This is a genomic window from Yersinia nurmii (assembly GCF_001112925.1).
Taxonomy (GTDB): Bacteria; Pseudomonadota; Gammaproteobacteria; order Enterobacterales; family Enterobacteriaceae; genus Yersinia; species Yersinia nurmii.
In genome coordinates, this window is the sequence record NZ_CPYD01000016.1 from 1 (window position 1) to 101,599 (window position 101,599).

Genomic DNA, 101,599 nt, shown 5'->3' on the forward strand with positions numbered 1-101,599 from the left:
GAAATAACGGATCGCTGGCTGAATGAATACAACAGTGAGCGGCCTCATGAATCCCTGAATAACCAGACGCCGGAAGAATATCGGCTGATGGCTGAGAAACCGGAAATCTCAAAAAGTGTATGGAACTAAAGCTGGGATACTTACACTGTGACCTCACAGTTGCAGCTGCAATTAAATTATTTGTAGAGCGTAGTTATCCGTACTCCATATTTTCACGGAGGTATCCAATACTGCGTCTCATACAGGAAGTTATTGATCCAGCAGTAGCTGCTTATGTAAATTCCCTGCCACCAAGTCATAAAGACTACATTTCTGGAGTAAATCTAGGATTTAGTGATGTACTTAAAAAAGTGGGCTTAAACGTCGTAGTACAGGCACAAAGACTTCTTTTGCGTAATTTCGTTCTGACTTTAGATCAACAAACTTCTCTTGATAAATGCTTTACCGCTACGATTGAGTCTCTTATTGAATTAGTCAGTGAGTGCGCATCCAAGCGGCCGAAGAAGTCCTCTCCTGCAAAAGGAGTAACTATAAATTCACAGCGTAAGCTCGGTTATTGCGAGTTCTGCGGTAATCTAACCGAATTTTCCAAGTTGATCAGCGAGATATCAGAATTTGTTGCTAACGATAATGAGTTCCCCGTTCATGAAAATGAAAAACAGGTCCTTAGTCATCGATATTGTTCTGACCATAGGCCCAAACTCACCAATGATCTATGGAATCCCAAATACAGACAAGGAAAGCGGTCTCTCGAACAGTTCAATAAAGAATTAATAAGGCTTAGACGGCAATGCGCTAAACCGCATAAAGCTAACGCAAACACAGGGGATATATTGATTGATACCTATTTTCATGAGTGGATGCAGGGTCAAACTTTAACCCCAGCAGATCTAGATAAACTTAGGAATATCGCCAGACGAATGGTTGACTCCAAATTCACTGATACTAAGAAAAAAATAATCATATTAAAACACCAAGGTTTTAACCAGTTTGAAACCGCACAGGTTTTAGAAAAAAATCACTACACAACTATGACGAAGCAGGCTGTGTCCAAGGCCTTAGCGTCTGTGAGGAAAGAATTTTATATTTAAAATAATATATCCACGAGCTATTATGGTGGCAGTTTAAGTCTTAATATCATCCACTTTATTGAATTATAACCAGCCACTTACGAGTGGTTTTTCGCGATTACCCTGCTTCAAATTGATGATTTTGAAAATACAGTATTATAGTTTATTGTTTGTAGCGCAGCTGTAAGCGTTATGCAAAACGGATCACAGTGATACTACCTCACCAGTAAATCACTGAAGCCGATCTGTAATGACATAGAACGAATTGGTTTTATGGTTATGCAATGGCTCATCCCCTTACTTGTCCCTGACCATAAAAAGCATTCGCTTTCCTGAAAGCAAGTCTAAGCCAAAGGGCGTTTACAGTTGTCTTATCTTGGCTCATTAGGTACTGGCTTAATTATTAGAATCATGTCGGTGACATTTAAGTCCAAATATGCCCAAACTTTTAGCAGCTAAAATTCGTCTTCTCATGTAGGGTCAAGAAGCTTATGACTTAACCTATTGATTATGTGAATTACCTTGTGAGTATTACTCGTAGGATGGAATCTTCCAAAACTCTGACAATTCACTCTGAATGCATGGTAACAAAGAACAGTTTAAACCATGGTCTGTTCAGCGTTAAATTTCTCAAGATAGACTTCCATTTCGCGAGTCCACCTAGGGGTAGGTACCGAGGTGATCATTAGCCAAGGAAACCACCATACAAGCATGAAGAGTAACATAAGCGGTGCGATCATTTCGGCCGAAGAATGAGAAACTATATACATAATGAATAATATTAGTAGAACTGTGTTTACAATCTGACCTACCAGAAAAAGACGCCAGCGAAAACAATGCCATTTCCTGTTGAACACAATCCGTCCATCCCGTTCTTCGAGCCAGTTACGCCACGGCTTGAGATAACCAGCCCGCAACCCATAACGATCACACATTATTACAGCCAAATCCTGCAGCCGATAATTATACAAGCCTGTGAGCCGATAAAGGCTGCGCTGACGAAGCTCACGCTTTGCCAGACGGACCGCATTTTTATTCAAATATGGCTGTGTCAGCATTTGCTCTAGCCGGCGCTTCCTAAGATTGAGTAGTCCACGAAATACACTTCCAGATTCAGCATTAATTACTCTGTGACGAACTACACCGAGTGCAATATAGATACACAGCAATAGCCAGCCGGTCTTAGGGTATTGATTCATCCATTGTATAATTACAGACAACTCAGGCACTTTTATTTTTCCTTTTTATGCAATCCAGATAAAACCAGTAAAGATTCAGTAAATTTTAGCGGCTAAAATTGCTCTCCTAGCGTAGATAAAAGAAGCATATCCACTTAACTTACTGATTATTAACTACTTACTAGTCCATTCATCAATCATATTCGCCCAATCTTGTAGCATCTCAGCCCTCTGCTCACGATATTCAGCCTTGTTATAAACAGCTCGTACCCCTTTTTGTTCATGGGCAAGGCTCTTCTCAATCCAGTCAGTATTGTACCCGGCCTCATGTAGCAAGGTGCTGGCTGTACGCCGTAAGTCATGCGGACCAAACTTAGGCAACAACACCCCTTCTTTCTGAGCCAGGCGATACGTCAGTGTCAAAACCCGATTTAAAGTAGCGCTACTCATTGGCGCATCGGAATCGTACCGCGAAGGAAGGATAAAATCAGAGCTACCGGCAAAAGTTTTGAGAGCAATCATAATATCCATTGCCTGTCTGGAAAGAAAAACCAAATGTGGATTACGTCGTTTCATCCTCTCCTTTGGTATCGTCCATACAGCTTCACTAAAATTGATCTCGTTCCAGGTTGCGTTAGTAAGTTCACTTTTACGTACCATCGTTAACAGCAAAAGTTTAACCGCTGCTCTGATTGATGGCGTCGTTCCTACCCGTTCCATGTACCGATACATCAGACCAATTTCAATTGGCGTCAATGCCCTGTCTCGAGGCTCAAATTTCGCTATGCTTGCAGGCCGTACCAGATCAGCTGGATTCTCCACCTTCTGACCGCGCTCTATAGCCCAGCGATAGACTTGCAATACAATCTCTCTGGTGTGTACAGCTGTCGCCGGTGCCCCTCTCTCGACGATGTTATCGGTTAATGCGCGTAAGTCTTCATGTGTAATCTCACTCAGTTTCTGCTGGGCAAATTTTGACTTCAACTCTCTTTGATATACCGAACGCCGCATATCACGCGTCGATTCAGCCATTTGATAACCGCGTAACCATTTCTCAGCCCACGCACCAAAAGTCTCCGCATCTTTGATACGCGCTTTATCTCTGGCTTTTTCCCTCGCAGGCGATCTTCCACTGGCAACCATTTTTTTTGCTTCATTGAGCCGTTCACGCGCTTCTGCAAGCGTGATCCCTCCAACACCATAGCGGCCAAAAGTAACGGTCTCCTGTCTTCCGTTTATTGAATAGTTATAACGAAATGAAATAGTTCCAGCCGGAGTGACCGCAACATACAGACCATCACGGTCATTAACTTTATAGAGTTTCTCCTTCGGCTTAAGGTGACGTAGCCTGGTGTCAGTCAACATGGTTTATTGTTTTCCTTTATCAACAAATACCATGTTGTAAAAAATTCAGAAAATTTGTTTAACTCTCTGTTTTTAATTGAGTTATAAAAAACAAATACCATAACTCAACCGAAATTTATCACATGGTACTTTTTCAAACCTGAATTCGAAACCAGAGAGTACCATCAAAAATTCCATTGAAAAAACCGTGCTTCCCGTTGCTAACAGCTGCCAGAAAGTGCCAGACACAAAAACAAAAAAGCCCGCTATTACGCGGGCTTAGAGGTACTTTACTGCTTTTACGTGCAGGCTGTTGCCAGACGCTAAATCATTCCCACTCAATGGTTGCCGGTGGTTTGCCGCTGATGTCATACACCACGCGAGAAATGCCGTTTACTTCATTGATAATGCGGTTAGATACACGGCCAAGGAATTCATATGGCAGATGCGCCCAATGCGCGGTCATGAAATCGATAGTTTCAACCGCACGCAGAGAAACCACCCAATCATATTTACGACCATCACCCATGACACCGACGGAACGAACCGGCAAGAATACGGTGAACGCTTGGCTGACTTTATTGTAAAGATCGGCTTTATGCAGCTCTTCAATAAAGATCGCATCAGCGCGACGCAGCAGGTCACAATACTCTTTCTTCACTTCGCCCAGTACGCGCACGCCTAAACCTGGACCAGGGAACGGATGACGATACAGCATGTCATACGGCAGACCCAATTCCAGACCAATTTTACGCACTTCATCTTTGAACAGCTCTTTCAGCGGCTCAACCAGACCCAGCTTCATTTCTTTTGGCAAACCGCCCACGTTATGGTGAGACTTGATCACGTGCGCTTTACCGGTGGCAGAGGCCGCAGACTCAATCACATCCGGATAAATGGTGCCTTGTGCCAGCCATTTGACCTGCTCTTGCTTACAAGCTTCTTCATCAAAGACTTCCACAAATACGCGGCCAATGGTTTTACGTTTGGCTTCAGGCTCATCAATACCGGCCAGTGCGCTCAGGAAACGATCTTCCGCCGCAACGTGGACAATATTCAGACCGAATTTATCACCGAACATTTCCAGCACTTGATCGGCTTCGTTCAAACGCAATAAGCCGTTATCCACGAAGACACAGGTCAGACGCTTACCAATGGCACGGTGCAGCAACATAGCGGTAACGGAAGAATCTACCCCGCCAGATAGGCCCAAAATCACGTGATCTTCGCCAATTTGCTCGCGCAGACGGGCTACAGCATCTTCGATGATGGTCGCTGGCGTCCACAGCGCTTCACATTGGCAAATATCCAATACGAAGCGCTCTAACAGGCGTTGGCCTTGTTTGGTGTGGGTTACTTCTGGGTGGAACTGTACGCCGTAGAAGCGTTTTTCTTCGTTGGCCATAATGGCAAACGGGCAGGTATCGGTGCTGGCAACGGTGACAAAATCAGACGGAATGGCAGTCACTTTATCGCCGTGGCTCATCCACACATCCAAAATCGGCTCACCGGCCGCGTTCAGAGCATCTTGAATACCACGAACCAGCGCTGAATCAGTTTTGATCTCTACTTGCGCATAGCCGAACTCACGCTCGGTAGAACCTTCAACGTGGCCCCCCAGCTGCATCGCCATGGTTTGCATGCCGTAGCACACGCCCAATACCGGTACGCCTGCGTTGAACACGTACTCTGGAGCACGCGGGCTGCCGTTCTCAGTGGTGCTTTCCGGGCCGCCGGACAAAATGATGCCACTCGGATTAAATTCACGAATCTGGGCTTCAGTTACGTCCCACGCCCATAGTTCACAGTAAACGCCAATCTCACGAACGCGACGCGCCACCAGCTGAGTGTATTGCGAACCGAAATCGAGAATAAGGATGCGATGCTTATGGATATTTTTTGTCATGTGAGGCGTATTCCAGAAACAGGTCAATAAATAAAATAAAAATGAAAGACTTTAGCAACGTTAATAAACGTCCTACTTCCAATCGGCGAGGCCAGAATGTGAGTTAACGCCCGCAGCTCGCATACGCCATTGACACCAAGTCATTGAGCAATGCGAGCTGCGGACGATAATAAAACTCACCGACCACTGCCCTTGGAATTAGCCCATGCGGTAGTTCGGTGATTCTTTTGTGATAGTCACATCATGCACATGACTTTCCTGAATGCCTGCACCACTGATGCGTACGAATTCTGCTTTGGTACGTAGATCGTCAATGGTCGGGCAACCGGTCAGGCCCATACAAGAACGCAAACCGCCCATTTGTTGATGAACGATTTCTTTCAGCAGACCTTTGTACGCTACGCGGCCTTCGATACCTTCCGGTACCAGCTTGTCTGCAGCGTTATCAGTCTGGAAATAACGGTCGGAAGACCCTTTGGACATCGCGCCCAAAGACCCCATACCGCGATAGGATTTGAATGAACGCCCTTGATACAGTTCGATTTCACCCGGAGACTCTTCAGTACCTGCCAGCATGGAACCCACCATCACGCAGGACGCGCCCGCTGCAATAGCTTTCGCAATATCACCGGAGAAGCGAATACCGCCATCAGCGATAACCGGAATACCGGTGCCTTCCAGCGCGGCTACCGCATCAGATACCGCAGTGATTTGCGGAACGCCCACGCCGGTAACGATACGGGTAGTACAGATAGAGCCGGGGCCAATACCCACTTTTACCGCGCTAACACCGGCTTCTGCCAATGCTCTTGCGCCTGCGCCAGTAGCGACGTTACCGCCAACAATTTGCAGATCAGGATATTTAGCACGAGTTTCGCGAATGCGTTGCAGAACGCCTTCGGAATGGCCATGAGATGAGTCGATCAGCAAAACGTCAACGCCAGCGGCAACCAGTGCGTCGATACGCTCTTCGTTACCTGCACCAGCGCCAACGGCAGCGCCAACGCGTAAACGACCGTGTTCGTCCTTACAGGCGTTAGGCTTACGTTCTGCTTTTTGGAAATCTTTTACGGTAATCATGCCGCGCAGATGGAAGTTATCATCAACTACCAATGCTTTCTCAACGCGTTTTTCGTGCATTTTCTGCAACACAACTTCGCGAGATTCACCTTCTTTTACGGTAACCAGACGCTCTTTCGGCGTCATAACCGCAGTTACAGGCTGTTCCAGATCGGTGACAAAGCGTACGTCACGGCCAGTAATGATACCTACCAGTTCGTAATCTTCGGTCACAACCGGGTAGCCAGCAAAGCCGTTACGGGCTGTCAGTTCTTTAACCTGACGTAAAGTGGTGGTTGGCGTAACGGTCTGTGGTTCGGTAACCACACCGCTTTCATGTTTTTTCACGCGGCTGACTTCTTCAGCCTGACGCTCGATAGACATGTTTTTATGAATGAAGCCCAGACCGCCTTCTTGCGCCAGAGCAATGGCCAGGCGAGATTCGGTTACGGTATCCATGGCTGCGGACAGCATAGGGATATTCAGGTGGATAGTTGCGGTCAGTTGAGTACCAAGATCCGCAGTGTTAGGCAGAACTGTGGAATGGGCTGGAACCAGGAGAACGTCGTCAAAGGTTAGTGCTTCTTTCGTGATACGTAGCATGGGCAATATCTCACCAGAGTGATTTGAGAAAAGATAAAATATTGCCGTGGCATTATACAGAGCGTAATCGGTTGCCTCCAGCACTTTCTGATAAATTTTCTTGCTTACCGTTCTGAGGCAGGTAATATCGATCAATTAAGTACTTGTTTTAAAATTTGATCCAGGTCACATGCCACTAACTTCCGCCACCTCGATATTTACCGTCAGCCGCCTAAATCAGACGGTTCGACAGCTGTTGGAAATGGAAATGGGCCAGATTTGGCTCACCGCCGAGATATCCAACTTTTCCCAGCCCGCCTCTGGTCACTGGTATTTTACCCTGAAAGACGATCGGGCACAGGTACGCTGCGCGATGTTTCGCAATAGCAACCGCCGCACCACTTTTAACCCGCAAAATGGTCAGATGGTGCTGGTCAGAGCCTCAATCACTCTGTATGAACCCCGAGGTGACTATCAGTTAATCGCTGAGAGTATGCAGCCTGCCGGCGATGGATTGCTGCAACAGCAGTTTGAGCAATTGAAAGCACAATTGGCTGCGGAAGGGTTATTTGAAGCGGCACACAAACAGCCGCTCCCCACCCCGGCCAAACGAGTCGGCGTGATTACTTCCTCCAGCGGAGCGGCTCTGCACGATGTGCTACAGGTGCTTCAGCGCCGCGATCCTTCGCTGCCGGTGGTGATTTATCCGACGTTGGTTCAGGGTGCCGAAGCGCCCATGCAAATTGTTCGCGCTATTGAAATGGCCAATCGACGCGCCGAGTGTGATGTCTTGATTGTTGGACGTGGTGGCGGTTCGCTGGAAGATTTATGGAGCTTTAATGATGAACGGGTGGCGAGAGCAATATTTGCCAGCCGGATTCCGATTGTCAGCGCCGTTGGGCATGAAACCGATGTGACGATCGCCGATTTCGTTGCCGATCTGCGAGCCCCTACGCCTTCTGCAGCCGCTGAAATTGTTAGCCGCAATCAGCTAGAGTTAGTGCGCCAAATTCAGGCACAGCAACAACGCATGGAAATGGCGATGGATTATTATCTGGCACAGCGTAATCAACAATTTACCCGCCTGCATCACCGTTTACAGCAGCAGCATCCTCATTTGCGTCTAGCGCGCCAGCAAACGCTGTTATTTAAATTGCAACGTCGGTTGGAAGAATGTGCTCAAAACCAGATTCGCCTGCAAGTTCGCCGGGTTGAGCGTTTGCAGCAGCGGCTGAGTAACGTCCAGCCGCAGGGACGAATCTATCGTTACAGTCAACAAGTGCAGCAGCAGGAATATCGCCTGAAACAAGCGCTAGAGCGTCAGCTAAACGCTTATCGTCAGCGTTTTGGGATTGCCTGTTCACAGTTAGAAACCGTTAGCCCGTTGGCTACGCTCGCACGCGGCTATAGCGTGACCCAGACCCACAACGGCAGCCTGCTAAAAACTACGAAGCAAGTACAGGTGGGCGAAACGCTGAAAACCCGTTTGCAGGATGGTTGGGTAGAAAGTCAAATTACGCAGCTAACGCCGGTGAAAAAAGTACGTAAACCCCGAACAGCAGCGAAATAGCTTAGTTTTTATCGTTGCTAGGTATGATGCTATCCAGTATGTCAGTGCGACAATCAGCACCTTGCGGCGGCGTAAAAGACGAAAAGCCTACCGAAAAGATTTGGTGTGGTAGCAAGGTGACAACGGAGTGACCCCTCAGAAACCTAGTCCACTAAGTGACTGGGGGAGTGGAGGCAGTCAAAAGATTCAGGGTTTACGATACACAGGCCTACCGCAACGAGGGGGTCCGGCGGCTTACGCCACTATGACCCCACCGCGACGCTCTCCCTAAAAATTAACCGTATCAGTAACTTCTAGCCATTAGCTGCCCATCAATTTGGGGTTATCGCAAGGCGACACCTGAGTAAATACCCAAAAGATTAGCCCAATAAATGATTGGAGTGAGCGGAGGCAACTGCGGCGTTAATGATGCAGAGTATACTCGTATTTCACGCGTTTTTTCGAAATCAAACCATGCCCATGCTGACAAAAATAATCGACTGCGCCACAGGCCTTAAGCACCTGTAATGGTTTTCCGCAATCTGGGCAAATCGCCTGCGGCTGATAGTCGCTACTGCATGTAGCGCAGTGAAAGTGACCGCTTACCTCATCCATCGCTGTATGACACACCGGACATAGAGCTTCCATTATTTTCTCCTTAAATCACGCCGAATGTGCGCAGGAAATAAATACCCAAAGCCGTGGTAAAGAACGATCCCACGGTAGTAATGGCGATAATATTAGCCGCTAAAGTCGCATTTCCGCCCATTGCCCGTGTCATCACATAACTGCCCGCCGCCGTTGGCGTCGCTGAAAACAGGAAGACAATTCCCAGTGTAGCACCGCGAAAACCCAGCAACCACCCACCTAACGTCATGATTAAAGGCACAAAAACCAGTTTGGCGGAGGATGCCAAAGCCGCCACATTAGAAGAACGAAACATCGCCTTCCAGTCCAGGCTGGCTCCGGTGCAAAGCAAGGCTAGCGGCAATGCCAGAGCGGATATAAAACTACCGGTTTGCTGAATAACCTGCGGCATCGGTAGGTGGGTTTGAGCATAGAGTAAGCCACAAACCAGACCGATAATCAGCGGGTTGGTCACCATACTTTTCAATAAAGCGCGCTGGCTGATTTTACCGTCGGTGCCAGCGTTCAGACTGCGAGTTAATGTGATCACCGACAGAACGTTGAATAATATCACCGTGACCGTCAGATACATCGCCCCTAGCGCCACGCCTTCATCACCGTAAGCTGTCATCGCGTAGGCCAGCCCTACTATGGCGGTATTGGCACGAAAGCCGCCTTGCACGAATACGCCGCGCTCACGAGGCTCTTTAACCAGCCAGTGAGCGGCCACTTCCAGCAATAAAAAGGTAATCAACGTGCCGACCGCACCGTAAATCACTAGTGGTAGATGATCGGCCAGACTAACGTGATTAGTGGCAACGCTAAAGAATAGCAGGCAAGGCAACGCGAGATTGAAAACCAGGCGGGTGGCACCGTCGCAGAAACTGTCGTCCATCAGACGCCAGCGCCGCAACATGACGCCAAGTAACATCATCAATAAATTCGGTACTGTGACGCTAAACGCAAAACTCCAAGTTTCCCATGACATAACGTCTTCCCAAACTCATTTCGCAAACAATGCTTTTAGCCATTAGCCAGAAACACGAAGGGCGCGGAATATCCGCGCCCTGCTAGCTGACTTTATTTCTTTTTCAGATGTGACAACAAGCGTTTACGCTTCCGCATCTGGTTTGGTGTCAAGGTGTTACGCTTACCAGCAAACGGGTTTTCACCCTCTTTAAACTGAATACGGATCGGCGTTCCCATCACCTTCAATGAACGACGGAAATAGTTCATCAGATAGCGTTTATAGGAATCGGATAAATCAGTCACCTGATTACCGTGAATAACCACGATTGGTGGATTATAACCACCGGCGTGGGCGTATTTCAGTTTCACACGGCGACCACGTACTAGCGGCGGCTGATGATCTTCTTCAGCCATTTGCATGATACGTGTCAGCATTGAGGTGCCAACACGTTTGGTGGAGCAATCGTAGGCTTCCTGAATAGATTCGAACAGATTACCTACGCCGCTGCCGTGCAGAGCAGAGATAAAGTGAATACGTGCGAAATCAACGAAGCCCAAACGCAGATCCAGCATGTCTTTCACTTGAGCGCGAGCTTCTTCGCTCATGCCATCCCATTTATTGACAGCAATAACAAGTGAGCGCCCACTATTGAGGATGAAGCCCAACAGAGACAAATCCTGATCGGAGATACCTTCGCGAGCATCAATCACCAGTAATACAACGTTCGAGTCTTCGATCGCCTGCAGGGTCTTGATTACCGAGAATTTCTCAACGGTTTCAGTGATTTTCCCACGTTTACGCACACCTGCGGTGTCGATCAGGATATATTCACGATCGTCGCGGGTCATTGGGATATAAATGCTATCGCGAGTGGTGCCCGGCATGTCGTACACCACCACACGCTCTTCACCAAGAATGCGGTTGGTCAGTGTAGACTTACCTACGTTAGGACGCCCAACGATGGCCAGCTTGATCGGTAGATCCAGCGGGTTAAAATCGTCTTCTTCTGGTTCTTCCCCTTCCGCCGTATCTTGATCCTGCGCTTCTAGTTCTGCCCAATAGGCGGCGTTGGCTTCTTCTTCAGTCAATTCAACTTCAGCTTCTACCGGCGCCATATACGGAGCCATGACTTCTTCAATCAGCTGAGCTACGCCACGACCGTGCGAAGCGGCGATAGGGTGAACTTCGCCCATCCCCAAAGAATAGAAATCGGCCGCTGCCGCTTCAGGCTCCATGCCGTCGGTTTTGTTAGCAACCAGGAAAGTAGCTTTTTGGCGACTACGCAGATGCTGGGCAATGCCCTGATCCGCAGGCATCAGGCCAGCACGAGCATCAACCATGAATAACACGATGTCTGCTTCTTCAATCGCTAATAGCGACTGTCCAGCCATGCGTGTTTCAACGCCATCTTCGGTGCCATCAATACCGCCGGTATCGATAACGATAAACTCATGACCCTCAACTTCGGCACGACCATATTTACGGTCACGCGTCAGCCCGGGGAAATCCGCCACTAACGCATCCCGAGTGTGAGTCAAACGGTTAAATAAAGTGGATTTACCCACATTCGGGCGCCCAACCAGGGCGATGACAGGTATCATTATTGAAGCCTCATTACTTATTTTTCAATTCGTTACAACGCTATCGAACAACATGGACAGCGGAGTTTTTAGAATACGAAACGGCCCCTGAACTATTCAGGAGCCGTTTAGGGACTCATATTAAGAGCCAATGTGTTCGGCAATCACACCCTTGAAAGTTTAGCTTTCGTCCAGTGTATTACCCGATAATTAGCGAGTAAACGCGTAGACAGTACCGCCTTTGGCCTGAATCATCAGCTTATCGCTGACAACCACCGGCGCGCTAAGGAAACCGGAGCTATCCACTTTCTGCTGCGCGACAAAACGGCCGTCTTCGGTATTCACCCAGTGCAGATAACCTTCGGCATCACCAACCACCAGATAGCCATTATACATAACTGGGGCAGTCAAGTTACGATGCAATAGATCGCTTTGGCTCCAAAGGGTAATACCACCGTCGGATTTCAGTGCCACAATGCGGTCATTTTGGTCAACCAGGAAGATCCGACCAGAATCAACGATGAAATCGTTGACCGAACCCAACTCGCGTTTCCACAGAATCTGTCCAGAACGCAGATCCAATGCGGTCAAGTTACCATTGTAAGCCAGCGCATAAACCACGCCGTCTACCACGATTGGCGTCATATCAACATCGTTCAGACGGTCAATTTCGGTAGTACCGGTAACCTGAGAAATACGTTGCTGCCAAATCAGCTGGCCTTGTTCCATCATGACCGCACTAACGCGACCATTATCACCGCCAACGATAGCCGCGCCAAAAGCAACGGTCGGTGCAGATTCACCGCGCAGGGACAGAGAAGGCACATCCAGATTCAGCGTCCATTTAATCGCACCATCGCTCTCATTCAACGCCTGCAACATACCGTTGGTGGTGTGAATAAGAACCATGCCGTCGCTAACAACCGGACGCGACATCGCTTCGCCAGCTACGCTGGTCTGCCACGCTACTTTGCCATCATCGGCATTCAGCGCGTACACCACCGCTTTCTCACTACCCACAAACACGTGAGAACCAGAAACAGTCAGACCACCGGAAAGCATGGCTGATTTGTTGCTGGAGTAGAAATTGGTATTTTCAGACAGATCGGTTTGCCAAATTTGTTTACCGGTATCGATATCCATCGCCTTCACCAGACCTTTACGATCAGCGGCGAAAACAGAGGAACCCTGCCAAGTCGGGCGCAGATGGGAGTAGTAATCACCCACACCGCTGCCAACAGAAGTACTCCACACCTTGGTCGGAGTGAACTGATTTTCAACTTTTGGCAGTGGCGACATAGTCACCACATCTTCTTCACTGTTAAACAGTGAGCAGCCGCTCAATAGGGCGACGGAAACCAGTCCTACTAAGAGTGTTTTACGCAGTTGCATGGGAATTCCCCTTAGCTGGACAAATTGTTCAATTTCATGCGCAGCAGTGCCTGCAACGCCTGAGAAGCATTAGATTCGACGCCTTTGGTGTAAGCCGCGCGTGCACCAGCAACGTCGCCCTTACTTAATAATGCATCGCCACGCACGTCTTGCGCCATTGCAGTCCAACCATCGCCTTTCACCGCATCGAGGGTTTTCAATGCATCTTCTGGCTTTTTCAATTGCAGCTGGACACGCGCCAAACGCAGGTTGATCAACGACAGCAGGTTTTCATCTTTGGTATTGCCCTGAGCCAGACTCAACTGCTGAGCAGCCTTCTCAAATTGCCCTTGTGCCACAAAGTGATGCGCCAGTTCCAACCCGGCTAACACGCCATAGTTGTTACTGTTGCTTTGTACAAATTTTTCCGCAGCGATAACGCCTTCAGCGTTGTTGGCTGCCAATGCCGCACTGGCTTTCTGGAAGGAAGAAGATGCTTCCGTCAGCGCGGTATTCTGATGGCTCTGCCAATAACGCCAGCCCACCAAAGCACCAATTCCGAGCACCACACCCACGGCCAGCGCTTTTCCGTTTTCACTAAAGAAACGGCGCACTGCGTCAACCTGGTCATTTTCAGTGGTATAGACTTCCACGGTGTCTCTCTCCTTAACCTAACATCGAAGCCAGACGCGCAGCTACATCAGCTTGCGCCAGCGTTTCTTGTTCACCCTTGCGCAGATCTTTCACTACCACCTGCTGTGCAGACACTTCGTCTTCACCCAACACCAAGGCCACGCGCGCGCCCCATTTATCGGCTCGGGCGAATTGTTTTTTAAAGTTGCCGCCGCCATAGTTGGTCATCAGCTTCAATGACGGCAGAGCGTCACGCAGGGTTTCAGCCAGCTGCATTGCTGCGCTCTGTGTTCCCTGACCGGAAGAAACCAGATACACATCGACCGTTGGCGGTGCGCTAAATTCAGGATTAACCGCCTGAACCAGCAGAACCAAACGCTCCAGCCCCATAGCAAAACCGACTGCTGGCGTAGCACGACCACCCAGTTGCTCTACCAGACCGTCGTAACGACCACCGGCACAGACTGTTCCCTGAGAGCCAAGGCTATTGGTTACCCATTCGAAAACGGTGCGATTGTAATAATCCAAGCCGCGAACCAAACGCTCATTAACGCTATATGGGATACCGGCATGATCCAAAAGTTCACACAACCCGGCAAAATGCTGTTTGGATTCTTCATCCAGATATTCAGAAAGACGCGGTGCATCGTTCAGCAACTGCTGGACTTCTGGATTTTTAGAGTCTAAAACACGCAGCGGATTGCTATACATCCGGCGTTTGCAGTCTTCATCTAACACGTCCTGATGCTGTTCCAGGAAGGCGACCAAAGCTTCACGGTAATCGGCACGTGCGGCCAGTGAACCAATAGAGTTCAGTTCAAGACGAACGTGTTCGGCGATGCCCAATGCTTTCCACCAACGAGCGGTTAGCAAAATCAATTCGGCATCGATATCTGGCCCTTGCAGACCAAAGACTTCGGCACCCAACTGATGGAATTGGCGATAGCGGCCTTTTTGTGGGCGCTCGTAGCGGAACATCGGGCCGATGTACCACAGACGTTGTTCCTGATTGTACAGCAGACCATGTTCGATCCCGGCGCGTACACAACCCGCCGTGCCTTCTGGGCGCAGCGTCAGACTTTCGCCATTGCGATCGTCAAAGGTGTACATCTCTTTTTCCACGACGTCGGTCACTTCACCGATAGCGCGTTTAAATAACGGGGTCTGCTCTACAATCGGTAAGCGAATTTCACTGTAACCATAGCCGCCCAGCACTTGTTTCAATGTGCCTTCAATACGCTGCCATAAAGCTGTATCAGCCGGCAGGTAGTCGTTCATACCACGAATGGCTTGAATGTTCTTTGCCACGTCTTTTCTCTATAGTTTTGATGCAAAAAATAAAGCCGATTATAGGGGCTAGCCGTCCCGTGATTCAATGGGGACGCTCCTCACCACTATGGGCACAATATAAAGCGGGCCAGGCCCGCTTACTCAACGCTGGTCGCCAACCGCCAGATCAGACCGGGGCCTGATCTTCCAGCTGGTTGATATCAATCCGGTTTTTCTCATCAATCATCGCTGCTTTGGCGCGAATTTTGGCTTCCAACTGGTCGATCATCAACTTGTTGTCAAAGCGTTCCCGCTGGCGCACGCCGTCTTCATAGAAGCCGCTTTTATTATGCGCGCCGGTCACACCGATTGTTGAAACCAAGGCCTCTCCCGGCCCGTTCACCACACAACCAATGATAGAGACATCCATTGGCGTAATCAGATCTTCCAGCCGTTCTTCCAGCGCATTTACCGTACCGATAACGTCAAACTCCTGACGCGAACAAGTTGGGCAAGCGATGAAATTGATACCGCGGGAACGAATGCGCAGAGATTTCAGAATATCAAAGCCAACTTTGACTTCCTCCACCGGATCGGCGGCCAGAGAAATACGCAGCGTGTCACCGATGCCTTCAGATAGTAGCAAACCGAGGCCAATAGCCGATTTAACCGAACCGCTACGCGCGCCGCCGGCTTCAGTAATCCCCAAATGCAGCGGATTATTGATTTGTTTTGCCAATAAACGGTATGAATTTACCGCTAGGAAAACATCGGAGGCTTTCACGCTGACTTTGAACTGGTCGAAGTTGAGGCGATCGAGGATATCAACGTGACGCATTGCGGATTCAAGCAGGGCTTCTGGCGTGGGTTCACCATACTTTTCCTGAATGTCCTTTTCCAACGAGCCGCCGTTGATACCGATACGGATAGGGATGTTATTGTCGCGCGCGCAGGCAACCACTTCGCGGATACGTGATTCGTTACCAATATTGCCGGGGTTGATACGCAAGCAATCCACGCCATATTCCGCTACTTTCAGCGCAATACGGTAGTCAAAATGGATATCAGCGACCAGTGGAACATTGGCGCGCTGCTTAATCAACTTGAAAGCTTCAGCCGCATCCATAGTCGGTACTGAAACACGGACGATATCAACGCCAACACGCTCTAATGCCTGAATTTGTTTAACCGTCGCGTCAACGTCTGTGGTGCGAGTGTTGGTCATCGATTGCACGGCAATCGGCGCACCATCACCAATCGGCACCTTTCCGACATAAATACGCGTGGATTTACGTCGAATGATTGGGGATTCATTATGCATTACACGCTCTCCTTTGCAGTCATGTGGTCACCTATAACCACAAGATTACTCAGCGCCGACGGTCAAACGGGCAACGCGGCTTGATTTAACAAACTTGCTTAAATCAACAGGGTTACCTTGATACAAAATAGTGACCGCCCCTGGCGCACCTATCGTCAGTTTGTAGGGTGCTTTGCCAGATAAATTCAGGGTCGCGCCCTTCTTCTGAATACCACTGAACAATGATTTACCCGTTGCATCAACAACCTGCAGCCAGCAATCGTCAGAGAAATTCATCACCAACCCGGTCGATTGGGCAGCGGCAGCGTTAACCGCAGCCTCCGCCGTCGGCAAAGGAATGGCAGGGTTTGACACTTCAGGCAAAGTCGCCTGACTTGGCGAAACTACCGCTGACGTGGCCGGCGTTTCACCTGTAGCTACCGGGGCATTCCCTGCCGCGGCTGGAGCCGTTACCGGAGCAGTTTCCGGTGCCGAAGGCGCAGCTGATGCATTAGCGTCAGTCAACGGAACTTCGGTTTTTTCCGCGTTATCGTTTTGACCAGCCAGAGGAACAGTTTGCCCCTCATTTTGCGATAACTGAGCAGAAGACTGATCGGCCATATTGGCGATCTCTGCCTGTTGGGCCTGATGATTTTGCCACCACCAGGTACCGGTCAGACCAATCACAACAAAAACAATGAGCCAGGTGAACATCATCAACCAGCCATCACGTTTCTTGCGTTTTTTACCCAATGAGAAACTCTGCATCGGGGCGACTTTCGCCGCTCTAATCGGTGCCTGTTTTGCCAGCATAGGCAATAGCTCATCTTCAGGCAGACGAACCAGTTTGGCGTATGAGCGAATGTAACCACGCAAAAACGTCGAAGCAAGATTCGCCTGAGCGTTATCTTCCTCAATATCCCGAATAGTAGATACTTTCAGGCACAGACGTTCTGCAACATTCTGTTGGGTTAGCCCTAATGCTTCACGGGCTTGACGCAGGCGCACACCTGTCGTCTCTGGAACAGTTTGATCTTGGGAGGCTTCAGTATTCATTAGCTAGAAAGTGCTGGTACTGTTTGGATTGTGGAAAACTTCGCGCAAGCTGCTTGCCATAGCGTTGAACGCTATCCTGGCGACCTGCCAGCGCGGCGAAACGAATTTGTAACCATAAACTTTCGGCACTGGCCGGAAGAACATGTTGATAAACATCCAGTAGTAGTTGCGCCTGAGCGCGTTTCCCTTCTCCAAATTGCCTTTCGGCCTCTGCAAGCAGCGACCCACCTTTATCAGGATCATACTTCAACGCTCGGCGGAGCAACACTTTGGCTTGGTCATTTTGATTAGCCCGCAAAAAACAATAACCTGCATTTTCCAGACTATCTGCAACTTGACCGTAATCAGGTAACAAAGCCGCAGCGCTAAACTGCTGTTGAGCCGATACATACTGCCCTAAACCACACAGAAACGCACCGTAATTATTCAGTACGGTGCCATTTCCTGGAGCGAGCTGCATCGTCTGCTGATAACGCTGTTCTGCGGCGCTGTTTTCACCAATGCGCTGTTCGTATAAAGCCATGCCCAATTGGGCTTGATAATCCTGTGGAGCGGCATTCACAGCTTTTTCCAGATTCTGACGTGCAGCGGGTAAATCTCCCTGCGCCAGATAGGCTAAACCAAGCTGTAAACGCGTTTGACCTGCCGCCGGTGGGTCAACCTTATTCGGCGATGAACCCGAACATCCGGCCAAAACCACGGCCGTCAAACAAGCTCCCCACAGTATATTCAGCTTCATGCTCTTCCAATTGTCCAGTTGCGTAAAGGCAAGAACCTGAATAATTGACGACGCCTCAGGCCCTCATATTTGCTGTATTACCTACGCGTGACACCTGACATCTTGCAGATTAAAACTTAAATAACAGTCAGTTAAACGGAGCTAAACGCCCCGTAAGGTTCAGACTGTCTTAACGGCTATAGGTTCCCCGGCCATTTTCTTTTTCAGCGTGCGCTTGGTTCGGTCAATCACCTCGCCCGCCAACTGGCCGCAGGCTGCATCGATGTCATCGCCGCGGGTTTTACGAACAATAGTCGTAAATCCGTATTCCATCAATACCTTGGAGAAACGATCTACCCGGCTATTGGAGCTACGGCCATATGGCGCGCCTGGGAAGGGGTTCCATGGAATCAAGTTAATCTTACACGGTGTATCCTTCAAACACTCTGCCAGCTGATGAGCCTGTTCGGTGCTGTCATTAATGTGATCCAGCATAACGTACTCAACCGTTACCCGCCCGCCGTTGGCGTTCGATTTCGCTAAATAGCGACGAACCGCAGCGAGGAAAGTTTCGATATTATATTTACGGTTGATTGGTACGATTTCATCACGAATATCATCGGTTGGCGCATGCAGAGAAATGGCCAGCGCCACATCAATCATGTCGCCCAATTTATCCAGCGCCGGAACAACACCTGAAGTAGACAGGGTGACTCGACGTTTGGACAAACCAAAACCGAAGTCATCCATCATGATGTCCATCGCCGGAACCACGTTATTCAGGTTCAGCAACGGCTCACCCATCCCCATCATAACGACGTTGGTGATCGGGCGAGTACCGGTTGCTTTCAGCGAACCGATAATTTTGGCCGCACGCCATACCTGACCGATAATTTCGGAAACCCGCAGGTTACGGTTGAAGCCCTGCTGAGCGGTTGAGCAGAATTTACATTCAAGAGCACAACCAACCTGAGAAGATACGCACAAAGTGGCGCGATCGGCTTCAGGGATATACACGGTTTCAACCTGCTGGTCGCCAACTTTGATCGCCCACTTAATGGTGCCATCCGCTGAGCGTTGTTCTTCTGCCACTTCCGGCGCCCGAATTTCGGCCACGCGCTGTAATTTTGCTCTCAGCACTTTATTAATGTCGGTCATTTGCTCGAAATCATCGTAGCAATAGTGATACATCCACTTCATGACCTGATCTGCTCGGAATGGTTTTTCACCCATTTCAGCGAAAAACTCGCGCATTTGCTGGCGATTCAAATCGAGCAGGTTGATTTTAGCGGTGGCCGGCGCGGCTACCTGCACTGCGCTGTCGGCAGCAGGAGAAGCATCGGGTTGAATTGTTGCAGATAACTGTTGTTCAGACATGAGTTGTCGTGGCCTCGTTGTTACACTTTGCGGCGCTGTGCTTTAAACCGGGTGGCACTTAAAGAAACGGCGATGGATAAATAATAAAAATGCCCCGGGAGAGCTGGCTCATCCGGGGCGCGGCATTGTACGAATTTTAAGGCATGGATTCTACGGTTGAAAGGGCATGGCTGCATTTTTATTGTGTCAGCCGATGAAAATTGCCCTGACTCCTCTTAAATCAACCTATTAGCTGCGTGGAAAAATTTCGTTTTCGCCGAAGAAATAAGCGATTTCACGTTGTGCTGACTCAACGGCATCAGAACCGTGAACCGCATTAGCAGTAAAGCTATCGGCAAAATCAGCGCGCAAGGTGCCTGCCAGCGCGTTATCTGGGTTGGTTGCACCCATGATGTCACGGTTGCGCTGAACCGCATTTTCGCCTTCCAGAACCTGAACCATGATTGGGCCAGAGGTCATGAACTCAACCAGACCGTCGAAGAAAGGACGGCCTTTATGTTCTGCGTAGAAGCCTTCAGCCTGTTCTTTGGTCAAGTGCAGCATTTTTGCAGCAATAATCTTGAAGCCGGCATTTTCAAAACGCGCATAGATAGCACCGATGTCGTTGTTAGCTACTGCGTTTGGCTTGATGATGGAAAAAGTACGTTCTACAGTCATGACAACCTCTATTTTATTTGATTTCTAATATTGACCGGACTTGGAAACCACCCTGAATTAGCGTTGCCGCTTGGCTTACAGGCAGATTCTTTAAAGTAATTTTTGCGCCGACCCTGTTAAGTGGTCGCAGATTATATGTGTGCCGAAAGCGCTTGCCTATGGGAATTACAACAATTTATTAAAAAATTGTTATCTTAATTCCTCATTTTTGTGCACAAATCACATTTCACATAAAAATCAAGTCAGCGGATAAAAAGCTACGGGTATTAACCGGTTACCGTTCTGCTCAGATCTATCATTCCTATCTTGCCAAAAATTGTCAAAGTTCCTCAATAAACCTAAAGCCAACTTTTTTCTTCACTATGGCCGAAGGCTGGCTGATCACGCTGGAAACCAATGCGCGTTTCCCTTTTTTGCTCAAATAATCGGCCAATGCCCTGATTGCAGCGGTACCAGCCCCTCTTATCGACCCCTCAGCCTGCGGATGCAACACGTAGGTTGGGTTTGTCAGAGAGCCGGCTATCCCGGCGTCAAATTCATTGATGTCTACCGCCATGGTAATACTGACGATCTGTCCAGATAAGCGCACAATCACATAGATATAGTCATCACGGCTGGTTCTTAACCAGCTTTGTGTCACATCGCTCACTAGGCGCGAGGCCTCATGCAACTGCTCGATGTTATTGACCTGCTCAAGAGACTCGCCAATTTCCGTCGGCAGATCAACGCTGGCAGGCAGTTTTACCTGATGATATATCTGCCTCCATTCATCAATAATCGGCATAAGTCGGCTTCTGGCAGCCTCGGTCGCTTCAGTCGGGCCACTGATCACTTCAATATCGAAATGCTGTTCGGGATGTTCTACCCAGCGTTCTCCACGCCGAATTCTGGGGATAGTTTCTATAAAATGAAAATCTTGCAGCGACAGTTCATATCGTCCAAGAGGGAGTGATTGCACTGCCTGAGGAGTTTGTACTCTATCTTCATCTTCGCTATTATCATGAAACAGATAGGCCGCATAGCTAAGCTGGGAAAACTCAAAAGCCGTTTTCAAATTAAAGATTTCTTGGTTTACAGAAGATTGAGCCGTTTCCCTGAATAACGTCTGGACTCTGTTAATCAGACGAGTTTCAGTTTGAATATCAGATACGGCGTGTCCGGTATCACCATTTCGTATAATTCGTTCAATAATTTGTCCAAAATTCTCCGAATTCCAGCTATCCGTGCTGCCGCCAAACAGTAAAGTAAAGTCGGTTAATATATTCAAGGTCCATTCTATGCAGCCAGGAGCCAAATCACGGCGAGAGCGTAGATGAGGAAGTAACTGATCTTTCATGGAAACTTTGCAAGCCAGCGCCGTCGCAGGAACCGTTAAGGCCTTACCATTCATATCGGAATGAATCTGAGTGAGAAGACCTTTGGGTTCAGACTGCAAATTGACGATTTGACGCTCCATCTGAAAGGTTTCATTCGATTCCAGTTTAGGTAAAGGTTTTGCCGAGCCTGATATTTGCAATATCTTATCGTTCGGTTTTTTAAAGAACTCATCGGCATTGCTGACAAATCTGTCAGCCTGATTACAGCGCCCCTGAATCACATAGTTATAAATACTGAGCATCGGCGACGACCAGCAAGATAATATTCCCACCACGCTGCGGGTTTGTCGGTTGCTTCCCTGTTCTCCGGTTAATACCAGTTTGTCAATGACGACGGGTGTTTCAAGGTTGAAATTACTGACCTTAAAATCAACGGTTTCTTTTCCATAATCAAAGAGTGAACTAAACAACGGAGAAACATAAATGCTTTTCGTTCCTTTCGACTCAATAAACTGTATTTCAAAATAGTCACCATTGAATCGGGAGAGAAATGATAATCTATCGCTATCATCATTAAACCGAAAATTAAAACTGCTGTGTTTATCATTATGCATAAAATACAGTTCTCGATTCTTTACCCGAAGAATACCACCGTCAACGAATGATATAGAATAGTCATCATCATTATTTAATATAAAACTAATCAATGCCTCTTTAGAATTCAAACGATAGTCCAACCAATAGTGACCAAAAGTGTTTCCTAAAGGAATACGCATAACGTCTTTGATTACACAGCGCTGATCGCAAGTAAAGTTATTGTTTTGAAAAACCTTTATACTGGTTATTCTATTATTAATATTTAATCTCTCTAAATCCTGATATGTGAAGTCTTCTGTCAAAAAATAGTATTCCCCTTGAAAGTTATCGTCTTCATAAACAACCGCTTGCATATTTTGTGGAACACTAATAGAACTGATCTGATCGTTAAGGGGATTAAGAATATGGTAGTTCTGCCGACCATGATAGCTATTGACATAAAGATCGATACTTTCATTTGCAGCCAGACATACTACATTTCCAGAAAACTCATCACTTTCATAAAAACATGCCGTACTGTTTACTTCAAATGAGCTAATCTCATCGTTAAAACCTCTTTTAGTTTTGTCTTTAACGAAGTCAGTATCTTTTTTAATAACTAACTTATCGCCTGAAAAATTAATATCTTTATAAACATTAACTGCTAATCCATGAGGAATAACTACCGATGAGATACGGTCATTCCATCTTTCAGGAATACTTTCTACTGAGTTATTTTTCCTAGCACAGAGAGACTCGCCTCGATAACTATCATTCATAAAGAAACAGACTTTTGGCTCATTGGATAATACGTCGAAGCAGGAAAGTATTGTAGTGAATATCATAATTGATAATATTTTTATTTTCATCATCCACACTCCAATATTGCTATTGATCATTGATAAAGAAAAATAAGATTCACTTCTAAAAAAAACCATCAACAGCCGAGGTTAAAAAGAATAAAAAATCAATTTGGATTATATAAAACCAAAGTCTTATTGGTTACATTATTTTTTAATATAAAAACAACAAATACATCGTATTTTCAAATGCATTGCATTCTTTTCATTAAGATGATTTAGACTTCCTTACTCCAGTCGGAATTCAACGTTGCTGACTTGCCCACTTTCATCCAACACATTTAGCTGATAACGACCCGGAACGGTCAGCGTTTGTAGCCATGATTGATGATTTTGAGTGCTAGCAACCTGCTCGCCGTTTAGGAACCACCAGCGTTCCCCTTGTCCACCCTGCGCTTCCAATCGTAAATCCAGACTGCTCTTGCCCGGTAGACGACGCACAACAGCCCCATTCCGGATCCCCAGAATCAAAAGTGGAGGACTGTCATTTTCTGCTAGCGGCGGGCAGTTGGCATTCACCGGCGGTAAACGTTGCGCCCGACGCTCTGCCCACGGCAGCCAAGGCTCAAGCGGCAACGGCCAGAGAGTTAAACGGGTCGGCGTAGCGTCTGGGCAATCGGCCGCCACTCGCTGACCTTGCTTATTCAGCCATATATTCATCTGGCTACCTTGAATATTTTCCTGCCCGGGAGCCGCCAGCGTGGGCGGCAAAGTACCTTCCAGCACCCAACTCTGGCGTCGCTGACGGCAGTTACTGTCACCGGCTGGCAATGGCTGCCCGCCCGGCCAGCAGATTTCTTCCCGGCTCACTGATTCATGCCGCGGGTCGATCGGTAATGCTCGATTTCCCTGATTCAATCGCGCCATGAGTACACTATTAACCTGATGCAAAATAGGTACCGCAGTGGCAAAGCCAAATTGCCCTGCAACCGGTGTTCCATCCGGTCTACCAACCCAAATACCCAGCGTATAGCGAGCGTTCAGACCAATTGCCCATGCGTCCCGATAACCGTAACTGGTGCCGGTTTTCCATGCCAAAGGCACAACCGCAGGTAAAATATCGTCGGGAACCGGCCTCCCTTCTCCCGCCATTATCCGTCGCACAATCCACGCCGCGCCGGGGGAAAATAGCCGCCGCTCAAGCAACGGTTGCTTAGGCTCGAAACGTAGCTGTCCGGCCATCCCCCCGCGCCCAAAGGCGCTAAAAGCAGCCACCAATTGATCTAAACGCGCGCCGGTTCCGCCTAATATCAGCGCCAGATTAGGTTCGCTGTGCAGTGGGAATCGTAATATCAAGCCGGCATTGCGCAACTTGGCGGCAAAACGTTTGGAACCATAAGCTTCCAAGAGTTGTACCGCTGGCAGATTCAGCGAACGCACTAATGCATCGCTAGCACTCACCGGCCCGTGAAAACCGGTATCAAAATTCCCCGGACGATAATTGCCAAACCGACGCGGAACGTCCTGTAACAACGATTCGCCGTGAATTAGGCCATCATCCAACGCCATCGCATATAAAAAGGGCTTGAGCGTCGAGCCAGGTGAACGCCACGCGCTGATGGTATCAACATGACCGAAACGACTGTCATCACCGAAATCAACCGAGCCGATGTAAGCCTTCACTTCCATGGTTGTGTGGTCGACCACGAGTACACCGAGAGAGGTTTTCTCCGGCAACTGGTGCCGCCAGCCTGCGGCCATATCTTCCAGTTGGCGCTGCAAACCGGCGTCCAGCGTCGTTTGAATGACTTCACGCTTGTTACCGAGAGTCAGACGACGAGCCAGCAAAGGTGCCTGTTGTGGCACTTGCCGAGGAGCCAGCCAGATATCTTCCTGTTGAATTTCAGTCACCTGACTCGTAGGCCAAACCTCGTACTGCGCCAATCGAGTTAATACTTTATCTCGCGCCGCTTTGGCACGTAAAGGGTAACGATCGGGACGCAAATGGCTGGGTGCCTGCGGCAGTACCGCCAGCAAAGCCGCTTCCCCTTGGGTCAGGTTATCCGGTGCTTTACCTAAATAAGTCCAACTAGCGGCACCGATTCCCTGCAATGTCCCGCCAAAAGGCGCGCGATTCAGGTAAATCTCCAAAATCTGGTCTTTGGACAGATGCCATTCCAGCTGAAAGGTGCGCCAGACCTGACGTAGTTTTCCACCTAAAGTGCGAGGATGTGGATCGATCAGGCGCGCAACCTGCATGGAAAGCGTACTGCCGCCGGAGAGTATTTTCCCCGCTCGAAGATCCTGCCAGGCTGCACGCGCCAGAGACAATGGATTAACACCAGGATGGTGATAGAACCAGCGATCTTCATAGGTTAGTAACGCTTGCAAATAATACGGAGAAACCTGTTTGATACTGACCGGATAGCGCCAAACGCCGTCATTATCTGCAAAACGCCATAGGGGAGAGCCATCCTCCGCCACCACAATCCGTGCCATTTGTACATCAGTCAGCGGCAGCGGCCAGATTCTATCAGCCAGCCAAATAGCCGCCGGCAGCAGCAGCGAGATAAACAGCAAAGAGAGCCAGAAACGGCGGCGAAAACGAAAAAAATGAGTCATAAGGCAATGATTTCGGCCCCTTTGCACAGATGATCCGCAGCAAAGAGGCCAGAAAGTTTATTTCAGTACGCGTAACTGCGTTGGCGTTGAGCCCACGGCACGCCATTCCGGTACATACATAGACTCCACCTGCGGCGGTGGAATCAGGTAAGTACCCGGTGTGACCGCTCTGGCCAGATACAGCAGCGTGGTAAAGTTATAGCCATCGACATCAACGGCTGCAACATAGCGATCGTCGCGGAATTCCTGATGTTTAATGGTCGCCTGCTGCATATTCATCTGTAGCTCCGGCAACCCGCTGGCGCTTTCACCCAGACTGGCGCTGCTATCACCCAGATTCTGGTTTTCCAGTTCCAACCCGGCAGGCAACAAATCGACCACCAGCGCATCAGGCACCCGTTGGTTAGCGCCCACTCTCAGGTAAACCACGATTAACTGGCCGCTTTTAACCTGATCCAACTGCACCGGATGACCGTTCATGTCCAGATAGGTGCGTGTGATACTTAGATTATTGTTAGAAGGCGTTGGTGCCATCTGCGGATAGCCCACTAAATCTAATCGGCTATAAACCGCCGCGCTTCCCGGATTCTGTAGTACCAATCCTTCGGTCAGCTGCTTAGCAGACCAATTCTGGCTAAGCGGTTTATCATGGGTTTCTGCCGCCCCTTCCGCGTTATTTGTCGCGAAAGCTATCTGCCACGGAGTTTCACTGGCGCTAATTAAAGTGCGTCCGGCCAGATATACCGCGTTGCTTTCCTGCGTCGATAAATAACGCTTTCCAGTTAGTTGCTCAGACAACGACAGCAATCGGCTATCGCGTTGCTGCGGCAATAGGTTATTTTCTGTTAACAGTGAGAGAATTAAAGCATCGTCGCGAATTTCACTGCCGTAATCTCCCAACCAATAATCGGTTTTAGCGCGTGTCGTCGTCATCCCTTGCGTCAGCAGGACTTCGGCTCGCGGCATATCACCCATCATTTTCAGCGCGATACCCAATTGCACCAGTGGTAAGCCGGTGCGGGCATCTTTACTGCGGTTGGCCAACTGACGCAATGCACCCAGAGGCGCTTTCTGCTGCGAAGCTAAAACTAGCCCAGCATAGGCCTGTACCGCAAAGCGTGAATGCAAATCATTGGAACTGTAGCGCATCTCGATTTGGCTTGGGTCCTGCAAATAACGCAGTAAACGGTTATTGGCCGCCGTCAGCGCGCTGGCTGGTACGCTGTAACCCTGCTGGCTAGCTCGGAACAGGAAATCGGTGGCATAGGCCGTCAGCCAATGTTCTTCCCAACCCTGTTTATCCCACAGCGCAAATCCGCCGTTATCCTTTTGCATACTCAGCAGATGTTCGATGCCGGTATCTATGGATTTGCGTCGTTTTTCATCGCTATCGGCTTTAATGCCAATGGAAGTCAACTGGGCATGATTGCTATACAGCGACGGATACAGGCCGCTAACAGTTTGCTCTAGACAGCCATAAGGATAGGCATACAGCTCGCTGATGTAGCGCGCCACGTTTAACGGTGGTCGACTGGTTAACAACAACTGACCTTCAAGGGTATCTTGTTCCAGACCTTCGGTGGCCTCCGGCGGCAGTATCCAGCTTTCACCGCTGTGCAGAATATTGGCGAAATGGCGAGTCTGTGCCGGATAAGCCGGTCGCACGCCTATTTTCCAGTGATGCTGATAATCCGGTAGCTTTTCGTTTGGCAGGGCAACGCCGCTGATCACCAAACCAATATCCCCCTGACCGAAACCGTTCAGAGCCTGCACTGGAATCAGCAGAGTTTTACGTTCGCCGTTAGCGAGAGAAAGCTGCTGTTCCCCTGAGCCATTTAACGCGATCAGCCCAGTGGCGCTGAGTTTCACCTGTAAATTTTGCGGATGACCGGACAGATTACTTAAGTCCAGCGCCAGTTCGGTATGGTCTCCACCCGCCAGGAAGCGCGGCGTGGCTAACTGTGCAATCAACGGCGCAGCAACGATCACTTTGCTTTCGGCTTTACCGAAATCCTCATCGCTCCATGCCTGTGCCATCAAACGTAATTCGCCGTTGAAATCCGGAATAGCTAACTGAATAGAACCTTCACCTTGTTCATTCAGTGTCACCGGCTGCGCCTGCTGAGCCACAATGGTCACTTCGGTTATCGGTTTTTTACCGCCGCGAGACAGAGCATCTTCCTCATCACCGTCCCCACCAAAACGCAAGCTACCCAAGCGCCCCTGACCTTCAATCAATTGACCGTATACATCATATTGATCGACGCTATAACGTTTACGCCCAAAGAAAGCATCGTAAGGATCTGGCGTAGCAAAATCAGTAATGCTGAGAATTCCGCTATCCACGGCGGACAACAGCACCTGCACTTTCTTCGGCAATTTACCGTCTATTGGGTTGGCTTTGACTTTGACCGTCAATGTCTCATTCGGACGCATCCGCGCCGGTGCATCCAGCGTTAGTCCTAGCTTACGCCCTTCATCGACCAACGGCAGATGCAGAATGCCTACTGCTCGTTTAGGCGTGGATTGCACCGTTTTATCACCCGGACGAATAATCGTGGCGCTCAGATACAAATCATGTCGGTTCCAGTCCTTATTCAATGGCACCTCAACGTCGGCACCGCCTACTGGCACCGCAACTTCCTGCCACCACAGCGGGCCGTCGCTGGACTCCACCAGCAAATAACCGGTACCGGCCGCTGGCGCTTCCACATGTAATTTCACTTTTTCGCCCGGACGATAAGCCGGTTTATCCAGCGTCAGTTTTACCTGATCCGGACGCACCGAGCCGCTGCCACCAGTATTGTCCTGCCAATCGTAACCGGCCCAGAAACGGGTGCTACTAATCAAATCGTTGTGGCTATTGCTTACTTCAACTCGATAAGCCCCCCACTCCACCGGGAAGCTGACTTTACCGCTGCTGCCTGCGGCGATATCAAGATTTTTTTCATCCAGCATCAGGTCTTTTTTATCGTATTGCGACATCCAGCCGTCGCTTTCCGACCACTGCCAATAGTAATCGCGGCGTTCACGGACCAAACGAACCTTTAGGCCTTTCGCCGCCAGCTTCTCTCCCGCTGCGTTGGCATAAACCACCTCAAACTCAGCCTGACTATCGACATCTACCATCGCTTGCGAACGATATTTATCGGAAACATAGTCATAAACATTTCGCTTGCTGAATAATGGACGAATCCCCGCCAATTCTTTCGCCGGCCAAATAGCCTGCTCAGCGCGACGGGTTACCGGACGACCGCCCGATTCCAGCAAACTCGCCTGTAAAATCACTTTCACCGGAGATTTAACGCCGCTCCAACTGTTATCGATTTGCACGGCCAGTTCGCCGTTTTTATCCAACGCGGTATCAAATTCATCCAAAGTTCGGGATAGATTCTCTTCTACCACTGAACCAAATTCAAAGCCGGGCAGTGCGGTTAGCGCTTCTCGCTGCGGACGCAAAAATGCCTGCCCTTGCAAACGGTTATCCGCCGCCGGTGCGCCGTAGAGATAACGGCCGGTCACGTCAAAAGCTAACTCGGCATCGGTGCTCAACGGCTGTTTGCTGGTGGAAATATCCAGCGCCATGCGTTCCGGCAGGAAATCTTCCACCTTGAATTTATACAAACGCGGCTGGTTGTCGCCCAAATCAAAGCGCAGCGCCCAATCGCCGGTCAGCGCGTTATCCGGAATCGCATATTGGTATTGATATAAGCCGCCCTGTGGTTGCCAGACAAAGCTGCGGGCCACCTGATTATCCGGCTTGACGATGTCGACTTTAACTGGCTGAGCGGCGAGAGGCTTCCCGTCGGCATCCCGCAGTAAACCGTTAACAATCAAGGTTTCGCCCGGTCGGTAGAGATCGCGTGGGCCAAAGGCAAAGAATTGTTTTTGATAACCTTCCGGCCCAGCGATTTCAAATTCGGCCAGATCCAGCGCCGGAGCCACCAAATCGATCAGGCTGGTTTGCCCATCTTTGCTCGCCAGCAGCAGTTTACCTTTGGCATTTTTTTCTAGCTGGGCATGACCCTGAGTATCGGTTTTCCCTTCTGCTAGCACCTGCCCTTTTTCATCCAATAGCTGTAGGGCAACGTCTTTCAGCGCGGCCCCACCCTCTAGCCCTTGAGCAAAGACGTCCAGACGATCGCGATAGCTATGTATCGAAACGCCAATGTCGCTTAGCGTAAACATGCTGGCTGCGATGCTATAGCTGTACTGTCCCGCCTGTTGCATCACCGCCAGATAAACGCCGGTTTCCTGCAGCGGCTTGATATCCCCTAGCGGCAGCAAGATTTTTTCTCGCGTGTTACGCTGGGGATTAAGATCGAAACGGCCGGTATACACCAGATCGGCCATTTTCAGCAGTTCATCGGATTCCCAAGTACCGAATGAATTTCGGTACTGCCAAGTCGCGATGAAATTAGCCAGATTGGCCGGTTTAATGCGGAAAAAGTTAACGTCTACATGATCGACGTTCAGCGCCATTACCGGTAAACCCTGCGCCAGTTTGGTTGGCAAAAGCGAACCTTTGCTGGCAAAACCTACGCTCGGTTTAATGCTACGAGTGGTGATTTTTTGCGGTTCCGGTACGGTTAACGTTTGGCCACTAATGCCTTTCAGGCCGGCGTCCAGCGTCAGCAACAGCTTACGTTCCGGCTGTAAATGACGTAAACGCAGCTCGGTCAGATTGTCTGACAGTTCCCAGGCACCGTCGATTTTACCGTTTTGGGTATCGACCAAATGCACCTGCGCACCAAAATCCTGATTGGGATCGAGAGGAACGGAGAAGGTCAGTACCATTCCGCTGGCACCGTCTAGCTGAAGCTCCGAAGCATCTAACAGCGTCAAAGGCTTACCGGCAAAACGCTTAGCCATTTCCGCTAGCGAAGCGGCGTCGGTTTTTTTGGCGGCTGCAGGTACAACGGCAGCCGCGTGAGTCTGTTTGGCATTTGCGACGGTGGATGTTTTATCGCCCTCATCACAGGCCGCCATCAGTAATACCGCGCCGGCCAACATCATTCCCTGACAAATTTTCTTGCCTGACTGAAATACCTTCTTAGGGTATGGATTCATTCTGTTTTTCCCTGGCTGAGAGAGCGAATAAGCCATCGCACATAGGCGCTATTATCTTATTAAAGTTAAAAAAGGAAAGGGATGTTTACGGGATTTAGTCACTTGAGGACGAGGAATGAGGGAAAAGCAGAAGAAATCGTTACGAAGTAATGATAAATACGAAGAATAGGACGGAAACTCAGCGGCTTCCGTCCAGTATGAAATTACGCCTGTCCTGATGAGGGAATGCTATTTCGCAGCCAGCTGCCCCATTTCCGTTGGTAGAACGGCTGCGTATGCGTAGTCAGATAATGGCTAACGCCTCGCTCTTTTTCCGAGACCACGCAAAAATCAACCGGGCTATCGTCTGGCGCGTGTTCGCTAGCAATATGGCCTGCTTCCTGAATCAGAATTTCAATTTCTTCTTCTGACCCCTCCACTTCCAGCCCGATCAGCAAATTCGGTTTCTCATCCACGCTTTTATCATGAATTAACGCCAGAAATGCTCGACGTACCGGTTTACGCTGGCTGAATAGTTTGGTTAACGCATCGACAATCGCCGACGGATATTCTTCCGGCTGCCCAAGCAGAATCTGCGTTTCTTTATCCACCACCATTTCCGTCGGTTTAGCTACACCGCCGTTGGCCAATAGCATGGCCACCTCTTCCGGATAAAATTCTTTGCCATATTCAGTTTTCGGGTTCAAGAACAGGCAGGCTCCCTGCGTCATTTCAAACAGCACGCGTACCGGCATCGCCACAAAAGGCTGCTCTTTTTCGCCTTCAGATTGACTAATGGCTTGCTGCAAAGTTTCCAGCGAAGAGAAAAAAGGAATGGTCAATTCGCCGTCCTGCTTTTCCCAATGCAGAATATTCACCCCATTACTGGCGGAGAAAGTCATTTCACCGTCCTGACTTTCCTGCCCGGAATCGCCCAATACCAACACGGTGGCATCGAGTAAGGCTCGGAAAAAGGCCGGTCGGTGAATAGACTCACTTGCCGCCAGTTTTAATAGTTTCTCCAGCTCATTTTCACCGATATTTTCTTCATGGTCATGGTCATGGTCATGGTCATGGTCATGGTCAGATGAGGGAAGATGCGGAAAACTCATTTCATACTCCAAAACAGCAATCAATTAGGAATTATACAGATCGATAAAGGGGCACCAGCAGGTGCCCCAGATTATTCAAATAGACTTGGTGAAAACTGATTCAGCTTCGGCCTATGATTTGGCTTTCGCCAGCAGCAGGTTAGCTACGGTACGCACACCCAGACCGGTTGCGCCAGCGGACCATTGATCCACAGCACCTTTACGGTAAGTGGCGGAGCAATCGATGTGCAGCCAGCCTTGTTGATAGTTTTTCACGAAGTGCGACAGGAAGCCCGCCGCCGTACTAGCACCGGCCGGATAAGACGGCGCGGCAACGTTGTTCAATTCGGCAAAGTTGGACGGTAACTGGTTGCGATGGAATTCTGCCAGAGGTAAGCGCCAGAAAGGTTCATTTTCACTTTTCGCACTTTCCAGCAGTTCCTGCGCCAATTCGTCATCGAAGCTGAACAAAGCGTGATAATCATTGCCCAGAGCGGTTTTCGCCGCACCGGTCAGAGTCGCTGCATCAATAATCAGTGGCGCATTTTGCTCCGATGCATCGATCAAACCATCGGCCAATACCAAACGCCCTTCGGCATCGGTATTCATGATTTCAACGGTTTTGCCATTACGGTAACGAATAATATCGCCCAGCTTAAAGGCATTGCCGCTTACCATATTATCAGCACAGCACAGATACAGTTTTACACGCTGATTCAAACCGCGCGCTGCCGCTAATGCCAGCGCGCCGGTCAGAGTAGCTGCACCGCCCATATCGGACTTCATCGAGTCCATGAAGGCGCTTTGTTTTAGGCTATAACCGCCGGAATCGAAAGTAATACCTTTACCGACCAGACAAGCCATTATCGGCGCATCTGGGTTACCGGTTGGGTTAAAATCCAACGCCAGCAGTACCGGAGAACGATCGGAGCCACGGCCTACGGTATGAATACCCGCGTAGTTTTGCTCTCGTAAATCGTCGCCTTCGGTAATGCGGTAGCTGACAGCATCACAGGCTACGCTACACATCAGATCGATGGCATTTTTAGCCAGCTGTTTCGGCCCCAGATCTTCCGCCGGGGTATTGATGGTATGGCGCACCCAATCAATAATTTTCAGACGCTGTTCCAGCTCCTGACGATCGTTCTCTGGCAATTCTGCCCATTTAACGCTGCGCTCACCTTTTGGCCCACGGAAACCCTGCCAGAAAGCCCAGCTTTGTTCCAAACCCCAGCCCTCACCGGCCAGCTTCACTTTTTTAATACCTTGCCCGTCGATTTTACGTGCCGCACGCTGAATCGCACCCAGAGCATCTTTGCCCGTTAGGTGAATAGTCATGCCTTGATCGTTGGTACTTAACAGGGCTTTCTCGCCCCAGCGGGCATCTGCCGGATGAGTTGATAGGGATACTTGCATAATTTCTGTAGTCATAGCTTTCCTCGTCGTTATTATTTTATTGCTGTATTTCAGCTACTTAGTTACTGGCCTGCGAAACCAGTCTCGAATACAAAGCGATTGATACGAAAAGATTTATAGAAAATTTTTATAAGAAACAGTTTTTATCAAAAAGAAACGGGGCCGCCAACGCGACCCCAGAGATATTTACTCGAACTCATCTAACCAGACTAGTAAGATCGCTTCCAGCACTTTTTCATTTGATCGCGCCGGATCGTCATCAAACTCTTCCAGATCGCAAATCCACTGATGCATGTCGGTAAAACGCACCGTTTTGGGATCGAGATCGGGAAACTGATCGTACAGCGCTTCACCGATTTCCCGCGTGTCTTGCCATGTTAAACTCATTCGATTCTCCTTTATCCACCGCCACCCAAAGCGGATCGACGAATAATATCTATTAGTGCTCGCGAGCGTGGTTGACAGTGTAGCGAGGAATTTCAACCACCAGATCTTCATCAGCCACTCGAGCCTGACAGCTCAGACGACTTTCCGGCTCCAGTCCCCAAGCTTTATCCAGCATGTCGTCTTCCAGTTCGGTGCTTTCATTCAGGGAATCAAAGCCTTCACGCACTACGCAATGGCAGGTAGTACAGGCGCAGGACATTTCACAGGCGTGCTCGATATCAATTCCGTTACGCAGAGCAACGTCCAAAATCGTTTCACCTTGACGCGCTTCAAATACGGCACCATCCGGGCAATGGTCTTTATTCGGAAGAAATACTATTTTAGGCATGATTAAACCTCATCCACAGAATGGCCAGCCAAAGCACGACGGATAGAGGCATCCATCCGGCGCGCGGCAAAGTTTTGCGTTTGTGCATCTAACGATTTGATTGCGGCTTCAATCGCCGCCGGGTCGCTGCCCTGCAGGCTTTGCTGCAAGACTTCCACAGCCTGCGCAATCGCCGCGCTTTCCTGTTCGCTCAGCAATGCGGCATCTTCCGCCAGCGCACCTTGCAAACTTTCCAGCACCCGTGATGCATCTACTTGTTGTTCCGCCAGTTTTCTCGCATTAATGTCTTGCTTCGCGTTCGCCATGGAGTCTTTGATCATCGTGGCAATTTCGTCATCAGACAATCCATAGGATGGCTTAACCTGAATTGAAGCTTCTACGCCGGTGGATTTTTCCATCGCCGTCACGCTTAGCAGGCCATCGGCATCAACCTGAAAAGTCACACGAATGTGCGCGCCACCTGCCGGCAGCGGCGGTAAGCCACGCAGAGTGAATCGAGCCAGCGAACGACAATCCTGTACCAGCTCTCGCTCACCTTGCAGCACGTGAATCATCATCGCGCTTTGGCCATCTTTAAAGGTGGTGAATTCCTGCGCCCGAGCGACCGGAATGGTGGTATTCCGTGGAATCACTTTTTCCACCAAACCGCCCATAGTTTCCAGCCCCAGCGACAGCGGAATAACATCCAACAGCAGCATATCGCTGTCTGGTTTATTGCCCACCAGAATATCAGCCTGAATAGCTGCGCCAATAGCGACTACTTTATCGGGATCGATGGAAGTCAGCGGCGTGCGACCGAAGAACTGCCCAACCTGCTCACGAACCAAAGGCACGCGAGTTGAGCCACCGACCATCACCACTTCCAGCACTTCATCAGTGCTGACACCGGCGTCTTTTAGAGTACGACGGCAGGCCATTAACGTGCGTTTAACTAACGTCGCAATCAGCGCTTCAAACTGTTGACGGGTAATTTCCCCTTTCCAGCCTGCTACGCTCACTTCCGCTGCGTCAGCATCGCTTAGAGCAATTTTCGCCGTAATCGCCGCATCCAGCAGTTGTCGCTGTACACCGTGATCGTCGCGGGAAGGAATTCCAGCCTGCTCACGTAACCAGTCAGCCAACAGATGATCAAAGTCATCACCGCCCAGTGCAGAATCCCCGCCGGTTGCCAACACTTCGAATACCCCACGACTGAGGCGCAGAATAGAAATATCGAAGGTTCCACCGCCCAGATCGTAAACCGCAATTACGCCTTCCTGACCGGAATCCAAACCGTAGGCAATTGCCGCTGCGGTAGGTTCGTTAAGCAAGCGTAAAACGTGTAGACCTGCGAGACGCGCCGCATCTTTCGTACCTTGGCGTTGCGCATCATCAAAATAGGCTGGTACGGTGATAACGACGCCGTCGAGTTGGCCTTCTAAGGCCTCCTGCGCGCGCTGCGATAGAGCCTTGAGGATATCGGCTGAGACCTGAACCGGATTCACCAGCCCTGCCGCAGTTTGGATCATCGGCAGGCCGTTTTCACTCGGCAGGAAGGAGTAAGGCAGATTAGGATAACGCTGCTGAATATCAGCTAGCGAACGTCCCATCATTCGTTTGACGGAACTGATGGTATTGGCTGGGTCCTGCGCCGCCTGCTGACGCGCATCCCAACCGACATCAATGCCTTCGGGCTGATAGTGCACCACGGAAGGTAATAAATCCCGGTTCTGACTATCTGCCAAGGTTTGCGCTTTACCGCTACGCACCGTAGCAACCAAGGAATTGGTAGTCCCTAAATCGATACCTGCGGCCAGCCGACGTTGGTGCGGCGCCGCGGTTAAACCAGGCTCACTAATTTGTAATAAGGCCATGTTGAGCTTCCATCAATCATGAGTCTATACCCTTTCACTTGCAGGCTGTCGCAGGCTAAACGGCAGCGGATAATCTATTGGGTATAAATGACAAAAATTTCTCTAGCGAAACACCAACGCCCTGCTTTTTTCAGGCATGTTCAGCCTATTCAGGGATTCTTTAAAAGATACGTTTGGTCGTTCACTATCATAAGCATGAGATTAACAGTTCAGGACACAAGCCAGTTAACCGCGACCCGATTCTCAGACAAAGTCGTCAAACAGACGGTCTTCCAACTGCTCAACCTGCTGCTGTAGTTTGTCCAGAAAACGGAGTTTTCGCACGGTATCCGCCGCATTGCTCCATTGCTGGTTATCCAGTTCCTGCACCATTTGCTCGCTACGTTTTTGGGTCATTACCGCCAAACGTGCGTTAAAAGCCGCTAATGCGCTTTCGGCATCGGCCTGACGTTCAATGGCATCTAGCTCTTCCCGCAGTTCCAATTGTTCCATCAGAAACGCGGTATCACGCATGGTGTGCTGTTCATTGCTCAAATCAAAACCCTGCAAAGATAACATATACTCTGCGCGTTTTAACGGATGCTTGAGAGTTTGATAGGCGTCGTTGATGGTCGCAGCCTGCTGCAAAGCCAGTAAACGCTCACGTTCTGGCTGACTAGCAAAGCGATCCGGATGGAATTGGCGTTGCAATTCCTGATAGCGGGAAGTGAGTTGGCTGGCGTCTACGAGATAGCGAGCCGGCAGCCCGAATAAAGTAAAGTAATCCATAGCATGCTCGGAAGTTGTCGTGTGGCTGAGTGAGGGGTTTATGCAGCTCCCTTCCCCACCTCAACAGCATGGAAGAGAGCCGGATAAATCAGCAAACGTCAGTATAGCGCTACGATATAAGGCAAAAACTAACGATTAAACGTTAAAACTTTCACCGCATCCGCATTCACCGGAGACGTTTGGATTGTTGAACTTAAAGCCTTCGTTCAGCCCTTCTTTGACGAAATCCAGTTCGGTACCGTCCAGATAGACCATGCTTTTACCGTCGATGATCACTTTCACGCCTTTGTCTTCAAAAACGATATCGTCATCGTTCATTTCGTCAACAAATTCTAGTACATACGCCATACCGGAGCAGCCGGAGGTTCTTACGCCTAGGCGCAAACCCAAACCTTTACCACGGTGTTCCAAGAAGGCGCTGACACGTTGCGCAGCACTGTCGCTGATAGATATCGACATACAACAACCTCATCTCTGAGAACCTGCCCAAACCACAGACAGGTTATTTATACTGATTTACAACTACTTAGCGTTATGTTTGCTTTTGTAGTCGGCGATCGCTGCTTTAATGGCATCTTCAGCCAGAATTGAGCAGTGGATTTTAACCGGCGGTAACTCCAGTTCTTCAGCGATTTGAGTGTTTTTGATCGCTTCAGCCTGATCGAGAGACTTGCCTTTCATCCATTCGGTCACCAGCGAGCTGGAAGCAATGGCGGAACCGCAGCCGTAAGTTTTAAAGCGGGCGTCTTCAATAATCCCAGCTTCGTTAACTTTAATCTGCAATTTCATCACATCGCCACAGGCCGGCGCGCCGACCATGCCGCTACCAACGGTTGGATCTTCGTTATCGAAAGAACCAACGTTACGTGGGTTTTCGTAATGATCTATTACTTTTTCGCTATAAGCCATTTGAGTGCTCCTGAATCTGAAAGTCTGGAATTAGTGATGTGACCATTCGATGCTGTTGATATCCACGCCCTGCTTGAACATGTCCCACAGTGGAGACAGATCACGCAGGCGACCGATGGATTTACGAACCAGCGCAATGGTGTAGTCGATCTCTTCTTCAGTAGTAAAACGGCCCAGGGAGAAACGGATGGAACTGTGTGCCAGTTCATCGCTCATACCCAGCGCGCGCAGCACGTAAGAAGGTTCCAGGCTTGCGGAGGTACAGGCTGAGCCTGAAGAAACAGCCAGGTCTTTCAGCGCCATAATCAGCGATTCACCTTCAACATAGTTGAAGCTGACGTTAAGAATGTTAGGTGCGCCATTCTCTAAATCGCCGTTCAGGTAAACTTCTTCGATATCTTTCAGGCCATCCCACAGACGTTTGCGCAGTGAGGATAAACGCTTAGATTCGCTTTCCATCTCTTCTTTGGCAATACGGTAAGCTTCACCCATACCAACAATTTGGTGCACAGGCAAAGTACCGGAACGCATACCGCGCTCGTGACCGCCGCCGTGCTGCTGTGCTTCAATACGAATACGCGGTTTACGGCGAACGAACAGTGCGCCAATGCCCATCGGACCATAGATTTTATGGGCAGAGAAGGACATCAGATCCACTTTCAGTTTGCTCAGGTCGATAGGCAGTTTGCCTACGCTTTGAGTCGCATCGACGTGGAAAATGATCCCGCGGCTACGGCACATTTCACCAATAGCGGCGATATCCTGCACCACACCGATTTCATTATTCACATGCATGATGGAAACCAAAATGGTGTCCTCACGCATCGCAGCTTCAAGCTGTTTGAGATCGATAATACCGTTGCTTTGCGGCGCCAGATAGGTCACTTCGAAACCTTCACGCTCCAACTGACGGCAGGTATCCAGCACAGCTTTATGTTCGGTTTTACAGGTGATGATGTGCTTGCCTTTCTTCTGATAGAAGTTGGCGGCACCTTTAATGGCAAGGTTGTTTGATTCTGTGGCACCCGAAGTGAACACAATTTCACGTGGGTCAGCACCGACCAGCGCTGCGATGTCGTTACGTGCGATATCAACGGCTTCCTCTGCCTGCCACCCAAAACGGTGGGAGCGGGAGGCCGGGTTGCCGAAGATACCGTCCAAAGTCAAATACTGCATCATCTTTTCAGCAACACGCGGATCGACTGGCGTTGTGGCTGAATAATCCAGATAGATCGGCGTTTTTACTTTTGATTCGGTCATTGCTCTTATGCTCCGTACATCACTTCCAAAAACTGAAGATCCCGCAGACTCTGCTTATGCACGCAGATTGACGTTAATCGTCTCTTGCGGTCGGCCGTTGGCCGTACGACGCGTATCGTTGTTCTGACGATCCGCTACTTCCAAAATATCTTGATTATTGACCAGTTCCGCCAATGTGATGTTGTTCAGGAAGCTGCTGATACGCTCGCTCAAATCGCGCCACAGCGTATGGGTCAGGCAACGATCGCCCCCCTGGCAGCCTTCTTTACCCTGACAACGGGTTGCATCGACAGATTCGTCTACGGCAGTAATGACCGCGCCTACGGCGATCTGGCCTGCGTCTTTACCCAGCAGGTAACCGCCGCCCGGACCACGTACGCTTGCAACCAAGCCATTCTTGCGCAGACGTGAAAAGAGTTGTTCCAGATAAGATAACGAGATTCCTTGACGTTCAGAAATATCTGCCAGAGGTACTGGCCCGTCCTGGGAATGTAATGCCACGTCAAGCATGGCGGTCACGGCATAACGACCTTTGGATGTCAGTCTCATAGCTTAAAATTACCTGTTGGTGAAACGAGCTAGAATTCTGCCATTCTTGAGTGTTTTAGTCAACTATTTAACCCAGTAATTCACTCAAGTATTTTATGCCTCGTTATCCTTATATGTTGGTTCCATATACTCATATATAAATATGATATATATGACTATTCTTTATCTTTCGCCATTTTGGCGTTGTTGGCGCTTTTCTGGTGTTTATCCTGTTTTTCGATCGATGTGAGCATTCCACGTAGGATATTAAGCTCTTGTGTTTCCGGCCTAGCGCGGGTAAACAGACGGCGTAATTTGCTCATAATCTGCCCCGGATGTGCCTGACGAATAAAGCCGGTGTGGGACAGAACCTGTTCCAAATGCTGGTAAAAACGCTCCAGATCGTCGACCAGCGGATAAGGCGCCTCTTCCTCTTCCTGCTTAGGTGCGATTTCTGCCTGACGATCGAGGAAGGCCACCCGAACTTCATAAGCCAGAATCTGCACAGCCATCGCCAGATTCAACGAGCTGTATTCTGGATTTGCCGGGATTGCCACGTGGTAATGACATTTCTGTAGCTCATCGTTAGTCAGCCCCACGCGTTCACGGCCAAACACCAGCGCCACTGGTGCATGCTCGGCTTCACGTGCGCTGCGAACGCCGCATTCGCGCGGTTCCAGCATCGGCCACGGCAAAGTACGAGAGCGAGCGCTAGTGCCAACGACTAGGCTGCAACCAGCCAGAGCCTCATCCAGAGTGTCAACGATGGTGGCATTGCCGATAACATCGCTGGCACCCGCAGATAGCGCTATGGCCTGAGAATCAGGTTTTACCAATGGATTGACCAAATACAAATTGGTTAAGCCCATGGTTTTCATGGCTCTGGCGGTGGAGCCCATGTTTCCGGTGTGAGAAGTTTCAACCAAAACAATGCGAATATTGTGCAACATACAAACTCTGAGGGTAGCGGGGTATCGCAACATCTTAACACAAACGTAGGCATTTATCAGATCCCCTGCTATACTATGCGCCGTTTCTCGTTCTTTAACATCCTAGTTGGAAGATACCCATGCATCCGATGCTGACTATCGCCATACGCGCTGCGCGTAAGGCCGGTAACCTGATTGCCAAAAATTATGAAACCCCGGACGCTGTCGAAGCGAGCCAGAAAGGCAGTAATGACTTTGTTACTAACGTTGACCGTGACGCAGAACATCTGATCATTGACGTTATCCGTAAATCTTATCCAAAACACACCATTATTAGTGAAGAATGTGGTGAATTACTTGGTGAAGAGTACGAAACTCAATGGGTTATCGATCCACTGGATGGCACCTCAAATTTCATCAAACGTTTCCCACATTTCGCTGTTTCCATTGCTGTGCGCATCAAAGGCCGCACTGAAGTGGCTGTGGTTTACGATCCAATGCGTAATGAACTGTTCACCGCCACTCGCGGTCAAGGCGCTCAGCTGAACGGTTACCGCCTGCGTGGTACTAACGCGAAAGAACTGGATGGCACCATTCTGGCGACCGGTTTCCCGTTCAAAGTAAAACAACACGCACCGGCCTACATTAATGTATTAGGTAAGCTATTTACCCAATGTGCTGATATTCGTCGCACGGGTTCTGCCGCGCTGGATCTGGCTTACGTTGCCGCTGGCCGCGTAGACGGTTTCTTCGAAATTGGCCTGAAACCTTGGGATTTCGCCGGTGGCGAACTGCTGGTTCGTGAAGCAGGTGGTATCGTGACCGACTTCGTTGGCGGCCATAACCATTTCAGCTCTGGTAACATTGTTGCCGGTAACCCGCGCGTAGTGAAATCTATGTTGCAGGCAATGAGCGATGAATTGAGTGAAGCGCTGAAGCGTTAATTTTCAGCCCTCATTAAGAATTGTAATGCCAGTCGGTTAACGCTGACTGGCATTTTTTATGGTTAGAATTCAGCGACCAAATGGACGAACGCCTCCCATCATGGACGGCTGGCTGGAAAGATAAAGCAATACTCCAGCGAAGAGTAAAATAATTCCTCCAGCCAATGCTAAAGTGGCCCAAGCGATGCTTCCCCACGCTGCCGGTGCGCGATCCCGACTCAAACGCACCGCTAACTGACGGGCGTAGTGAACAAACAGCGCCAACAGCGAAATTGTTAGTGAAGTTCCTAACGCCATCGCCAGCGCCGACGCAATTCCCCAAACATATACCCCGATAACTTTAGCAAACAGCAATATCATAATCGCCCCGGAACAGGGTCGCATGCCCATCGCCAGTATCACCGCCAAACGGGTGCGCCAATCGTTACCCGCCTGCAATTCCTCATCGCTGGGAAGATGTCGATGCCCGCAGCCGCAGTTTTCATTATGTACATGATCGGCGGGTAAAGGTTGCAGACGCTGGATAGAGATTTTCTTCGGTTTTAGTCGAGTGACTTGGCGATAAAGCCGTCTTAAGGCGCGGAAACACAGTAACAACCCCAACAGGATAACCAGTAAAAAGCTGCCCTTTTCCATCCAGTAACTGCTTTGATGTAAATAACGGGAGGATAATTGGAACACGCCTAATATCAGCGAGACCAAAGCTATTGCCACTCCGCCCTGTAATAGTGAGGCTAAAAATGTCAGTTTCAGGCTGCTTTTCAGCCGCGCTGGATGCGTAGCCAGATAAGTCACAATGACCACTTTTCCGTGACCGGGGCCAACCGCATGCAACACACCGTAAATCAGGCTGAAAAACATCAGCCCTAACCCCATTTGATGCGGATTAGCTTTTACCTGTTGCAATAGCTGCGCCATTTGCTGGTGCATGGTTTTTTGCCATACCACGCTTTTAAACAGCAACTCAGGCCAGTACGACCAAGCCAGTTGTGCTGCCAGCGCCAAACACAACAGGAACAATACCAAGGGCCAAAGATGAACGAACCAGTGCTTTTGACGGCGGGTTGCCGGGGTAAAACTTACTGACATTGTAGAGTTATCCGTTGGGCAAATTGTTTTCCTAAAGCCATATCCTCCCCAGGGGAGTCTTCCTTATCTAGCGACAAGGCGTAGGCCTGTAACGATGCGTCCGGATTTGGGGTAAATAAAGTGGCCTGACAACTCTTCGTCCATTCAATTGGTAAATGAACTGCGGCCTGATCCGGGTAAGTCATGTCGACAAAATACGTTGGATCGTAAGTCAAAATTGTAAAAGGCTTACCGATCATCGGCTGCGGCTCGGCTAAAGGCATCACGAATTCTAATACCGCCTGATGCCCTTTGCGGGACAAATGGTATTCCGTCGGTAAATTCAGGTATTTCACCGGCTTTCCATCGCGGTAAATATCGGTGAAATAGTGCTGTCCCAAGACGTTAGCCATGACTTCTGCCGCCAGTTTCTTCCAGATTTCCGAGTCACTTTTGGCATTTTCTGCGTCATAAAGTAAATCGGCGGAGGTAATTTCATCCATCGTCCACACCATTTTCATGCCGGTCAGTTTCTGGTTATCCACCACAAAAGTGGTTTCCATCTCGATAAAACTGTGTGGATGAGCCAGCCCTGACGCGCTATACAGTAACGCCGCCAAGCCAATAAATAGTCCCCGAATATATTTACACGGCGCATGATTGTTATAACATAACATATTGAACATCTATCAACCCTTGGATTTACAGCAATTATTGTGATGTAAGTTGTAACCCGATGTAAAAGCTATCGCGGCAAGCGCGCTGGTTTTCCCACTTTTGCTATGCTTAGCCTGATAAATACCAATCAAACTTACTTCAGAAGGTTTTATGAGCCTAGACACTACACCAGTGCCTGAGCTCTCCGGTCAACAGCGCCGTTGTCATGCGTTATTGCTGCTGTTTACTCCGACATTGCCGGTAAAACTGGAGACTATCAGTCAATTAAATGGCGTCGGGCTTCCGACCACCCGGCAAGATATAGCCGAGGTGGCGAACGAAATCCAGCGTTTCTATCATCTGGATATTCGTACCAATCCGGCTGAGGACTGCCAACTACAAGGAACGTTACTGAATAAACGGCTGTGCCTGATTCATTGGCTACGCCGAGGGCTACGCTATTGTCCCGAGTTTATCGATAATAACTTTGTGCCTGCGTTACATCAGGCGCTGCAATGGCAAGGTGAAAATGCCGTATTACCGCCGCTACAAGCTATCGTTGAACAATGTGAACATCATTTGCCTCGCCCGTTGGACGAACGTGACCGCTATTTTTTGCAGATTTACCTGGCCTACGCGGTTTGGGAAAATCAACAACAAAGCTACCCACAGTTAGAACAGCAGCAGGTGACATGGTTGAGCCAAAAGGTAGAACTGACCGCCGCCGAGAGCCTGTTTTACACCCTGAATAATCAGCTTCCCCAACCATTAGCCAGCAGCGAGCGGGATGTGTTTATCCTGACGTTGACCATGATTAAAGCGCATAGCTACAGCAGCAACCATTCCCCGGAAGACGCTCGCCTGATGGATTCCATTCATCGATTGATTGAACGCTTTCAACAGATTTCCGGAATGGTATTCAGCAGTGACGATGAGTTAATTAGCCAACTATTTGCTCATTTGGCTCCAGCAATCGAGCGCTGCCGTTTTCATATTGGCGTGGATAATATTTTACTGGATGAAATTAGCAGCAAGTATCCGCGCTTGTTACGGACGACTCGCGAAGCTTTAACCGATTTTGAACGGGAATATCAGATTGAATTTTCGGCCGATGAGCTAGGGCTGATAGCCATTAGCTTTGGTGCCTGGCTGATGCAGGGCAATGCGTTACAAGAAAAACAGATTTTACTGCTAACCGACGGGAATCCTGAGTTGGAGCAGCGCGTAGAACAGCAACTACGTGAACTAACGCTACTCCCCCTGTATATCAAATACTTATCTTATTCTGAATACCTAAAATCTGGCGCTCCGCCCGGTGCTAATCTAGTAATTTCCCCCTATAAAAGAGAAGCACCCGAGCCAACGCCGCCGTTAATTCAGGTGCTTTTACCGCTAACAAAAGCAGATCAGATCGCTATTCGTCGTTGGCTGGAAACGCCTTAATCCGCCAGATCTTCTGGGTTAGCCACCACTTTTGGCCGGATAAATAGAGCCGGTACGGCCACCAGCGCCATCACCCAGAATACGCCGCCCTGAATATGTTCAAACAGGAAGCCGGAAATCACCGTCATCACCGCAATCCCTCCTCCCATCGCCAACCCAGAGTAAACGGATTGCAGACGAATCACGTCCGCGCCACGGCGAGCGGCGATAAAGCGCATTGCCGCTAGGTGGCAAACGGTAAAGGAGCCGCAGTGTAAAATCTGAATCAGCAACAGCCAATGCAGCTCGGTAGTCGATGCCATCAGGCCCCAGCGAATAATCCCGCTGATAGCGGAAAGCAACAGCAGGCCGCGCGCCGTCCAGCGGCGGAATAGCACATTACTGAAAGCGAAGACCAGAATCTCGGCCACCACGCCCAACGACCACAGATAACCGATAGTCGCCGCCGAATAACCGGCTTCTTTCCAGTAAATTGCGCTAAAGCTGTAGTAACCCGCATGAGCGCCTTGCAACAGCGTCACGCACAGCAAAAATCGCCAGACCGGCCCTTCAGACAGCAAGGTTTTCCACTTAGTCGCCGGTACTGTATTGCTACGAATCTCGCCTTTAGGCATCACGCTCGGACGTAATAAGACGCCCAGAAGCATCGCTGCTACCGCGACGGTCAGGCTATAAAGAATCGCGTTATGTCCCCAAACAGATACCAGTTTGCCGGTCAACGCTGAACCAATGACAAACGCCAGCGACCCCCACAGACGTACCTTGCCATAATCCATTGAGATCTGTTTTTGCCAGGTCGCTGCCAGCGCATCGGTCAGAGGAACCAGCGGGCCGAAAAACAGGTTAAAACCGGCAATAACTATCATCAACCATGCCCAGCCGCTGCCAAACCAAAAACCAATGGCAAATGCCAGCGTCAGCAAAGCCAGAATTCTTAGTGCAGTAACCAGATGGGAGGGATTTTTCACGCTAGGGGCAATAATTAAACTGCCGAGAAAGCGAGAAACCAGACCCGCACCTAACAAGATACCGATGGTTTCCGGCGGAATGCCTTCACCTTGTAACCACACACTCCAAAAAGGCAGGAAAATACCGTAAGAAAAGAAGTAGGTGAAATAACTGAGCGCCAGCCAGCGTGTTGATTGCAATACCATAATCCCTCCGGAGTCAGCCAGATACTGTGACAGAGCCCTTCTTCGCTAGCAACCGAGTAATCATCCAAACAACTAGTTTGCAAGCCATCTCACATCACGAATGAAAAAATTCTCTTTTATCTGGCGTTTCCGCTTTATTCATTACCGGATATCTGATGAAAAAAAACCCGCCGAAGCGGGTTTGATGACAACAATATAAATTCGCTGAAATTATGCATAAACCGGGAAACGGGCGCAAATTTCCAGAACTTTTTGTTTAGTTCGTTCGATAGTCGCTTCGTCGTTGATGTCATCCAATACATCACACATCCAGCCAGCCAGCTTGATGGATTCCGCTTCTTTGAAACCGCGACGAGTGATAGCCGGGGAACCAATACGCACGCCGGAAGTTACAAACGGGCTCTTAGGATCGTTAGGCACGCTGTTTTTGTTCACAGTGATATTGGCACGACCCAAAGCGGCATCCGCATCTTTACCGGTGATATCTTTGTCCACCAGATCCAGCAGGAACAGATGGTTTTCAGTACCGCCAGAAACCACTTTGTAGCCGCGTTCCAAGAAGACAGACACCATCGCTTTCGCGTTTTTGGCAACCTGCTGCTGGTAAACCTTAAATTCAGGCTCCATTGCTTCTTTCAGCGCTACGGCTTTACCGGCGATAACATGCATCAACGGGCCACCCTGGTTTGCAGGGAATACGGAAGAATTCAGTTTCTTATACAGTTCTTCGTCGCCGCCTTTCGCCAAAATCAGACCGCCACGTGGGCCAGCCAGAGTTTTGTGAGTGGTCGTGGTGACGATGTGCGCGTGAGGCACCGGGTTAGGGTAAACGCCCGCAGCAACCAAACCCGCCACATGAGCCATGTCCACAAACAACCATGCGCCAATGCTATCAGCGATTTCACGCATTTTTGCCCAATCAACAATACCTGAATAGGCAGAAAAGCCGCCGATGATCATTTTGGGTTTATGAAGTTCAGCCTGACGCGCCATGTCGTCATAGTCGATCTTGCCAGACTCATCGATGCCGTAAGGAACGATGTTGTACAGTTTACCGGAGAAGTTTACCGGAGAGCCGTGAGTCAGATGGCCGCCATGGGCCAGATTCATACCCAATACGGTGTCGCCTGGCTGCAGCAGCGCGGAATAAACCGCAACGTTAGCCTGTGAGCCTGAGTGCGGCTGAACGTTGGCATAATCTGCGCCAAACAACTCTTTCGCGCGGTCGATAGCCAGTTGCTCAACCACATCGACATACTCACAGCCACCGTAGTAACGCTTGCCCGGATAACCTTCAGCATATTTGTTCGTCAACTGGGAACCCTGCGCCTGCATAACACGCGGGCTGGTATAGTTCTCAGACGCAATCAGCTCGATGTGCTCTTCCTGGCGCACCACTTCTTGCTCCATTGCACGCCATAATTCTGCATCATAATCGGCAATGTTCATTTCACGCTTTAACATCCGGCTCTCCTGACTCAGCTAACTAAATACACCTAGTGGACCACCCGTTTGGGTTCTGCTCCACAGTGTAAACTGTTTTCACCTCGTTAAGATAGGTCTTGACAGAGGTTTTTACGCAAACGATTGGCTTCAAGCCACATAAGGCTTTTCACTGCTCAGAGTTCACACAAATCAACGGATTTATCCTCATGTTGAGTATGCGGTTTTTTCATAAGTGTGAACTGGAGCGTAACGATAAGCGCCCTAACTACTGAATGTGTATTTACAAGCCAGGTTGTTTTTTATAAGATGTATTTAAAATACATGTATTGATTTGCACATTATTATTCGAAAAATTATAGGAGCCTCACCATGCTGGATAGCCAAACCATCGCCACTGTAAAATCAACCATTCCTTTGCTGGTTGAAACCGGTTCGAAACTCACAGAGCATTTTTACGATCGTATGTTTGCTCATAACCCTGAGCTGAAAGATACCTTTAATATGAGCAATCAGTTCAGCGGCGATCAGCGTGAAGCTTTGTTTAATGCTATCTGCACCTACGCGGCCAACATTGAAAACCTTGCGACTCTGCTGCCTGCGGTTGAACGTATTGCTCAAAAACACACCAGCCTGAGTATTCAACCGGCTGATTATCAAATCGTAGGCAAACATTTAATTGCAACGCTGGATGAATTATTCAGCCCCGGTCAGGAAGTGTTGGATGCGTGGGCCAAAGCTTACGGTGTGCTGGCAGACGTGTTTATTCAACGCGAAGAGCAAATTTATCGTGAAGTGGAAGAAAATATCGGCGGCTGGAGAACCCTGCGTCGTTTCCGCATTGCGAAAAAAGAGATGCAAAGCGACGTTATTTGCAGCTTCTTGCTGGAGCCGGAAGACGGCGGCAGCGTAGTGAACTTCAAGCCGGGTCAATATTTGGGTATTTACATCGAAGATAGCCGGTTAGAAAACCGTCAAATTCGCCAATATTCCCTGACCGCTGCGCCTAACGGTAAATCCTACCGTATTGCGGTAAAACGCGAAGAAAAAGGTACGGTATCCAACTACTTGCATAACATCGCGCAGGAAGGCGACATCGTGCGCATTGCACCACCGCGCGGCGATTTCTTCCTCGATATTTCACCGGAAACCCCAGTAGCACTGATTTCTGCTGGCGTGGGCCAAACGCCAATGTTGAGCATGTTGCATACGCTTTACGCTCAACAACATAGCGCCGAAGTGCACTGGTTCCATGCGGCGGAAAATGGCCGGGTTCACGCCTTTGCCGATGAAGTCGCTGAAATAGCAAAAAATATGCCGAACCTGAATCGCCACGTTTGGTATCGCCGGCCGGAAGAACAGGATATCCCTGGTCAGCATTACCATAGCGAAGGCTTTATGAATCTGGCTGAGTTGCAGTCATTGATTACGCATCCTGGTATGCATTACTACTTCTGCGGCCCCTTGGTCTTCATGCAGTTTGTTGGTAAGCAATTACTGGAAATAGGCGTCCCGGCAGAACATATTCACTATGAATGTTTCGGTCCACACAAAGTGATTTAATTGATAAGTTTTTCTGCATTTTTTTACCGGCCAGTCTGCATTGTTGGCCGGTTTTTGTTGTATTGAATCTGCACTTTCCTCAGATAATTATTGTACTTATATTGTGATCAATAACGCCCCCGCTCGCTTTTATCATTGCAAACATCTATTATTTATATGAATGTTTAAATGTTCATATAATTGAAAATTAATATCATTGTAATCAATAGTATTAAAGTCACTATCTGCACCCAGATAACATAAGGCTAAATACACCCAGCATGAGTAGAAAATTCATAAAAAAAGAAGGGTTGGCTCTGGTATCCATGGCGCGCTATTTAATTGGCGAACGCCCAGGAAATCGACTGAAAACCATCGACGAGTTATCGGAGAATTTCGCGATTTCCGTAGGCGTGGTTCAACACGCCTTGAAGGTATTGGAACAAGAAGGCGCTATCGTCGTAGAGCGCCGTGGCCGCAACGGAACGCAGCTTATGGATCTCAATATGTCTTGCCTGCTACAACAGGCGGATTTGGGTAATATGGTTTGCGCTATGCCGCTGCCCTATACCAAGCTGTACGAAGGGCTAGCCAGCGGATTAAAGGAGCAATTTACCATTTTACCGCTGTATTTTGCCCATATGCGTGGTGCAGAAGTGCGAGTCGAGTGTTTGATCGACGGCATCTACGATATGGCGGTAGTTTCTCGTTTGGCAGCGCAGGATTATGTTGATCAGGGTAAAGTTACCGTTGCGCTAAATTTAGGCACGGGCTCCTACGTTGACGGCCACCAACTGATTTGCCGCCGAGGCGAAGAACATAATATTCGCCGCGTCGGGCTGGATCCGCGCTCTCCGGACCAATGTCTGTTAACGGAAATTAAATTTGCCAATCAAAATATAGAACGGGTCGATGTGCCTTACAGCGACTGCGTCGCGCAAATTAGCCGCGGTGAAATTGACGCAGCAATATGGAACCTGACTGACGATGTTTCCCATGATAATTTACAGGCCACCAAACTGCGTGGGGACGAACGCTATATTCAAGCCTCTCAGGCCGTGATATTAATTAGACCAGATAATCACCCAATAAAACTATTATTGGAGAATGGTATTAACTCACAGCAATTATTACAGCACCAAAGTGATGTACAACTCGGTAAAGTTGACCCACGTTATTAATGAATAGTCCGGAGATATTATGGATCCGCGCCTCAGTATTTTATATCAGGCTGGGGTAATTGATGAAGAGGTATTCCTTGGAATGAATAAAGTTATCAATAGATTAGCTAATTTTTGGCAAATATCCGTTGATAACGTTCAGGGGGAAATGGCGGTGACGCATATGGCTAATGCCCTGATGCGAACCCGCCGTGGCGAACTGATTAAGGGAATGGATGCGGATTTGTTGTCCGAAATAATCCAAAGCGAAGATATTCAATATATTCGAGATATTAATCAAGATTTGCTGGCCTACTTTGATATTAAGCCTGATGATAATGAGCAGGGTTACTTGCTGTCTAATTTGTACAGCCTCTACCTTGCCAGTAACCTACCACCTTTGAGATAAGCAGCTACACTGAAGAACGCACCAACGCTGGTTCATTGCATAATAAATATTCAAAAAAATAATAATTTAAATTAATAAAATGACGCCTGAAAGCGTCCAGGAAACAGCATGTTTTTGAATGCCTTAAGAAAACAGAACCCAGCTCTGATTGATACAGCGATTATGCTGTGGCAACAGGGTAAAATAGGCCCGGATACTTACGTTATCGATGTAGATCAAACGTTATCCAATGCCCAGAGTCTGCTGGACGAAGCCAGACGTTGCAATATCAAGCTATACCTGATGAGTAAGCAATTCGGACGCAATCCCGAACTCTGCAAACGCCTGTTGGCATGCGGTTATCAGGGCGTGGTGGCGGTGGATTTTAAAGAGGTCAGGCAACTCTATCAGCACGGAATTCCGGTGGCTCACGTTGGGCATTTGGTCCAGCCACCGTCGGGTATGGTGGACGAAATTGTCAGTCAGCAACCTGAAGTCATCACCATTTTCTCGCTGGAGAAAGCACAGCAAATTTCTGAAGCCGCTCAAAAGCAAGGCAAAAATCAGCCAATCATGCTGAAAGTCAACCAGGTAGGCGATCTGCTCTATGCCGGTCAGGAAGGCGGCTTTGAACTCAATCAACTGCCAGAAGTCATTCAGGCTATTGCTGCTATGCCTGCGATCAAACTGGTTGGCGTGACCCATTTCCCGTGCATGCTGTTTAATCCTCAGGAACAGCGAACCCTGCCAACCACCAATATGTTTACGCTGCTAGCAGCGAAAGAGATTCTGGAAAAACAAGGCATTAATGTTGAACAAGTCAACGCGCCTTCTGCCGCCTGCATTCAAGCTATGCCCGAACTGGCACAGTTAGGCGTTACCCATACCGAACCGGGCCATGCGCTAACCGGCACGATTCCAGCCAACCAAAACGGCTCTCAGCCGGAAAAAGTCTCGCTGCTGTATCTCTCCGAAATCTCGCATCATGTCGGAGAGACCAGCTACTTCTTCGGCGGCGGTTACTACCGTCGTGGCCACCTGAACAATGCACTGATATGGCACAACCAGGCTTACCACAACAGTCAGGTATTGCCTGTGGATGACAGCAGCATCGATTATTGCCTGCGTTTAAGCGATAAATTCCCGATCGACAGCCCGCTGGTAATGAGTTTCCGCACCCAAATATTTGTCACTCGCAGCGACGTCGCATTGGTGGAGGGAATCCAAAGCGGAGAACCAAAATTAATCGGCCGCTATGACAGTCAGGGGAATAGCCTGGACTAAGGAGATTGCCATGAGTAAATTCATGGTATTGGTCATTGATAGTTTTGGTATTGGAGAAATGCCGGATGTTCCTCTCGTCCGGCCGCAGGATATCGGTGCCAATACCTGCGGGCACATTCTTGAAACCCTTCCCGAATTATATTTACCCACGCTGGAAAAACTCGGTCTTATCAACACATTAGGCTACACACCAAATTTAATGCAGCCCAATCCCTCCGCCGCCTTTGGTCGGATGTTATTGCAACATGAAGGTGGCGATACCTTTATCGGCCATCAGGAAATTATGGGCACTTTACCTTTGCCACCACTTTCTATGCCTTTCTCTGCCGTGATTGATAACGTCGCAGCCCAACTTACCAACAACGGCTATCAGGTAGAACGCATAACTTTAAATAACCTGAGCTATTTATGGGTGAATCAGGGAGCGGCGATCGGCGATAATCTGGAGGCCGATTTAGGTCAGGTGTATAACATCAGCGCTGATTTTAATCGATTATCCTTCGAGCAAGTGCTAGCCATCGGTCAATTGGTCCGTGAAACCGTTAAAGTCGGACGAGTTATCGCTTTTGGGGGCGATTTGCCGGATACCGCCGATCTGCTGCGGGCGGCGGAAAGTCGTGAAGGGAAATATATTGGTATCAATGCGCCTAATTCCGGTGTCTATCGACACAATTTTCGCGTAGCGCATTTGGGTTATGGCGTCGATGAACGGGTGCAGGCTCCAGCCATGTTATGGCAGCGACATATTCCTACTGTACTGATCGGTAAGGTTGCCGATATAGTAAGTAACGCTAATGGAATCAATTACGCGGGGATTGTCGATTCTCAGACCATTCTTGATATTATGCGCGACGAATTGCTCAAACCCGGAGACTGTTTTATCTGTACCAACATTCAGGAAACCGATCTGGCTGGTCATCAACAAGACACCCTGCGTTACGCCGACCGGCTGCAACTGGTAGACAGCGCACTCAATCAGATAATGGCCGCAATGCAACCCGATGACATTCTGGTTGTCATTGCCGACCACGGTAACGACCCCACCATCGGCCACGGTAAACACACGCGAGAGCAAGTGCCACTGCTGGTTTATCAGCGCGGGCTTTCCGCCGTCGATCTAGGCACTCGCCGTACGTTATCCGACGTAGGTGCGACCGCCTGCGCGTTTTTCTCGGCGCCTATGCCGCAAAATGGCCAATCTTTTCTCACTCTGCTACGCCCATCGGTTTCCCGGAGCCATTCCCAATGATTAACCCCAATGGTTATACCTACGCTCACGAACATCTGCATATTGATTTATCTGGTTTTAAAGACAACATCGACTGTCGTTTGGATCAATACGAGCCGATATGTCAGGAAATGCGCGAGCTGGTGAGCAAAGGCGTCAACAATATTGTTGAAGTCACCAATAAATACATGGGGCGTAACCCGCAGTTCTTATTGAATCTGATGCGAGATAGTGGCATAAACATCATCGCTTCAACAGGTTACTACACCGACCATTTCTATCCTCAATTGGTGCGTGACAGCTCGGCACAACAATTGGCACAGACCATGATCGATGAAATCGAAGTGGGCATTGATGGCACCGACCTGAAAGCCGGAGTTATCGCCGAGATTGGTACCAGCGAAAACTGTGTCACGGACGACGAAGCAAAAGTGTTTCACGCCGCCGCACTAGCGCACCATGCCACCGGTCTCGCCATTTCGACCCATACCAGCTTTAGCACTATGGGACTGCAGCAAATCGCGCTGCTGGAGCAATATGGCGTACCGCTGGATCGGGTGGTTATCGGCCACTGCGATTTAAAAGAACAGCCGGATTTGATTTTGCAGATGATCGATAAGGGCGTGTATGTCCAGTTCGATACCATTGGTAAAAACAGCTATTTCCCGGATGAACGACGCATCGCCATGCTGGTTTATCTGGCTGAGCGCGGTGTGCTAGATAAAGTCATGCTTTCGATGGATATTACCCGCCGTTCTCATTTAAAAGCCAACGGTGGCACAGGTTTCAGTTATCTGGTTGATTCATTTATTCCAATGCTTTTGGCCGCAGGTATTTCACACCATCAGGTGGAAATGATGCTGCGCCATAATCCAAATACATTCTTCTCTACGCAAGGACAGTGACTATGAAAAAGATCGGCATCGTCGGGTTACAACGTGAGCTGATACGAGAACTGATCGATAAAACTGCGCCCGCCAGCTTTGAAACTTTTATTCTGACCGATATGGATGCAGCGGTAAAAGTGAAAGATGGGCAGCTGGATTATTATATTGGCGCATGTAATACCGGTGCAGGTGCAGCATTATCCATGGCGATAGCCATTATTGGTTATAACAAAAGCGCCACCATTGCCAAACCGGGTATCAAAGCCAAACCGGAACAGATCGAGAAATTCATTGCCGAAGGCAAAGTCGCCTTTGGTTTATCCGTGGAGCATATTGAACACGCCATTCCGCTGCTGATCACTCAGCTGCGCTAAGGGGATAACCGTGGATTACATTCATATCATCGTGGTTGCTTTGCTAACCGGGATGACCGCCCTGCTTTCTCACCGCTCCGTCGCCGTATTTCATGACGGTATCCGCCCGATTTTACCGCAGTTGGTAGAAGGCAATATGAGCCGCAGAGAAGCGGGCAGTATCGCTTTCGGCCTCAGCGTCGGTTTTATCGCTTCAGTCGGGATTTCCTTTACACTTTCCACCGGTTTACTGAACTCCTGGCTACTGTTCCTGCCAACTGACATCATCGGCGTGCTGGCGATCAACAGCTATCTAGCATTTGCTCTCGGCGCCGCCTGGGGCATTCTGGCGCTGACCTCACTGCCTGCAGTCAACACAGCGTTAACCTCTCTGCCAGTCAACTTTATCGGTTCGCTGGGTGAACTGAGCAGCCCCGTTATCTCTGCCTTTGCGCTGTTCCCACTGGTCGCTATTTTCTATCAGTTTGGCTGGAAAACTGCGGTAGTTTCAGCAATTATCGTGCTGATGACCCGTTTGGTTATCACTCGTTTCACCGGCTTGTTCCCTGAATCCATCGAAATCTTTGTCGGCATGGTATTGCTCATCGGTATAGCTATTGCTCAGGATCTTCGCGCCAAAACCCACCTCGGCGGTGGTGGAGGACATTCAGTATTTGAGGAGCGAACCCAGAGGATAATTAAGAACCTGCCGCTATTGGCTATTGTCGGCGGGCTGATTTCCGCCGTTGCCAGTATGAAACTGTTTGCCGGTAGCGAAGTATCAATTTATACGCTGGCAAAAGCCTATGCGCCGGGGATTACGCCGGAAGAGTCACTGTCACTGGTTCATCAGGCTTCATTGGCCGAATTTATGCGTGGCTTAGGCTTTGTGCCACTGATTGCCACCACAGCGCTAGCGACTGGCGTGTATGCGGTAGCCGGTTTCACCTTCGTCTTTGTCGTCGGTTACCTGATTCCAAACCCGCTGCTGGCGGCGTTGGTCGGTGCCGTAGTGATCTCGCTAGAAGTGCTGCTGCTACGCACTATTGGTAAATGGCTTGGCCGCTTCCCATCAGTGCGTAACGCTTCGGATAATATCCGTAACGCTATGAATTTGTTGATGGAATATGCGTTACTGATCGGCGCTATTTTTGCTTCCATCAAAATGGCTGGCTATACCGGTTTCACTATTACCACGGCGTTATACTTCCTGAATGAAGCTATTGGCCGCCCGGTAATGAAAATTGCAGCGCCTGTCGTTGCAGTGATTCTAGCGGGTATCTTGCTTAACCTGTTCTATTGGCTTGGATTGTTCGTCGTTCCGGTCTGATGGAAAAACGCAGTGTTCAGCGGATAAATGCCAGACAATCGACAGCAAGCTAGTAGCAACGTCGATTAGCATTCAATTAGCGGTAAAAAAAGAACCCCATAAATGGGGTTCTTTTCTATGATACGATCTGATTTTTATGTTTTCGATTTAGTATCAGTTAGATAGCTTCTTCATCCTGCTCACCGGTACGAATACGTACCACTCGCGCGACATCAAACACAAAAATCTTACCGTCGCCGATCTTGCCGGTTTGAGCCGTTTGCATAATGGCTTCTACACAGGTATCCACGATATCATCAGCAACGACGATTTCGATTTTAACCTTAGGTAAGAAATCCACCATATACTCAGCCCCGCGGTAAAGCTCTGTATGGCCTTTCTGGCGACCGAAGCCTTTCACTTCGGTAACCGTCATCCCGGTAATGCCCACTTCAGCCAAAGCTTCACGGACGTCATCCAGTTTGAACGGTTTAATAATCGCGTCAATTTTCTTCATGGCGAATTCCTGTTTTACCAATTTTTGCGGCCAAAGCCGGATGTGATCGGATAGCGTCTATCCTTGCCGAAACTGCGAGCGGTAATGCGCGGCCCAACAGCTGACTGACGCCGTTTATATTCGTTAATATCTACCAGACGAATGACCTTGCGCACAATGGCCTCGTCAAAGCCTTCAGCCACCAGATCGGCGACCGACTTATCATGTTCAACGTAGCCTTCCAGAATCGCATCGAGAATGTCGTAAGGCGGTAGGCTGTCCTGATCTAACTGATCCGGTGCCAGTTCAGCGGACGGCGGACGATCGATAACCCGCTGTGGGATCACGTAAGAAACGGTATTTCGATATTCGCACAGCTTAAATACCAGCGTTTTAGGCACGTCTTTCAGCACGTCAAAGCCACCTGCCATATCACCGTACAACGTGGCATAACCGACTGCCATTTCGCTTTTATTACCAGTAGTCAGCACAATACTGCGGCGTTTATTTGATAATGCCATCAGCACCACGCCACGGCAGCGCGCCTGTAAATTTTCTTCGGTGGTGTCTTTTTCAGTACCGGCAAACATCGGTGCCAGTTGTCCCATAAAGGCATCAAACATCGGTTCGATAGACAGAATATCGAATTCGATACCAAGGATTTCAGCCTCTTCCTTCGCATCGGCAATACTGATGTCTGCGGTATAGCGGAACGGCATCATGAGCGCCTGAACCTTCTCTTTACCCAGCGCATCTACGGCAATCGCCAACGTTAGCGCCGAATCTATACCACCAGAAAGGCCGAGTACCGCACCTTTAAAACCGTTCTTGGTGACATAATCACGCACTGCCAGCACCAGAGCTTCATACACTTCAGCCAGTGGAGACAGCCCCGCCGCCGGTGCCGCCATGGGCTCCACGACCAAATCCTGGAAGCGGCATAGCGTCGTTTGCTCCGCAAACGCGGCCAGACGATGCGTCATATTACCTTTAGAATCAAATACTTTTGAGCAACCGTCGAAAATCAGTTCATCTTGACCGCCCACCTGATTCAAGTAAACCAGCGGCAAATCGGTACGCTGGCAATGGGAAGCCATCAGCGTTTTGCGAATATAAGGTTTTTCACGGTTATACGGCGAGGCGTTAATCGACAGCAGCAGCTCAGCGCCTGCGGCTTTCGCAGCGTCTACCGGTTGGTTGAACCACAGATCTTCACAGATTAGTAGCCCTAAACGATAGCCTTTCAGCTCAACCACGCAGCTTTCATGACCTGGAGTGAAATAACGTTTTTCATCAAACACGCCATAGTTAGGCAACTGTTGCTTGAAGTAACGACCAAGCAATTTACCTTCGGAGAACAGTGACAGGGCGTTGTACAGCTTATTCCCATCACGCCATGGGTGACCTACTAGAACCGCCGTCTTTTTCGCTGCGGCCTGTAAACGGTCCAACTGTGCTTCACAGCGCAGGTAGAAATCATCCCGATACAGTAAATCTTCCGGTGGATAGCCCGACAGCGCCAGTTCGGAAAACATGACCAGATCGGCACCGGCCTTCTGCTGCTCATGTAAAGTTTGCAACATACGCTCGGTGTTGCCTTCAATATCGCCAACCAGCAGATTAAGCTGGGCTAACGCAATGGAAAGTGTTCTGCTCATATTGGTTTCAATTCTGCCATGCCACAACAAAGACCGAAGTGTAAATCATTCCCGGTCATTTGTTTAGAACCCGCCGAACGCCTTTTCCAATCGGGTTCCAAGGAAAGAAAGCACTATTCTTTGAAATCGTTGGCGTCCAATTCATGACGCGACAACAATTTATAGAATTCAGTGCGGTTACGGCCTGCCATTCGCGCCGCTTGGGTGACGTTACCCTTGGTAATTTGCAGCAGTTTGCGCAAATAATTCAGCTCAAACTGGTTACGCGCTTCAACAAACGTTGGTAAAGCGGTGTTTTCCCCTTCCAGCGCCTGCTCGACCAACGCTTCGCTGATAACCGGCGCCGAAGTCAAAGCAACACACTGCTCAATTACGTTAACCAATTGGCGCACATTGCCCGGCCAGCTGGCGGCCATCAGCCGTTTCATCGCATCGGTGGAGAAACTGCGCACAAAAGGTTTATGCCGTTTGGCGGATTCACGCAGCAGATGATTAGCCAGTAACGGAATATCTTCCGCTCGCTCATTCAGTGCCGGAATTTTTAGATTCACTACATTTAAACGGTAGTAAAGATCTTCACGGAATTCATTTTTTGCCATCGCCTTCGGCAAATCACGGTGAGTTGCCGAGATAATCCGCACATTGATATCCAAATCTCGGTTACTGCCCAAAGGGCGAACCTTGCGTTCTTGCAGCACTCGCAGCAACTTTACCTGCAATGACAAGGGCATATCGCCGATTTCGTCGAGGAACAGCGTCCCACCTTCCGCTGCCTGAAATAGGCCTTCCCGGCTGCTTACCGCGCCGGTAAATGCCCCTTTAGCATGGCCAAAGAGTTCAGACTCCAATAATTGCTCCGGTAAAGCACCGCAGTTAATGGCAATAAAGGCTTTTTTAGCGCGCGGACTGGCACCGTGGATTGCCTGGGCCAACACTTCCTTACCGGTACCGCTTTGCCCGTTAATCAACACACTAACGTCAGATTGGGCCACCATTTTAGCCTGTTCCAATAAGCGCAGCATCAGCGGACTGCGGGTCACTATGGCTTCTCGCCAGCTATCATCACCGGCAGGAATGGAAAGTTCGAGCGCGGCATCAATAGCTTTATACAGTGCATCGCGATCGACTGGCTTGGTTAGGAAGCTGAATACGCCCTGCTGAGTGGCGGCAACGGCGTCAGGAATAGAACCGTGCGCGGTCAGGATAATCACCGGCATACCCGGCTGATATTTTTGGATTTCGGCAAATAATGCCATGCCATCCATTTCATCCATACGTAAATCACTGATCACCAAGTCGATTTTTTCGCGCATCAATAAGCGCAAGGCTTCCTGACCGCTTTCAGCCGTGGTGACATGGAAACCTTCACTTGTCAGACGCATTCCCAACAGCTTGAGCAGGCTGGGATCATCGTCAACCAGCAGTAGATTGGCCGGTTTGCGTGGTGTCATGTGGCTCGGACTCCTTTTGGGAAGCGGGTGACGGCTGGGTGGCCGGAGGCGAGTAGGTCTCTGCCGGTTTGGCATCCGGCGCTTTTACCGGAGTGGTCGGCTGAGCCGCGGGTTCCACTGGCTTCGCCGCTTTTTCTGCCGCAGGTTTGGGTTCTACTGGCTTTGTTTCCACCGGTTTAGTTTCCACCGGTTTCGTCTCTACCGGTTTCGTCTCTACCGGCTTTTTCTCTGCCGCTTTCTCTTCTTTCATTTCAGCCGCTTTTGTTGGCTCTGGTTTAGGCGCAGCGGCGGCTTTGATCTCAGCCTCTGGCTCAGAAATTTCATTTTGCAGTTGTTTACGTGAAGAAAGCTGACGTTCGATATCAGTCAGGTTTTCCAGCTTACGGGTGGTATCCTGTAAATGATATTGCAAACGCACCTGACTTTCCCGTAGGCGATCAATCTGGCTGTCTGATTCATCCTGTAAACGCTGATAACGGGCACGCTCTTCGGATAGGGAAATACGCAGCACTTGCTGTTCCCGCCATAGCTGAATCAGCGGTCGCAGAGAGCCGGGGAAAGTCTGGCTATAGCTATTTAGACGCTCAACGATCTGGCGACGCTCAGCCATCGACGGATCGGCGCTGCCGATCAAAATGCCCTGCTTAAACGCCGTTGACCAGGATAGGGTTTGCATAGATTTGGCCAAGGCCCTGGACTGCGCTGTGCTTAAACGCTCAGCACAATCCATTGCTCTCAGCCAATAAAGCGAATTCTCCAGAACTTCTTTATCTTCGATACCCCACAGCGTGTCACATTGAGCGGTGCGGTAATCTACAATTTTGCTTTCGGGAATCACCAACTGCACCGCCTGGGAAAAGCGTCCGTTGGCGGAACGATCGATACATCCACTCAATAGTAGTGGGGCAAGTAACAGCGTCCCCAAAAAAGCGGCCTTACGATAAGATGGCGTTGCGACCGCCTCCACGGAGGATCGCGGCAAAGATTCGGTCTTTTCGAAAAAGCGACTGACAGACCACTTGTACATTATTTATTCATTCTCGGCGGTTAATGGCAATTCAATGCGGAAACAGACAGCTGCATCATCCTGTTCTACCAGATGCAGTTCGCCCTGCATACGTCTGATGCAATCCTGAGCAATGCTCAGTCCCAGTCCACTTCCCTTAACGGCCCCTTTTCGCTGATGGCTTCCCTGGAAAAAAGGCTCAAATATCATGGTTTCTTCGGCTAGTGGAATCGGAGTGCCAGTATTAGCGACATCAATTTGCACCCGATTTCCCACCTGACGGCTGCGGACCCAAATGGTACCGGATTCCTCGCCATAGTGCACCGCATTGGAGTAGAGATTATCGAGAACTCGCATTAATAATGTGGGTTCAGCCCAGCAGATATCCGCTTGCAGATCGACTTCGGTACGAATTTGCTTGGCTCTGGCTGGCAAACTATGGGCAGAAATAACCCCTTCAACCACTTCCTCCAGTTCAACATTTTCATGCTCACCGGAGCCGTCTGCCAGCTTACGATTGTAATCCAGTAATTGTTCAATGAGTTGCTGTAAATGGCGGCTACTGTTGTCCAAAATGGCTACCACTTCCTTTTGATCTTGCGTCAACGGCCCGGCAACCTCGTCAGCCAGTAACTCCGTGCCTTCACGCATACTGGCTAACGGCGTTTTCAGCTCGTGAGAAATATGGCGTAAAAACTCGTGCCGCTGAGATTCCAGCCACGCCAGACGCTCGCTGAGCCAGATAATCCGCTGCGCCAGTGAACGTAACTCTCGCGGCCCTTTAAACAACGCTGTATTACCTAGCGCGCGCCCTTCTCCCAGGCGATTAATCATACGCTCGATTCCCTTCACCGGGCCGATAATCATGCGGGTGAATAGCACCACCAGAATCACGCTGACTAAAAATAGCAACAACGCCTGCCAGCCAAAAAACTGTCCGCGTTCAGCAATATCCTGCTGCAACTGCTGGCCACGAGAGAAAATACTGTCACGAGTGGCCTGAACCATCTCGGCGTTAGAGCGAGAAAAACCTTCCAGTTGCTCTGAAGATTGTGCATCTGGCCCGCTGTTCTGGCACTTTATTTCTTCCAACTGAGTGAGTAAGTCACGTAGAGTCTGATAATAGTGGGCGTCAGGCAAGATAGAACCGTGGCTATCCAGCATTTGGGCATACTGTTTACGCTGGTGTTGATAGAGCTTGGCGAGTGTCGGATCGCCCAATACACAAAACTGGCGATAACTACGCTCCATTTCCAGAGCAATGCTGGTCATAGCTTCGCTGCGCCGGGCGTCCGCCAGCGTGGTACGGTTGATATCTGCCGCCTGCTCGCTTAAATGATCCAAGCTTTGGTAAGCCTGATAAGCCAGTACCAACAAGGGTAAAAGCACCAACAGAAACGCCATCAGTACTAGCTGACGCAACGAACGAGGGAATAAACGCCATCTTTTCAACGAAATCATCTCATTACCTATTATTCTGCTTTGATGCTAACCGACTCTCAGAGGATTACAATGTCTGTTACCGCATAAATCCCACACTATTTCATCAACCAATCATCGCTCGCTGATTTTTGAGCAAAAAAAAAGCACCTGCTATGAGCAAAGTGCTTAATTTTAATAGAAAACTGGTTTCCACAATTTTTGATTCATCGATGCGATCAGCCTGTTGTATCAACACTCAATCGAATGAGAAATGATTGCGATAGCGATGTTTGAACAAACCTGAAGGTATTGCTGATTTACGTAACAGGGGCAATAACACTATTGCCCCTGTTAGCAAGAATATGTGGATGCCCTGAAAATCGCCTCCAGTTTGATGAAGCCGAAGCAATCATCGGGGGAATGAGACGAATAGCATCCAAACATGTCCAATATTGATGAACCATTCATCACAGCAGGACATAGGCGGTGCCTCACTCAACGTGTCGTCCGATGCTTGATAAAGCGCTTGCGCGACAATATCGGTTTCGGTGGACGATAGGCACCATTCTTAGGCGTCATTCGATGGCTTATGAAGCGCATATTCCGCTTAACTGCGGGGCTGTCATAAAAAGGTGAATGAGCAACTGATTAAGATAATGCAGTTAGCGTGCCAACTTTAAAATAAAAATACTAATACATTGAAAATAAACAGTTATTTAAAAAAATCATAATTATAATGTAAGAACAACGGTTAAACAGTTAACGCGTCATTAGCCTTCTGTCTCTAATTCACGACACCTAAAAGCATCAATAATAAAAATATTAAAAATCATAAAGTTAAATGTCTCCTATTTGAGACACTGGTTTATGCTTTTGTCGCAATTTACCGACAAAAAAATAAAAATATATATTTTTCAATAAATTAAACTCATCATCTCATACATGAATTCATCAAACCCAATTCCATTATTTATAAATAATGACATTCCATAGACACGGAGAATTTGTCAGCATCATAGCCAGATGCCCACACTTAGAGTGACTGTCGGCGGAGGAACCAATCACTAGCTCGGAACAAAGCACCGCATCCGGCGAGACACAAAATGACTGCGCGGCTTCGCAGCCGGATAAGCGGATGCCAACAGAGAGTTAAATCATTAATGAACAATTTAGTGCTGTGTCTTAATGCTGGGTCTTAATGCAGAGTAGAATAGAAGAGGGCTATCTCTTGCTGGGCATCAGTATTAAAATTTCAACTAGTTTCCAATACGAAAATACCAGATTTCAAGATACGATGAATTTTATACGACTTCACAGCCAAACATCTTTATAAACAGACGACCTGAAATTAACTAACATAAAAGTACATTAGGGATTTTTATGTCTACTTTAATCCGAAATATAACGTAACGCTTCATAATACTCATCGAGAAAAAGTTACTACCCGCAGTAATAGCACCGCTCATGTTATCTATGACACAGATAACACAGGGGGATGTATGACGGTAAATAAACTCGGATTTTTGTGTTCTACATTAATCATCTTCTCTGCCACCGCCTTTGCCAATGATAGAACTCTCACTCGCCAAGGTATTCACTCGACCTTCACCAGCACTGGGCAATTGGCGATATTACCGACCGCATCAGGGATAAGGCAGTTATCTCATATCAGTGACTTTCCTGACTTTGAAATTAAAGACCTGCACTCTTATTACCGTCAAGAAGCTGCGGAGTATGAAATTAAATTTGACCTTAAATCCAATGGAATATTGAGCTATTACATTTATGTAATCAATAGTAATAACACAGAGCTAATTAACATTAATGGTTTTATTAATAATGACAGAATACCAATAAGAATGAAAATGCACAGTATCCAACCAGGAACATATAGGTTAATTATTGAGGTCTTAGATAACAATAAAGAAATGAAAGAAAGAAGCTATAGCTTTACGGTGTGATAAGAAAAATCGAAACCAGCTCAGACAAACGCCAATCAATATAGATAAGTAATATCGATAAGCAAAAGGGGGCATTTCGCCCCCTTTAGATATTTAAACCAACGGATCGTTAGCCTAACTGTTTACGCGCATTACGGAACATACGCATCCACGGACTATCTTCGCCCCACGCTTCCGGATGCCACGAATTACTCACGGTGCGGAAAACACGCTCTGGATGCGGCATCATCACCGTGGCACGGCCACTGGTGCTGGTGACGGCGGTAATACCGTTCACTGAACCGTTAGGGTTAGCCGGATACTGTTCGGTCACTTCACCCTTATTATTCACAAAGCGCAGCGCCACCAGATTGTGCTGTTCCAAAGCGGCCAGATGCTGCCGATCGCGCACTTCAACCTGCCCTTCACCATGCGAAACCGCAATAGGCATACGAGAACCAGCCATATCTTGCATAAACAGTGACGGGCTGTCAGCCACCTCAACCAGGCTGAAACGCGCTTCAAAGCGGTCAGACCGATTACGTACAAAGCGTGGCCAATGTTCTGCCCCCGGAATCAGTTCCCGCAGGTTAGACATCATCTGGCAACCGTTGCACACCCCCAGCGCCAGCGTTTCCGGACGCAGGAAGAACTCGGCAAACTCATCGCGTACGCGGTTATTAAACAGAATAGACTTGGCCCAGCCTTCGCCAGCGCCCAATACGTCACCATAAGAGAATCCGCCACAGGCTACCAGCGTCTGGAAACCTTGCAGATCGGTGCGACCAGCCAGCAAATCGCTCATATGCACGTCTACCGCATCAAAACCGGCGCGGTGGAAAGCTGCCGCCATCTCAACCTGAGAGTTAACACCCTGCTCACGCAGAACGGCCACTTTCGGACGAGTCTGTTTAAGAATATAAGGCGCAGCAATATCTTCCTGAGGTTCGAAGGTCAGTTTCACATTCAGGCCAGGATCCTGCTCATTCTGCTTGGCCTGATGTTCCTGATCGGCGCAGTCTGGGTTATCGCGCAGGCGCTGCATCTGCCAGGTGGTTTCTGCCCACCACAGCCGTAGAGTGCTACGTTTTTCACGATAAACCGTGTCACTCCCACTGCGGATCACGAAATCGTCTCCAACGGTCGCACGCCCTAAGTAATGCACGCACTCTGCCAGACCATGCTTGGCGAACAGTTGTTCAACAGCTGCACGGTGCTCGGCGCGAATCTGAATCACCGCCCCCAGTTCCTCATTGAACAAGGCGGCCAGCGCATCCGGCCCCAACGCCTGAATATCCACTTCGGCACCACAGTGACCGGCAAAGGCCATTTCAGCCAGAGTCACTAATAGGCCGCCGTCAGAGCGGTCGTGGTAAGCCAGCAAGGCCTGTTCGGCTACCAGCGATTGCATGGCGTTAAAGAAGCCAGCCAGTTGTTGTACGTTGCGCACATCGGCCGTTTTGTCACCGAGCTGACGATAAACCTGCGCCAGTGCCGTAGCCCCCAAAGCATTGTGACCAACGCCTAAATCGATCAGTAACAACGCATTGTCACCTTTATCAGTACGCAACTGTGGCGTAACCGTATGACGCACGTCTTCGATTCGAGCAAAGGCAGTAATCACCAGCGACAGCGGAGAAGTCATTTCGCGCTGTTCGCCATCCTGCTGCCAGCGGGTTTTCATCGACATAGAGTCTTTGCCCACTGGAATAGTGATACCCAACGCCGGGCAAAGCTCTTCACCTACGGCGCGCACCGCTTCGTACAAACCGGCGTCTTCACCGGGATGACCGGCGGCGGACATCCAGTTTGCCGACAGTTTGATGCGTTTCATTTCACCAATTTGCGTCGCGGCAATGTTAGTCAGCGCCTCACCCACCGCTAAACGAGCGGAGGCGGCAAAGTCCAACAAGGCTACCGGCGCGCGCTCCCCGATAGACATGGCTTCGCCGTAATAGCTATCCAGACTGGCGCTGGTCACTGCACAGTCGGCAACCGGAATCTGCCAAGGCCCCACCATCTGATCGCGCGTCACCATGCCGGTGACGGTACGGTCGCCAATGGTGATCAGGAAAGTTTTTTCTGCGACCGCAGGCAGATGCATCACGCGTTTTACCGCATCGGCAATACTGATTTCAGCGCGATTCAGCGCTTCTCCCTGCGCCTGCTGGCGAGTGACATCCCGCAGCATTTTAGGCGTTTTGCCCAATAGCACATCCAACGGCATATCGATCGGTTGGTTGTCAAAATGACGATCATTCAGCGTCAAATGCAGTTCTTCCGTCGCTTCACCGATCACCGCATAAGGTGCGCGTTCACGACGGCAGATTTCATCAAACTGCGCCATTTGCGCTGGCGTTACCGCCATCACATAGCGTTCCTGAGATTCATTACACCAGACTTCCAGCGGGCTCATACCCGGCTCATCGTTTAGGATGTCCCGCAGCTCAAAGCGCCCACCGCGGCCACCGTCGCTCACCAGCTCTGGCATCGCGTTGGAGAGACCGCCGGCACCGACGTCATGAATAAACAGAATCGGGTTCTGCTCGCCCAGTTGCCAGCAGCGATCGATCACTTCCTGACAGCGACGTTCCATTTCCGGGTTGTCGCGCTGTACTGAGGCAAAGTCCAAATCCGCATCGGACTGGCCGGACGCCATGGAAGAGGCCGCGCCGCCGCCCAGACCGATATTCATCGCCGGGCCGCCTAGCACCACCAGCTTGGCACCAACGATAATTTCACCTTTCTGAACGTGATCGGCACGAATATTACCGATACCGCCCGCCAGCATGATCGGCTTATGGTAGCCGCGCAGTTCGCTGCCGTTATGGCTATTGACCCGCTCTTCATAAGTACGGAAATACCCCAGCAGAGCCGGACGACCAAATTCGTTGTTGAACGCCGCGCCGCCCAGTGGGCCTTCGGTCATGATATCCAGCGCCGTCACAATGCGGTCTGGCTTTCCGAAATCTTCTTCCCAAGGCTGCTCAAAACCGGGAATACGCAGGTTAGATACGGAAAAACCGACCAGTCCGGCTTTCGGTTTAGCACCGCGCCCGGTGGCACCTTCATCACGAATTTCGCCGCCAGAACCGGTTGCTGCCCCCGGCCAAGGAGAAATCGCCGTCGGGTGGTTATGAGTTTCAACTTTCATCAGGATATGCGCATCTTCCTGATGGTAATCATAAACACCGTTTTCCGGCGCAGGGAAGAAACGCCCAGCCTGCGAACCTTCCATTACCGCCGCATTGTCTTTATAAGCAGACAGCACGTAATCCGGGGTTTGTTCGAAAGTGTTCTTAATCATTTTGAACAGCGTTTTTGGCTGAGCCACGCCGTCGATCACCCAATCGGCGTTAAAGATTTTATGACGACAATGTTCGGAGTTCGCCTGCGCAAACATATACAGCTCGATATCCGTCGGGTTGCGCCCCAAACCGGTAAAGGCATTCAGCAGGTAATCAATTTCGTCTTCCGCTAGTGCCAGACCCAGCTTGATATTAGCCTGCTCCAGCGCTGCACGGCCTTCGCCCAGAATATCTATCCGCTGAACCGGTGCAGGTTGCTGATGAGCAAACAGCTGCTCTGCCTGCTGCAAATCGGTAAATACCGTTTCCATCATGCGGTCGTGCAACAAAGCGACCAACTGCTGCCACTGGATTTCGGTCAGCTCTGGCGCATCAATATAGAAGGCCAGACCGCGTTCCAGACGTAAAACCTGAGACAAGCCGCAGTTATGGGCAATATCGGTCGCCTTGGAGGACCAGGGAGAAATCGTGCCCGGCCGCGGCGTGACCAGCAGCAAACGCCCTTGAGGGGCATGTTCAGGGAGAGAAGGACCGTACTGGAGAAGTCGTTGAAGTTTGGCGTGTTCATCAGCGCTAAGAGGAGCGCTAACCTCGGCAAAATGAATATATTCGGCGTAGATATCACTCACCGGCAGGTGAGCGTCCTGGCAACGGGACAGCAATTTGGTAATGCGAAAAGCCGACAAAGCGGGCGAACCACGCAGTATTTCCATAATCTAAGTTTCTCTCGTCTTCGAAGCAGCTGGAACAGCACTTCATTGGGCGCAACAGGGGAAAACGCGCGCCATTATAGAGAATCTCGGCCTCCGACGAAACCGTTTGCGTATCTATTATTGATAATAGCGCGAGAAGTCGTCGAATTATCATAAAGTGTCAATAAAGTTGCACACTGGCGTTTTGTTGCGCAAAATGCCCCCGCACTGGGGATTTAACCATGTTAAATCGCCCTTATATATAACGCACAATCCCGCGCTGCCGAGAGACAACTATTTGACGCGCCTTAAATTAAATTATTTTTTTATCGGTGTTGTTACCTTGCTTCTGGCTCTTGCGCTATGGCCGAATATTCCCTGGCGCAACGGTCAGGAGGGACAACTCGACCAGATCAAAGCCCGCGGAGAGCTTCGTATCAGTACGATGAACTCACCGCTGATCTACACCCCAGGTACAGATGGCCCTACCGGTCTTGACTACGAACTGGCAAAACGCTTCGCAGATTATCTCGGCGTGAAGCTGGTGGTCACGACACGTAACAATATCGATGACCTGTTCGAAGATCTGGACAACAACGACGCCGACCTGCTGGCCGCAGGCCTGATTTATAACAGTGAACGCCTGAATCGGGCGCGCACCGGTCCCGCATACTATTCAGTTTCCCAACAGTTGGTTTATCGGTTGGGCAAGACCCGCCCAAAAACCTTTAACGATCTGCAAGGGCAACTGACCGTGGCTGCCGGTTCTGCGCACATGGCGGCGCTAAAACAGCTAAAACAGGGCAAGTATCCGAATCTGAGCTGGGAGTCCTCAACCGATCGCTCGGCTAAAGAACTTTTAGAGCAGGTGGCCGATGGCAAGCTGGATTACACGTTAGGCGATTCCATTACTATTGCCCTGTTACAACGTATCCATCCGCAGTTGGCGGTAGCTTTCGATGTGACCGATGAAGAACCGGTCACCTGGTACCTTAAACGTAGCGATGACGACAGTCTGTACGCCGCGATGCTGGATTTTTACAGCCAAATGATTGAAGACGGCAGTCTGGCGCGCTTAGAAGAGAAATATCTGGGCCACGTTGGCAGCTTCGATTATGTGGATACCAAAACCTTCCTGAGAGCCATAGACACGGTATTGCCAACCTTCCAGCCGCTGTTTGAGAAACACGCCGGGGAAATCGACTGGAAGCTACTGGCGGCCATCGCTTATCAGGAATCACACTGGAATCCCGAGGCTACCTCACCAACCGGCGTCAGAGGCCTGATGATGCTGACCCGCGCCACGGCAGACGGTTTGGGCGTGAAAGACCGCCTGGACCCAGAGGAAAGCATTAAAGGCGGATCGGTATATCTGCAACGGTTGATGAAAAAGATCCCGGAAACCGTGCCGGAAGACGAGCGGATTTGGTTTGCCTTGGCGGCTTATAATATGGGTTATGGTCATATGCTGGATGCCCGTAAACTGACCAAAAGCCAGAACGGTAATCCAGATAGCTGGGTAGATGTAAAAATGCGTTTGCCGATGCTGAGCCAGAAGCGCTATTACCCCAGTACGACTTACGGCTATGCCCGTGGGCATGAGGCTTATAACTACGTGGAAAACATCCGACGCTATCAGGTCAGTCTGGTGGGTTATTTGCAGGATAAAGAGAAAAAAGCCGCGCAAAGTGCGGCTATCGAAGCTGAATTAGGCAAAGCCTATCCAGTGGTTGAGCCGGGCTGGTCGATTAATAACTGACCCGATTCAAGGACTATTCTGGCTCGTTTTGCGCAGCGGCGCGACGAGCCAGCTTCAGCGCTTTTTGCTGCTCCCGCCGCTGGCGGAAAAAGGTGCTCAGCGTAGCAGAACATGCCTCTGCCAGAACGCCGGAGGTAATTTCGACCTGATGATTCATCCCCGGATGGCGCAAAATATCTACCAACGAGCCTGCCGCGCCGGTTTTCACATCGTTAGCACCGTAAACCAGACGACGAATACGGCTGTGTACCATAGCTCCGGCGCACATCACGCAAGGTTCCAGCGTGACATATAATGTCGCATTAAGCAGTCGATAGTTCTGTAGCGCCTGCCCGCCTTGGCGTAACGCCATAATTTCAGCGTGAGCGGTAGGATCGTGATGTACGATAGGTCGGTTCCAGCCAACGCCAATAACCTGATTATCCAACACCAGCACTGCGCCAACCGGCACTTCGCCCTCTTCCTGCGCGCGCTGCGCCAGCTCTAATGCCTGACGCATCCAGTATTCATCATTATATTCAATAGACACACTCACCTCTCAGGCACTTTTTGCGGCGGGCATTATACACAGCGCAAGCGCTGAACGGGGATTTTGTCCACCAGAAGTACTCAGACTACCGCTACCGAGCGACCCACCTATTACTTATACTCAATAAAAGTCATCAATACAGTAAAGTGAAGAATACATAAAATATCTCGCCGTCACCTTCACATTGCTGACCCGCAGCAGTGGCTCAAACCGCCGAGAGAACCTTTCATACAAGGAAGCCTGAATATATGAAACTCAGCAAGAAAAATGCGGCGGTGGTACAGAAAACCCTAAATGGCTGGGTCAGTGAAGGCGTCATTGCGCCGGAAGAACATCAGCGCCTGTTAAAGCACATTGTGATTCAGCCTTTTGATTGGCGCAGACTGGCGGGCTATGCCTTTATAGGCGCGCTCGCTTGCCTGGCTACCGCCGTTGCCAGCCTGCTTGCCGACAGCATTCTCATTACCTGGATTAGCCAATTTCTTCGCTTCGACGCTCCGGTCATATCTGTAATCAGCGCAGCGATCGCCGTTGCTTTCTATTATTGGGGATTTCGCCGCTATCACCTCAACCCAGATAAAATTTACAGCAATGAAGCGGTGCTGTTTCTCGGCGTATTATTTACCGCAACATCTTTAGGCTACTTAGGTATTTGGCTGGATAACGGCAGTGGTCGCGTTTCTCTATTATTGCTGTTCGGTGCAGGAATTTATGCACTAATCGGCTGGCTAGGTCGCTCCCCCTTAGTCTGGCTATTTGCTCTGCTATCTCTGGGGAACGCCTTTGGCGCGGAAACCGGCTACCTTTCTGGCTGGGGAGCTTATTGGCTGGGCCTGAACTACCCGCTGCGCTTTATTCTTTTCGGTTTGATACTGATATCGGTCGTTCTGTTGGCCCAAAACCCGCTGCGCCAGCGGCGGCTGGAACGGATTTCACAAGCAATGGGTCTGCTATATCTATTTCTCGCCTTATGGTTACTGTCGATCTTCGGTAATTACGGTGATATTGACGGCTGGTATCAGGTACGCCAAATCGAGCTGTTCCATTGGAGTTTACTGTTTGCTCTGGCGGCAGGAGCCGCTATATGGCTGGGGCTGAAGCGAGATGACGCCATGCTTCGCGGCTTCGGCTTAACCTTTTTAGCCATCAACCTGTACACCCGTTTTTTCGAGCTATTTTGGGATTCGCTGCCTAAAACGCTGTTTTTCGTGATGCTGGGCGGAAGCTTATGGTTACTCGGCCGCTACGCAGAGAAAATCTGGCGTTTAGGCCATAGTGATACCGATGTAACACATTGAGGCAACAACTGACGTGCTTCAATAAACGGGCCTTTAAAATCACGAAAAACTGAGCAAACCATGCGGCATTCCATGAAAAATAATCACTCTAACCGCTGTAGTTCGCCGTGCTTACTCACCCGCCAGCGGTGTTCGCAGAAAAACAGCAGCGGGTTATCCTGCTTACTGTCGCTATAACCGCTATAGAGTTTCAAGGGAGAACCGAGCCGCTGCTCAAGCTGTACCACTTTTTCTGGCCCCAGACAGCGTAGCGGCAAAATCCAGCCGCCGTTGCGTCGCGCCATTTGGCTACCAACAAGATGTAGCTTGGGCAGATAAATAGAATCATGGTAAACCTGCTCCACCAGCCGCTGTGGTGAACCCGTGATCAGCCACACCTGCGTGTCTTGCCGTTCCAGATACTGCCGCAGACGCATTTTTACCACAGGAAAACCCACCACTTTCTGACGAAACGCCTGTACGAAGCGCCGCTCCAGATCTTTCAGATGAGATTCGCTACGCCCGAAGGTAATGCCCCACAACAGCAGGCTAAGCGGCCAGCGAGCGCAGTGACCTCCTGCCAGTAAGCCAATCCCAACGACGGGTAATAACGGGATAACCAGAAGTAAATTAAGAGGTAAGCGACGAATAAGAAATCGCAAAAAGCTGCCAAACATATCTTGCTGATGCAGCGTCCCATCTAAATCAAAAAATACAACGCGTTTGCCTTCAGCGGCCTGCTGCCTGATGTCTGCTAAGGTCGGTTCTGGCTTCAACTTATCACTCCTCAAAATGTCCTTCGCTCTGTCAAACCCGCGCCGACAGAGCGATATCCTAAAGTGATACTAACGCCTTTTTCCTTACCATGAACAGCGTTACGCTATTATTCTTCTGGATCGGTAAAACCCATAATCCAAGTAAATATAAAACCAGCCAGAATAGTGATCACCATACCCAAAAGGTACAACATGACTTTGCCAGAAATAATGGTCAAAGCCAGCGGCAAGCCGGAAATACCGAAGGTTATCACCGTCGCTACTTTCCAATAGCTGATTAATGCACCTCCGATGGCCCCGCCCAAACAAGCGCCGATAAAGGGTTTACCTAAAGGTAACGTCACCCCGAAAATCAGTGGTTCACCAATTCCTAAAATGCCGACCGGCAAAGCCCCTTTAATCACTTTTTTCAGGCGCGCATTGCGCGTTTTCATCAGTACCGCCAGCGCTGCACCGATTTGCCCTACGCCTGCCATCGCCAGTATCGGCAGCAACGGGTTGGCGCCGTGAGCCTGTACCAGCTCTACGTGAATAGGCACCAATCCCTGATGTAAACCGGACAGTACCAGCGGCAGAAACAACCCAGACAGCAGCGCACCAACCCACAGCCCGCCACGATCGATAGCCAAATTGACTCCGTGGGTGATCACTTCGGAAATGTACCCGCCCAGCGGTTGTAGCAGCAAAATAGCCAAAGAGGCGGTGATCAGCGTGGTTAACAACGGATTGACAATAAGCTCTATCGATTCAGGCAGATGGTTACGCAACCATTTCTCGATCCAACACATCAATGCCACAACCAGTAAAACGGCGATAACTCCGCCACGTCCCGGCTGCAAAGCTTCACCAAATAGCGTAATTTGCGCCAGCGCCGGGCTGGATAAAATACCGGCCATTACGCCACCCATTGCCTGCGATCCCCCGAACACTCTAGCGGCATTAACGCCCACTAGAATATTCATAATCGCAAACACTGCGCTGCCAAAGATCGCCAACAATCCCAAAATATTCGGGTAGTGGAGCGCTAAATCGCCAGAAATATCCGGACGCTTGAGAATATTAACTATTCCCATAATTAAGCCGGAAGCAATAAACGCAGGAATGAGCGGAATGAAAACGTCGGCCAGTTTCTTCAGCGCACCGCTCATCGGAGCCGCATATTTAGCTTTGGCCTGCGCTTTATTTCGACTCACCGTATCGATTTCAGCGATGTCTTCTGTTTTTCCAACCATCAGGCCACGCATTCGCTCAACCACTTTAGACGCCGCACCGGGGCCAACAATAAACTGATGCTGTTCCCCCTGCTTGATATAGCCTTTCACTCCGGGTAACTGCTTCAGATGAGATAAATCCAGCAGATTGTCGTCGTTCACTTCAACTCGGACCCGGGTCATACAATTTTCAAGTTTGCGAATATTGGCTTCTCCACCAATACCGACCAAAATTTGCTGCGCTAAAGCGGTTGATTTATCCATTGCCACATATCCTCAGGCTAAGCGCTATAAAGCGGCGCGCAAATAACCATTATGCTGTGCCAAATCCTGCCGCGCCTGCTCTGCGCCAATGCCTTTCAGGATCATCAAAATCGCTGGTTTAACCTCAAAATCGGTCTGTTTCAGCGCGTTTTCCGCTTCTGCACTGTCTGCGCCGGTGGCTTCCACCACGATGCGGCAGGCGCGATCCACCAGTTTCACGTTAGTGGCTTTTACCTCTACCATCAGGTTTTGATACACCTTACCCAATTTCACCATCGCACCAGTAGACAGCATATTCAGCACCAACTTTTGCGCAGTTCCGGATTTTAGCCGCGTTGAACCGGTTAACGCTTCCGGCCCTACCACGGGGGAAATGGCAAGCTGCGCTTCCCGCGCAATAGGTGAATCCGGGTTACAGGAAATCGCAACCGTTGGGCAACCTAACTCACGAGCGTAGCGCAAAGCGCCGATCACATAAGGCGTGCGACCGGAGGCGGCTAGGCCAACCACCATATCCGTGGAGGTTAATTTCAATGCCTGTAAATCTTCCGCACCTAATGTCAGGCTGTCCTCCGCCCCTTCTACCGCCTTCAGCAAGGCTCCCGGTCCACCGGCAATCAGGCCGATCACTAATCCGTGAGGCACACCAAAAGTAGGCGGACACTCGGATGCATCTAATACGCCCAGACGACCGCTGGTTCCCGCTCCCAGATAGATCAGGCGCCCGCCCGCTTTCAACGCTTCGGCAGCTAAATCAACCGCCTGCGCAATTTCAGGTAACACCAAACGAATCGCATCGGGCACCTTGCGATCTTCATCGTTAAAACGCTTGACCATCTCCAGGGTGGATAACTTATCCAGATCCATTGTTGCTGGATTACGACTTTCTGATACCAAAGCACCTAAGTTCATACGTCACCTTATTGAATTTTTAATTCACATTTATCTATTTATAATTGAATATTATATTCAACAAGGCGAGCATTTTTGGCTATCTTTAGAGCAGAGATCACAAAAATCGGTAAGTTAACCCTATCCATGCGCCCGATCTGATTTTTTAGCGCTAAACATGGCAGAATGTCTTCCCGCTTTCAGGAATGGTGTTATGAGCAGTCTTCTACGCATACGACAGATCTACCCTACATTGGCGCAAAACGACCGAAAACTGGCTGATTTCCTGCTGGAAAACCCTGAACAGGCGCGGCATCTCAGCTCGCAGAAATTGGCGCAAATGGCCGGAGTCAGCCAGTCTGGCGTAGTGAAATTTGCTCAAAAACTGGGATACAAAGGCTTTCCTGCGCTAAAACTGGCGTTGAGCGAAGTAGTGGCGACACCGCAGGCCGCGGTTAAAGTACATAATCAGATTCTCAGTACCGATGGTTTAAAAATCGTCGGTGAAAAGCTATTGGTAGAAAAGCAGGCTGCTCTGCGCGCCACGCTGGATATCAACAGTGAAGAACGCCTGCTCGTCGCACTGGAAATGCTGAAAAATGCGCGTCGGGTTATTCTACTCGGGATCGGTGCTTCCGGACTGGTGGCGAAGGATTTCTCCTATAAATTATTGAAAATTGGCATTATGGCGGTAGCCGAAGCAGATATGCACGTACAGCTAGCGACAGTTCAGGCCATGAGTCCACAGGATTTACTGCTGGCAATTTCTTTCAGCGGCGAACGAAGGGAAGTTAATCTGGCTGCGGAGGAAGCGCGGGCGGCAGGAGCTAAGGTGCTGGCACTCACCAGTTTTTCTCCTAATGGCCTACAGCAACGCGCCGATCATTGCTTATATACCATTGCGGAAGAACCGGCCATTCGCAGCGCGGCAATCTCCTCCAGCACCGCTCAATTTGCTCTCACCGATTTGCTATTTATGGCAATCATCCAGCAGGATTTTGATCAGGCGCAAGACCACATCAACCACAGCGCAAATCTGGTGAAAAAACTGGTCTAAGGCGATGATAGCGGTATAATCGCCGGCTGATTTATGTCCCCCACACCAAAGGTAGCGAACTCATGGCCCTGTTGATCACGCGTAAATGCATTAATTGCGATATGTGCGAACCGGAGTGCCCGAATCAGGCTATTACGATGGGCGAAGAAATTTACCAGATTGATCCAATGCGCTGTACCGAGTGCGTTGGCCACTACGAAACGCCGACCTGCCAATTGGTTTGCCCGATTGATAACACGATTATTACCGATCCTACCTGCGTCGAAACTAATGAGCAGCTATGGGATAAATACGTTCTACTGCATCACGCCGACCGCCTGTAACCGCGCCGCAGTTGCAAAAAAGGGCGTATAAATACGCCCTTCTCAAGATCCGAACCGACTAAATCCTGATTAACTCTCAATTATCACCGTTGCACAGGCATAGCGCCGTTCATCGGCTAAAGAAACATGCAGAGATGCCACACCTAACGCCAGCGCCAGCTCCGCCGCGCGGCCATGTAAATGCAGCGTCGGCTTGCCTAAAACATCATTGACGACTTCAAACTGATTGAATGCCAGTCCGTTGCGAATACCGGTGCCAAACGCCTTAGCCGCCGCTTCTTTCACCGCAAAACGTTTAGCCAGAAACCGCACCGGCTGCTGATGATGCTGATACTGCTGCCATTCTGCTGGGCTAAGAACTCGCTTTGCCAGCCGTTCTCCACTGCGATTCACCACAGCTTCTATACGCGAGATTTCAACAATATCAGTACCCAGCCCCAAAATAGCCATTAGCGACGCGCTTCCCGCATTAAGGTTTTCATTTCGGAAACCGCAGCCGGTAAGCCGGTCATCACCGCCTGGCCGATAATCGCATGACCGATATTCAGTTCATGCATTTCAGGTAAGGCCGCAATAGGCTGAACGTTATGGTAAGTCAGGCCGTGTCCAGCATTCACTTTCAGACCTTTGCCAGCGGCATAGGCCGCCACTTTGGCAATACGCATCAGCTCTGCCTGACGAATCAGATCGGATTTAGCATCAGCATAAGCGCCGGTATGAATCTCAATGTAAGGTGCGCCTACCGCCACCGCGGCGTCAATCTGGCGCATATCAGCATCAATAAACAGCGAAACCAGAATCCCAGCGTCGGTAAGCTGACCAACAGCCAACGTCATTTTGTCAATCTGACCGGCAACGTCTAACCCACCTTCAGTGGTCACTTCCTGACGTTTTTCCGGCACCAGACAGCAAAAGTGCGGCTGAATGTCGCAGGCGATGTCGAGCATCTCGTCCGTAACAGCCATTTCCAAGTTCATTCGAGTCTGAATGGTTTGACGCAAAATGCGTACGTCTCTATCGGTAATATGACGGCGATCTTCGCGTAAATGAACGGTAATACCGTCAGCGCCAGACTGCTCGGCAATGAAAGCCGCTTGCACCGGATCGGGATAGTGAGTACCACGCGCATTTCGTAACGTAGCGATATGATCGATATTAACGCCTAGCAGCAAATCAGCCATGACAGCCCTCCAGAAAAGCCCGTAGTAAGATAGGTTAACAGCCCGCAGTTTACACCGAGTGCAGGCGCAGCGGATAGGTTAGGATCGGGGAAAGTTGATACAGAACGGATTAAAAATCAATAAAATCAGGATGTCTGCTTCGGGTCGGTAGGAGGTTTTATTACGAATTGTCTAAATAACTCGCGACTTTTAAGCGGTTTACCACCCAAATAAGGCTTCAACGCGATGCGGGTAAAACGCTTGGCGGCACGCAATGTCTCTGCATCGGGAAACTCCCGGCAGGCCAATGCCTGTAGTTGCCGTCCGGTAAAACTATAGTGATCTACCACCAAACTAGCGATAAAACCTTTCTCTTCCCGATAGCGATAAGTCATGGTTTCAGCGACGGGTTGTCCACTACCGGCGCAATGAAGAAAATCCACGCCGTAACCCAGACTGGATAGCATAGCCAGTTCAAACTGACGTAAAGCGTGTTCAGGGGAACCATCCGTTGCGGCAAGCGCTTGTAAGCAATGGAGATAATCGAAGAATAATGCGGAATAGTTAGTACCATGTTCCAGTACGCGAGACAGGAGTTCGTTAACGTACAGCCCGCTGTAAAGCATCGATCCGCTGAGCGGCAGCGCCAGAGAAACCGGCTCTGCATTACGTAGTGTTTTCACTTCTCCACGACCAGCCCAGCGAACCAGTAATGGCGTAAAAGGCTGTAAACAGCCTTTTAAATTGGAACGTCGGCCACGCGCACCCTTGGCCAAAACTCGCATGCGCCCTTCCCCTTCGGTAAACAAATCCAGCATCAGACTGGTTTCGCTGTAAGGGCGACTATGCAAAACAAATGCGCGCTGCCAACCGTCCATCGACGAGTCTTATTTCAGATCGTCAGTATAGCCTAAGCTGCGCAATGCTCGTTCATCATCGGCCCAGCCTGATTTCACTTTCACCCACAGTTCAAGATGCACTTTGGCATCGAACATTTGTTCCATGTCCTGACGAGCTTCGATACCAATAGTCTTAATCTTGGCACCCTTATTACCGATAACCATTTTTTTCTGGCCTTCACGTTCAACCAGAATCAGGCCATGGATGTTATAACCACCACGTTCATTCGGCACAAACTGCTCGATTTCTACGGTAACCGAGTAAGGCAGCTCTTCACCTAGGAAACGCATCAGTTTTTCACGAATAATTTCCGACGCCATAAAACGCTGGGAACGGTCGGTGATGTACTCTTCCGGGAAATGATGTTCAGCTTCCGGCATATGCTTACGCACGATGGCCGCGATGGTATCCACGTTCATGCCTTTCTCCGCAGAAATTGGCACCACATCGAGGAAATTCATCTGCTGGCTCAGGAACTGAATATGTGGCAACAGCTTGGTTTTATCCGTGACGTTATCCACTTTGTTGATAGCCAACAGAACCGGGCATTTCAAGCTGCGCAGTTTATTCACTACCATTTCATCGTCGGCGGTCCAGTTAGTCCCTTCGACAACAAAAATAACCAATTCCACATCACCGATCGAGCTGCTGGCCGCTCGGTTCATCAAACGGTTGATGGCACGTTTTTCTTCAATATGCAGCCCCGGGGTATCCACGTAGATAGCCTGATAAGGCCCTTCGGTGTGGATGCCCATAATCCGGTGGCGGGTTGTCTGCGGCTTACGCGAGGTGATGGAAATCTTTTGGCCCAACAACTCGTTTAGCAAAGTTGATTTGCCCACGTTCGGACGACCAACAATTGCAATAAAGCCACAATACGTTTTTTCTACTTCGCTCATTCAAGCTCCAACTGTTTCAGCGCTTGTTCCGCTGCTGCCTGCTCAGCTTTACGACGACTTGACCCAGTACCGACTACCGGCTCGCTCAAGCCACTGACCTGGCAGTGGATAGTAAATTCCTGATCGTGTGCTTCTCCGCGAACCTGCACAACCAGATAAGAAGGTAACGGCAGATGGCGACCCTGCAGGTATTCCTGCAAACGCGTTTTTGGGTCTTTCTGCTTGTCACCGGGGCTGATTTCATCTAACCGGCTACGATACCAGTCCAGAATCAGCCGTTCGACCGTTTGAATACCGCTATCGAGGAACACGCCGCCGATAAGAGCTTCTACCGTATCTGCCAAAATGGATTCACGACGAAAACCGCCGCTCTTCAATTCACCCGGGCCAAGGCGTAAACATTCGCCAAGGTCAAATTCACGGGCCATTTCGGCGAGAGTATTGCCTCGGACCAAGGTTGCCCGCATCCGACTCATGTCGCCCTCGTCTACGCGAGGGAAGCGGTGATACAACTCATTGGCGATAACAAAACTCAGAATTGAGTCACCCAGGAACTCTAAACGCTCATTGTGTTTGCTGCTGGCGCTGCGATGAGTCAGAGCTTGCAGCAAGAGATCCTGCTGTTGAAAAGTATAGCCCAGCTTCCGCTGTAGCCTGGTTATTACGATGGGATTCATGAGTTACCAATAGATCAAGAATGCGTCAAAAACTACAGCATACGGAACAGGTCTGCTTCGCCCAAAGCCAACACAAAGCTGTTTCGTTTGCAGTGCCTCCAACAGGAAGCCAACTTTTATCGCTCGAAAGGTTATTCTACAACGTGTGGAAACATAATGCTGCGTTTATATATACCCTTATTAATTGAAATTCTGGCGTTGTTGGGGCATTCACCGCCCAAATTGCTAATGTCGATCAGCTCATCGGGATTTATCGGATTATTGCCAACCAACAGCGCCAGTCAATCAGGATACCGCTCAGATTAATGAATTCCACCAATACGGCTTAAACGCACACCCGTTGGCCATTCACCTTCCTGCTTTTCAAAACTCATCCAGATAGCGGTGGCTTTACCCACCAGATTGCGCTCAGGGACGAAGCCCCAGAAGCGACTATCCGCACTATTATCCCGGTTATCACCCATCATAAAGTAGTGACCTTCCGGAACCACCCAAACGCCAAGCGGTTGGTCTGGCTGCTGATAATAAGCACCAATTTGATCGTTCCGACCCGGCACCATCAGAATCTGATGGGAAACTGGCCCTAAACTTTCGCTGCGCTGACGTAAACGTACGCCATCATCCGGAACCGGTTTAGTGGTCGGAATCTGGAAGAATCCGGCGGAAGATTCGCCCATACCGCTAAAGCGGAAAGTCTGGACGAATTCGCTCGGCACAGATTGGCTGTAAGTAATGGCTAACGCGCTATCACAAGAGTGGCCGGTATTGCAGGCCGGCTGTACCGTCACCTGTTTGGCGATAGGATCGTAACTAACCCGATCTCCCGGCAAACCGACCACACGCTTGATGTAATCAACCCGAGGATCCAGAGGATACTTAAAGACCACCACGTCGCCGCGTTTCGGATGTCCCGTCGGGATCAGCGTCGTCTGGGTAATAGGATCTTTAATGCCGTAGGCATACTTTTCCACCAGAATAAAATCGCCGATCAGCAGAGTTGGCATCATCGATCCAGACGGAATCTGGAATGGCTCATAGATAAATGAACGCACGATAAATACCAGCGCCAGCACTGGGAAAATCGAAGCGCAGGTCTCGATCCAGCCCGGCTGACGAGCAACTTTAGATAAAGCTTTCTCATCTACCGTGCCTGCCGTCTGGGCATTGATAGCCGCAATTTTTGCCTGACGCGCCGGCGCCCATTTGAAACGCTCGAAACACCAAATAATCCCTGTAACTAGCGTAGCTAAGGCCAGAATCAAGGCGAACATGTTAGCCATTCAAACTCCTTACAACTTATTTGCCGTCTTTGCCAACGTGCAGAATGGCTAGGAAAGCCTCTTGTGGCAACTCAACGTTACCCACCTGCTTCATACGTTTTTTACCGTCTTTCTGCTTCTGCAACAGCTTTTTCTTACGGCTAACGTCACCGCCGTAACACTTCGCCAATACGTTTTTACGCAGCTGCTTCACGGTTGAACGCGCAATGATGTGGTTGCCGATAGCCGCCTGAATTGCAATATCGAATTGCTGGCGCGGAATCAGTTCTTTCATCTTCTCGACCAAATCGCGACCGCGATACTGAGCGTTGTCACGGTGAGTAATCAGAGCCAACGCATCAACGCGTTCGTTGTTGATCAAAACGTCAACACGAACCATGTCAGAGGTTTGGAAACGCTTGAAGTTATAGTCCAGCGACGCATAGCCGCGTGACGTTGATTTCAGGCGGTCAAAGAAGTCCAGCACCACTTCTGCCATCGGGATTTCGTAGGTCAGCGCCACTTGGTTACCGTGGTAAACCATGTTGGTCTGTACGCCACGCTTCTCGATACACAGTGTAATAACGTTACCCAGATACTCTTGCGGCAACAGCATATGACACTCTGCGATAGGCTCGCGCAGCTCTTCAATGTTGTTCAGCGCCGGCAGCTTAGACGGGCTATCAACATAAACGGTTTCCTGACTGGTGGTAATCACTTCATACACTACAGTTGGCGCAGTGGTAATCAGTTCCAGATCGTATTCACGTTCCAGACGTTCCTGAATGATTTCCATATGCAGCAAGCCAAGGAAACCACAGCGGAAACCAAAACCCAGCGCAGTAGAACTTTCTGGTTCATAGAACAAAGAGGCGTCGTTCAGGCTCAGTTTACCCAGCGCATCACGGAAACTTTCGTAATCATCAGAGCTGATTGGGAACAAACCGGCATAAACCTGCGGTTTCACTTTCTTAAAGCCCGGCAGGGATTTGTCCGCCGGTTGACGAGCCAGCGTCAGCGTATCGCCGACTGGCGCGCCAAGAATGTCTTTAATTGCACAGACCAACCAGCCGACTTCGCCACAGTTCAACACTTCGCGGTCGATACGTTTTGGCGTGAAGATACCTAAGCGGTCAGCGTTATAGGTCTGGCCAGTGCTCATGACTTTGATCTTGTCGCCTTTGCGCAAGGTACCGTTTTTAATACGGATCAAAGAAACAACGCCCAGATAGTTATCGAACCATGAATCGATGATCAGCGCCTGTAACGGAGCTTCCGGATCGCCCTCTGGCGGCGGAATATCACGTACCAGACGCTCAAGCACATCAGGTACACCAACACCGGTTTTCGCCGAGCAGCGCACGGCGTCAGCGGCATCGATACCGACGATATCTTCAATTTCTTCCGCTACGCGTTCAGGATCGGCGGCTGGCAGGTCGATTTTGTTCAAAACCGGAACCACTTCCAGATCCATTTCCATCGCGGTATAGCAGTTGGCTAATGTCTGGGCTTCAACGCCCTGCCCAGCATCAACCACCAGCAGTGCGCCTTCACAGGCCGCCAGCGAGCGGGAAACTTCATAAGAGAAGTCTACGTGACCGGGAGTATCGATAAAGTTGAGCTGATAAGTTTGACCGTCCTGAGCACGATAATCCAAGGTCACGCTTTGTGCCTTGATGGTAATTCCGCGCTCACGCTCCAGATCCATAGAATCCAGAACCTGCGCGGCCATTTCGCGCTCACTTAAACCGCCACAAATCTGGATAATACGGTCAGACAGCGTCGACTTACCGTGGTCAATATGGGCAATAATGGAGAAATTTCGTATATGCTTCATTATAAAAGTTTTTCTGCCTTGGTATTTCTGAATCATTCGCCTATGGACACACGCATGGACATAAAGCGACAGTCAGTATTGTAAGTTGTTAGGTTGGCTGTCTTTCGCCTAAGTCGCGGTATTCTACATGTCAAGACAATGAAAACCTAGTCATCCTCATGCCAATCCTTACTATTATCCTTGCTTTCAGATAAAATCATGCCCATCTGTCAGGGCAGTCACCGAGGGCAATAGCGGCCCATCATTGGCATTGATATTAATATCGGAACCGCGAGTCGCTCGGCTTAAAGCCGAGTCGCATTAAGGCTTAACACTCCGTATTTTTATATTGCTGATTTATATCAGATTTTAAATCCATTTTAATTAAGTGGTTATTGGGTGGATTTTGGAAATATGCGCGAAGAAACCTACCTCATTCTCTTCTTAGCTTTCCTCTTAAGCCGATAATTATTTTCTCATTGAAGTAGCTGATGTCTTTTCAGAAATACCCATTCACTTTAGGAAAAACCTCATATCGTCAATATTCGCCTCACCTAGAATATAAAAATCACCGTGGAATAACCTAAATGGTGAAACCGTTTTATCGCCATTAAGGAGGTCTGATGATCGATGAAGGCCCAATTCTCAGCCGCCATGAGTTTAGTCAGAAAAACTCAAAACTGACGCTGGCATCCGTCGCCTTTATTATAGTAATTACGCTGGTGATTATCACATTGGCAACGGCAACCAACGTATTTTCTACGCCTTCAATATTATTGGTGTTGTGCATTCTGCTGGCAGCATTATCCCTGAGCGCCCTGCTTTATTCCCGGTTATATATCACACCGGACTTTACCTATTTCTTATATGAAAATGGCGTTCGGGTATTTAATCATCATAGCGAAAAAGTTTATTTCATTCCTTTTGATAAAATTACGCATATTTACCATTTCCACCTAGGGATTAATCCAAGGGGAAAGATAAACGCAATGGCCTTTCGCGCCTCACACCACCAGCAATGGAATATTATCGTTTCTAATATCATGGGAGCTAACCCTTTGATGCGAAATATCGTTTATCAACAGGTTAACCATGCTGGCGACGCCTGTCTTACCCGTCTTTTTCAGGGAGAAATAATCAACTTTGATGTGGTTAACAAAAAACCGTCCTGGTTTAATCAATTTATTGATCATGACTTGGTTGAGGTTATTCCCCATGCCATTAGGCTGAATGCACGCACTTTAACCACGCAACAGCGTGCCATTAATATCGAGAATATACGGAGAATCGAAACTGGGAGTAAGAGCGATAATGAAGCGATACGCTTGCTTGATGATGAAGGGAGTGTTTTATTTTCGATAAATTATGCGGAATTAATCAGCGCAGATCTGTTTATTACCTTAATTCAGCATATGATTCAAAACCGCATACCAGCCTATCACAGCCCGATAAATCACTAATTTCAAATCAATCTTGCTGGATTCTCAGCGCCGTCGGCGGTAAACCTATTTGTAATACAATCGGTTGATAATCAGCCCGATCTTCAACCTTAGCCGCCAGCCTGCGAGCAAGTAAAAAACCGGCTATTCCGCCTGATACCGCACCAACCGCAGTCATTGCCTCGGTCACAAAGATAGTCTGAAATAGTGCACCGCCGGCAATCAGCCCAAAAAGCGGCGTCAGGTAGACTAACATCGCCGAACGTAGCAAGCTGCCTTCGCTGATTCCCACTTCAACACGTTGACCCGGTTCAAGCGGTTGATCGATAGCGACTTGAAGCTGATGTTGAGATTCGGGGCCAAGTTTATTCAACAGATCGCTGCCACAGCCGCCGCGGGCATGACAATTACCACAGCCGGCATGAGGCTCACAGCGCAGCAACGCGATACCCTGTTGCCACGAAATCACCGTGGCCCATTCCTTCATCATTATTTCTTAGCCTTTAACACAACGCTGCCGGCAATACGTTTCGCCGTAGCCGGAGGAATCTCACCTACAACGGTAATTTCAGCGCCATTGCGTACTTCGCTTTCGACGGTACGGCGTCCCTGACGCAAAGATTGCCCGGTCACAGCATTCTTATCCGCCGGGTTTACGTTCACCGTAAAACTGAATAATCCGTCGGTATACAACCGAGTTTCCGTTGGTGTATCCAGATTCGGTAGAATTCGACGGCTACGAGAAACTTCGACCATTCCCGCAGGCAGCCAGGCTGGCGCCCAAACGAAATCTACTTTTTGTTTCGCTGGTAAAGCGAGCAACGGCGGTAGCTCAAGAGCTTTCATCCCTTGCAGAACTGTTTGAATCGGCGTACCTACGCCCATGGATACCACTCTGAATTGCTCCAGCGTTTCTCCATCGCGATCCAAGAGATCGATGCGCATCGGTAATTTTGTCGCTTCGTCTAGCCAGATAATATAGCTATAGCGCGTGCCATCTTTGGCTACAACGCGAATAACCTGGCAGGGACGATCGGCTATGCGCGCTCGCCCCACGGCAATATAGTCGTAATATTTGGCTAGATTTTTGAAATCAGAAAACACGATGGAAGGTAAAGCATCGACAATATGCTCACCGGCCAGCGTAAAAGGGTCGAAGCCAGGTTCGAAATAGCTAATTTCATTACCACGTTGAAGAACCTCGGTGCGAGGCCCATCCATTCGTAATAGCTGAGCTAACGCTTTGCCTTCAGATATAGCATGGCGATAACGAAGAGAATCAATCCCTTGGTTATTGACATTAATATAGCCGAGCTCATAGTTGAGTGACTGACTGGCACTGCCCATTTCTTGCAACAACGCCTCTGGTTCATTTTGAGCAGAGGCGATTATTGGCACGAACAGGCCGCCCGTAAGTAAACAGACGGATAACCAAAGTTGCTTCATTACTGCTGTTGCATTCCTAAGGACTGAGTTCCAGGCACCTGAATAGCGGCTTGTGGCGATACAGACTGTTCTTGCTGTAGCGGATCCTGCGGCAGACGGCGCTGCAATTCAAAATCCTGGCTCAGCATATCGACACGGCGACGCTGTTCCTGAACCTGCTTTTGCTGGCTGTTGCCAAAAGTTCCATCAACCGGCACACCAAAACTGACTGGCGATGCTTTACCCATCATTGGCAAGGTATTAAAGGCCGGCGATTCAGACTGCATAGTTTCTGTTGCCGGCTGGTTGTATTGTTGCACACCTACAATCACAGCCAGAGAAACGCAGGCAGCCATGCCAACTTGGGTGATTTGACTAGCCCAAGGGCGCACCTTGTTCCAGAACGGCATTTTCTGCCAGAGATGCGGCTGAGGTTGAGATTCAGGCACGGCAACTGGGGCGAAGCGGACTGGTTCATCTTTCAGTGCAGCAGCCACACGGCTAGCAATATCCAGATGTATGACTTCACCAACGTCACCGCGCAGGGTGTCACGGATTAAGTGATAACTCTGCCAGCTTTGTTGCAGTTCGTTATCTTTTGATAAAGAACTCATCAGTTCGCTATCAAGAGTTTCACCATCCATCAGAGCGGAAAGCTTTTCTTTCTGCATGCCTAAATACCCTTTATGTGTCCGCTATCGCTGAATTAGCGGCTGAACTTTGTTATCGATAGCTTCGCGAGCACGGAAGATACGCGAACGAACGGTACCGACCGGGCAATCCATAATGGCGGCTATTTCTTCATAGCTCAAACCATCCAACTCACGCAAAGTGATCGCCATACGGAGATCCTCCGGGAGTGACTCTATGGTACGAAAAACTATCTGCCTCAATTCCTCAGACAACATTAAGTTCTCAGGGTTCGAAATTTCTTTTAATGCGCCCGCATTTTCGTAATTTTCAGCATCATTTGCATCAACATCACTGGATGGCGGACGACGCCCCTGAGCAACTAAGTAATTCTTTGCCGTGTTAACGGCGATACGGTACAACCATGTGTAGAAAGCACTATCGCCACGGAATGACTCCAATGCGCGATAAGCCTTTATGAAGGATTCTTGTACCACATCAGGGACATCGCCCTGAGGTACGTATCGGGATACAAGGCTCGCCACTTTATGCTGGTAGCGAATAACCAGTAAATTGAACGATTGTTGGTCTCCCTTTTGGACCCGCTCAACCAGCATTTGGTCCGTTAACTGCTCGCTCATCCGAGGCAAACTCTCCCGAAATATATCCCCACGCTAAAAATCGTACTGCCAGTCATATCATTACCTTCCTGAGCAAGCACTTGCTTGGAGTTTAATTAAAAAGCAAAGTTCCCTATTGCCCTGTTTTTCTTTCGATATCCTTTCAATATCTGATACCCGTAGCTTTTGCTCGGGTAGATAGGCTACCATGAAAATCACCCTTCTTCTGCACACATCATACGTTATGTCATCATCATCAGAACATGTTAGCGATGTATTGATCATCGGAAGCGGCGCTGCGGGCCTGTCACTGGCGCTGCGCCTTGCACCACACTGTAAAGTTACCGTTCTGAGCAAAGGTCCGCTGAACGAAGGCGCAACCTTTTATGCTCAAGGCGGAATTGCAGCCGTTTTTGACGAAACCGACAGTATCAGCTCACATGTTGATGACACGCTGATTGCCGGAGCCGGGCTGTGTGATAAAGATGCCGTCGAATTTATTGCCAGTAACGCACGCAGCTGCGTGCAATGGCTGATCGATCAAGGCGTACTCTTTGATACCGAAACCAACGCCAGCGGTGAAGAACGTTTTCATCTAACCCGTGAAGGCGGTCACAGCCACCGACGCATTCTGCATACAGCAGATGCTACAGGTAAAGAAGTAGAGACTACCCTGGTAGGTAAAGCAAGCACCCACCCCAATATTTCAGTGAAAGAGCGCCGCAATGCCGTGGACTTGATCACATCGAATAAAATAGGCCTGCCGGGAACCAAGCGGGTTGTGGGCGCCTATGTCTGGAACCGCGAGCTGGAAAAAGTGGAAACCTATCGCGCTAAAGCCGTGGTGTTGGCTACCGGTGGTGCCGCTAAGGTTTATCAATATACGACCAATCCAGATATTTCCTCCGGTGATGGTATCGCTATGGCCTGGCGTGCCGGTTGCCGCGTTGCCAATCTGGAATTTAACCAGTTTCACCCGACCTGCCTGTTCCACCCACAAGCGCGCAATTTCCTGTTAACCGAAGCGCTGCGCGGTGAGGGAGCCTACCTAAAACGCCCTGACGGCACACGCTTTATGCCTGATTTTGACGCACGAGGTGAACTGGCGCCGCGAGATATCGTCGCACGCGCCATTGACCATGAAATGAAGCGGCTGGGTGCCGATTGTATGTATCTGGATATCAGCCATAAACCAACTGAATTCGTGATGCAGCATTTCCCCATGATCTACGAAAAACTGCTGTCTTTGGGTATCGACCTGACCAAGGAAGCGATTCCCATCGTTCCGGCAGCGCATTATACCTGCGGCGGCGTGATGGTCGATCAGCATGGTCGAACCGATTTGGACGGGCTGTATGCCATTGGGGAAGTGAGCTACACCGGGCTGCACGGAGCAAACCGCATGGCGTCTAACTCGTTGTTGGAATGTCTGGTTTACGGCTGGTCGGCATCTGAAGATATTTTGATGCGTTTACCCCACGCCAAATTAGCCAAACATCTGCCTGAGTGGGATGAAAGCCGAGTTGATAATTCCGATGAACGCGTAGTAATACAACATAATTGGCATGAATTAAGGCTATTTATGTGGGATTACGTCGGCATCGTGCGTACGACCAAAAGGTTGGAACGCGCCCTGCGCCGCATCAATACTTTGCAGCAGGAAATCGACGAGTATTACGCGAATTTCCGTATATCCAACAACCTGCTGGAATTGCGTAATTTGGTACAAGTCGCCGAACTTATCGTGCGCTGTGCGATGGAAAGAAAAGAAAGCCGCGGCCTGCATTATACGCTTGATTATCCAGAACTACTGGAGAACCCGCGCCCGACCATTCTTCATCCCTGATATTTCCGCATTCGGTTAAGGGCACTTCGGTGCCCTTAGTTTCTTTATCTATTTTTCACAATTAATATCGCACAACCAACTAATAGTTAAGATAAAAATCACCAATTAACCGACAAAATTCAGGTGAATAGACATCCTCCGCCTGACGCAAAGGTAAATGCTGATGTAGCGTATCTCCATCCTGACGAGATAAAACCAGCAACATTCGGTGCAATGGCTTGCCGGGTCTGTCTCGCACATCAACCTGTTGCTGCACAAACCAACCTTGCTGAACGGCCAACCCGGCCAAATCCTCACCAATGCTGTGCGGTAATACTACGCAGAAGCGACCTTCCGGCGTGATCAATCGTTCAGCACTACGCAACAAAGCGTCGTGAGTCAGGGAACCGGTATAACGCGCGGTATTTCTCGCTTCATCACGGCAGGCCACCGCCGGAGCAAAATAAGGCGGATTACTGACGATCAAATCATATTGATGAGGATGGTGTTCTGCGAATTCATTTACATCGGCACTATAAATGCGAATACGATCGTGCCAGGGAGAAGCCTGCGCGTTTTCAGTAGCCTGCTCCGCCGCCTCGCTTTCCAGTTCAACGCCGTCGATCAAAACTTCCGAAGAAGATCTCTGGGCGATCATCAAAGCAATCAACCCACTACCGCAGCCGATATCCAGCACGCGCCGAGCCTGTTGTAACGGTACCCATGCGCCGAGTAATACTCCGTCAGTGCCTACCTTCATGGCGCAGCGATCGTGAGCCACAAAAAACTGCTTAAAGGTAAAACCACCGCGACGTAAACTCGTTTTTTTTTTCAATTGTTCGCTCACATTAATCACCAGAATCTTTAACTGGCGTAGCATAGGACAATATGATTGAAGGTAAAAGACATCATTCCCGCTTAAACAGGTGAAGAATTCGGCTAACCCGTCTATAATCGGCGCCCCAAGTAGAGGAAGACCATGACTGTAACCAATTTTTCCGAACTCGATCTCGACGAACGCCTCATTGACGCCCTTCGCGACAAAGGCTATGAGCGCCCTACCGCCATTCAGGCTGCGGCTATTCCGCCAGCTATGGACGGACGCGACGTATTGGGTTCGGCTCCCACAGGTACGGGCAAAACTGCCGCCTTTTTGCTGCCAGCCTTGCAGCATCTGCTGGATTTTCCACGCAAAAAATCCGGACCACCGCGGATCCTGATTCTGACGCCAACCCGTGAGCTGGCGATGCAAGTTGCCGATCAGGCCCGAGAACTGGCCAAACACACTCAGTTAGACATCGCGACCATCACCGGTGGCGTGGCCTACATGAACCATGCTGAAGTCTTCAGCGAGAACCAGGACATCGTGGTTGCGACCACTGGCCGTTTACTGCAGTACATCAAAGAAGAGAATTTTGACTGCCGTGCGGTGGAAACCCTGATTCTGGATGAAGCCGATCGTATGCTGGACATGGGCTTTGCGCAGGATATCGAAACTATCGCCGCGGAAACTCGCTGGCGTAAGCAGACGTTACTGTTCTCAGCCACGCTGGAAGGCGAAGCGATTCGCGAGTTTGCCGAGCGCATTCTCGAAGAGCCAGTAGAGTTGGAAGCCGATCCGTCTCGCCGCGAACGTAAAAAAATCCAGCAATGGTACTATCGCGCTGACAATATTGAACACAAAACTGCCCTGCTGGTTCATTTGCTGAAACAGCCGGATGTGCAGAAATCCATTATCTTCGTGCGTACCCGTGAAAAGGTGCACCAATTGGTGAGCTGGCTACGTGAAGCTGGTATTAACGCCTGGTTCCTCGAAGGTGAAATGGTTCAGGCCAAGCGTACCGAAGCGGTTATTCGTTTAAGCGATGGTCGAGTCAACGTATTGGTAGCAACGGACGTGGCGTCTCGTGGTCTGGATATCGACGATATCAGTCACGTATTTAACTTTGACTTACCGCTTACCGCGGACGTCTATCTGCACCGAATTGGTCGTACCGGTCGTGCTGGTCGCAAAGGCGTAGCGATTTCTTTGGTTGAAGCACATGACCATTTATTGCTGGGCAGAATTGGCCGTTATCTGAAAGAGCCACTGAAACCTCGTGTTATTGACGAGTTGCGTCCAACCAGCAAAGAGCCAAGCGCCAAATCTACCGGCAAACCGTCGAAAAAGGTTTTAGCGAAGCGTAAAGAGCTGAAAGAGGCCAACAAAGAAAAAACCAAGGTTAAAGTGCGCCACCGCGATGCTAAAAACGTCGGGAAGCGCCGTAAACCCAAGAATAAAGCCGACGCTTAAAGCGCAGGTTTATTCCACCGGACAGCAAAAAGCCGCTTTTTAAAGCGGCTTTTTTATGGGTAAAACAACGTTTCTTCTCATCCACAGATTTTGTCTAACTGAAGGATAACTTTATTAACCCCAATTTCTCGTCCAAAATCGAGCAAACTAAATCAATATTTTTATATATAAAACAGCATGTTAACACACCAGTATTTACTCTATCACTGCGGCGCGGTCTCAAGACTGTTTCAGGTACAATTCAGCCTGTTTATTTGCCCGCAGCCATTCATTCAGCTCTTGGTATTTCCTTTGCATTTCATTGGTCTGTAGCTTTAGCGGCGTCATTGCAAAATACTGCTGAAAATTAGCCCCCTGCTTATTACGCAACTCAGCATTAGCACCGGCCTGTAACAAACGTAGAGCCAATTCTGGCGCATTGATTTTCCCAGCCAAATGCAGCGGTGTGTCTCCCAAGCGATCCGGCAGGTTAGGATCGGCACCCGCAGCCAATAACATCATCACCTGCACTTCTCGCCCAGCCATCACCGCCGCGGCCAACGGAGTGGCCGACGTAATGCTATTGCGTACGTTCGGTTTCAAGCGGCCATCTAACAATATTTGTAAATAATGAGCATCCTTAACGCTCGCCGCAGTATGTAAGGCACTGTTGCCTTGCAAACCAGGCTGGAACGGATCAGCATGAAGTTCCAGTAACGCAGCCAGACTTTCCGGCCGCTGATTCAGGATCGCCCATTGCAGCAAAGTGATCGACTGATCTCCCCGCTGTTGCAAGATTTTTTCAGAGGCAAGCTGTTGGATCTGCGCGATATCCCCACGAAAAATAGCTTCGGCAATCGGCGTTACTTGCGGATCGTTAAATACATTTTTACTCTCAGTCATCGCCAAACCCTCAAAACTCATAAGCGATATCAATACACCGCAAACAGCGTAGCGAATATACCGCAGGCATCTGTCCCTCGGTGTTCTATCAGGCATTTTTCAGCTCCCAAGGTTTTTGCTCGCTCATGGAAGACAGAACTTTATCAATTCCATGGGCAGCCAGACTGCGTGAAAGATGTTTATGCGGCAACCAATCGTCCAGACCACTCAGCTTGTCGTTATTCGCCAGCGTGATTTTATGGCCAATGGCATTCGGAATTATAGACGTCGATTCCTGCGTGTCAGTGAGCATGTCATATTGTTCGCTATAACGGCGAATAGCTCCACTTTCAGCTTCACTTTTTGCCTGAGCCGGATTGATCCCTAAACGATTTAGTGTGTGATCCGATACGCCAGCCGCGTTAAAAGTTACCGCAACGGTCGCCGTCGCTAATGCCGCCGTTGCCGCCAATCCGCCCCCCAGCGAGTGGCCGGTCATTACCAAGGCTTCGCCAAAGGCCATTTTCGCGGTTTTACCTAAGGCAACGGCCTGATTATATTGAACATCGTCATAGCCAGTGGCCTGTCGAACGTTACTCAACCAATCTCGCATATCATTGGTGCCGGCAAAAGCCAGAACATATTGCTGCTGATTCGAATAGATTCCAGCCTGAAAACCAGAGACGCTGTCAGACAAACTAGCAGGATCAATACCCACTTTAATCAGATCTGCATCACTTAAGCGCTGGAATCCGTCCAGATTAGCACCTGTTGGCTTATAAACATCTTTAGCCAACAGCGCCAACGAGTAATCGCTTTGCTGAGATGCTTTGCCCTTTCCTATCACTTCAGCAGATTTTACCGCCGTAGACTGCTCGCTCCGGGATAAACCAAGATCGGAAACCATTGATTGATAGAGATCGTTACTTTCCCGTGTTGCAGCAGAAAACACCCTATTTTTAGCTGTAACAACGGTAGAAAAGGGTGACTCAGTTGAAGTACTCGCCGATCTGACTGAATTCGCAGGAATAATTGGATTAGACAGAGTATTTAACGGCGAAGCTACGGAAAGACTCAGTGGCATACTCATTACGACTCCTTGTCGGCAGCAAAATTAAGCGAACACCTAACTGGTGTAACTTGGCTATCGGCAGGTCGGATGAGTTCTTTATGAGAAAGGATAAGAATGGCTTATTGAATACTAAAAGTGTGAAGCCGGTCGGGCTTTACCTTAGAAAAGACGACGTACAGTAAAAAAGGGAGCCGAAGCTCCCTTTTTATTAAACTCTCACGGCAAAAACCCAATAAATTACAGGCTTTCAGTGAAAGTACGAGTAATGACATCGCGTTGCTGCTCTGGAGTCAGAGCGTTGAAACGTACCGCATAGCCAGAAACACGAATGGTCAGCTGTGGGTATTTTTCTGGATGTTTAACCGCATCTTCCAGAGTTTCACGGCGCAGAACGTTAACGTTCAGGTGCTGACCACCTTCTACACGAACGGTAGGCTGAACTTCCAGCGGGACTTCGCGGTATTCAATCTGACCTAATTCGCTAGCAGGAACGATTTGATCTTCTGCATAGTTAGCTTTAGCGCATACACAGCGCAGTTCGTTTTTTTCATCGTCTAACAGCCAAAAAGAGTTCAGCAAGGCTTCATTTTTAGCTTTAGTAATTTGAATACCAGTAATCATTTGGTGCCTCCGTAATACGGCTAAAATTCCAGGAATGGAAAAGTGACGTTGGTTATTTGGTAAAACCATTGTTCTCTTATTGTTCTATATACCAGTCAAATCACCGTCATTCTTTGACTTAAATCAAGATTTACAGTCCACCACTTTCCAAGTCACGGGCAAATTTATGTTTTATATCAATTTTATCAAATACCGACGCAACAATTATTTTTGTGAATTTTCAACAAAAATTACATTGATTGGCGCTATTTTAAGCGATGCCTACACCGAAAACTTTTAACAGTTTCCCTGCCCAACGCTAACCGGTAAGCTGAGCAACATAAATTTTCAACAAAAACAAAGGAGAGTCTCATGACCACCTCCCTCACCTGGCACGACGTAATTGGTCAGGAAAAACAACAGCCCTACTTCCAAAATACGCTGGCACAAGTCGCCGCAGAACGTAACGCGGGGAAAATCGTCTATCCACCGCAAAAAGACGTATTTAATGCCTTTCGGTTAACCGAACTGGATCAGGTAAAAGTCGTGATTCTCGGCCAGGATCCTTACCACGGCCCAAATCAGGCCCATGGTTTGTCCTTCTCGGTGCTGCCCGGCGTACCGGCGCCGCCGTCGCTGGTCAATATGTATAAAGAGCTGGCTACCGATATTTCCGGCTTTGAACGCCCCAATCACGGTTTTTTACAAAGCTGGGCGGAACAGGGCGTATTGCTGCTAAACACCGTTCTCACCGTCGAAGGCGGCAAAGCGCATTCACACGCCAATTTTGGCTGGGAAACGTTTACAGACCGAGTGATTGCCGCGTTAAACCAGCATCGGGAAGGAATTGTATTTTTACTTTGGGGTGCTCACGCGCAGAAAAAAGGGCAGATTATCGACCCACAGCGCCATCATATTTTGAAAGCGCCGCATCCTTCCCCACTCTCCGCCCATCGCGGCTTTTTTGGCTGTAAACACTTCTCACAGGCCAATCAACTATTGATAAAACAGAATTTAGCGCCTATCGACTGGCAACCTAAATTGCCAACCGCCTGATTAAGCGCGTAAAAAAGGCACCGTTAAGGTGCCTTTTGATTGATTGGGTAGCCTTAAGCTTTCGCTTTGGAAACCGCAACCATCGCCGGGCGCAACAAACGGCCATTCAGCGTATAACCCTTCTGCATCACCATCATCACTTGGTTCGGCTCATGATCGGCAGACTCGAGCATAGTCATCGCCTGATGAACTTCCGGGTTGAAAGGCACATTGGTTTCACCCACTACTTCGATACCGTATTTGCCCACTGCATCCAGTAAGGATTTCAGCGTCAATTCGATACCTTCGATCATTGATGTCAATTCGGTATTGGAGCGATCTGCTGATTCCAACGCACGTTCCAGATTATCAATCACCGGTAGTAAGGATGATGAAAATTTCTCTAACGCAAATTTATGCGCTTTTTCAATATCCAATTCGGTACGGCGACGGATATTCTCAACTTCAGCTTTCGCGCGTAACAGGCTTTCGCGCTCACGCCGTAAGGCGTCAGCCAATTGGGTTTCCAGCTCTGCAACCCGCGGATCAACTCCGTCACTAGTCTCTTGTGCGGCTCCCGCTTGCTGCTCGACTGCTTGTTCCATTTCTTCCGAGACTTGCTCGTTAGGCGTTTTCTGTTCTTTACTACTCATGGATATCTCCGCGTTTTAGCATTAATCTCGCTACTTGGCTTATTATGGGGATCAAAACCGGGGATTCAAGGGAACCGGTCACAATGTAGGGCACAAACAGGCTCTACTGAGGAAAACCACGGCAATGAATAAAAGATTCAACTGTATTGGTATTGTCGGTCACCCACGTCACCCGGCCGCACTTGCTACCCACGAAATGCTTTACCATTGGCTAAAATCCAAGGGTTATGCCGTTATGGTTGAGCGGCAAATCGCCCGCGACCTTAATTTAAACGACGCCGTTACCGGCAGTCTGGCTGAAATTGGTCAAAAAGCCGATCTGGCGGTGGTAGTCGGCGGCGATGGCAACATGTTAGGCGCAGCGCGAGTCTTAGCGCGATATGATATCAAAGTGATTGGCGTCAACAGAGGAAATCTGGGATTCTTAACTGATTTAGACCCAGATAACGCTCAACAACAACTTTCTGACGTTCTGGAAGGCGAATATCTCAGCGAACAGCGATTCTTGCTGGAAACTCAGGTTCGGCGAGCCAATCAACAATGCAGAATGAGCACCGCGATCAACGAGGTGGTACTACACCCCGGAAAAGTCGCGCATATGATCGAATTCGAAGTGTATATCGACGATCGCTTTGCGTTTTCCCAACGATCCGACGGTCTGATTATTGCCACTCCGACGGGTTCTACGGCTTACTCACTCTCCGCCGGCGGCCCAATATTGACGCCGACGCTGGACGCCATAGTTTTGGTGCCCATGTTCCCACACACGCTTTCCGCGCGACCATTGGTGATCAACAGCAGCAGCACCATTCGATTGAAATTCTCCAAGATTAGCAGCGATCTGGAAGTGAGCTGTGACAGCCAGATCGCCCTGCCCATTCAGGAAGGTGAAGAAGTCCTGATTCGGCGCAGCGATTTCCACCTGAATTTGATTCATCCAAAGGACTACAGCTATTTCAATACGTTAAGCACCAAGTTGGGCTGGTCAAAAAAATTATTCTAAAAAGTTATTTTGCCACTTTACTGTATATAAAACCAGTTTATACTGTATTCAAATACAGACATGTGTTTATGTACAGGAGATTTACCATGCTGGCCCAACTGACCATCAGTAATTTTGCTATTGTGCGCGAGTTAGAAATTGATTTTCAGCCCGGATTAACCGCAATTACTGGCGAAACTGGCGCAGGTAAATCTATTGCTATTGATGCATTAGGATTATGCCTAGGTAGCCGTGCAGATGGCAGCATGGTGCGTCTAGGCGCTTCCAGAGCCGACATCTGCGCTCGTTTCTCATTAACGGACACCCCAACTGCGCGCGCATGGCTGGAACATCATCAATTGGATGACAGCAATGAATGCCTGCTGCGTCGCGCTATTGGGATCGATGGCCGTTCACGAGGTTTTATCAACGGCACTGCGGTTCCTCTTTCTCAACTAAGAGAGCTGGGGCAACTCCTGATTCAAATTCATGGCCAACATGCTCACCAGCTGTTATTGAAATCAGATCACCAGAAACAGCTGCTGGATGCCTATGCCGATCAACCGACATTGCTAGCCGAAATGAAAACAGCCTACCAACAATGGCATCAGAGCTGCCGTTTGCTGGCCTTGCATCAGCAGCAATCCCTTGAGCGTGATGCTCGTCATCAACTGCTTCAATATCATCTTAAAGAGCTAAATGCCTTCGCGCCGGTACAGGGCGAATATGAGCAGATCGATGCCGAATACAAGCGCCTGGCTAACAGCGGTCAGTTGATTTCTATCAGCCAGCAGGCTCTACAGTTGCTCTCTGATGACGAACAACAAAATATTCTCAGCCAGCTTTATACCGCCAAACAGCAAATTACCGAACTGGCAGGCATGGATGAGCAGTTCAACAATCTGTTGAATATGCTGGAAGAAGCATCGATCCAGATTAGCGAAGCTAGCGACGAATTACGCCATTATGGTGAAAAGCTGGATATGGATCCAAATCGCCTGTATGAGCTGGAACAGCGTCTATCACGCCAGCTTAATCTGGCTCGTAAGCACCACATTACGCCGGAAGAACTTCCTCAGCTTCATCAACAGCTGCTGGATGAACAACAACTCCTTTCGCAACAAGAAAGCGATCACGAACAGTTAAGCGAAACGGTCAATCTTCACTATCAGCGCGCATTAGCATTGGCAAATCAGCTACATCAAACTCGTCAACATTATGCCGAGGAGCTGACCACCTTGATTACCGAAAGCATGCACCAACTCTCTATGCCGCATGGCCAATTTGCCATTGGTGTGCATTTCGAGCCAGAACACCTCTGCGCAGAAGGGGCAAGCCGTATCGAATTTTGTGTGACCACAAATCCAGGGCAACCTTTACAGCCTTTGGCTAAAGTTGCCTCTGGTGGCGAGCTATCACGTATCGCATTGGCTATCCAGGTTATTACTGCTCGCAAAATGGATACACCAGCACTAATTTTCGATGAAGTAGATGTGGGTATCAGCGGGCCAACGGCGGCGATTGTCGGTCAACTATTACGTCAATTGGGGGAATCCACTCAGGTCATGTGTGTGACCCATCTTCCGCAGGTTGCAGGTTGTGGCCATCAACACTTCTTTGTCAGTAAACAAACAGATGGAGCAGAAACCGAAACGCAGATGCATAAGCTGGATAAAAAAGCTCGCTTGCAAGAATTAGCGCGCCTGTTAGGTGGTAGCGAAGTGACGAAAAATACGCTGGCAAACGCAAAAGAGCTGCTTGCAGCATAAAAAAGCTCAACTTTTTTGCGCTCAGGAGGTCATACTGAAGCCTTGTAAAGGTTTCCAACTGCTGCAAGGTCTATTATCATCGTCATCCTATGCCCTAAAGGAATGTGATTACTATGCGCTGTAAAATGCTGACTGCCGCCGCTGTAATGCTAATGATGCTTACCGCGGGTTGTTCCACGCTGGAAAAGGTGGTCTATCGGCCTGATATTAATCAGGGTAACTACCTGTCACCTAACGATGTATCCAAAATTCATAAAGGTATGACGCAGCAACAGGTAGCATACACACTAGGTACCCCAATGCTGCAGGACCCGTTTGGAACTCAAACCTGGTTCTACGTATTCCGTCAGCAGCCGGGACATGAAAAGGCTACACAGCAGACGCTGACCCTGACATTCAATAGCAGCGGTGTTCTGACTGATATTAAAAATGAGCCAGCGCTGACCGGAAATTAATTTTTTCGTCGATCATGCTAGTGATATAGCGAAGATAGGAAGTCACCTCAGATATAGCGCTAACGGATAAACGCCATTGGCGCTGATTTTCAATCAGACTGGCTTTATCCGTCATGCTTCAGGGCTCATAAAAAGTGAGGCGCACAACGCGCCTTATTTTTTTGCTTTCTCAGCGCGAATTCGGCGTAACTCTTTTGGATCAGCGATTAACGGACGATAAATTTCGACTCTATCGCCGTCATTAACCCTGTCACCCAATTTTACGGGGCGACTATAAATACCCACTTTGTTTTTTTGCAGATCAATATCAGTACGCAACGCCAAAAGCCCCGAAGCCTCAATCGCTTGCTCAACCGTGCTGCCTTCCGCGAGGCTCACCTTCCGAACATACTGCCGCTCTGGCAAGGCATAAACGACCTCGACGTAAAGATCAGGCACTGTAAACCTCTTTTGCGCGCTGGGTGAATGCTTGCACCATATTCCCCGCTAGCTCTTTAAACACTTTGCCAAAAGCCAATTCAATCAGCTTGTTAGTGAATTCAAAATCCAGATGCAACTCCACTTTACAGGCATCAGGGCTTAATGGCGTGAAATGCCAACCGCCCATCAGCTTACGGAAAGGCCCGTCAACCAACTGCATGTTGATACTTTGGTTATCCGTTAGCGTATTACGCGTGGTAAACGTCTTGCTGATACCCGCTTTGGCAACATCTACCGCCGCCGTCATTTCGTTATCGCAAGCGTCAATCACCCGACTGCCCGTGCAGCCAGGCAAGAATTCTGGGTAAGAGCAAACATCATTAACCAGTTGGTACATTTGTTCTGCACTGAACGGCACTAATGCAGAGCGACTAATCTGTGGCATAACATTTCCTGAGAGACATAAAACGCACGGATAATACCATTTATCTGGCAACTGACAAAAAATCAACGACGCATAAACGGTAATAAAATCGACAAAATAAGGCTGCAGCACACGGGAAAGGATTTCATTCGTCAACGCATACAGTATAATGATCAACACTATGACAAAGAAAAAAGCATACAAACCCGGTTCCGCAACCATTGCGCAAAATAAGCGCGCCCGCCACGAATACTTTATCGAACAAGAATTCGAAGCTGGCCTATCGCTGCAAGGTTGGGAAGTAAAATCTCTGCGCGCTGGTAAAGCCAACATCAGTGATAGCTACGTCACGTTTAGAAACGGTGAGGCCTTCCTGTTTGGGGCTACCATTACCCCACTGAATGTCGCGTCTACACACGTTGTTTGCGAACCTATGCGTACCCGTAAACTACTGCTGAATAAACGTGAGCTAGACTCACTGGTCGGCAAAGTTAATCGCGACGGTTTTACCGTAGTGGCTCTTTCCGTCTATTGGAAAAATGCCTGGGTTAAAGTTAAAATCGGCGTCGCAAAAGGTAAGAAAGACCATGACAAACGCGATGACATTAAAGATCGCGAATGGCAGGTTGATAAAGCCAGAATTATGAAAAACTCCAATCGTTAAGTCTCTGGCTTAACAGGTTATAGTTCTGGTATACTACAGAAGTTCTTTGGGGCTGATTCTGGATTCGACGGGATTCGCGAAACCCAAGGTGCATGCCGAGGTGCGGAGGCCTCGTAAAAAACCGCAAAAAAAATAATTGCAAACGACTCGCAATACGAATCTGCTGCTTTAGCAGCTTAATCAGCCTAAGAAACTGAAGATTCCCTCTCTCCCTAGCCTCCGCTCTTAGGACGGGGATCAAGAGAGGTCAAACCCAAAAGAGATCGCGTGGACACCTTGCCTGGGGTGAAAGCGTTAAACCCAATCAGGATAGTTTGTTAGTGGCGTGTCCGTCCGCAGCTAACCGGCGAATGTAATGACTGGACTAAGCATGTAGTGCCGACGGCGTAGTAATTTCGGACGGGGGTTCAAATCCCCCCAGCTCCACCAAATAATGATCCGGGTATTACCAGATAAGTCCGGAGAAGTACGGAAAGCCCGCACCCCACCTAGGTTTGCGGGCTTTTTTGTGTCTGTAGTAGTCAGAGGATATCCGCCTGAAACCGGCGTCTATTGGTATACGGTAAGATGTATACCAATAAACGTATACCAATTACAGGGAAGAACCTTGCATGGCGCGGACTACACGCCCCTCACTCACACCGAAGTACAAAAAGCGAAAGCCATTGATAAAGACCTTACCCTCCATGATGGTGATGGTTTATTTTTGCTAGTAAAAACCACCGGCAAGAAAATTTGGCGTTTCCGCTATCAGCTTCCTAACAGCAGCAAACGCACTATGATCAGCCTCGGTGCTTACCCAGCACTATCCCTCGCGGATGCCAGAGAGGTACGCGCAGAGAAACTAGCGATGTTAGTCAGAGGGACAGACCCTCAAGCGAGGGCTGGTGAAGAGGCGGAAAAGCTCCAGATAGCGGAGGAAAGTATTTTTGTGAATGTCGCCCGCAAATGGTTCGAGTTGAAAGAAAGCCACGTTAGCGCAGCCCATGCGAAAGATATTTGGCGTTCTATTGAAAAAGACATCTTACCCAGCATCGAAAATATTCCCGTCCAAGAACTCAAAGCACGTACACTAATTCAAGTATTAGAGCCAATCAAAGCACGTGGGGCATTAGAGACGATTAGGCGATTGGTGCAACGTATAAACGAGATAATGATTTATGCGGTCAATGTAGGTTTGATTGATGCCAATCCAGCATCAGGTATTGGCAATGCTTTTGAACGCCCTAAAAAACAGCACATGCCCACCATCAGGCCAGAAGAACTACCTAAACTCATGCGTGCCATTTCCATGAGTAATCTCTCGATACCAACCCGCTGCTTACTTGAATGGCAATTATTGACGCTGATACGTCCCGCGGAGGCGTCAGCAACAGCATGGGCAGAGATCGATATTGAGAATAAGCAGTGGTGTATTCCGGCAGAACGCATGAAGGCAAAACGCGATCATATAGTTCCTTTGTCAGAACAAGCTTTAGAGTTGCTGGAAATCATGCGTCCAATTAGTGGTAATCGTCAACACGTATTCCCCAGCCGTAATGACCCACGTAAGCCAATGAATAGCCAAACGGCAAATGCAGCTTTAAAACGTATTGGTTATGGGGGGAAACTTGTTGCTCACGGCCTACGTTCTATTGCAAGCACGGCCATGAATGAAGCAGGATTTAATGCTGACGTAATAGAGGCAGCACTTGCGCATAGCGACAAGAATGAGGTCAGGAAAGCTTATAATCGTTCGATTTATTTGAAACAAAGAATAGAATTAATGAAGTGGTGGTCCAACGTCGTAAATAATACCATTTAAATATTATAGTGAGGCAACGCCTCACTATAAACTTTCACTTACAATCCAGTTATAAACATCAATGTATTTTTAGCAACTCCGTGTAACTCCTGTGTATTTAACTCTCTAACTTTTGTATCAAAACCATCTGAGTGGTGATATTTTTTTGAAAATTCATTAATCTGTTCGATTTGCTTCAAACAATTAGTGCTATCATACAGGATGCTATTAACATCCGTTTCATCTCTTATTGCTTTAATCATGTCACCAAGCCAGTGCCCTTCTGTAAAATGATTAGGCAAATGCATACGCATATAAGCCTCTAATATTGGCCTTATCAACCGTGCAATATTCACCCTATCCTCGTCAGTCGGATTTTCTACAAAACTATATAAAGTTTTATATTCAAGCTCATACTAATTTCTAACATAATTATCAAAGTTATTTTTATGAATTATTTTACTTTTAAAAATCTTAGAACTATTAACATTATAAGGATCTAAATCATTGATACTTACAGCAAGTTCAAAATATTTTGAATTAGCTGAATTAGAGGCATATTTCCTCATATCACTCAAAAAATATGCATCATGGCTAAATACAAAAACTTGCGCCCCTCTATTCATTAGATCGGATAATTCTAAAATAGTTGTATTTCTTCTATGACTATCTAAGGATGACATCGGATCATCAAATATAATTATGTCGCTTTTATTTATTTTACTTTTAAATTTTGACAAAAAGAATGCTAATGCCAATGCAGATTTGTCACCCATACTTAAAGCTTCTGTTAGTAAAAACTGAATAGACCCGAGTTTCCTAGACGGTTCCGTGCCTCATGAACCAGGCACTTTCATAAACTGCAGGTGGTTGATCTTCA

89 protein-coding genes, 1 other RNA gene and 1 pseudogene are annotated in these 101,599 nt (G+C 49.1%); 28 read left to right on the forward strand and 63 right to left on the reverse strand.

What is annotated here, in order from left to right; genetic code table 11:
• Together AD970_RS16785 and AD970_RS16790 are read left to right on the forward strand one after the other, a co-directional pair.
• Positions 1-129 (forward strand): integrase core domain-containing protein (locus tag AD970_RS16785; RefSeq protein WP_049601675.1); only part of this gene is annotated, 129 nt, incomplete at its 5' end.
• Positions 120-1,091 carry a hypothetical protein gene (locus AD970_RS16790; RefSeq protein ID WP_049601678.1) on the forward strand — a complete coding sequence of 324 codons (972 nt, stop codon included), beginning with the start codon at positions 120-122 and terminating at the stop codon, positions 1,089-1,091. The genes AD970_RS16785 and AD970_RS16790, both read left to right, overlap by 10 nt.
• Positions 1,092-1,669: 578 nt before the next feature.
• On the opposite strand, the gene AD970_RS16795 is transcribed toward AD970_RS16790, so the two are convergent.
• The 4 genes from AD970_RS16795 to guaB form a co-directional block, all read right to left on the reverse strand.
• Positions 1,670-2,299 carry a hypothetical protein gene (locus AD970_RS16795; protein ID WP_023308176.1) on the reverse strand — a complete coding sequence of 210 codons (630 nt, stop codon included), beginning with the start codon at positions 2,297-2,299 and terminating at the stop codon, positions 1,670-1,672.
• A gap of 123 nt (positions 2,300-2,422) precedes the next feature.
• Positions 2,423-3,613, reverse strand: a complete 1,191-nt coding sequence (locus AD970_RS16800; RefSeq protein WP_049601682.1) for a tyrosine-type recombinase/integrase — start codon at positions 3,611-3,613, stop codon at positions 2,423-2,425.
• A gap of 307 nt (positions 3,614-3,920) precedes the next feature.
• Positions 3,921-5,498 (reverse strand): glutamine-hydrolyzing GMP synthase, encoded by a 1,578-nt coding sequence (gene guaA, locus AD970_RS16805; protein WP_049601685.1) that lies wholly within the window; start codon positions 5,496-5,498, stop codon positions 3,921-3,923.
• A gap of 198 nt (positions 5,499-5,696) precedes the next feature.
• Positions 5,697-7,160, reverse strand: a complete 1,464-nt coding sequence (gene guaB, locus AD970_RS16810; protein ID WP_049601888.1) for an IMP dehydrogenase — start codon at positions 7,158-7,160, stop codon at positions 5,697-5,699.
• Between the two features lie 169 nt (positions 7,161-7,329).
• On the opposite strand from guaB, the gene xseA reads away from it, so the two are divergent.
• Positions 7,330-8,709 (forward strand): exodeoxyribonuclease VII large subunit, encoded by a 1,380-nt coding sequence (gene xseA / locus AD970_RS16815; protein WP_049601687.1) that lies wholly within the window; start codon positions 7,330-7,332, stop codon positions 8,707-8,709.
• A gap of 402 nt (positions 8,710-9,111) precedes the next feature.
• Here xseA and AD970_RS16820 read toward each other — a convergent pair whose 3' ends face one another.
• From AD970_RS16820 to trmJ, 25 genes are all read right to left on the reverse strand, one after another.
• On the reverse strand, positions 9,112-9,336 hold the full coding sequence (locus tag AD970_RS16820) for a zinc ribbon domain-containing protein (protein ID WP_049601690.1): 225 nt from the start codon (positions 9,334-9,336) through the stop codon (positions 9,112-9,114).
• 10 nt (positions 9,337-9,346) lie between these two features.
• Entirely contained in the window at positions 9,347-10,303 is a 957-nt protein-coding gene (locus AD970_RS16825; protein WP_049601693.1) for an AEC family transporter, read from the reverse strand.
• Between the two features lie 92 nt (positions 10,304-10,395).
• Positions 10,396-11,886 carry a ribosome biogenesis GTPase Der gene (gene der / locus AD970_RS16830; protein WP_049601696.1) on the reverse strand — a complete coding sequence of 497 codons (1,491 nt, stop codon included), beginning with the start codon at positions 11,884-11,886 and terminating at the stop codon, positions 10,396-10,398.
• A gap of 189 nt (positions 11,887-12,075) precedes the next feature.
• Positions 12,076-13,257: an outer membrane protein assembly factor BamB gene (bamB, locus tag AD970_RS16835; protein ID WP_049601698.1), complete on the reverse strand. Its 1,182-nt coding sequence runs from the start codon at positions 13,255-13,257 to the stop codon at positions 12,076-12,078.
• Positions 13,258-13,268: 11 nt separating this feature from the next.
• On the reverse strand, positions 13,269-13,889 hold the full coding sequence (locus AD970_RS16840) for a YfgM family protein (RefSeq protein ID WP_049601701.1): 621 nt from the start codon (positions 13,887-13,889) through the stop codon (positions 13,269-13,271).
• A gap of 13 nt (positions 13,890-13,902) precedes the next feature.
• Positions 13,903-15,177: a histidine--tRNA ligase gene (hisS, locus tag AD970_RS16845; RefSeq protein ID WP_049601703.1), complete on the reverse strand. Its 1,275-nt coding sequence runs from the start codon at positions 15,175-15,177 to the stop codon at positions 13,903-13,905.
• A gap of 148 nt (positions 15,178-15,325) precedes the next feature.
• A complete protein-coding gene (gene ispG / locus AD970_RS16850; RefSeq protein ID WP_049601706.1) occupies positions 15,326-16,459 on the reverse strand; it encodes a flavodoxin-dependent (E)-4-hydroxy-3-methylbut-2-enyl-diphosphate synthase in 1,134 nt (377 codons plus the stop codon).
• A 45-nt stretch (positions 16,460-16,504) separates the two neighbouring features.
• Complete coding sequence (gene rodZ / locus AD970_RS16855) at positions 16,505-17,494, reverse strand: cytoskeleton protein RodZ (protein WP_049601709.1); 990 nt, start codon at positions 17,492-17,494, stop codon at positions 16,505-16,507.
• Positions 17,484-18,233, reverse strand: coding sequence for a type IV pilus biogenesis/stability protein PilW (gene pilW, locus AD970_RS16860; protein ID WP_049601712.1), 750 nt, complete (start codon positions 18,231-18,233; stop codon positions 17,484-17,486). Before pilW ends, rodZ begins: the two co-directional genes overlap by 11 nt.
• A gap of 159 nt (positions 18,234-18,392) precedes the next feature.
• Complete coding sequence (locus AD970_RS16865; protein ID WP_049601715.1) at positions 18,393-19,589, reverse strand: bifunctional tRNA (adenosine(37)-C2)-methyltransferase TrmG/ribosomal RNA large subunit methyltransferase RlmN; 1,197 nt, start codon at positions 19,587-19,589, stop codon at positions 18,393-18,395.
• A gap of 228 nt (positions 19,590-19,817) precedes the next feature.
• Positions 19,818-20,246, reverse strand: coding sequence for a nucleoside-diphosphate kinase (gene ndk, locus AD970_RS16870; RefSeq protein ID WP_049601718.1), 429 nt, complete (start codon positions 20,244-20,246; stop codon positions 19,818-19,820).
• Between the two features lie 319 nt (positions 20,247-20,565).
• A complete protein-coding gene (locus AD970_RS16875; RefSeq protein WP_049601890.1) occupies positions 20,566-23,007 on the reverse strand; it encodes a peptidase inhibitor family I36 protein in 2,442 nt (813 codons plus the stop codon).
• A 219-nt stretch (positions 23,008-23,226) separates the two neighbouring features.
• Entirely contained in the window at positions 23,227-25,560 is a 2,334-nt protein-coding gene (gene pbpC, locus AD970_RS16880) for a peptidoglycan glycosyltransferase PbpC (RefSeq protein WP_049601721.1), read from the reverse strand.
• A 57-nt stretch (positions 25,561-25,617) separates the two neighbouring features.
• On the reverse strand, positions 25,618-30,630 hold the full coding sequence (locus AD970_RS16885; protein ID WP_049601722.1) for an alpha-2-macroglobulin family protein: 5,013 nt from the start codon (positions 30,628-30,630) through the stop codon (positions 25,618-25,620).
• 203 nt (positions 30,631-30,833) lie between these two features.
• Entirely contained in the window at positions 30,834-31,721 is an 888-nt protein-coding gene (sseB, locus tag AD970_RS16890; protein ID WP_049601725.1) for an enhanced serine sensitivity protein SseB, read from the reverse strand.
• A 111-nt stretch (positions 31,722-31,832) separates the two neighbouring features.
• Complete coding sequence (gene pepB / locus AD970_RS16895; RefSeq protein ID WP_049601728.1) at positions 31,833-33,131, reverse strand: aminopeptidase PepB; 1,299 nt, start codon at positions 33,129-33,131, stop codon at positions 31,833-31,835.
• Between the two features lie 171 nt (positions 33,132-33,302).
• Positions 33,303-33,503: a Fe-S cluster assembly protein IscX gene (iscX, locus tag AD970_RS16900; RefSeq protein WP_049601731.1), complete on the reverse strand. Its 201-nt coding sequence runs from the start codon at positions 33,501-33,503 to the stop codon at positions 33,303-33,305.
• Between the two features lie 52 nt (positions 33,504-33,555).
• The gene (gene fdx / locus AD970_RS16905; RefSeq protein ID WP_042525582.1) at positions 33,556-33,891 is read right to left on the reverse strand and encodes an ISC system 2Fe-2S type ferredoxin; all 336 of its coding nucleotides are present in this window, start codon (positions 33,889-33,891) and stop codon (positions 33,556-33,558) included.
• A gap of 2 nt (positions 33,892-33,893) precedes the next feature.
• Positions 33,894-35,744, reverse strand: a complete 1,851-nt coding sequence (gene hscA / locus AD970_RS16910) for a Fe-S protein assembly chaperone HscA (RefSeq protein ID WP_049601735.1) — start codon at positions 35,742-35,744, stop codon at positions 33,894-33,896.
• Between the two features lie 243 nt (positions 35,745-35,987).
• Positions 35,988-36,512 (reverse strand): co-chaperone HscB, encoded by a 525-nt coding sequence (hscB, locus tag AD970_RS16915; protein ID WP_049601737.1) that lies wholly within the window; start codon positions 36,510-36,512, stop codon positions 35,988-35,990.
• A gap of 135 nt (positions 36,513-36,647) precedes the next feature.
• Complete coding sequence (gene iscA / locus AD970_RS16920) at positions 36,648-36,971, reverse strand: iron-sulfur cluster assembly protein IscA (RefSeq protein WP_049601740.1); 324 nt, start codon at positions 36,969-36,971, stop codon at positions 36,648-36,650.
• A 63-nt stretch (positions 36,972-37,034) separates the two neighbouring features.
• Positions 37,035-37,421 carry a Fe-S cluster assembly scaffold IscU gene (gene iscU / locus AD970_RS16925; protein ID WP_049601742.1) on the reverse strand — a complete coding sequence of 129 codons (387 nt, stop codon included), beginning with the start codon at positions 37,419-37,421 and terminating at the stop codon, positions 37,035-37,037.
• Positions 37,422-37,451: 30 nt separating this feature from the next.
• Positions 37,452-38,681, reverse strand: a complete 1,230-nt coding sequence (locus AD970_RS16930; protein WP_049601744.1) for an IscS subfamily cysteine desulfurase — start codon at positions 38,679-38,681, stop codon at positions 37,452-37,454.
• A 54-nt stretch (positions 38,682-38,735) separates the two neighbouring features.
• Entirely contained in the window at positions 38,736-39,230 is a 495-nt protein-coding gene (gene iscR, locus AD970_RS16935) for a Fe-S cluster assembly transcriptional regulator IscR (protein ID WP_049601747.1), read from the reverse strand.
• 155 nt (positions 39,231-39,385) lie between these two features.
• A complete protein-coding gene (trmJ, locus tag AD970_RS16940) occupies positions 39,386-40,159 on the reverse strand; it encodes a tRNA (cytosine(32)/uridine(32)-2'-O)-methyltransferase TrmJ (RefSeq protein ID WP_049601751.1) in 774 nt (257 codons plus the stop codon).
• Positions 40,160-40,278: 119 nt separating this feature from the next.
• Here trmJ and suhB point away from each other — a divergent pair, with 119 nt between their 5' ends.
• A complete protein-coding gene (gene suhB, locus AD970_RS16945; protein WP_049601754.1) occupies positions 40,279-41,082 on the forward strand; it encodes an inositol-1-monophosphatase in 804 nt (267 codons plus the stop codon).
• Positions 41,083-41,151: 69 nt separating this feature from the next.
• Here the strand turns inward: suhB and AD970_RS16950 are convergent, their stop codons facing one another.
• Both AD970_RS16950 and AD970_RS16955 read right to left on the reverse strand, forming a co-directional pair.
• On the reverse strand, positions 41,152-42,171 hold the full coding sequence (locus tag AD970_RS16950) for a nickel/cobalt transporter (protein ID WP_049601756.1): 1,020 nt from the start codon (positions 42,169-42,171) through the stop codon (positions 41,152-41,154).
• Positions 42,162-42,827 (reverse strand): DUF1007 family protein, encoded by a 666-nt coding sequence (locus tag AD970_RS16955; RefSeq protein ID WP_049601893.1) that lies wholly within the window; start codon positions 42,825-42,827, stop codon positions 42,162-42,164. The genes AD970_RS16950 and AD970_RS16955 overlap by 10 nt, the downstream gene beginning before the upstream one ends.
• 151 nt (positions 42,828-42,978) lie before the next feature.
• Here AD970_RS16955 and csiE point away from each other — a divergent pair, with 151 nt between their 5' ends.
• The gene (gene csiE, locus AD970_RS16960) at positions 42,979-44,250 is read left to right on the forward strand and encodes a stationary phase inducible protein CsiE (RefSeq protein ID WP_049601759.1); all 1,272 of its coding nucleotides are present in this window, start codon (positions 42,979-42,981) and stop codon (positions 44,248-44,250) included.
• On the opposite strand, the gene AD970_RS16965 is transcribed toward csiE, so the two are convergent.
• Positions 44,247-45,404, reverse strand: a complete 1,158-nt coding sequence (locus AD970_RS16965) for a 3-phenylpropionate MFS transporter (protein ID WP_049601760.1) — start codon at positions 45,402-45,404, stop codon at positions 44,247-44,249. The two genes, csiE and AD970_RS16965, sit on opposite strands and share 4 nt — an antisense overlap.
• Before the next feature lie 210 nt (positions 45,405-45,614).
• On the reverse strand, positions 45,615-46,868 hold the full coding sequence (gene glyA / locus AD970_RS16970; RefSeq protein ID WP_049601763.1) for a serine hydroxymethyltransferase: 1,254 nt from the start codon (positions 46,866-46,868) through the stop codon (positions 45,615-45,617).
• Between the two features lie 351 nt (positions 46,869-47,219).
• On the opposite strand from glyA, the gene hmpA reads away from it, so the two are divergent.
• The 8 genes from hmpA to AD970_RS17010 all read left to right on the forward strand — a co-directional run bounded on the left by hmpA (position 47,220) and on the right by AD970_RS17010 (position 55,019).
• A complete protein-coding gene (gene hmpA, locus AD970_RS16975) occupies positions 47,220-48,410 on the forward strand; it encodes an NO-inducible flavohemoprotein (protein ID WP_049601766.1) in 1,191 nt (396 codons plus the stop codon).
• 260 nt (positions 48,411-48,670) lie between these two features.
• The gene (yhfZ, locus tag AD970_RS16980) at positions 48,671-49,570 is read left to right on the forward strand and encodes a GntR family transcriptional regulator YhfZ (RefSeq protein ID WP_049601769.1); all 900 of its coding nucleotides are present in this window, start codon (positions 48,671-48,673) and stop codon (positions 49,568-49,570) included.
• A 19-nt stretch (positions 49,571-49,589) separates the two neighbouring features.
• Positions 49,590-49,958 (forward strand): PRD domain-containing protein, encoded by a 369-nt coding sequence (locus AD970_RS16985; protein ID WP_049601772.1) that lies wholly within the window; start codon positions 49,590-49,592, stop codon positions 49,956-49,958.
• Between the two features lie 108 nt (positions 49,959-50,066).
• On the forward strand, positions 50,067-51,221 hold the full coding sequence (locus tag AD970_RS16990; RefSeq protein ID WP_049601775.1) for a YhfX family PLP-dependent enzyme: 1,155 nt from the start codon (positions 50,067-50,069) through the stop codon (positions 51,219-51,221).
• A 10-nt stretch (positions 51,222-51,231) separates the two neighbouring features.
• Positions 51,232-52,470: a phosphopentomutase gene (locus AD970_RS16995; protein WP_049601777.1), complete on the forward strand. Its 1,239-nt coding sequence runs from the start codon at positions 51,232-51,234 to the stop codon at positions 52,468-52,470.
• On the forward strand, positions 52,467-53,354 hold the full coding sequence (locus AD970_RS17000) for a phosphotriesterase-related protein (protein WP_049601780.1): 888 nt from the start codon (positions 52,467-52,469) through the stop codon (positions 53,352-53,354). The genes AD970_RS16995 and AD970_RS17000 overlap by 4 nt, the downstream gene beginning before the upstream one ends.
• A 2-nt stretch (positions 53,355-53,356) precedes the next feature.
• Entirely contained in the window at positions 53,357-53,710 is a 354-nt protein-coding gene (locus tag AD970_RS17005; protein ID WP_049601783.1) for a DUF2620 domain-containing protein, read from the forward strand.
• 10 nt (positions 53,711-53,720) lie between these two features.
• Complete coding sequence (locus AD970_RS17010; protein ID WP_049601784.1) at positions 53,721-55,019, forward strand: YhfT family protein; 1,299 nt, start codon at positions 53,721-53,723, stop codon at positions 55,017-55,019.
• A 157-nt stretch (positions 55,020-55,176) separates the two neighbouring features.
• Here AD970_RS17010 and glnB read toward each other — a convergent pair whose 3' ends face one another.
• The 5 genes from glnB to AD970_RS17035 form a co-directional block, all read right to left on the reverse strand.
• Positions 55,177-55,515 (reverse strand): nitrogen regulatory protein P-II, encoded by a 339-nt coding sequence (gene glnB, locus AD970_RS17015; RefSeq protein ID WP_004718065.1) that lies wholly within the window; start codon positions 55,513-55,515, stop codon positions 55,177-55,179.
• A gap of 14 nt (positions 55,516-55,529) precedes the next feature.
• Positions 55,530-57,152, reverse strand: a complete 1,623-nt coding sequence (locus tag AD970_RS17020; RefSeq protein ID WP_049601787.1) for an NAD+ synthase — start codon at positions 57,150-57,152, stop codon at positions 55,530-55,532.
• A 113-nt stretch (positions 57,153-57,265) separates the two neighbouring features.
• Complete coding sequence (gene glrR, locus AD970_RS17025) at positions 57,266-58,603, reverse strand: two-component system response regulator GlrR (RefSeq protein WP_049601791.1); 1,338 nt, start codon at positions 58,601-58,603, stop codon at positions 57,266-57,268.
• Positions 58,566-59,630: a two-component system QseEF-associated lipoprotein QseG gene (qseG, locus tag AD970_RS17030; RefSeq protein ID WP_049601793.1), complete on the reverse strand. Its 1,065-nt coding sequence runs from the start codon at positions 59,628-59,630 to the stop codon at positions 58,566-58,568. Before qseG ends, glrR begins: the two co-directional genes overlap by 38 nt.
• 3 nt (positions 59,631-59,633) lie before the next feature.
• The gene (locus AD970_RS17035; RefSeq protein WP_049601796.1) at positions 59,634-61,070 is read right to left on the reverse strand and encodes a sensor histidine kinase; all 1,437 of its coding nucleotides are present in this window, start codon (positions 61,068-61,070) and stop codon (positions 59,634-59,636) included.
• A gap of 1,460 nt (positions 61,071-62,530) precedes the next feature.
• Between AD970_RS17035 and AD970_RS17040 the strand changes: the two genes are divergently transcribed.
• The gene (locus AD970_RS17040) at positions 62,531-62,992 is read left to right on the forward strand and encodes a DEAD/DEAH box helicase family protein (protein WP_049601798.1); all 462 of its coding nucleotides are present in this window, start codon (positions 62,531-62,533) and stop codon (positions 62,990-62,992) included.
• Between the two features lie 109 nt (positions 62,993-63,101).
• On the opposite strand, the gene purL is transcribed toward AD970_RS17040, so the two are convergent.
• Positions 63,102-66,992 (reverse strand): phosphoribosylformylglycinamidine synthase, encoded by a 3,891-nt coding sequence (purL, locus tag AD970_RS17045; RefSeq protein WP_049601801.1) that lies wholly within the window; start codon positions 66,990-66,992, stop codon positions 63,102-63,104.
• 277 nt (positions 66,993-67,269) lie between these two features.
• Between purL and mltF the strand changes: the two genes are divergently transcribed.
• Complete coding sequence (gene mltF / locus AD970_RS17050; protein ID WP_049601803.1) at positions 67,270-68,730, forward strand: membrane-bound lytic murein transglycosylase MltF; 1,461 nt, start codon at positions 67,270-67,272, stop codon at positions 68,728-68,730.
• Positions 68,731-68,743: 13 nt separating this feature from the next.
• Here the strand turns inward: mltF and tadA are convergent, their stop codons facing one another.
• Positions 68,744-69,259, reverse strand: a complete 516-nt coding sequence (gene tadA, locus AD970_RS17055; protein WP_072080679.1) for a tRNA adenosine(34) deaminase TadA — start codon at positions 69,257-69,259, stop codon at positions 68,744-68,746.
• Positions 69,260-69,507: 248 nt separating this feature from the next.
• On the opposite strand from tadA, the gene AD970_RS17060 reads away from it, so the two are divergent.
• The gene (locus AD970_RS17060) at positions 69,508-70,557 is read left to right on the forward strand and encodes a hypothetical protein (RefSeq protein WP_049601808.1); all 1,050 of its coding nucleotides are present in this window, start codon (positions 69,508-69,510) and stop codon (positions 70,555-70,557) included.
• An 83-nt stretch (positions 70,558-70,640) separates the two neighbouring features.
• Here AD970_RS17060 and yfhb read toward each other — a convergent pair whose 3' ends face one another.
• The 3 genes from yfhb to murQ form a co-directional block, all read right to left on the reverse strand.
• Complete coding sequence (gene yfhb, locus AD970_RS17065; RefSeq protein WP_049601810.1) at positions 70,641-71,312, reverse strand: phosphatidylglycerophosphatase C; 672 nt, start codon at positions 71,310-71,312, stop codon at positions 70,641-70,643.
• A 107-nt stretch (positions 71,313-71,419) separates the two neighbouring features.
• Positions 71,420-72,787: a PTS transporter subunit EIIC gene (locus AD970_RS17070; protein WP_049601813.1), complete on the reverse strand. Its 1,368-nt coding sequence runs from the start codon at positions 72,785-72,787 to the stop codon at positions 71,420-71,422.
• A gap of 24 nt (positions 72,788-72,811) precedes the next feature.
• Positions 72,812-73,699, reverse strand: coding sequence for an N-acetylmuramic acid 6-phosphate etherase (gene murQ, locus AD970_RS17075; protein WP_049601816.1), 888 nt, complete (start codon positions 73,697-73,699; stop codon positions 72,812-72,814).
• 193 nt (positions 73,700-73,892) lie between these two features.
• Between murQ and AD970_RS17080 the strand changes: the two genes are divergently transcribed.
• A complete protein-coding gene (locus AD970_RS17080; protein WP_049601817.1) occupies positions 73,893-74,735 on the forward strand; it encodes a MurR/RpiR family transcriptional regulator in 843 nt (280 codons plus the stop codon).
• A 62-nt stretch (positions 74,736-74,797) separates the two neighbouring features.
• Positions 74,798-75,058 carry a YfhL family 4Fe-4S dicluster ferredoxin gene (locus tag AD970_RS17085; protein ID WP_049601821.1) on the forward strand — a complete coding sequence of 87 codons (261 nt, stop codon included), beginning with the start codon at positions 74,798-74,800 and terminating at the stop codon, positions 75,056-75,058.
• 69 nt (positions 75,059-75,127) lie between these two features.
• On the opposite strand, the gene acpS is transcribed toward AD970_RS17085, so the two are convergent.
• The 7 genes from acpS to lepA all read right to left on the reverse strand — a co-directional run bounded on the left by acpS (position 75,128) and on the right by lepA (position 81,790).
• The gene (acpS, locus tag AD970_RS17090; RefSeq protein WP_049601823.1) at positions 75,128-75,508 is read right to left on the reverse strand and encodes a holo-ACP synthase; all 381 of its coding nucleotides are present in this window, start codon (positions 75,506-75,508) and stop codon (positions 75,128-75,130) included.
• Entirely contained in the window at positions 75,508-76,239 is a 732-nt protein-coding gene (pdxJ, locus tag AD970_RS17095; RefSeq protein WP_049601826.1) for a pyridoxine 5'-phosphate synthase, read from the reverse strand. The genes acpS and pdxJ overlap by 1 nt, the downstream gene beginning before the upstream one ends.
• A gap of 125 nt (positions 76,240-76,364) precedes the next feature.
• Positions 76,365-77,096, reverse strand: coding sequence for a DNA repair protein RecO (recO, locus tag AD970_RS17100; protein ID WP_049601830.1), 732 nt, complete (start codon positions 77,094-77,096; stop codon positions 76,365-76,367).
• Between the two features lie 9 nt (positions 77,097-77,105).
• Entirely contained in the window at positions 77,106-78,017 is a 912-nt protein-coding gene (era, locus tag AD970_RS17105; protein WP_049601833.1) for a GTPase Era, read from the reverse strand.
• Complete coding sequence (rnc, locus tag AD970_RS17110) at positions 78,014-78,694, reverse strand: ribonuclease III (RefSeq protein WP_049601836.1); 681 nt, start codon at positions 78,692-78,694, stop codon at positions 78,014-78,016. The genes era and rnc overlap by 4 nt, the downstream gene beginning before the upstream one ends.
• Positions 78,695-78,996: 302 nt before the next feature.
• Positions 78,997-79,974 (reverse strand): signal peptidase I, encoded by a 978-nt coding sequence (lepB, locus tag AD970_RS17115; RefSeq protein WP_049601841.1) that lies wholly within the window; start codon positions 79,972-79,974, stop codon positions 78,997-78,999.
• Between the two features lie 16 nt (positions 79,975-79,990).
• Positions 79,991-81,790 carry a translation elongation factor 4 gene (lepA, locus tag AD970_RS17120; protein ID WP_049601844.1) on the reverse strand — a complete coding sequence of 600 codons (1,800 nt, stop codon included), beginning with the start codon at positions 81,788-81,790 and terminating at the stop codon, positions 79,991-79,993.
• Positions 81,791-82,392: 602 nt separating this feature from the next.
• Here lepA and AD970_RS17125 point away from each other — a divergent pair.
• Entirely contained in the window at positions 82,393-83,229 is an 837-nt protein-coding gene (locus AD970_RS17125; RefSeq protein ID WP_049601847.1) for a hypothetical protein, read from the forward strand.
• 7 nt (positions 83,230-83,236) lie between these two features.
• Here AD970_RS17125 and rseC read toward each other — a convergent pair whose 3' ends face one another.
• Genes rseC through rpoE form a run of 4 tightly spaced genes read right to left on the reverse strand, consistent with a single transcriptional unit; the run spans position 83,237 to position 85,904 of the window.
• Positions 83,237-83,698 carry a SoxR-reducing system protein RseC gene (gene rseC / locus AD970_RS17130; protein WP_049601849.1) on the reverse strand — a complete coding sequence of 154 codons (462 nt, stop codon included), beginning with the start codon at positions 83,696-83,698 and terminating at the stop codon, positions 83,237-83,239.
• Positions 83,698-84,654, reverse strand: a complete 957-nt coding sequence (gene rseB, locus AD970_RS17135) for a sigma-E factor regulatory protein RseB (protein WP_049601852.1) — start codon at positions 84,652-84,654, stop codon at positions 83,698-83,700. Before rseB ends, rseC begins: the two co-directional genes overlap by 1 nt.
• On the reverse strand, positions 84,654-85,304 hold the full coding sequence (gene rseA, locus AD970_RS17140; RefSeq protein ID WP_049601855.1) for an anti-sigma-E factor RseA: 651 nt from the start codon (positions 85,302-85,304) through the stop codon (positions 84,654-84,656). Before rseA ends, rseB begins: the two co-directional genes overlap by 1 nt.
• A gap of 24 nt (positions 85,305-85,328) precedes the next feature.
• Entirely contained in the window at positions 85,329-85,904 is a 576-nt protein-coding gene (gene rpoE / locus AD970_RS17145) for an RNA polymerase sigma factor RpoE (protein ID WP_004718098.1), read from the reverse strand.
• 223 nt (positions 85,905-86,127) lie between these two features.
• Between rpoE and nadB the strand changes: the two genes are divergently transcribed.
• Positions 86,128-87,729 (forward strand): L-aspartate oxidase, encoded by a 1,602-nt coding sequence (gene nadB, locus AD970_RS17150; RefSeq protein WP_209429088.1) that lies wholly within the window; start codon positions 86,128-86,130, stop codon positions 87,727-87,729.
• A gap of 79 nt (positions 87,730-87,808) precedes the next feature.
• Here nadB and trmN read toward each other — a convergent pair whose 3' ends face one another.
• Complete coding sequence (gene trmN, locus AD970_RS17155) at positions 87,809-88,555, reverse strand: tRNA(1)(Val) (adenine(37)-N(6))-methyltransferase TrmN (protein WP_049601896.1); 747 nt, start codon at positions 88,553-88,555, stop codon at positions 87,809-87,811.
• 132 nt (positions 88,556-88,687) lie between these two features.
• Between trmN and srmB the strand changes: the two genes are divergently transcribed.
• Entirely contained in the window at positions 88,688-90,001 is a 1,314-nt protein-coding gene (gene srmB, locus AD970_RS17160; protein WP_049601861.1) for an ATP-dependent RNA helicase SrmB, read from the forward strand.
• 219 nt (positions 90,002-90,220) lie between these two features.
• Here srmB and AD970_RS17165 read toward each other — a convergent pair whose 3' ends face one another.
• The 3 genes from AD970_RS17165 to grcA form a co-directional block, all read right to left on the reverse strand.
• On the reverse strand, positions 90,221-90,883 hold the full coding sequence (locus tag AD970_RS17165) for an ankyrin repeat domain-containing protein (protein WP_049601900.1): 663 nt from the start codon (positions 90,881-90,883) through the stop codon (positions 90,221-90,223).
• Between the two features lie 88 nt (positions 90,884-90,971).
• Entirely contained in the window at positions 90,972-91,952 is a 981-nt protein-coding gene (locus AD970_RS17170; RefSeq protein WP_049601864.1) for a DUF2974 domain-containing protein, read from the reverse strand.
• Positions 91,953-92,171: 219 nt separating this feature from the next.
• Positions 92,172-92,555, reverse strand: a complete 384-nt coding sequence (gene grcA / locus AD970_RS17175; protein WP_049601867.1) for an autonomous glycyl radical cofactor GrcA — start codon at positions 92,553-92,555, stop codon at positions 92,172-92,174.
• 351 nt (positions 92,556-92,906) lie between these two features.
• On the opposite strand from grcA, the gene ung reads away from it, so the two are divergent.
• Positions 92,907-93,590, forward strand: coding sequence for a uracil-DNA glycosylase (gene ung / locus AD970_RS17180; RefSeq protein WP_049601868.1), 684 nt, complete (start codon positions 92,907-92,909; stop codon positions 93,588-93,590).
• A gap of 53 nt (positions 93,591-93,643) precedes the next feature.
• Here ung and grpE read toward each other — a convergent pair whose 3' ends face one another.
• Positions 93,644-94,222: a nucleotide exchange factor GrpE gene (gene grpE / locus AD970_RS17185; RefSeq protein WP_049601871.1), complete on the reverse strand. Its 579-nt coding sequence runs from the start codon at positions 94,220-94,222 to the stop codon at positions 93,644-93,646.
• Between the two features lie 124 nt (positions 94,223-94,346).
• Here grpE and nadK point away from each other — a divergent pair, with 124 nt between their 5' ends.
• The 3 genes from nadK to bamE all read left to right on the forward strand — a co-directional run bounded on the left by nadK (position 94,347) and on the right by bamE (position 97,428).
• Positions 94,347-95,225 (forward strand): NAD(+) kinase, encoded by an 879-nt coding sequence (gene nadK, locus AD970_RS17190; protein ID WP_049601873.1) that lies wholly within the window; start codon positions 94,347-94,349, stop codon positions 95,223-95,225.
• A gap of 86 nt (positions 95,226-95,311) precedes the next feature.
• Positions 95,312-96,973 (forward strand): DNA repair protein RecN, encoded by a 1,662-nt coding sequence (recN, locus tag AD970_RS17195; protein ID WP_049601876.1) that lies wholly within the window; start codon positions 95,312-95,314, stop codon positions 96,971-96,973.
• A 113-nt stretch (positions 96,974-97,086) separates the two neighbouring features.
• Positions 97,087-97,428, forward strand: a complete 342-nt coding sequence (gene bamE, locus AD970_RS17200) for an outer membrane protein assembly factor BamE (RefSeq protein ID WP_049601879.1) — start codon at positions 97,087-97,089, stop codon at positions 97,426-97,428.
• Positions 97,429-97,581: 153 nt separating this feature from the next.
• Here bamE and AD970_RS17205 read toward each other — a convergent pair whose 3' ends face one another.
• The gene (locus AD970_RS17205) at positions 97,582-97,866 is read right to left on the reverse strand and encodes an RnfH family protein (RefSeq protein WP_049601881.1); all 285 of its coding nucleotides are present in this window, start codon (positions 97,864-97,866) and stop codon (positions 97,582-97,584) included.
• Complete coding sequence (locus AD970_RS17210; RefSeq protein ID WP_049601885.1) at positions 97,859-98,293, reverse strand: type II toxin-antitoxin system RatA family toxin; 435 nt, start codon at positions 98,291-98,293, stop codon at positions 97,859-97,861. The genes AD970_RS17205 and AD970_RS17210 overlap by 8 nt, the downstream gene beginning before the upstream one ends.
• A 160-nt stretch (positions 98,294-98,453) precedes the next feature.
• On the opposite strand from AD970_RS17210, the gene smpB reads away from it, so the two are divergent.
• From smpB to AD970_RS17220, 3 genes and pseudogenes are all read left to right on the forward strand, one after another.
• Complete coding sequence (gene smpB, locus AD970_RS17215) at positions 98,454-98,936, forward strand: SsrA-binding protein SmpB (RefSeq protein WP_049601902.1); 483 nt, start codon at positions 98,454-98,456, stop codon at positions 98,934-98,936.
• A 48-nt stretch (positions 98,937-98,984) separates the two neighbouring features.
• Positions 98,985-99,365, forward strand: a transfer-messenger RNA (tmRNA) gene (ssrA, locus tag AD970_RS19065).
• Positions 99,366-99,547: 182 nt separating this feature from the next.
• A pseudogene (locus AD970_RS17220) lies at positions 99,548-100,740 on the forward strand (integrase domain-containing protein).
• A 38-nt stretch (positions 100,741-100,778) separates the two neighbouring features.
• Here the strand turns inward: AD970_RS17220 and AD970_RS18515 are convergent.
• Positions 100,779-101,075, reverse strand: a complete 297-nt coding sequence (locus tag AD970_RS18515; protein WP_157045573.1) for a hypothetical protein — start codon at positions 101,073-101,075, stop codon at positions 100,779-100,781.
• 60 nt (positions 101,076-101,135) lie between these two features.
• Positions 101,136-101,525, reverse strand: coding sequence for an AAA family ATPase (locus tag AD970_RS18520; RefSeq protein WP_157045574.1), 390 nt, complete (start codon positions 101,523-101,525; stop codon positions 101,136-101,138).
• Between the last annotated feature and the right edge of the window lie 74 nt (positions 101,526-101,599).

What these genes read in the sequence shown, in the direction of transcription:
- AD970_RS16790 (WP_049601678.1), top strand. Translation starts at nt 120, where the DNA reads ATGGAACTAAAGCTGGGATACTTACACTGTGACCTCACAGTTGCAGCT.
- AD970_RS16800 (WP_049601682.1), bottom strand. Translation starts at nt 3,613, where the DNA reads ATGTTGACTGACACCAGGCTACGTCACCTTAAGCCGAAGGAGAAACTC.
- guaA (WP_049601685.1), bottom strand. Translation starts at nt 5,498, where the DNA reads ATGACAAAAAATATCCATAAGCATCGCATCCTTATTCTCGATTTCGGT.
- guaB (WP_049601888.1), bottom strand. Translation starts at nt 7,160, where the DNA reads ATGCTACGTATCACGAAAGAAGCACTAACCTTTGACGACGTTCTCCTG.
- xseA (WP_049601687.1), top strand. Translation starts at nt 7,330, where the DNA reads ATGCCACTAACTTCCGCCACCTCGATATTTACCGTCAGCCGCCTAAAT.
- AD970_RS16820 (WP_049601690.1), bottom strand. Translation starts at nt 9,336, where the DNA reads ATGGAAGCTCTATGTCCGGTGTGTCATACAGCGATGGATGAGGTAAGC.
- AD970_RS16825 (WP_049601693.1), bottom strand. Translation starts at nt 10,303, where the DNA reads ATGTCATGGGAAACTTGGAGTTTTGCGTTTAGCGTCACAGTACCGAAT.
- der (WP_049601696.1), bottom strand. Translation starts at nt 11,886, where the DNA reads ATGATACCTGTCATCGCCCTGGTTGGGCGCCCGAATGTGGGTAAATCC.
- bamB (WP_049601698.1), bottom strand. Translation starts at nt 13,257, where the DNA reads ATGCAACTGCGTAAAACACTCTTAGTAGGACTGGTTTCCGTCGCCCTA.
- ispG (WP_049601706.1), bottom strand. Translation starts at nt 16,459, where the DNA reads ATGCATAATGAATCCCCAATCATTCGACGTAAATCCACGCGTATTTAT.
- rodZ (WP_049601709.1), bottom strand. Translation starts at nt 17,494, where the DNA reads ATGAATACTGAAGCCTCCCAAGATCAAACTGTTCCAGAGACGACAGGT.
- pilW (WP_049601712.1), bottom strand. Translation starts at nt 18,233, where the DNA reads ATGAAGCTGAATATACTGTGGGGAGCTTGTTTGACGGCCGTGGTTTTG.
- AD970_RS16865 (WP_049601715.1), bottom strand. Translation starts at nt 19,589, where the DNA reads ATGTCTGAACAACAGTTATCTGCAACAATTCAACCCGATGCTTCTCCT.
- ndk (WP_049601718.1), bottom strand. Translation starts at nt 20,246, where the DNA reads ATGACTGTAGAACGTACTTTTTCCATCATCAAGCCAAACGCAGTAGCT.
- AD970_RS16875 (WP_049601890.1), bottom strand. Translation starts at nt 23,007, where the DNA reads ATGAAAATAAAAATATTATCAATTATGATATTCACTACAATACTTTCC.
- pbpC (WP_049601721.1), bottom strand. Translation starts at nt 25,560, where the DNA reads ATGACTCATTTTTTTCGTTTTCGCCGCCGTTTCTGGCTCTCTTTGCTG.
- AD970_RS16885 (WP_049601722.1), bottom strand. Translation starts at nt 30,630, where the DNA reads ATGAATCCATACCCTAAGAAGGTATTTCAGTCAGGCAAGAAAATTTGT.
- sseB (WP_049601725.1), bottom strand. Translation starts at nt 31,721, where the DNA reads ATGAGTTTTCCGCATCTTCCCTCATCTGACCATGACCATGACCATGAC.
- pepB (WP_049601728.1), bottom strand. Translation starts at nt 33,131, where the DNA reads ATGACTACAGAAATTATGCAAGTATCCCTATCAACTCATCCGGCAGAT.
- iscX (WP_049601731.1), bottom strand. Translation starts at nt 33,503, where the DNA reads ATGAGTTTAACATGGCAAGACACGCGGGAAATCGGTGAAGCGCTGTAC.
- fdx (WP_042525582.1), bottom strand. Translation starts at nt 33,891, where the DNA reads ATGCCTAAAATAGTATTTCTTCCGAATAAAGACCATTGCCCGGATGGT.
- hscA (WP_049601735.1), bottom strand. Translation starts at nt 35,744, where the DNA reads ATGGCCTTATTACAAATTAGTGAGCCTGGTTTAACCGCGGCGCCGCAC.
- hscB (WP_049601737.1), bottom strand. Translation starts at nt 36,512, where the DNA reads ATGGATTACTTTACTTTATTCGGGCTGCCGGCTCGCTATCTCGTAGAC.
- iscA (WP_049601740.1), bottom strand. Translation starts at nt 36,971, where the DNA reads ATGTCGATATCTATCAGCGACAGTGCTGCGCAACGTGTCAGCGCCTTC.
- iscU (WP_049601742.1), bottom strand. Translation starts at nt 37,421, where the DNA reads ATGGCTTATAGCGAAAAAGTAATAGATCATTACGAAAACCCACGTAAC.
- AD970_RS16930 (WP_049601744.1), bottom strand. Translation starts at nt 38,681, where the DNA reads ATGACCGAATCAAAAGTAAAAACGCCGATCTATCTGGATTATTCAGCC.
- iscR (WP_049601747.1), bottom strand. Translation starts at nt 39,230, where the DNA reads ATGAGACTGACATCCAAAGGTCGTTATGCCGTGACCGCCATGCTTGAC.
- trmJ (WP_049601751.1), bottom strand. Translation starts at nt 40,159, where the DNA reads ATGTTGCACAATATTCGCATTGTTTTGGTTGAAACTTCTCACACCGGA.
- suhB (WP_049601754.1), top strand. Translation starts at nt 40,279, where the DNA reads ATGCATCCGATGCTGACTATCGCCATACGCGCTGCGCGTAAGGCCGGT.
- AD970_RS16950 (WP_049601756.1), bottom strand. Translation starts at nt 42,171, where the DNA reads ATGTCAGTAAGTTTTACCCCGGCAACCCGCCGTCAAAAGCACTGGTTC.
- AD970_RS16955 (WP_049601893.1), bottom strand. Translation starts at nt 42,827, where the DNA reads ATGTTATGTTATAACAATCATGCGCCGTGTAAATATATTCGGGGACTA.
- csiE (WP_049601759.1), top strand. Translation starts at nt 42,979, where the DNA reads ATGAGCCTAGACACTACACCAGTGCCTGAGCTCTCCGGTCAACAGCGC.
- AD970_RS16965 (WP_049601760.1), bottom strand. Translation starts at nt 45,404, where the DNA reads ATGGTATTGCAATCAACACGCTGGCTGGCGCTCAGTTATTTCACCTAC.
- glyA (WP_049601763.1), bottom strand. Translation starts at nt 46,868, where the DNA reads ATGTTAAAGCGTGAAATGAACATTGCCGATTATGATGCAGAATTATGG.
- hmpA (WP_049601766.1), top strand. Translation starts at nt 47,220, where the DNA reads ATGCTGGATAGCCAAACCATCGCCACTGTAAAATCAACCATTCCTTTG.
- yhfZ (WP_049601769.1), top strand. Translation starts at nt 48,671, where the DNA reads ATGAGTAGAAAATTCATAAAAAAAGAAGGGTTGGCTCTGGTATCCATG.
- AD970_RS16985 (WP_049601772.1), top strand. Translation starts at nt 49,590, where the DNA reads ATGGATCCGCGCCTCAGTATTTTATATCAGGCTGGGGTAATTGATGAA.
- AD970_RS16990 (WP_049601775.1), top strand. Translation starts at nt 50,067, where the DNA reads ATGTTTTTGAATGCCTTAAGAAAACAGAACCCAGCTCTGATTGATACA.
- AD970_RS16995 (WP_049601777.1), top strand. Translation starts at nt 51,232, where the DNA reads ATGAGTAAATTCATGGTATTGGTCATTGATAGTTTTGGTATTGGAGAA.
- AD970_RS17000 (WP_049601780.1), top strand. Translation starts at nt 52,467, where the DNA reads ATGATTAACCCCAATGGTTATACCTACGCTCACGAACATCTGCATATT.
- AD970_RS17005 (WP_049601783.1), top strand. Translation starts at nt 53,357, where the DNA reads ATGAAAAAGATCGGCATCGTCGGGTTACAACGTGAGCTGATACGAGAA.
- glnB (WP_004718065.1), bottom strand. Translation starts at nt 55,515, where the DNA reads ATGAAGAAAATTGACGCGATTATTAAACCGTTCAAACTGGATGACGTC.
- AD970_RS17020 (WP_049601787.1), bottom strand. Translation starts at nt 57,152, where the DNA reads ATGAGCAGAACACTTTCCATTGCGTTAGCCCAGCTTAATCTGCTGGTT.
- glrR (WP_049601791.1), bottom strand. Translation starts at nt 58,603, where the DNA reads ATGACACCACGCAAACCGGCCAATCTACTGCTGGTTGACGATGATCCC.
- qseG (WP_049601793.1), bottom strand. Translation starts at nt 59,630, where the DNA reads ATGTACAAGTGGTCTGTCAGTCGCTTTTTCGAAAAGACCGAATCTTTG.
- AD970_RS17035 (WP_049601796.1), bottom strand. Translation starts at nt 61,070, where the DNA reads ATGATTTCGTTGAAAAGATGGCGTTTATTCCCTCGTTCGTTGCGTCAG.
- AD970_RS17040 (WP_049601798.1), top strand. Translation starts at nt 62,531, where the DNA reads ATGACGGTAAATAAACTCGGATTTTTGTGTTCTACATTAATCATCTTC.
- purL (WP_049601801.1), bottom strand. Translation starts at nt 66,992, where the DNA reads ATGGAAATACTGCGTGGTTCGCCCGCTTTGTCGGCTTTTCGCATTACC.
- AD970_RS17060 (WP_049601808.1), top strand. Translation starts at nt 69,508, where the DNA reads ATGAAACTCAGCAAGAAAAATGCGGCGGTGGTACAGAAAACCCTAAAT.
- AD970_RS17070 (WP_049601813.1), bottom strand. Translation starts at nt 72,787, where the DNA reads ATGGATAAATCAACCGCTTTAGCGCAGCAAATTTTGGTCGGTATTGGT.
- murQ (WP_049601816.1), bottom strand. Translation starts at nt 73,699, where the DNA reads ATGAACTTAGGTGCTTTGGTATCAGAAAGTCGTAATCCAGCAACAATG.
- AD970_RS17080 (WP_049601817.1), top strand. Translation starts at nt 73,893, where the DNA reads ATGAGCAGTCTTCTACGCATACGACAGATCTACCCTACATTGGCGCAA.
- AD970_RS17085 (WP_049601821.1), top strand. Translation starts at nt 74,798, where the DNA reads ATGGCCCTGTTGATCACGCGTAAATGCATTAATTGCGATATGTGCGAA.
- acpS (WP_049601823.1), bottom strand. Translation starts at nt 75,508, where the DNA reads ATGGCTATTTTGGGGCTGGGTACTGATATTGTTGAAATCTCGCGTATA.
- pdxJ (WP_049601826.1), bottom strand. Translation starts at nt 76,239, where the DNA reads ATGGCTGATTTGCTGCTAGGCGTTAATATCGATCATATCGCTACGTTA.
- recO (WP_049601830.1), bottom strand. Translation starts at nt 77,096, where the DNA reads ATGGACGGTTGGCAGCGCGCATTTGTTTTGCATAGTCGCCCTTACAGC.
- era (WP_049601833.1), bottom strand. Translation starts at nt 78,017, where the DNA reads ATGAGCGAAGTAGAAAAAACGTATTGTGGCTTTATTGCAATTGTTGGT.
- rnc (WP_049601836.1), bottom strand. Translation starts at nt 78,694, where the DNA reads ATGAATCCCATCGTAATAACCAGGCTACAGCGGAAGCTGGGCTATACT.
- lepB (WP_049601841.1), bottom strand. Translation starts at nt 79,974, where the DNA reads ATGGCTAACATGTTCGCCTTGATTCTGGCCTTAGCTACGCTAGTTACA.
- lepA (WP_049601844.1), bottom strand. Translation starts at nt 81,790, where the DNA reads ATGAAGCATATACGAAATTTCTCCATTATTGCCCATATTGACCACGGT.
- AD970_RS17125 (WP_049601847.1), top strand. Translation starts at nt 82,393, where the DNA reads ATGATCGATGAAGGCCCAATTCTCAGCCGCCATGAGTTTAGTCAGAAA.
- rseC (WP_049601849.1), bottom strand. Translation starts at nt 83,698, where the DNA reads ATGATGAAGGAATGGGCCACGGTGATTTCGTGGCAACAGGGTATCGCG.
- rseB (WP_049601852.1), bottom strand. Translation starts at nt 84,654, where the DNA reads ATGAAGCAACTTTGGTTATCCGTCTGTTTACTTACGGGCGGCCTGTTC.
- rseA (WP_049601855.1), bottom strand. Translation starts at nt 85,304, where the DNA reads ATGCAGAAAGAAAAGCTTTCCGCTCTGATGGATGGTGAAACTCTTGAT.
- rpoE (WP_004718098.1), bottom strand. Translation starts at nt 85,904, where the DNA reads ATGAGCGAGCAGTTAACGGACCAAATGCTGGTTGAGCGGGTCCAAAAG.
- nadB (WP_209429088.1), top strand. Translation starts at nt 86,128, where the DNA reads ATGTCATCATCATCAGAACATGTTAGCGATGTATTGATCATCGGAAGC.
- srmB (WP_049601861.1), top strand. Translation starts at nt 88,688, where the DNA reads ATGACTGTAACCAATTTTTCCGAACTCGATCTCGACGAACGCCTCATT.
- AD970_RS17165 (WP_049601900.1), bottom strand. Translation starts at nt 90,883, where the DNA reads ATGACTGAGAGTAAAAATGTATTTAACGATCCGCAAGTAACGCCGATT.
- AD970_RS17170 (WP_049601864.1), bottom strand. Translation starts at nt 91,952, where the DNA reads ATGAGTATGCCACTGAGTCTTTCCGTAGCTTCGCCGTTAAATACTCTG.
- grcA (WP_049601867.1), bottom strand. Translation starts at nt 92,555, where the DNA reads ATGATTACTGGTATTCAAATTACTAAAGCTAAAAATGAAGCCTTGCTG.
- ung (WP_049601868.1), top strand. Translation starts at nt 92,907, where the DNA reads ATGACCACCTCCCTCACCTGGCACGACGTAATTGGTCAGGAAAAACAA.
- grpE (WP_049601871.1), bottom strand. Translation starts at nt 94,222, where the DNA reads ATGAGTAGTAAAGAACAGAAAACGCCTAACGAGCAAGTCTCGGAAGAA.
- nadK (WP_049601873.1), top strand. Translation starts at nt 94,347, where the DNA reads ATGAATAAAAGATTCAACTGTATTGGTATTGTCGGTCACCCACGTCAC.
- recN (WP_049601876.1), top strand. Translation starts at nt 95,312, where the DNA reads ATGCTGGCCCAACTGACCATCAGTAATTTTGCTATTGTGCGCGAGTTA.
- bamE (WP_049601879.1), top strand. Translation starts at nt 97,087, where the DNA reads ATGCGCTGTAAAATGCTGACTGCCGCCGCTGTAATGCTAATGATGCTT.
- AD970_RS17210 (WP_049601885.1), bottom strand. Translation starts at nt 98,293, where the DNA reads ATGCCACAGATTAGTCGCTCTGCATTAGTGCCGTTCAGTGCAGAACAA.
- smpB (WP_049601902.1), top strand. Translation starts at nt 98,454, where the DNA reads ATGACAAAGAAAAAAGCATACAAACCCGGTTCCGCAACCATTGCGCAA.